The organism is Streptomyces sp. NPDC020845 (assembly GCF_044334165.1).
Lineage (GTDB): Bacteria > Actinomycetota > Actinomycetes > Streptomycetales > Streptomycetaceae > Streptomyces.
Genome location: NZ_JBIRSJ010000010.1, coordinates 1 through 114,375, shown reverse-complemented (window position 1 = coordinate 114,375; position 114,375 = coordinate 1). Strand labels below are relative to the sequence as shown.

General features: G+C 70.0%; 97 protein-coding genes and 4 pseudogenes (1 of these 101 only partly in view). 52 read left to right on the top strand and 49 right to left on the bottom strand.

Going from position 1 to position 114,375, the window contains the following annotated elements; all coding sequences use genetic code 11:
* From ACH4U7_RS26520 to ACH4U7_RS26505, 4 genes are all read right to left on the bottom strand, one after another.
* A protein-coding gene (locus ACH4U7_RS26520) for a multifunctional oxoglutarate decarboxylase/oxoglutarate dehydrogenase thiamine pyrophosphate-binding subunit/dihydrolipoyllysine-residue succinyltransferase subunit (protein WP_398530339.1) crosses the window boundary here: on the bottom strand, window positions 1–2,705 show its 5' portion. It extends 1,147 nt beyond the left edge of the window; 2,705 of the gene's 3,852 nt are visible here — the first part of the coding sequence; the start codon lies at window positions 2,703–2,705; its stop codon lies off the left edge, out of view.
* Between the two features lie 338 nt (window positions 2,706–3,043).
* On the bottom strand, window positions 3,044–4,336 hold the full coding sequence (locus tag ACH4U7_RS26515; RefSeq protein ID WP_398530338.1) for a sensor histidine kinase: 1,293 nt from the start codon (window positions 4,334–4,336) through the stop codon (window positions 3,044–3,046).
* Window positions 4,333–5,073, bottom strand: coding sequence for a response regulator transcription factor (locus ACH4U7_RS26510; RefSeq protein ID WP_089514274.1), 741 nt, complete (start codon window positions 5,071–5,073; stop codon window positions 4,333–4,335). The genes ACH4U7_RS26515 and ACH4U7_RS26510 overlap by 4 nt, the downstream gene beginning before the upstream one ends.
* A 102-nt stretch (window positions 5,074–5,175) precedes the next feature.
* Window positions 5,176–5,910: a spermidine synthase gene (locus ACH4U7_RS26505; RefSeq protein ID WP_398530337.1), complete on the bottom strand. Its 735-nt coding sequence runs from the start codon at window positions 5,908–5,910 to the stop codon at window positions 5,176–5,178.
* Between the two features lie 215 nt (window positions 5,911–6,125).
* Here ACH4U7_RS26505 and ACH4U7_RS26500 point away from each other — a divergent pair, with 215 nt between their 5' ends.
* Window positions 6,126–6,968 (top strand): rhomboid-like protein, encoded by an 843-nt coding sequence (locus tag ACH4U7_RS26500; protein ID WP_398530336.1) that lies wholly within the window; start codon window positions 6,126–6,128, stop codon window positions 6,966–6,968.
* Here the strand turns inward: ACH4U7_RS26500 and ACH4U7_RS26495 are convergent.
* Genes ACH4U7_RS26495 through ACH4U7_RS26475 form a run of 5 tightly spaced genes read right to left on the bottom strand, consistent with a single transcriptional unit; the run spans window position 6,920 to window position 11,757 of the window.
* Window positions 6,920–7,537, bottom strand: coding sequence for a hypothetical protein (locus ACH4U7_RS26495; RefSeq protein WP_398530654.1), 618 nt, complete (start codon window positions 7,535–7,537; stop codon window positions 6,920–6,922). The two genes, ACH4U7_RS26500 and ACH4U7_RS26495, sit on opposite strands and share 49 nt — an antisense overlap.
* A gap of 5 nt (window positions 7,538–7,542) precedes the next feature.
* Window positions 7,543–8,829 carry a hypothetical protein gene (locus ACH4U7_RS26490; RefSeq protein WP_398530335.1) on the bottom strand — a complete coding sequence of 429 codons (1,287 nt, stop codon included), beginning with the start codon at window positions 8,827–8,829 and terminating at the stop codon, window positions 7,543–7,545.
* Window positions 8,826–9,605, bottom strand: a complete 780-nt coding sequence (locus ACH4U7_RS26485; RefSeq protein ID WP_398530653.1) for an ABC transporter ATP-binding protein — start codon at window positions 9,603–9,605, stop codon at window positions 8,826–8,828. The genes ACH4U7_RS26490 and ACH4U7_RS26485 overlap by 4 nt, the downstream gene beginning before the upstream one ends.
* Before the next feature lie 14 nt (window positions 9,606–9,619).
* Window positions 9,620–11,161: a zf-HC2 domain-containing protein gene (locus ACH4U7_RS26480; protein ID WP_398530334.1), complete on the bottom strand. Its 1,542-nt coding sequence runs from the start codon at window positions 11,159–11,161 to the stop codon at window positions 9,620–9,622.
* Window positions 11,158–11,757 carry an RNA polymerase sigma factor gene (locus ACH4U7_RS26475; protein ID WP_398530333.1) on the bottom strand — a complete coding sequence of 200 codons (600 nt, stop codon included), beginning with the start codon at window positions 11,755–11,757 and terminating at the stop codon, window positions 11,158–11,160. Before ACH4U7_RS26475 ends, ACH4U7_RS26480 begins: the two co-directional genes overlap by 4 nt.
* A gap of 182 nt (window positions 11,758–11,939) precedes the next feature.
* On the opposite strand from ACH4U7_RS26475, the gene lon reads away from it, so the two are divergent.
* Window positions 11,940–14,387: an endopeptidase La gene (gene lon, locus ACH4U7_RS26470; protein ID WP_398530332.1), complete on the top strand. Its 2,448-nt coding sequence runs from the start codon at window positions 11,940–11,942 to the stop codon at window positions 14,385–14,387.
* A gap of 213 nt (window positions 14,388–14,600) precedes the next feature.
* On the opposite strand, the gene ACH4U7_RS26465 is transcribed toward lon, so the two are convergent.
* Window positions 14,601–15,449, bottom strand: coding sequence for a lysozyme (locus tag ACH4U7_RS26465; RefSeq protein WP_398530331.1), 849 nt, complete (start codon window positions 15,447–15,449; stop codon window positions 14,601–14,603).
* 262 nt (window positions 15,450–15,711) lie between these two features.
* Between ACH4U7_RS26465 and ACH4U7_RS26460 the strand changes: the two genes are divergently transcribed.
* Window positions 15,712–16,194, top strand: a complete 483-nt coding sequence (locus ACH4U7_RS26460; RefSeq protein WP_398530330.1) for a MarR family winged helix-turn-helix transcriptional regulator — start codon at window positions 15,712–15,714, stop codon at window positions 16,192–16,194.
* Window positions 16,195–16,360: 166 nt separating this feature from the next.
* Here ACH4U7_RS26460 and ACH4U7_RS26455 read toward each other — a convergent pair whose 3' ends face one another.
* Window positions 16,361–17,134, bottom strand: a complete 774-nt coding sequence (locus ACH4U7_RS26455; RefSeq protein WP_398530329.1) for a protein phosphatase 2C domain-containing protein — start codon at window positions 17,132–17,134, stop codon at window positions 16,361–16,363.
* Between the two features lie 347 nt (window positions 17,135–17,481).
* Here ACH4U7_RS26455 and ACH4U7_RS26450 point away from each other — a divergent pair, with 347 nt between their 5' ends.
* From ACH4U7_RS26450 to ACH4U7_RS26430, 5 genes are read left to right on the top strand one after another with little or no spacing between them, the layout of a single operon-like run.
* Window positions 17,482–20,730, top strand: coding sequence for a nitrate- and nitrite sensing domain-containing protein (locus tag ACH4U7_RS26450; RefSeq protein ID WP_398530328.1), 3,249 nt, complete (start codon window positions 17,482–17,484; stop codon window positions 20,728–20,730).
* Complete coding sequence (locus tag ACH4U7_RS26445; RefSeq protein ID WP_089514264.1) at window positions 20,727–21,212, top strand: roadblock/LC7 domain-containing protein; 486 nt, start codon at window positions 20,727–20,729, stop codon at window positions 21,210–21,212. Before ACH4U7_RS26450 ends, ACH4U7_RS26445 begins: the two co-directional genes overlap by 4 nt.
* Complete coding sequence (locus ACH4U7_RS26440) at window positions 21,209–21,586, top strand: DUF742 domain-containing protein (protein ID WP_089514263.1); 378 nt, start codon at window positions 21,209–21,211, stop codon at window positions 21,584–21,586. The genes ACH4U7_RS26445 and ACH4U7_RS26440 overlap by 4 nt, the downstream gene beginning before the upstream one ends.
* 7 nt (window positions 21,587–21,593) lie before the next feature.
* Entirely contained in the window at window positions 21,594–22,220 is a 627-nt protein-coding gene (locus tag ACH4U7_RS26435) for a GTP-binding protein (RefSeq protein ID WP_398530652.1), read from the top strand.
* 12 nt (window positions 22,221–22,232) lie between these two features.
* Entirely contained in the window at window positions 22,233–23,600 is a 1,368-nt protein-coding gene (locus tag ACH4U7_RS26430; protein ID WP_398530327.1) for a styrene monooxygenase/indole monooxygenase family protein, read from the top strand.
* Between the two features lies 1 nt (window position 23,601).
* Here the strand turns inward: ACH4U7_RS26430 and ACH4U7_RS26425 are convergent, their stop codons facing one another.
* The 4 genes from ACH4U7_RS26425 to ACH4U7_RS26410 all read right to left on the bottom strand — a co-directional run bounded on the left by ACH4U7_RS26425 (window position 23,602) and on the right by ACH4U7_RS26410 (window position 27,387).
* On the bottom strand, window positions 23,602–24,975 hold the full coding sequence (locus tag ACH4U7_RS26425) for an NlpC/P60 family protein (RefSeq protein WP_398530326.1): 1,374 nt from the start codon (window positions 24,973–24,975) through the stop codon (window positions 23,602–23,604).
* A 208-nt stretch (window positions 24,976–25,183) separates the two neighbouring features.
* Window positions 25,184–25,450, bottom strand: a complete 267-nt coding sequence (locus ACH4U7_RS26420; protein WP_089514259.1) for a hypothetical protein — start codon at window positions 25,448–25,450, stop codon at window positions 25,184–25,186.
* 10 nt (window positions 25,451–25,460) lie between these two features.
* Entirely contained in the window at window positions 25,461–26,327 is an 867-nt protein-coding gene (locus ACH4U7_RS26415; protein WP_398530325.1) for a TetR/AcrR family transcriptional regulator, read from the bottom strand.
* A 118-nt stretch (window positions 26,328–26,445) separates the two neighbouring features.
* Complete coding sequence (locus ACH4U7_RS26410) at window positions 26,446–27,387, bottom strand: diiron oxygenase (RefSeq protein WP_398530324.1); 942 nt, start codon at window positions 27,385–27,387, stop codon at window positions 26,446–26,448.
* A gap of 251 nt (window positions 27,388–27,638) precedes the next feature.
* On the opposite strand from ACH4U7_RS26410, the gene ACH4U7_RS26405 reads away from it, so the two are divergent.
* On the top strand, window positions 27,639–28,748 hold the full coding sequence (locus ACH4U7_RS26405) for a ferritin-like domain-containing protein (RefSeq protein WP_398530323.1): 1,110 nt from the start codon (window positions 27,639–27,641) through the stop codon (window positions 28,746–28,748).
* A 110-nt stretch (window positions 28,749–28,858) separates the two neighbouring features.
* Here the strand turns inward: ACH4U7_RS26405 and ACH4U7_RS26400 are convergent, their stop codons facing one another.
* On the bottom strand, window positions 28,859–29,194 hold the full coding sequence (locus tag ACH4U7_RS26400; protein ID WP_398530322.1) for a MarR family transcriptional regulator: 336 nt from the start codon (window positions 29,192–29,194) through the stop codon (window positions 28,859–28,861).
* Between ACH4U7_RS26400 and ACH4U7_RS26395 the strand changes: the two genes are divergently transcribed.
* The 5 genes from ACH4U7_RS26395 (at window position 29,175) to ACH4U7_RS26375 (ending at window position 33,909) form a co-directional block, all read left to right on the top strand.
* Window positions 29,175–29,423, top strand: a complete 249-nt coding sequence (locus ACH4U7_RS26395; protein ID WP_398530321.1) for a YceI family protein — start codon at window positions 29,175–29,177, stop codon at window positions 29,421–29,423. The two genes, ACH4U7_RS26400 and ACH4U7_RS26395, sit on opposite strands and share 20 nt — an antisense overlap.
* Before the next feature lie 64 nt (window positions 29,424–29,487).
* Window positions 29,488–30,486, top strand: coding sequence for an ADP-ribosylglycohydrolase family protein (locus ACH4U7_RS26390; protein ID WP_398530320.1), 999 nt, complete (start codon window positions 29,488–29,490; stop codon window positions 30,484–30,486).
* Between the two features lie 107 nt (window positions 30,487–30,593).
* Entirely contained in the window at window positions 30,594–30,863 is a 270-nt protein-coding gene (locus tag ACH4U7_RS26385) for a hypothetical protein (protein ID WP_398530319.1), read from the top strand.
* A 40-nt stretch (window positions 30,864–30,903) separates the two neighbouring features.
* Window positions 30,904–31,494 carry a DUF6879 family protein gene (locus tag ACH4U7_RS26380; RefSeq protein ID WP_398530318.1) on the top strand — a complete coding sequence of 197 codons (591 nt, stop codon included), beginning with the start codon at window positions 30,904–30,906 and terminating at the stop codon, window positions 31,492–31,494.
* A 108-nt stretch (window positions 31,495–31,602) separates the two neighbouring features.
* The gene (locus ACH4U7_RS26375; RefSeq protein WP_398530317.1) at window positions 31,603–33,909 is read left to right on the top strand and encodes an ATP-binding protein; all 2,307 of its coding nucleotides are present in this window, start codon (window positions 31,603–31,605) and stop codon (window positions 33,907–33,909) included.
* 16 nt (window positions 33,910–33,925) lie between these two features.
* Here ACH4U7_RS26375 and ACH4U7_RS26370 read toward each other — a convergent pair whose 3' ends face one another.
* Together ACH4U7_RS26370 and ACH4U7_RS26365 are read right to left on the bottom strand one after the other, a co-directional pair.
* On the bottom strand, window positions 33,926–34,630 hold the full coding sequence (locus ACH4U7_RS26370) for a hypothetical protein (RefSeq protein ID WP_398530316.1): 705 nt from the start codon (window positions 34,628–34,630) through the stop codon (window positions 33,926–33,928).
* A gap of 23 nt (window positions 34,631–34,653) precedes the next feature.
* Window positions 34,654–35,151 (bottom strand): ATP-binding protein, encoded by a 498-nt coding sequence (locus ACH4U7_RS26365; protein WP_398530315.1) that lies wholly within the window; start codon window positions 35,149–35,151, stop codon window positions 34,654–34,656.
* Window positions 35,152–35,381: 230 nt separating this feature from the next.
* On the opposite strand from ACH4U7_RS26365, the gene ACH4U7_RS26360 reads away from it, so the two are divergent.
* From ACH4U7_RS26360 to ACH4U7_RS26315, 10 genes and pseudogenes are all read left to right on the top strand, one after another.
* The gene (locus ACH4U7_RS26360) at window positions 35,382–36,263 is read left to right on the top strand and encodes a helix-turn-helix domain-containing protein (RefSeq protein WP_398530314.1); all 882 of its coding nucleotides are present in this window, start codon (window positions 35,382–35,384) and stop codon (window positions 36,261–36,263) included.
* Window positions 36,264–36,274: 11 nt separating this feature from the next.
* Window positions 36,275–36,475 (top strand): DUF397 domain-containing protein, encoded by a 201-nt coding sequence (locus ACH4U7_RS26355; RefSeq protein ID WP_398530313.1) that lies wholly within the window; start codon window positions 36,275–36,277, stop codon window positions 36,473–36,475.
* A 7-nt stretch (window positions 36,476–36,482) separates the two neighbouring features.
* Window positions 36,483–36,644: pseudogene (locus ACH4U7_RS26350) on the top strand (helix-turn-helix domain-containing protein); the annotation flags it as partial.
* 139 nt (window positions 36,645–36,783) lie between these two features.
* Window positions 36,784–36,912 carry a zinc ribbon domain-containing protein gene (locus ACH4U7_RS26345; protein WP_398530312.1) on the top strand — a complete coding sequence of 43 codons (129 nt, stop codon included), beginning with the start codon at window positions 36,784–36,786 and terminating at the stop codon, window positions 36,910–36,912.
* Between the two features lie 225 nt (window positions 36,913–37,137).
* On the top strand, window positions 37,138–37,662 hold the full coding sequence (locus ACH4U7_RS26340; RefSeq protein ID WP_398530311.1) for an RNA polymerase sigma factor: 525 nt from the start codon (window positions 37,138–37,140) through the stop codon (window positions 37,660–37,662).
* Window positions 37,659–38,282, top strand: coding sequence for a hypothetical protein (locus ACH4U7_RS26335; protein WP_398530310.1), 624 nt, complete (start codon window positions 37,659–37,661; stop codon window positions 38,280–38,282). The genes ACH4U7_RS26340 and ACH4U7_RS26335 overlap by 4 nt, the downstream gene beginning before the upstream one ends.
* 54 nt (window positions 38,283–38,336) lie before the next feature.
* The gene (locus tag ACH4U7_RS26330; protein WP_398530309.1) at window positions 38,337–39,206 is read left to right on the top strand and encodes a MerR family transcriptional regulator; all 870 of its coding nucleotides are present in this window, start codon (window positions 38,337–38,339) and stop codon (window positions 39,204–39,206) included.
* Entirely contained in the window at window positions 39,203–39,802 is a 600-nt protein-coding gene (locus ACH4U7_RS26325) for a GyrI-like domain-containing protein (protein WP_398530308.1), read from the top strand. The genes ACH4U7_RS26330 and ACH4U7_RS26325 overlap by 4 nt, the downstream gene beginning before the upstream one ends.
* A 52-nt stretch (window positions 39,803–39,854) precedes the next feature.
* On the top strand, window positions 39,855–40,367 hold the full coding sequence (locus ACH4U7_RS26320) for a GNAT family N-acetyltransferase (RefSeq protein WP_398530307.1): 513 nt from the start codon (window positions 39,855–39,857) through the stop codon (window positions 40,365–40,367).
* 122 nt (window positions 40,368–40,489) lie between these two features.
* Window positions 40,490–41,704, top strand: a complete 1,215-nt coding sequence (locus ACH4U7_RS26315; RefSeq protein ID WP_398530306.1) for an MFS transporter — start codon at window positions 40,490–40,492, stop codon at window positions 41,702–41,704.
* Window positions 41,705–41,754: 50 nt separating this feature from the next.
* On the opposite strand, the gene ACH4U7_RS26310 is transcribed toward ACH4U7_RS26315, so the two are convergent.
* Both ACH4U7_RS26310 and ACH4U7_RS26305 read right to left on the bottom strand, forming a co-directional pair.
* Window positions 41,755–42,516, bottom strand: a complete 762-nt coding sequence (locus ACH4U7_RS26310) for a thioesterase II family protein (protein WP_398530305.1) — start codon at window positions 42,514–42,516, stop codon at window positions 41,755–41,757.
* Between the two features lie 144 nt (window positions 42,517–42,660).
* A complete protein-coding gene (locus ACH4U7_RS26305; protein ID WP_398530651.1) occupies window positions 42,661–42,837 on the bottom strand; it encodes a hypothetical protein in 177 nt (58 codons plus the stop codon).
* Between the two features lie 165 nt (window positions 42,838–43,002).
* On the opposite strand from ACH4U7_RS26305, the gene ACH4U7_RS26300 reads away from it, so the two are divergent.
* From ACH4U7_RS26300 to ACH4U7_RS26290, 3 genes are all read left to right on the top strand, one after another.
* A complete protein-coding gene (locus tag ACH4U7_RS26300) occupies window positions 43,003–43,215 on the top strand; it encodes a hypothetical protein (protein ID WP_398530304.1) in 213 nt (70 codons plus the stop codon).
* A gap of 144 nt (window positions 43,216–43,359) precedes the next feature.
* Complete coding sequence (locus tag ACH4U7_RS26295; RefSeq protein ID WP_398530303.1) at window positions 43,360–43,881, top strand: hypothetical protein; 522 nt, start codon at window positions 43,360–43,362, stop codon at window positions 43,879–43,881.
* A 202-nt stretch (window positions 43,882–44,083) separates the two neighbouring features.
* Entirely contained in the window at window positions 44,084–44,350 is a 267-nt protein-coding gene (locus tag ACH4U7_RS26290; RefSeq protein WP_358628038.1) for a hypothetical protein, read from the top strand.
* 103 nt (window positions 44,351–44,453) lie between these two features.
* Here the strand turns inward: ACH4U7_RS26290 and ACH4U7_RS26285 are convergent, their stop codons facing one another.
* Window positions 44,454–46,841, bottom strand: coding sequence for an MFS transporter (locus ACH4U7_RS26285; protein ID WP_398530302.1), 2,388 nt, complete (start codon window positions 46,839–46,841; stop codon window positions 44,454–44,456).
* Window positions 46,842–47,025: 184 nt separating this feature from the next.
* Between ACH4U7_RS26285 and ACH4U7_RS26280 the strand changes: the two genes are divergently transcribed.
* The 4 genes from ACH4U7_RS26280 to ACH4U7_RS26265 all read left to right on the top strand — a co-directional run bounded on the left by ACH4U7_RS26280 (window position 47,026) and on the right by ACH4U7_RS26265 (window position 50,469).
* Window positions 47,026–47,580, top strand: a complete 555-nt coding sequence (locus ACH4U7_RS26280; RefSeq protein WP_398530301.1) for a MarR family winged helix-turn-helix transcriptional regulator — start codon at window positions 47,026–47,028, stop codon at window positions 47,578–47,580.
* 154 nt (window positions 47,581–47,734) lie between these two features.
* Window positions 47,735–49,456, top strand: a complete 1,722-nt coding sequence (locus tag ACH4U7_RS26275) for a PHP domain-containing protein (protein WP_398530300.1) — start codon at window positions 47,735–47,737, stop codon at window positions 49,454–49,456.
* A 121-nt stretch (window positions 49,457–49,577) separates the two neighbouring features.
* Window positions 49,578–49,970, top strand: coding sequence for a DUF427 domain-containing protein (locus ACH4U7_RS26270; protein WP_398530299.1), 393 nt, complete (start codon window positions 49,578–49,580; stop codon window positions 49,968–49,970).
* Window positions 49,971–50,007: 37 nt separating this feature from the next.
* Entirely contained in the window at window positions 50,008–50,469 is a 462-nt protein-coding gene (locus tag ACH4U7_RS26265; RefSeq protein ID WP_398530298.1) for a hypothetical protein, read from the top strand.
* Between the two features lie 31 nt (window positions 50,470–50,500).
* On the opposite strand, the gene ACH4U7_RS26260 is transcribed toward ACH4U7_RS26265, so the two are convergent.
* From ACH4U7_RS26260 to ACH4U7_RS26250, 3 genes are all read right to left on the bottom strand, one after another.
* On the bottom strand, window positions 50,501–50,623 hold the full coding sequence (locus ACH4U7_RS26260) for a hypothetical protein (RefSeq protein WP_398530297.1): 123 nt from the start codon (window positions 50,621–50,623) through the stop codon (window positions 50,501–50,503).
* Entirely contained in the window at window positions 50,623–50,880 is a 258-nt protein-coding gene (locus tag ACH4U7_RS26255) for a peptidase inhibitor family I36 protein (RefSeq protein ID WP_398530650.1), read from the bottom strand. The genes ACH4U7_RS26260 and ACH4U7_RS26255 overlap by 1 nt, the downstream gene beginning before the upstream one ends.
* Before the next feature lie 67 nt (window positions 50,881–50,947).
* On the bottom strand, window positions 50,948–51,172 hold the full coding sequence (locus ACH4U7_RS26250; protein WP_398530296.1) for a hypothetical protein: 225 nt from the start codon (window positions 51,170–51,172) through the stop codon (window positions 50,948–50,950).
* A gap of 283 nt (window positions 51,173–51,455) precedes the next feature.
* Here ACH4U7_RS26250 and ACH4U7_RS26245 point away from each other — a divergent pair, with 283 nt between their 5' ends.
* Window positions 51,456–51,884 carry a hypothetical protein gene (locus ACH4U7_RS26245; RefSeq protein ID WP_398530295.1) on the top strand — a complete coding sequence of 143 codons (429 nt, stop codon included), beginning with the start codon at window positions 51,456–51,458 and terminating at the stop codon, window positions 51,882–51,884.
* A gap of 367 nt (window positions 51,885–52,251) precedes the next feature.
* Here the strand turns inward: ACH4U7_RS26245 and ACH4U7_RS26240 are convergent, their stop codons facing one another.
* The 3 genes from ACH4U7_RS26240 to ACH4U7_RS26230 form a co-directional block, all read right to left on the bottom strand.
* Window positions 52,252–52,893 carry a hypothetical protein gene (locus tag ACH4U7_RS26240; RefSeq protein WP_398530294.1) on the bottom strand — a complete coding sequence of 214 codons (642 nt, stop codon included), beginning with the start codon at window positions 52,891–52,893 and terminating at the stop codon, window positions 52,252–52,254.
* Window position 52,894: 1 nt separating this feature from the next.
* Window positions 52,895–53,347, bottom strand: a complete 453-nt coding sequence (locus ACH4U7_RS26235; RefSeq protein ID WP_398530649.1) for an RNA polymerase sigma factor — start codon at window positions 53,345–53,347, stop codon at window positions 52,895–52,897.
* A gap of 253 nt (window positions 53,348–53,600) precedes the next feature.
* Window positions 53,601–54,269, bottom strand: coding sequence for a lytic polysaccharide monooxygenase (locus ACH4U7_RS26230; RefSeq protein ID WP_398530293.1), 669 nt, complete (start codon window positions 54,267–54,269; stop codon window positions 53,601–53,603).
* Between the two features lie 714 nt (window positions 54,270–54,983).
* On the opposite strand from ACH4U7_RS26230, the gene ACH4U7_RS26225 reads away from it, so the two are divergent.
* Window positions 54,984–55,223 (top strand): hypothetical protein, encoded by a 240-nt coding sequence (locus ACH4U7_RS26225; RefSeq protein ID WP_398530292.1) that lies wholly within the window; start codon window positions 54,984–54,986, stop codon window positions 55,221–55,223.
* Between the two features lie 25 nt (window positions 55,224–55,248).
* Here ACH4U7_RS26225 and ACH4U7_RS26220 read toward each other — a convergent pair whose 3' ends face one another.
* The 4 genes and pseudogenes from ACH4U7_RS26220 to ACH4U7_RS26205 form a co-directional block, all read right to left on the bottom strand.
* A complete protein-coding gene (locus ACH4U7_RS26220) occupies window positions 55,249–55,830 on the bottom strand; it encodes a hypothetical protein (protein WP_398530291.1) in 582 nt (193 codons plus the stop codon).
* Window positions 55,831–55,863: 33 nt separating this feature from the next.
* Complete coding sequence (locus ACH4U7_RS26215; protein ID WP_398530290.1) at window positions 55,864–57,354, bottom strand: hypothetical protein; 1,491 nt, start codon at window positions 57,352–57,354, stop codon at window positions 55,864–55,866.
* A 14-nt stretch (window positions 57,355–57,368) separates the two neighbouring features.
* Window positions 57,369–57,848: a hypothetical protein gene (locus ACH4U7_RS26210; RefSeq protein ID WP_398530289.1), complete on the bottom strand. Its 480-nt coding sequence runs from the start codon at window positions 57,846–57,848 to the stop codon at window positions 57,369–57,371.
* A gap of 206 nt (window positions 57,849–58,054) precedes the next feature.
* Window positions 58,055–58,200: pseudogene (locus ACH4U7_RS26205) on the bottom strand (DNA/RNA helicase domain-containing protein); the annotation flags it as partial.
* A gap of 81 nt (window positions 58,201–58,281) precedes the next feature.
* Here ACH4U7_RS26205 and ACH4U7_RS26200 point away from each other — a divergent pair.
* Window positions 58,282–59,599, top strand: a pseudogene (locus ACH4U7_RS26200) (hypothetical protein); the annotation flags it as partial.
* 408 nt (window positions 59,600–60,007) lie between these two features.
* On the opposite strand, the gene ACH4U7_RS26195 reads toward ACH4U7_RS26200, so the two are convergent.
* From ACH4U7_RS26195 to crtI, 3 genes are read right to left on the bottom strand one after another with little or no spacing between them, the layout of a single operon-like run.
* Entirely contained in the window at window positions 60,008–61,018 is a 1,011-nt protein-coding gene (locus tag ACH4U7_RS26195) for a DUF5914 domain-containing protein (protein ID WP_398530288.1), read from the bottom strand.
* Window positions 61,015–62,049, bottom strand: coding sequence for a phytoene/squalene synthase family protein (locus tag ACH4U7_RS26190; protein WP_398530287.1), 1,035 nt, complete (start codon window positions 62,047–62,049; stop codon window positions 61,015–61,017). Before ACH4U7_RS26190 ends, ACH4U7_RS26195 begins: the two co-directional genes overlap by 4 nt.
* A complete protein-coding gene (crtI, locus tag ACH4U7_RS26185; RefSeq protein ID WP_398530286.1) occupies window positions 62,046–63,623 on the bottom strand; it encodes a phytoene desaturase family protein in 1,578 nt (525 codons plus the stop codon). The genes ACH4U7_RS26190 and crtI overlap by 4 nt, the downstream gene beginning before the upstream one ends.
* Window positions 63,624–63,931: 308 nt before the next feature.
* On the opposite strand from crtI, the gene ACH4U7_RS26180 reads away from it, so the two are divergent.
* Genes ACH4U7_RS26180 through ACH4U7_RS26170 form a run of 3 tightly spaced genes read left to right on the top strand, consistent with a single transcriptional unit; the run spans window position 63,932 to window position 67,496 of the window.
* The gene (locus ACH4U7_RS26180) at window positions 63,932–65,131 is read left to right on the top strand and encodes a lycopene cyclase family protein (RefSeq protein WP_398530285.1); all 1,200 of its coding nucleotides are present in this window, start codon (window positions 63,932–63,934) and stop codon (window positions 65,129–65,131) included.
* A gap of 17 nt (window positions 65,132–65,148) precedes the next feature.
* On the top strand, window positions 65,149–65,892 hold the full coding sequence (locus ACH4U7_RS26175) for a methyltransferase domain-containing protein (RefSeq protein ID WP_398530284.1): 744 nt from the start codon (window positions 65,149–65,151) through the stop codon (window positions 65,890–65,892).
* A complete protein-coding gene (locus tag ACH4U7_RS26170; RefSeq protein WP_398530283.1) occupies window positions 65,889–67,496 on the top strand; it encodes an FAD-dependent oxidoreductase in 1,608 nt (535 codons plus the stop codon). Before ACH4U7_RS26175 ends, ACH4U7_RS26170 begins: the two co-directional genes overlap by 4 nt.
* A gap of 12 nt (window positions 67,497–67,508) precedes the next feature.
* Here the strand turns inward: ACH4U7_RS26170 and ACH4U7_RS26165 are convergent, their stop codons facing one another.
* Window positions 67,509–69,251, bottom strand: a complete 1,743-nt coding sequence (locus ACH4U7_RS26165) for an SDR family oxidoreductase (protein ID WP_398530282.1) — start codon at window positions 69,249–69,251, stop codon at window positions 67,509–67,511.
* Between the two features lie 246 nt (window positions 69,252–69,497).
* On the opposite strand from ACH4U7_RS26165, the gene ACH4U7_RS26160 reads away from it, so the two are divergent.
* The 5 genes from ACH4U7_RS26160 (at window position 69,498) to ACH4U7_RS26140 (ending at window position 75,963) form a co-directional block, all read left to right on the top strand.
* Window positions 69,498–70,931 (top strand): ATP-binding protein, encoded by a 1,434-nt coding sequence (locus tag ACH4U7_RS26160; RefSeq protein ID WP_398530281.1) that lies wholly within the window; start codon window positions 69,498–69,500, stop codon window positions 70,929–70,931.
* A 75-nt stretch (window positions 70,932–71,006) separates the two neighbouring features.
* Complete coding sequence (locus ACH4U7_RS26155; RefSeq protein ID WP_398530280.1) at window positions 71,007–72,683, top strand: SWIM zinc finger domain-containing protein; 1,677 nt, start codon at window positions 71,007–71,009, stop codon at window positions 72,681–72,683.
* Window positions 72,684–73,049: 366 nt separating this feature from the next.
* Window positions 73,050–73,235 carry a hypothetical protein gene (locus tag ACH4U7_RS26150; RefSeq protein ID WP_398530279.1) on the top strand — a complete coding sequence of 62 codons (186 nt, stop codon included), beginning with the start codon at window positions 73,050–73,052 and terminating at the stop codon, window positions 73,233–73,235.
* Window positions 73,236–73,354: 119 nt separating this feature from the next.
* Window positions 73,355–74,737, top strand: coding sequence for an N-6 DNA methylase (locus ACH4U7_RS26145; RefSeq protein WP_398530278.1), 1,383 nt, complete (start codon window positions 73,355–73,357; stop codon window positions 74,735–74,737).
* Between the two features lie 59 nt (window positions 74,738–74,796).
* On the top strand, window positions 74,797–75,963 hold the full coding sequence (locus tag ACH4U7_RS26140) for a hypothetical protein (RefSeq protein ID WP_398530277.1): 1,167 nt from the start codon (window positions 74,797–74,799) through the stop codon (window positions 75,961–75,963).
* Between the two features lie 227 nt (window positions 75,964–76,190).
* Here ACH4U7_RS26140 and ACH4U7_RS26135 read toward each other — a convergent pair whose 3' ends face one another.
* On the bottom strand, window positions 76,191–76,904 hold the full coding sequence (locus tag ACH4U7_RS26135; protein WP_398530276.1) for an SDR family oxidoreductase: 714 nt from the start codon (window positions 76,902–76,904) through the stop codon (window positions 76,191–76,193).
* A gap of 122 nt (window positions 76,905–77,026) precedes the next feature.
* Between ACH4U7_RS26135 and ACH4U7_RS26130 the strand changes: the two genes are divergently transcribed.
* Entirely contained in the window at window positions 77,027–77,428 is a 402-nt protein-coding gene (locus tag ACH4U7_RS26130; RefSeq protein WP_398530275.1) for a MerR family transcriptional regulator, read from the top strand.
* A gap of 234 nt (window positions 77,429–77,662) precedes the next feature.
* On the opposite strand, the gene ACH4U7_RS26125 is transcribed toward ACH4U7_RS26130, so the two are convergent.
* Complete coding sequence (locus ACH4U7_RS26125) at window positions 77,663–77,908, bottom strand: hypothetical protein (protein WP_398530274.1); 246 nt, start codon at window positions 77,906–77,908, stop codon at window positions 77,663–77,665.
* 369 nt (window positions 77,909–78,277) lie between these two features.
* Window positions 78,278–78,619: a helix-turn-helix domain-containing protein gene (locus tag ACH4U7_RS26120; RefSeq protein WP_398530273.1), complete on the bottom strand. Its 342-nt coding sequence runs from the start codon at window positions 78,617–78,619 to the stop codon at window positions 78,278–78,280.
* 625 nt (window positions 78,620–79,244) lie between these two features.
* On the opposite strand from ACH4U7_RS26120, the gene ACH4U7_RS26115 reads away from it, so the two are divergent.
* From ACH4U7_RS26115 to ACH4U7_RS26100, 4 genes are all read left to right on the top strand, one after another.
* Window positions 79,245–79,514 (top strand): hypothetical protein, encoded by a 270-nt coding sequence (locus ACH4U7_RS26115; protein ID WP_352139834.1) that lies wholly within the window; start codon window positions 79,245–79,247, stop codon window positions 79,512–79,514.
* A complete protein-coding gene (locus tag ACH4U7_RS26110; RefSeq protein ID WP_398530272.1) occupies window positions 79,507–80,142 on the top strand; it encodes a DUF6879 family protein in 636 nt (211 codons plus the stop codon). Before ACH4U7_RS26115 ends, ACH4U7_RS26110 begins: the two co-directional genes overlap by 8 nt.
* 55 nt (window positions 80,143–80,197) lie before the next feature.
* Window positions 80,198–82,564: an ATP-binding protein gene (locus tag ACH4U7_RS26105; protein WP_398530271.1), complete on the top strand. Its 2,367-nt coding sequence runs from the start codon at window positions 80,198–80,200 to the stop codon at window positions 82,562–82,564.
* A gap of 776 nt (window positions 82,565–83,340) precedes the next feature.
* Window positions 83,341–85,380 (top strand): TerD family protein, encoded by a 2,040-nt coding sequence (locus ACH4U7_RS26100; RefSeq protein ID WP_398530270.1) that lies wholly within the window; start codon window positions 83,341–83,343, stop codon window positions 85,378–85,380.
* A 1,115-nt stretch (window positions 85,381–86,495) separates the two neighbouring features.
* Here the strand turns inward: ACH4U7_RS26100 and ACH4U7_RS26095 are convergent.
* From ACH4U7_RS26095 to ACH4U7_RS26055, 9 genes are all read right to left on the bottom strand, one after another.
* Window positions 86,496–87,821, bottom strand: coding sequence for a 7-cyano-7-deazaguanine synthase (locus ACH4U7_RS26095; protein ID WP_398530269.1), 1,326 nt, complete (start codon window positions 87,819–87,821; stop codon window positions 86,496–86,498).
* Window positions 87,818–88,501, bottom strand: coding sequence for a hypothetical protein (locus tag ACH4U7_RS26090; RefSeq protein ID WP_398530268.1), 684 nt, complete (start codon window positions 88,499–88,501; stop codon window positions 87,818–87,820). Before ACH4U7_RS26090 ends, ACH4U7_RS26095 begins: the two co-directional genes overlap by 4 nt.
* Window positions 88,502–88,917: 416 nt before the next feature.
* Complete coding sequence (locus ACH4U7_RS26085) at window positions 88,918–91,098, bottom strand: DEAD/DEAH box helicase (RefSeq protein ID WP_398530267.1); 2,181 nt, start codon at window positions 91,096–91,098, stop codon at window positions 88,918–88,920.
* Window positions 91,098–92,420 (bottom strand): BREX system ATP-binding protein BrxD, encoded by a 1,323-nt coding sequence (gene brxD, locus ACH4U7_RS26080; RefSeq protein WP_398530266.1) that lies wholly within the window; start codon window positions 92,418–92,420, stop codon window positions 91,098–91,100. Before brxD ends, ACH4U7_RS26085 begins: the two co-directional genes overlap by 1 nt.
* A 45-nt stretch (window positions 92,421–92,465) precedes the next feature.
* A complete protein-coding gene (locus tag ACH4U7_RS26075; protein WP_398530265.1) occupies window positions 92,466–94,217 on the bottom strand; it encodes an AIPR family protein in 1,752 nt (583 codons plus the stop codon).
* Between the two features lie 37 nt (window positions 94,218–94,254).
* On the bottom strand, window positions 94,255–97,149 hold the full coding sequence (pglZ, locus tag ACH4U7_RS26070) for a BREX-2 system phosphatase PglZ (RefSeq protein ID WP_398530264.1): 2,895 nt from the start codon (window positions 97,147–97,149) through the stop codon (window positions 94,255–94,257).
* Entirely contained in the window at window positions 97,146–101,036 is a 3,891-nt protein-coding gene (locus tag ACH4U7_RS26065; RefSeq protein ID WP_398530263.1) for a phage resistance protein, read from the bottom strand. The genes pglZ and ACH4U7_RS26065 overlap by 4 nt, the downstream gene beginning before the upstream one ends.
* A gap of 302 nt (window positions 101,037–101,338) precedes the next feature.
* Window positions 101,339–101,569 (bottom strand): hypothetical protein, encoded by a 231-nt coding sequence (locus tag ACH4U7_RS26060; protein ID WP_398530262.1) that lies wholly within the window; start codon window positions 101,567–101,569, stop codon window positions 101,339–101,341.
* Complete coding sequence (locus tag ACH4U7_RS26055) at window positions 101,566–101,892, bottom strand: hypothetical protein (protein WP_398530261.1); 327 nt, start codon at window positions 101,890–101,892, stop codon at window positions 101,566–101,568. Before ACH4U7_RS26055 ends, ACH4U7_RS26060 begins: the two co-directional genes overlap by 4 nt.
* A gap of 206 nt (window positions 101,893–102,098) precedes the next feature.
* On the opposite strand from ACH4U7_RS26055, the gene ACH4U7_RS26050 reads away from it, so the two are divergent.
* Both ACH4U7_RS26050 and ACH4U7_RS26045 read left to right on the top strand, forming a co-directional pair.
* Window positions 102,099–102,941 carry a helix-turn-helix domain-containing protein gene (locus ACH4U7_RS26050; protein WP_398530260.1) on the top strand — a complete coding sequence of 281 codons (843 nt, stop codon included), beginning with the start codon at window positions 102,099–102,101 and terminating at the stop codon, window positions 102,939–102,941.
* Window positions 102,923–103,132, top strand: coding sequence for a DUF397 domain-containing protein (locus ACH4U7_RS26045; RefSeq protein ID WP_398530259.1), 210 nt, complete (start codon window positions 102,923–102,925; stop codon window positions 103,130–103,132). Before ACH4U7_RS26050 ends, ACH4U7_RS26045 begins: the two co-directional genes overlap by 19 nt.
* Before the next feature lie 66 nt (window positions 103,133–103,198).
* On the opposite strand, the gene pglX is transcribed toward ACH4U7_RS26045, so the two are convergent.
* Window positions 103,199–106,855, bottom strand: coding sequence for a BREX-2 system adenine-specific DNA-methyltransferase PglX (gene pglX, locus ACH4U7_RS26040; protein WP_398530258.1), 3,657 nt, complete (start codon window positions 106,853–106,855; stop codon window positions 103,199–103,201).
* Window positions 106,856–111,502: a BREX system serine/threonine kinase PglW gene (gene pglW / locus ACH4U7_RS26035; protein WP_398530648.1), complete on the bottom strand. Its 4,647-nt coding sequence runs from the start codon at window positions 111,500–111,502 to the stop codon at window positions 106,856–106,858.
* 310 nt (window positions 111,503–111,812) lie between these two features.
* Here pglW and ACH4U7_RS26030 point away from each other — a divergent pair, with 310 nt between their 5' ends.
* The 3 genes and pseudogenes from ACH4U7_RS26030 to ACH4U7_RS26020 all read left to right on the top strand — a co-directional run.
* A complete protein-coding gene (locus ACH4U7_RS26030) occupies window positions 111,813–112,082 on the top strand; it encodes a hypothetical protein (protein ID WP_398530257.1) in 270 nt (89 codons plus the stop codon).
* Window positions 112,075–112,710 (top strand): DUF6879 family protein, encoded by a 636-nt coding sequence (locus tag ACH4U7_RS26025; protein WP_398530256.1) that lies wholly within the window; start codon window positions 112,075–112,077, stop codon window positions 112,708–112,710. The genes ACH4U7_RS26030 and ACH4U7_RS26025 overlap by 8 nt, the downstream gene beginning before the upstream one ends.
* Window positions 112,711–112,816: 106 nt before the next feature.
* Window positions 112,817–114,280, top strand: a pseudogene (locus ACH4U7_RS26020) (ATP-binding protein); the annotation flags it as partial.
* Window positions 114,281–114,375: the final 95 nt, after the last annotated feature.

The window sequence follows — 114,375 nt, the reverse complement described above, 5'->3', positions numbered from 1 at the left end:
ATCCGCTTGACGACCTCCTGGCTGACGGCCGTGGAGACCGCCACCGGGAACTCCGGCTGAGGCTCGGGGACCTCGGTCGGGGTCGGCTGCGAGGTGGCGTCGCGGACCTCGGTGAAGACCTTCTCCAGCTGGCCCTGGAAGTCCTGCAGCGCCTGCTCGGCCTCTTCCAGGGTGATGTCGCCGCGACCGATCAGCGACTCGGTGTAGAGCTTGCGCACCGAGCGCTTCTTGTCGATCAGGTCGTACATCAGCGGCTGGGTGAAGCCGGGGTTGTCGGTCTCGTTGTGACCGCGGCGGCGGTAGCAGATGAGGTCGATGACCACGTCCTTGTTGAACGCCTGGCGGAACTCGAAGGCGAGGCGCGCGACGCGCACCACGGCCTCCGGGTCGTCGCCGTTGACGTGGAAGATCGGCGCCTCGATCATGCGCGCGACGTCCGTGGCGTACATCGAGGAGCGGGACGCGGCCGGGGCGGCGGTGAAGCCGACCTGGTTGTTGATGACGATGTGCACGGTGCCGCCGGTGCGGTAGCCGCGCAGCTGCGACATGTTCAGCGTCTCGGCCACGACGCCCTGGCCCGCGAAGGCGGCGTCGCCGTGCAGGGCGACGGGCAGGACGGTGAAGTCGGTGCCGGCCTTGCCGATGATGTCCTGCTTGGCGCGGACCACGCCCTCCAGGACCGGGTCCACCGCCTCCAGGTGGGAGGGGTTGGCGGTCAGCGAGACGGCGATCTGCTCGCCGTCCAGGCCGGTGAAGGTGCCCTCGGCGCCCAGGTGGTACTTCACGTCGCCGGAGCCGTGCATCGACTTCGGGTCGAGGTTGCCCTCGAACTCGCGGAAGATCTGCGCGTACGACTTGCCGACGATGTTGGCGAGGACGTTGAGCCGGCCGCGGTGGGCCATGCCGATGACGACCTCGTCCAGGCGCGACTCGGCGGCCGCGTCCAGCACGGCGTCGAGCAGCGGGATGACGGACTCGCCGCCCTCCAGCGAGAAGCGCTTCTGGCCGACGTACTTCGTCTGCAGGAAGGTCTCGAACGCCTCGGCCGCGTTGAGCCGGCGCAGGATCCGCAGCTGCTCGTCGCGCTCCGGCTTGGCGTGCGGACGCTCCACGCGGTCCTGGATCCACTTGCGCTGCTTCGGGTCCTGGATGTGCATGAACTCGATGCCGGTGGTGCGGCAGTACGAGTCGCGCAGCACGCCCAGGATGTCGCGCAGGTTCATCATCGTCTTGCCGGCGAAGCCGCCGACCGCGAACTCGCGCTCCAGGTCCCACAGGGTGAGCCCGTGCTCGATGATGTCCAGGTCGGGGTGCTTGCGCTGGCGGTACTCCAGCGGGTCGGTGTCGGCCATGACATGGCCGCGGACCCGGTAGGAGTGGATCAGGTCGAAGACGCGCGCGGCCTTGGTGACGTCGTCGTCGTGCGAGACGTCGATGTCGCGCAGCCAGCGGACCGGCTCGTACGGGATCCGCAGCGCCTTGAAGATCTCGTCGTAGAAGTCGTTCTCGCCGAGCAGCAGCTGGCTCATGATCCGCAGGAACTCGCCGGAGGCGGCGCCCTGGATCACCCGGTGGTCATAGGTGCTGGTCAGCGTCATGACCTTGGAGATGCCCAGCTTGTTCAGGGTGTCCTGCGACGTGCCCTGGAACTCGGCCGGGTACTCCATGGCGCCGACGCCGATGATCAGGCCCTGTCCGGGCATCAGCCGCGGCACGGAGTGCACGGTGCCGATGCCGCCCGGGTTGGTCAGGGAGGCGGTGACGCCGGTGAAGTCCTCCATCGTCAGCTTGTTCGCGCGGGCGCGGCGGACGATGTCCTCGTAGGCCTGCCAGAACTCGAAGAAGTTCAGCGTCTCGGCCTTCTTGATCGCCGCGACGACGAGCTGGCGGTCGCCGTTGGGCTTGACCAGGTCGATGGCGAGGCCGAGGTTGACGTGCTCGGGCTTGACCAGGGTCGGCTTGCCGTCCTTCTCGGTGAACGAGTGGTTCATCGAGGGCATCGCCTTCAGCGCCTGCACCATGGCGTAGCCGATCAGGTGCGTGAAGGACACCTTGCCGCCGCGGGCGCGCTTGAGGTGGTTGTTGATGACGATGCGGTTGTCGAACAGCAGCTTGACCGGGACGGCGCGCACGGAGGTGGCCGTCGGCAGCTCGAGGCTGGCGTTCATGTTCTTCGCGACGGCGGCCGAGGGGCCACGCAGCGTGACGTACTCCGGACCGGCGCCCGGGGCGGCCGGCTCGGCGGCCTTGGCCGGCGCGGCCTTGGCGGCGGGCGCGGCTGCGGCCTTCGCGGGCGCGGGCGCGGCCTTCGCCGGAGCGGCGGCCGGGGCCGGAGCCGCGGGCTTCACCGGAGCCGGGGCGGCCTGCTGGGCGGCGGGCGGCGCGGCCGGGGCGGCGGGCTTCACCGGAGCCGGCGCGGCACCGTTGCTCACCGGGGCCGGCGCGGCGGCGCCGGTACCGGCCGCCCCCGCAGCGGCCGGGGCCGGCGCGGACTCGGCCACCGCGGAGCTGGTGTCCTGGCCCGGCTTGTAGTCGGCGAAGAAGTCCCACCAGGCTCGGTCGACCGAGTTCGGGTCCTGGAGGTACTGCTGGTAGATCTCGTCGACGAGCCACTCGTTGGGGCCGAACGCGGCGGCAGGGTTACTCCCCTGGCCGTCCTGCTGGTCGGTCGAGACGCTCGAACTGTTGGGGGACTGTGGCGACACGGCGGCAACCGCCCTCTTCCGCTTCCTAAAGGTGGTGGACAGCGGGAATAAAGGCTACGCCTCTCGGGCCCTTACGTGCAGGCCGCACTGGTCATCGTCGCGCAAGTCACATTGATCGGCTGGTTTCGGGGCCTGAGGTGGCGGGAATCACCGCTGGTTCTGGTGCGCGATGGGAACGCGAAAATGCGCCCACACCCGCTCGGATGTGCGCGACCGTCGACGCATGTGCGCCTTCGTTGACGACTTTACGTCAATTTTGATCTCTGTGGGGCGTGGGTTCGTCTAGAAGATCTGCCAGAGCTCAGCGGCCTGTCAGTGGTCTCAGAGCTCTTCAGTGGTCAGGGCTCTTTGGAGTGGGTCCCCGGCAGGCTGACCTTGATCCGGCAGCCCCGGGGCGACTCGGCCACGCCTATTCGCCCCCCGTGCAGATCCACCGCCCAGCGCGCGATGGCCAGCCCAAGACCCGTACCGCCGTCGCTGCCCTGCCCGGGCCCGCGCGGCGCGCCCGGCTTTCCGCCCTGCGCGGACGGGCCGCCCCGGTTGAAGCGCTCGAAGACCCGGTGGCGCTCGGCCTCCGGGATCCCCGGACCCTCGTCCAGGACCTCCAGCTCCAGGCTCTCCGGCCCCTCGCCGCGCCGCGCCCTTACGGTGACGCGGCCGTGCGCCGGGGAGTGCTTCACGGCGTTGTCGATGAGATTCGCCACGACCTGGTGAAGCCGCTCCACGTCGGCGTGCGCGGCCAGATCGGACGGGAAGACGTCCAGGTTGAGGTGCACGTCCTTGCGGGCGTGCGCGCCCGAGCTGCCGGCCGCGTACGCGCTCTTTGCCATGCTGGCCTCCTTGAGGATCCCGGCCAGATACGGCCAGACCTCGAAACGCCGCGCGTACAGCGGCACCACACCCTTGTCCAGCCGGGACAGGTCGAGCAGCTGCTCGACCAGCCGGCCCAGCCGCTCGGTCTGGCGCAGCGCGATGCGCATCGTCTCCGGGTCGGCCTCCGAGACCCCGTCCACGACGTTCTCCAGGACCGCGCGTAGCGCCGCGATCGGGGTGCGCAGCTCATGGGAGACGTTCGCGACCATCTCCTTGCGCTGGGTGTCCACCGCCTCCAGGTCGGCGGCCATCCGGTTGAAGGAGGTCGCCAGGGCACCGAACTCGTCCCCCCGCTGGGCCGCGCTCACCCGGCGGGTGTAGTCGCCGTGCGCCATCGCCCGGGTGACCTCGGTCATCTCGTCCAGCGGGGCGGTCAGGCCGTGCGCCACGAACTGGGTGATCAGCAGCGAGGCGATGATCGAGAAGATGGTGATGATGCGCAGCTCGGTGTCCGAGTGCATCGCGGCGAACACCAGCAGGGTGGTGATGATCACCGAGCCGATGACCAGCGCGCCCAGCGCGGCCTTCACCGACCGGTACGGGTCGAACGGCTTCAGGGCCTCCCACAGCCGGTCCCACAGCCGGTCCCACTGGCGGCCCCAGGCGGCGCGCCAGGTCTCACGCCAGGTGTGGCGCCAGGTCTCGCGGCGCCATGCCTCACGGCGCCAGGTCTCGCGGCGCCAGGTCATGCGGCGCCAGGTCATGCGGCGCCAGGTCTCGCGGCTCCAGACGGCCGTCCGGCGGCCCGAGGGCCTCATGCCGCCGGGGTCTCCAGGGCGTATCCCACGCCGTGCACCGTACGGATCCGCTCCGCGCCGATCTTCCGGCGCAGCGCCTTGATATGGCTGTCCACGGTCCGGGTGCCCGAGGCGTCCGCCCAGTCCCAGACCTCCGCGAGCAGTTGCTCCCGGGAGAGCACCGCGCGCGGCGTGTTGGCCAGACAGACCAGCAGATCGAACTCGGTCGGGGTGAGATGCACATCCACGTTGCGCACCCGCACCCGGCGCTGCGCGTGGTCGATCTCCAGCTCGCCCAGGCGCAGGATGCCGCTGCGCGGGGTGTGCGCGGCAAGCGCCGCCCGCTCGACGCGTCTGAGCAGCACATGCACCCGCGCGGCCAGTTCGCGCATGGAGAACGGTTTGGTCATGTAGTCGTCGGCGCCGACGCCCAGGCCCACCAGCATGTCGGTCTCGTCGTCGCGCGCGGTGAGCATCAGCACCGGGACCGGGCGCCTGGCCTGCACCCGGCGGCAGACCTCCAGGCCGTCGAACCCGGGCAGCATCACATCGAGCACCAGCAGATCCGGCTGCCACGCCTCGGCCGTATCGACGGCCGCCGGGCCGTCCCCGGCCGTCTGCACCTGGAACCCCTCGGCGCGCAGCCGGGCCGCGATGGCGTCCACTATGGTCGGATCGTCCTCGACGACCAGGACCCGGCGCTGTGCTCCCGGCGTGGTCGTGGCGGCTCCGTTGTGGCTGCTGTGAGTCTGCTCCATGCGCCCGCCCCTGCTTTGTTCCGTGAAACCGCGGCTCCTGGCTGGTCAATTGCCCGGCCGCGCGCGCTGGCAAGCAGCGTAAAGGCAGCCTACGCGGCTCGGCTACGCGCCTCGAATCGCGAGGTGAACCACGTCCGGGACACCTCGGGCAACACTGATCTCTTCGGTCCGCACCCCCGTGAAACCGGCATTCCGGAGAGCCTCCTCGAAGGCGGACGAGGGCTGGGCGGACCATACCGCGAGCACACCGCCCGGGGCGAGGCGGGTACGGCAGGCGGCGAGACCCACGGGGGAGTAGAGGCCGTCGTTGTCCTCGGTGACCGTCCAGTCGGGGCCGTTGTCGATGTCCAGGCACAGCGCGTCGTAGCGCTCCGCTGTCGTGCCCGAGTGCAGATGGGCGACCAGATCGGCCCGGATGACCTCGGTACGGGGATCGGCGAGCGCGGCGGCGGAGATCCGGCCCAGCGGGCCGGTGCGGTGCCAGTCGATGACCGCCTCCTCGCGCTCCACCACCGCGATCCGGCCCCACCGCGGCTCGGCCGCCGCCTCGGCCAGCGAGAACCCGACGCCCAGGCCGCCGATCAGCAGCGCGGGCGCCTGGCGGCCGGCGGGCAGGGCGTTCAGCGCGGCGCGGATCAGAAGGCGCTCGGAGCGGCCGTCGGAGGTGTCCATCAGAAAGCACCCGTTGGCGATGATCTCGAAGACGGGCTGTGCGGTGCCGGGGCCGGGGTCCCCCTCGCCGCGCCGGCGCAGCACCACCTCGCCGTACGGGCCCTCGCGACGGTCGAGGGTCACGGGGCGGTCGGGGTCGGCTGCGGTGTCGTACGGAGGGTGCACGGTGGGCAAGGTCCTTCCGGGGGCTGCCGAGGCTGCCGGGGCTGCTGGGGCTTCGGGGCTGCTGGGGCGAATCTACCTATCGGGGCCGAGCCCGGCCCAGGACGGCTGTGGCGGCGTTCACAACTGCGGGGCTGGTGACATGAAATGCGGCCCGGCCGTTGTTGTGCCGGGATGGCGAGGAGAGAGCCGGGACGGCACGAGGAAGGAGCGTCGGCGTGACGGAGACGCAAGCGGCCGGTACGGCGGCCGGTGAACCACGCCGGGCTCTGCGCCCGCCGAAGCGTTGCCGCGCCACCGCGCGCCGCGCGGCCACGGCCTCCCTCTCCGGCCCAGCGGCCCCCGACGCAGCCACACCACAGCTCTTCCCGGCCCCGGCCCCGGCCCCGCGCACCGTACGTACGTGGGCGCGGATCGTGCCCAGTCCGGCGCGGACGCCGTTCACGTTCGGTTATGCCGTGGTCCTGGTCGTCACCGGGCTGTTCGCCCGGCTCGCGGACCCGGACCGAGTTCACGACGTACTGACCCACTCCAGCACCGACGTCGCAAACCTCGCCGATCGCCCGGTGCTGGTGCTGGTCGCCAGCGCGGTGTGGGTCGCGGGCGGGGTGCTGATGCCGTACATCGTCGCCTTCCTCCTCGTGGTCGGGGCGCTGGAGCGGCGGCTGGGCGGCTGGCGGACCGCCGGGGTGTTTCTGGCCGGGCATGTGCTGGCGACGCTGCTGACCGAGCTGCCCGTGGCCGCCTCGGTCGCCGCCGGGTATCTTCCCGACAGCTCGCTGCGCCGGCTCGACTACGGCATCAGCTACGGGCTGCTCGCCTGCACCGGCGCGCTCGCCGGGCTGCTGTGGCCCCGGCTTCGCTGGACGCTGCTCGGCGGGATCACGCTGGTGCTCGTCCTGGACCTGGTGGACTTCGCCGATCCGCTCACCGACTGGGGCCATCTGCTCGCCCTGACGACCGGCGTCCTGTGCTGGCCGTATGTACGGCGGGCCGTTCGGCGGCGTGAGGTTCAGCGGCGCGAGCCGGGGCCCTCCGGGCGGGCGCCGCGCAGCGCGTAGAGGCAGGTGCCCACGGCGAACAGCGCGGCCGCCGTCCACCACGCCGCCCGCTGCGGCCCCGGCTGGACCGACCAGGCCCAGACCGCGCCTTGGCCACCCGGTTCGGCCCGCGCGGTGAAGTAGACCGCGCCGGTGTGCACCAGCATCGGCAGCCAGCTCAGCCGGGCCCCGATGAGCGCGGCGGCCAGGGCGGTGACCCCCACGGAGCCCAGGACGTTACGGGCCATGGCGTACGCCCCGTACACCTGCGGCTCACCCGGGACGGCCATCGCCAGCAGCCCCGCCGCCACCGCCGTGAGCAGCAGCAGCTGGCAGGCGCGCCGCGGCCACCAGGGGCGTACGGCGGTCCGGTCCAGCTCCTCGCTGTGGGTGTACAGGCTCGCCCCGATCGCGGCCGAGACCAGCAGCGGTGCGAGGACGACCACCGGCTGGCGGGCCCGCGGCCCGAGGCCGGACCCCGAGACGAGCCAGTCCGCGAACCAGGCGGTGGCGGGCGCGGCGGCGATCAGGACGGCGATCGTCACGGGCAGGGCGCGCGAGCGCGCGTACAGCAGCAGATTCGTGTTCACGCGGCTCACAGGGCCGTCACCCGCTCCGGGTGGCAGGAGCGTACGGCGGCGAAGTAGCTGCCGAGCCAGCGGGTGCGTTCGTCGTCGGGCATGGCTTCGATCTTCGCCAGCGCGCGGGTGTAGGCCGGTGCGTCCTGGCCGATGGGCGGCTCGGGCCGGGGCATCGGCGCCAGCCATTCGGCCACGGCCTGGCTGAGGTCGTTGTAGCGCTCCGCGTCCGAGACGCCCGGGCAGGACGGCGCCGTCGCGCCGAGGGCGGCGTTGGCCGCGAACATCTCCGGCTCGACGATCCGGTTGCGCCGGAAGTAGTAGTCCCAGCCGAACAGCGTCGCGTCGGTGCGGCGCGCCCGGTGGCCATCGCCCCGGCTCTCGACGATGCGGGTGGGGGCGTTCGGGATGGCGCGCAGTTTCGCGCTCAGCCCGGCCAGCGCCGCGGACGCGTCCGGCAGCATCCGGCTGTGCGCCCGCGAGGCGCAGACGCGCGGCGCGCCGTCGTCGCAGACCAGGGCCGCGCTCGCCGGGTCCGGGCGCCATACGCCGTCGCCCGTCTGCACGATCAGCACGGCCGCGGTGGCCGCGGCGGCGAGCGGCGCGAGCGCCAGCGCGCGGGCGCGGCGGCGGGTGGCGTAGACCAGCAGCGCGGTCGCGGCCAGCCCGGCCATCCAGACCATCGAGACGGGGCCGAACCACCACACCGGCCGGTCCCAGGCGTACACATGCTCCTTGCCGGGGCTCAGCCAGGCGATGGGGGAGTCCTGATTGGCGATGTAGGGGTCGACGCTGAAGACGGCCAGGGCCACCACGGGAGGGGCCAGCCGCCACGGCACGAGCCGGCCGACGAGAAACCCGAGCGCGGCGAGCGAACCGATCGCCGTCGCGTCCGCCGCGAGCATCGACGCGTACGGGCCGCCGACGTCGCTCGCGTACCGCCAGGTCGCGGCCAGGCACACGGCGGCCGTGAGCAGATACCCGACCACCGGCCACAGGACGGTGGGCGCCGCGGCCAGCAGGGTCCGCCGCAGGCGGGCCCGCGACACCGTGGCCAGCAGCTCCTCGGTCCCCCGCCGCCGCTCCCGCCCGCCCTGCCAGCACGCGGCCGCGGCCGCCAGCGGGGCGCCGACGATCACCCCGGCGCTGCGCAGCATGTCGGTCGTGTCGGTCCAGCCGGTCAGCCAGCCGTCGGCCCGGTCGTACATGGCGAACAGCAGGGCTGCCAGCGTGGCGGCCCCGGCGGGCAGGCCGACGCCGCGGCGGAGTTCGGCACGCAGGGGGTGGTTGGTGGTCCGGCTCATCGGGTCACCGACCATCCGGAAGCCGTAGCGGCAGCGCCGGACCGGTGGCGCCGCAGGGCCACGGCGTAGCCGCGCTCGATCGGGTTGTCGCCGAAGTCCTCCGCCCCCGCCTCCTCGCCGAGCGCGGCCAGGGCGTACGGCGTGCCGCGGTAGGCCACCCGGCCCGCACCGATGAGCGTGACCTCCGTACAGGCCGCGGCGACATCCTCGACCAGATGGGTCGAGACGATCACCGTCGCGTCGCGGCCCAGCTCCCGCAGCAGCGCCCGGAAGTCCACCCGCTGCTCCGGGTCGAGCCCGGCCGTCGGCTCGTCGAGGAGCAGCAGATCCGGGTCGTTGACGATCGCCTGGGCGATGCCGACGCGGCGCACCATACCGCCCGACAGCGTGCGGATCTTCGCGTCGATACGGTCGGTCAGTCCGACCCGCGCGACCGCGCGCTCCACGGCGGCGGGCGCGGCGGCGCGCTCCATCTCCTTCAGCCACGCCACGTACGCGACGAATTCGCGCACCGTGAAGCCCGGGTAGTAGCCGAACTCCTGCGGCAGATAGCCCAGCCTGCGGCGTACGGCGGTGCGGTGCGCGGGCGCCGAGACATCGCCGCCGAGCAGTTCCACCCGCCCGGAGCTGGGCGGGGCGACGGTCGCGAGGACGCGGATCAGGGAGGTCTTGCCCGCGCCATTGGGGCCGAGCAGGCCGTGTACGCCGGTGTCGAAGGCGAGGTCGACGGCGTCGAGGGCGGTGGTCCTGCGGTGCCGGACCGTCAGCCCGTGCACGGAGACGGCGCTGTTCACATGCGCTCCAGACGATCGAAGGAAGTACGGCGCAGGGCCAGCAGCCCCGCGCATACGGCCGCTGCCGCTGCCCAGCAGCTCTGGGCGGCGGGGCCGGAGAGGACGGTGACGAGGGAGTCGGACACGGCGTCCGCGAGGGGGACGCGTTCACCGTCGGCCGGGCCCACGAGGAGCGCCGGGGCGCCGACGGCCAGCAGCCAGCCCGCGGTGACCGCGCAGGTGGCGATCCGGCAGCCGACGTACGAGGCGAGGGCGAGCGCGGCGAGCGTCAGCGCGAGCCCCGGCAACAGCCAGGCCGAGGCGGCGGGCGCCCCGGCGGCCGCGGGCAGCAACTGCCCGACGAGGGTCAGCAGCGGCACGGACACGGCGAGCACGGCCGCCGTGCGGGTCAGCAGCAGCCGCAGCCCGCCGGACGGCGTGGACGCGGCGAGCTCATGCATCGGATCGGCGTGCCGCCCGTACGAGACGGCCACCCCGGCGGACGGCAGTACGGGCGCGAGCGCCAGCAACAGCGGCCGCACCCCGGAAACCCCCGCGGCCCGCGCGGCCCCGGCCGCGACGACCCCCGTCACCAGCATCGCCACCAGCCAAGGCCCCCGCACCGCGGGCCCCGCGGCCCACGCCACCCACCCCCGGGACCGTCGGACCGCCCCGAGCCCGAGGCGGAGCCCGAAGCGCCGCGGCCCGCGGTCGCGGCTGTCGGCGGCGGTCGCGGCTGCTTCCTGACCGCGCCGGACGAGGGCGAGGTCGGAGGCCGCCGCGACGAGGTCCGGGGTCTGCGCCTCGGTGGCGGGCCGCGTAGCGATGCTGGCTGGGACGGCGGCTGCCGTCCCGCTCAGGGACGCGGCCTCCTGAGGGCCGTCGGTCGCCGCCCTCCCCTGCGGGGCGGGCCCGAGGGCGCCCCCGGAAGCCTGCCGTGCGACGGCCGGCGCCGTGCCGACGATGTCGGCCGGACCCCGCGGGCCGTCGGCGCGGCCGGATGCCATCGCGCTTCGCGCGGCGGCTTGCTCGGCGTGCCGGGCCGTGGCCGCCGCTCCCGCCTCCGCGAAGGCGGGCGCCGCCGGGTGGTGGGGCGCACCGGGGGCCGTGTCCCGGGCCGCGACGAGGTCCGGGGTCTCCGCCCCGGTGGCCCCGCCCGCCCCCGCGGCCGTGCCGCCGGCAGCGGCGGGCCGGGGGGAGGCGGGCGCCGCAAGGGGCGCTCCCGCATCCGCCGTATCCCGCGCCGCCGCGCCCGTGGCCGCGGGGGCGACGGGCGCCGCGGGGGACGCCCCCGCCGCGCCCTCCGCGGCCTCCGCCCCCACCCCCGCCTCCGCGAAGGCCAGCACCGCCGCCCGGATGTCCGCCAGCGCGGGGGCCGCCGCGCCCGCGCGGACCGCGGTCGAGACGCGTTCCGCGCAGGCGGCGCAGGACTCGACGTGCTTCTCGACCGACCATGCGTCGGTCTCCGGCAGTGAGCCGTCGGCGTACGACGCCGCGTGGGCGGGCGTCACATGCCAGGCGGCGGGGCCGCCGCGTTTGATCAGTCGTCGGAGCGTCATGCGGTGCCTCCGAGAGCGTCCAGGAGGTGCGGGGGTGTGGAGCGCCGCTCGGTGAGGGTGGCGCGGAGTTCTCTGCGGGCGCGTTGGGCGCGGGTTTTGACGGTGCCCTCGGGGATGCCGAGGAGTTGTGCGGCCTCGCGGGTGGTGAGGCCGTCGACGACCGTGGCGCGCAGGACGGCGCGCAGTTCGGGGGAGAGGCGGTCGAGGGCGGCGCCGACGTCCCCGTACTCCAGCGCGTCGAGCGCCCGCTCCTCCGCGGAGGGGGCCGTGGCGCGGGCCGGGTCCGGCTGGTGGCGGGCGTGGGCGGTCTGGGCCCGGGCGGCGCGGGCGGCGGCGCGCTGGGCGTCGACCAGGCGGCGGGCCGCGATGGTCCACAGCCAGCCGCCCGCCTCGCCGCCGCGGTGCGCGTCGGCCGTGCGCCAGGCCGTGACGAAGGTGTCCTGTAGGACCTCGCGTACGGTCTCGGGGTCCTGGCAGCGGCGCGTGAGGCGCGCGTGCAGCCAGCCGGCGTGCCGGTCGTAGAGCGCGGCGAGCGCCTGCGCGTCTCCCCGCGCGACGGCTCGCAGCAACTCCCCGTCGCTTCGGTCTGGCCCCATGGGGCGGAACAGTTTCACGCTCCTCTATCGCTTACTGAAGGGATGGCGGTTCACCATCCGCTGACGCGCTCACACGCACCCCGCGACAGGTGATCGCTCAGAGCGAACAAGGGGCCGGGAACATCGGCGGGCCCTCGTGCATTGAGTCTGCATAGCTCAACTTGCCTGCCGAAGGGGAGATCATGGCTTCGACGTCCACACCGCTCACCCTGCCCGTGCTGCCCCTCGATGACGAGGTCGTGCTGCCCGGCATGGTGGTGCCGCTGGACCTGTCCGACACCGAGGTACGAGCCGCGGTGGAGGCCGCCCAGGCCGCCGCGCGATCAAGCGGAGCCGCCCGGTCAAGCGGCAGCGGCAGCGGTAAGCCGCGCGTCCTGCTCGTGCCGCGCGTCGACGGGACGTACACGGGCATGGGCACGCTCGGCACCGTCGAGCAGGTGGGCCGGCTCTCCGACGGCGACCCGGGCGCGCTCATCCGCGGTGTGCGCCGGGTGCGCATAGGCGCGGGGACGACCGGTCCCGGCGCCGCTCTGTGGGTGGAGGGCACCCAGGTCGAGGAGATCGTTCCGGACCCGCTGCCCGGTGCCGTCACCGAACTGGTCAAGGAGTACAAGGCGCTGGCCACCAGCTGGCTGCGCAAGCGCGGGGCCTGGCAGGTCGTGGACCGGGTGGAGCAGATCGACGACGTCGGTCAGCTGGCCGACAACTCTGGCTACTCGCCGTTCCTGTCCATCCAGCAGCGCGTGGAGCTGCTGGAGACGGCCGACCCGGTGGCGCGTCTGAAGCTGGCCGTGGCCTGGCTGAGCGAACACCTCGCCGAGCAGGACGTCGCCGAGTCGATCGCCAAGGACGTCCAGGAGGGCGTCGACAAGCAGCAGCGCGAGTTCCTGCTGCGGCGGCAGCTGGAGGCCGTCCGTAAGGAGCTGGCCGAGCTCAACGGCGGAACCGGGGCCGAGGCAGACGAGGCTGACGACTACCGCGCCCGGGTGGAGGCCGCCGACCTTCCCGAGAAGGTGCGCGAGGCGGCCCTCAAGGAGGTCGACAAGCTGGAGCGGGCCTCCGACCAGAGCCCCGAGGGCAGCTGGATCCGCACCTGGCTCGACACCGTCCTGGAGCTGCCCTGGAACGAGCGCACCGAGGACGCGTACGACATCGCCGGCGCCAAGGCCGTGCTCGACGCCGACCACGCGGGCCTGGAGGACGTCAAGGAGCGGATCACCGAGTACCTGGCGGTGCGCAAGCGCCGCGCCGACCGGGGACTTGGCGTGGTCGGCGGCCGGCGGGGCGGCGCGGTGCTGGCCCTGGTGGGCCCGCCCGGCGTCGGCAAGACCTCGCTCGGCGAGTCGGTCGCCCGCGCGATGGGGCGCAAGTTCGTGCGCGTCGCGCTCGGCGGCGTCCGCGACGAGGCGGAGATCCGCGGCCACCGGCGTACGTACGTCGGGGCGCTGCCCGGCCGGATCGTACGGGCCGTCAAGGAGGCGGGCTCGATGAACCCGGTCGTCCTCCTCGACGAGATCGACAAGGTCGGCTCCGACTACCGCGGCGACCCCGCCGCGGCCCTGCTCGAGGTCCTGGACCCGGCGCAGAACCACACCTTCCGCGACCACTACCTGGAGGTCGAACTCGACCTGAGCGACGTGGTCTTCCTCGCCACGGCCAACGTCCTGGAGGCCATCCCCGAGGCCCTGCTCGACCGCATGGAGCTGGTCCGGCTGGACGGCTACACCGAGGACGAGAAGGTCACCATCGCCCGCGACCACCTGCTGCCCCGCCAGCTGGAGCGGGCCGGCCTGGAGCCGGGCGAGGTGGTGCTGGAGGACGATGCGCTGCGCAAGCTGGCCGCCGAGTACACCCGCGAGGCGGGCGTACGGACCCTGGAGCGGTCCATCGCGCGGCTGCTGCGCAAGGTGGCGGCCCAGCACGAGCTGGGCGAGCGGAAGCTGCCCGTCACGATCGGCACCGACGAGCTGCGGCCGCTGATCGGCCGCCCGCACCACACCCCCGAGTCCGCTCAGGACCCGGCCGAGCGGCGCACCGCCGTGCCGGGCGTGTCGACCGGGCTCGCGGTCACCGGCGCGGGCGGGGACGTGCTGTTCGTCGAGGCGTCGCTGGCCGACCCGGAGACGGGAGGCGCGGGGCTGACCCTCACCGGTCAGTTGGGCGACGTCATGAAGGAGTCCGCCCAGATCGCGCTCTCGTTCCTGCGCTCGCACGGCGCGGAGCTGGAGCTTCCGGTCGGTGACCTGAAGGATCGCGGTATCCACCTGCACGTCCCGGCGGGCGCGGTGCCCAAGGACGGCCCGAGCGCGGGCATCACGATGACCACGGCCCTGGCCTCGCTGCTCTCCGGCCGTCAGGTGCGCCCGGACGTGGCGATGACGGGTGAGGTCTCGCTGACCGGGCGGGTGCTGCCCATCGGCGGCGTCAAGCAGAAGCTGCTGGCGGCGCACCGGGCCGGGGTGACCACCGTGATCATCCCCAAGCGCAACGAGCCCGACCTCGACGACGTCCCCGCCGAGATCCTGGACAAGCTCGACGTCCACCCGGTCTCGGACGTCCGCCGCGTCCTGGAACTGGCCCTCACCCCGGCGGCCGCCCCGGCCGCCCCGGAGGTTCCGGTGGCGGCGTGACGGACGCCACCGGTGCGGTGGCCCGGGACTCCCGTTCGTACGGAGTCCCGGGCCACCGCTCCTTGTCTGCTGTGCTTGTCTGCTGTGCTCGTCTGCCGTTCTTGTCTGCTGTGCGTATCGCCGGGAACGGCCGACGCCCCCCGGCGCACGGACAGCAGGGTCCGTACACCGGAGGGCGGAGAGCCGAAGGGCTCAAGGGCTGACGCGGGGGCGTCAGCCGTTGGCGAGGGCCTGCAGCCGGTCCATCGCGCCGTTGAACTGGTTGTGGTCGCCGACCGTCGCACCCGACGAGGTGTACTGCCAGATGGTGTGGAAGCCCCAGCCGGCCGGGAGTTCACCGACGGAGGAGCCGTAGCGCGGGATCCACAGCGGGTTGATGCTGCCGAAGGCGCTGGAGTTGCCGGTGCAGCTCTTCCACCAGCTCGTCGAGGTGTAGATCACCGGGTCGCGGCCGGTGAGCGACTTGTAGGTGTTGCTGAAGTCCTTGATCCAGCTGACCATCGCGCTCGCGCTCTTGCCGTAGCAGGTCGCGCCGTAGGGGTTGTACTCCATGTCGAGCGCGCCGGGGAGCGTCTTGCCGTCCTTCGACCAGCCACCGCCGTGGTTGACGAAGTACGTGGCCTGCGCCGCGCCGCTGGAGTTGTCCGGCAGGGCGAAGTGGTACGAGCCGCGGATCATGCCGACGTTGTACGAACCGTTGTACTGCTGAGCGAAGTACGGGTTCGTGTACGTGGTGCCTTCCGTCGCCTTGACGTAGGCGAAGCGGACTCCGCTGCTCCAGAGCGTCGCCCAGGCGACGTTGCCCTGGTGGCTGCTGACGTCCACGCCTTCGACGGTGGCGAGCAGCCCCTTCGGCTCCTCACCGGTCGTGGATCCGCCTTCGTGCTTGAGTATCTGGGAGCCGGCCCAGTCGTCCTCGGGGTGGGGGATGGCCTTTCCGCTCTTGCCCTGGGCGGCCGAAGCCGTACCGGAGAGCGTGAAGCTCATCGCGAGGAGACCGGCGAGAATGCCGATGAGCGCGGTCAGGGTGCGCCGGGTCGTACCAGGTCTGTGCTTGGGCATGGCGTGCCTCCGAAGGCCTCGTGTGGGGAGAGGTGCACGTGTCATTGGTATGGCCATGTCAGGTAGGAGAGGACGCTACGGGCGTAGATACGCGGCGCGGAAGGGGGCTGGGTTGCTGCCGTTGGTCTAATCCTGCGAAATACTGACGGAGCTGCGGCGACGGCCGCGTCTGAAAGAAAATTTCACGCCGTGAAAATCCGGAGAGGGCTCTGACGTGCACAACAACGGGGCAATGCCCCCCGAGGGGGGTGAGGGACGCACCATGGGCGGAATTGGTGTAGACCATGCATTCCTGGCTTTGGAACGCGAATTGGCGGTTTTTCTTCGCCGCGCCCGCGCCTCTTCGGGTGAATTGGCACGGGAAGTCCACCCCGAACTGGAATCCGCCGCGTATGGACTGCTGATGCGGCTGGAAGACGCCGGACAGCAGCGGGCCACGGATCTCGCGGCCTACTTCGGCGTCGGCAAGGCGACGATGAGCCGCCAACTGCGGGCGCTGGAGGACCTCGGGCTGGTGGCCCGGACCCCCGACCCCGCCGACGGCCGGGCCTTCCTGGTTCAGTTGACGGATGAGGGGCGCGCCCGGTTCCGCCGGGTGCGAGTGGCCCGGCGGGCGCGGTATGCGCGCCGCCTCGCGGCGTGGGAACGCAGCGAGGTGGCCGAACTCGCCCGGCTGCTGCATCGGCTGAACTCCGTGCAGGTCACCGAGGAGCCTGGGCAGGACGCGGCTTCGCCCCAGGAGTAGGCCTCTCATGTACGTCAGGATCGGCAAGGTCCGCCGCCCCGGCGACGCGGGTGTGGCGTTCGGGGGACGGCTGGGAGCGGGCCTGAGGGCGGCCGGCGACCCCCCCCCGGCGGCCGGCGCGGGCCCGGGGAACTCCGGTGGAACTCCTGGAACTCCGCTGGAGTTCCTAGAACTCAGCGAAGACGACTGCCGCGTCGTCATGCGTCTTGCCCCGCCGGAACGCGATGCGCTCCGGGTCGGCGTCCTCCGCCGCCCGCACCCGGTCGATCAGCGACTGCGGGCCCTCCTTCCGCAGCAGCGCGAAGCACTCGGCCCAGTCGCCCTCGTGGAACACCTCCACCCACCGCGCCGCCCCGTCGGTGAGCGCCGCCACCGCCCGTATCCCCGCGCTCGGGGAGGTGCCGGTCACGGCCCGCCGCGCGACCGCCGGGTCGGCGGCGGCGGTGAAGAAGCCGCCCTCGACGTTGCGCAGCGGGGCCAGGGGGCGGCGTCCCGCGGCGATCAGCTGGTCGATACGGTCGTCGAGTACGGGCGTGACCGTGCCGTCCGTATGCTCGATCAGCAACGCCGAGTCGGAGAGCACCAGATGCTCGACCCGCTCCGCGTCCCACCGCACCGCGACTACTGTCGCCTGAGGCGTTCTAACGTGAGAAAGGTCACATTCTGAGCCGTGTGCCTCGGCCGTACGTTCGATCGCGCGGGAGAGGCAATCCGCCAGCGGTATATCCCGGTGTGATCCGGACAGTTCGAGCAGTGCCCCGCCCAGCCGGGCGGTGAACCAGGGCACGCCGTGGGCGCAGCCGTAGTCCTCCTCGGGCGGTGTCACCCCGTCCAGTACCACCAGCACCCCGCCCTGGCCTGACGCGGGCAACGCTACTGACGCGTAGTCCTCGTTGGGGATGCGGGGATCACCGGGGGCGGTGGCGAGTTCGATGCGCATCCGGCCAGTCTGCCGGATCGGGGTCCGTCACCCTCGAGTCGCCCCACTTGCCCGGGCTTGGCCGGAATTGACGGTTGCGGGAATCTGTGAGGGAGCATCTTCCCAGGAGGTCGGGTGATTTCCAACCCGTGAAAGGTTGAAGGAGGGTATGGCACGCGACCGAAGTTTGGTGGTCAACTACGCAATGCGGTTCACTCGTTCGGGCGGTGGGGTGGGTGATGTATGCCCGTCCCGAAGTCGTCCTGAAAGGGTCGGAACCCCTACCAGAGGTGGGGAAACACACAATTGTTGAACCGTCGTCACCTCTGAACCACAGTGGGTCGGGCGAGAAGAGATTGTGAGCACCGGTGCGGAAGAAGCGGCTTCGGGGCAGCAACCATGAGCAGGGCGGCGCGCCACCCCAGCAGGAGGCGTCGCCGCAGCGCAGCACCGCACGGGTCCGTAATCGGCTGGCCGTGTCCGTCGCCGTCGTCTCGCTGGCCGTCCTCGGCGCCGGGGCCCCGGCCGTCCTCAGTGCACTGGACGACACCACCGACGCCCAGGAGCTCGTCGACCTCGCCGAGACCAACCGCGGTGCGGTGACCCTCGCCCACGCCCTCGCCGATGAGCGCGACGCCATGATCGAGTACGTCGCGGCCGGCCGTAACTCCGCCTCCGGCGCCGGTGTCTCGGAGAGCCAGCGGGCCCGGGTGGACCGGCAGGTCAAGGAGGTCGGTCCGGGCACCCCGGCCGAGGTGCGGCGGCTGCTGGACGCGCTGCCCAAGGTCCGGCAGCAGGCGCTGACCGGCAGCGGTTCGGCGCTGGATGTGTACGAGAGCTACACCGAGACCATCCAGGCCCTCGGCGGCCTCGCCGACACCCTGGCCCGCAAGCTCCGGGACGGCGCCGACGACGGCTCCGCGGCCGCGCTGGCCCCCCTCGGCCGGGCCACGGAAGAGGCATCCGCCACCCGCGGGCTGCTGCTCGGCGCGCTCGCCGCGGGCGGCAGCCAGCCCAAGCTCACCTCGGCGGCCCAGCGGACCAACGTCCGCGAGCAGTCCGCGCTCTCCGACTTCAACCAGCTCGCCCCGGCCTCCGTCCGCGACCGCTACGCCCGCACCGTCAACGGCACCGAGGTCACCGCCGCCGAGCGCTATATCGCCCGCCTCACCGACCAGCCCCAGCTCTCCGACACCGATCTGTTCCTCAACGACGAGCGCGTCGAGTCCAGCCTGTCCGCCCGTATCGACCGGATGCGCGGCGTCGAGTCCTCGCTGGCCACCGCCGAGATCGAGCATCTGGAGAAGCTGCGCGACGACGAGGTCACCGACCTCGAGGTGGGCATCGGCATCCTCGGCGCCTGTCTGCTGCTGGCCATCGGCATGAGCATCCAGGCCGCCCGTTCGCTGACCCGCCCGCTGGCCGCGCTGCGGCTCGGCGCGCGGCGGGTGGCCGGCGACCCGGTGGCCGAGGAGCCGATCGCCTTCAAGGGCCGCAACGACGAGTTCGCGGACGCCGTACGGGCCGTCAACCAGATGCACCAGGCCGCGGTGCGCGAGCACGAACGCGCCGTGAAGCTGGAGGCCGACCGGGCCCGCCTGGTCGACGAGCGGCGGCGGCTCGCCGACGAGCGGTCCGAGCTGCGCCGCGAGCGGGACGAGGTCTCCACCCGCCTCGACGGTCTGCGCGCCCGCGTCCACGGCAGCTTCGTCAGCCTGGCCCTGCGCACCCTCGGCCTGATCGAGCGCCAGCTGACCATCATCGAGGAGATGGAGGAGCGCGAGCAGGACCCGGACCGCCTCCAGACCCTCTTCCAGCTCGACCACCTGGCCACCGGAATGCGCCGCTACGGCGAGAACCTGCTGGTCATCGCGGGCTCCGAGAACAAGGCCGCGCATCCGGGGCCGGTGCCGCTGCTGGATGTGCTGCGCGCCTCGATCAGCGAGGTCGAGCGGTACGACCGGGTGCAGATCCAGGCCCTGCCGCAGCACGCCCAGGTCGCCGGGTACGCGGCGGACAGCATCAGCCACCTGATCGCCGAGCTGCTGGAGAACGCGACGACGTTCTCGCCGCCGGACACCCTGGTGCAGATCTCCGGCTGGCTGCTGGAGAGCGGCGAGGTCATGCTCTCCGTCCAGGACGAGGGCATCGGCATGACGCCCGAGCGCTTCGTCGAGCTCAACAACCGGCTGTCCGACCCGGTGCCCGAGTACTGCCAGGGCCCGCAGCCCGAGGACCCGCTGGGGCTCGGTCTGTACGTGGTGACCCGGCTGGCCGCGCGGCACGGCGTACGGGTGCAGCTGCGCGAGCAGAAGCCGGGCGGGGTCGCGGCCGTGGTGGTCCTCCCGACGAAGATCCTGCCCGCCGGTCCGCCCGGCACGGGGCTGCCGCCCGCCGCGCCCGCGGGGTCCTCGTACGGCGGCACCTCGCTGCCGTCCTTCCCGGGCTCGGTGGCCGAGGCCAACTCCAACACCCTTCAGGGGCAGTCCCGTCCGGCCCTCGCCGGGGCCTCCGCCTCCGGGACCTCCGCCGCCGATCTGGAGTCGCCCCGGACGCTCTCGCACCGGCGCGGCGGGCGCATGGGGCTGCCGCGCCCGGGCGCGGGGGACGGCTCCGGCGGCCCGGCCCGTACGGCGGCGAACCCCCAGGGGACTCCGACCGGATCGCCGGTCGGATCGTCGGCCGGACCGGTGGCCACCCCGGCGCTCGGACCGTCGGTGGGGGCGTTGCCCGGGTCGTCGGCCGACGACCCGGCCCAGGAGCCGCGCGCCCGGACCGCGGACTCCGCCGCGACGGCCGTCCCCGGCCTGGAGACCGGCCGTGGCGTGGAGATGGCCCCCGACCCGACCCCGCCGCGCGGCCACCCGGCCCCGGGCCCGTCGGACGGCGGCACGCTGCCCATGCTTCCGCGGCGCGCCCCGAAGCAGGCCCCGGACCCGCTGGTGGAGGCCGCCGAGCGGACCATCCAGCTCTCCGGGCACCGGGGCGAGCAGGTCCCCGACCCGCGCCGGCCGGTCCAGCGGAGCGGCGGCGACACGATCGGCGGCCATGGCATCCGCCCCGTCGGCGCCGACGCCTGGGGGCCCGCCGAGGGTTCGGCGCCGGCCGAGCCCACGGACTCCACGCGATCGGTCACCGGCGCGTATCTGGTCGAGCCCGCCGAGCACACCCGTCCCGGCGCCGCGCCCGGCCTGGCCGGCCAGCCCGAGCTGCCCAAGCGCCGTACGGCGGCGCCGGACGCGGACGACGGGCGGCCGACCCCGGACGGGTCGGGGACCGCGCTGTCCGGAGTGCCCGGCCAGCGAACCCCGGAAGCGGCAGGAGCAGCCGGAGCGGCAGAAGCGGCGGAGGCGCGCGGAAGGCGCCTCACCGACAAGGGACTTCCCAAGCGCACCCCGAAGAACGTGGTTCTGCCGGACACCGACCCCCAGGAGCGCACGGGCGCGGTGAACGCCGAGGAACTGCGGCGCAGGCTCGGCGGTTTCCAGAAGGGCGCGCGCCAGGGACGCCGCGATGCCGAGGCCGAAATCGCGAGTCGCGGCGCGTCGGGGGAGCGGCAGCGGGGACAATCGGGGGCGCAGGACGAGGGTGGCACGGTTGAGGAGGCACGCAGGTGAATGCGCCCAGTAGCACGTATGGGTTGAGTTCCGAGGCCCGTAATCTGCATTGGCTGCTGTCGAACCTGGTCGAGGAGGTCCCCGGCGTCCGCTCGGTCGCCGTCGTCTCCTCAGACGGGCTGATGCTGCTGTCCTCGGACGCGCGGCACGCCGCGGCGGCCGCCGACCCGACGGCTCAGGACGGCCCCAAGGGGTCGAGCGCCGACCTGGCCACCATCGTCTCCGGCCTCGGCAGCCTCACGCTGGGCGCGGCCAAGCTGATGGACGGCGGGGTCGTCAAGCAGACGATGGTCGCGATGGACCAGGGCAGCCTGTTCGTCATGTCCATCAGCGACGGCTCGCTGCTGGGTGTGCACGCCACACCGGACTGCGATATGACCGTGGTCGCGTACCACATGGCGCTGTTCGTCGGCCGGGCCGGGCATGTGCTCACCCCCGAACTCCGTACCGAACTGCGCCGGTCCCTGGAGTCCGCGCAGTGACGTCGGCGTCCTACAAGGCCGCCCGCGTACGCCCGTACTCGCTCACCGGCGGCCGGACCCGGTCCGGCCATGTGCTGCTGGTCGAGACCTTCGTGGCCACGCTGGAGACCCCGGACGGGGCGGTCGAGCCCGCGCTCAGCGGGCCGGCCTCCCGGATGGTGCCGGAGATCCGGGCCATCATCGACCTCTGCCGTCGGATGCGTTCGGTCGCGGAGGTCTCCGCGCTGCTCAAGATTCCGCTCGGTGTGGTGCGCGTGTTGCTCAGCGACCTCGCGGACCAGGGAAAGATCCGCGTGTACGGCACGGGGCGGGGCCCCGGACAGCCGGATCGCGCGTTGCTCGAAAGGGTGCTCAGTGGACTTCGCAGACTCTGAGACGACGATGACGGCGGCACCGACACGGGTGCCGAAGATACCGGGGGCCGACGAGGCGCTCCAGGGGTGGCAGGACGACCGTTCGCGGGCGCCCATCGCCACCAAGATCGTCATCGCGGGGGGTTTCGGCGTCGGCAAGACGACATTCGTCAGTTCTGTCTCGGAGATCACACCGCTGCAGACCGAGGCGCTGATGACGCGGGCCAGCGAGAATGTGGACGATCTCGCCGCGACCCCGCAGAAGCTGACCACGACGGTCGCGATGGACTTCGGCCGGATCACGCTCGACTCCGACCTGGTGCTGTATCTGTTCGGCACACCGGGCCAGCAGCGGTTCTGGTTCATGTGGGACGACCTGATGCGCGGCGCGATCGGCGCGGTGGTGATGGTCGACACCCGCCGCCTGGAGGACAGCTTCCCGGCGCTGGACTACTTCGAGAGCTGCGGGCTGCCGTACGTCATCGCGGTCAACCACTTCCAGGGGACCCCGGTGTACGAGCCGGAGGATGTGCGGGACGCGCTGTCCGTGCCGGCGAAGGTGCCCGTGGTGATCATGGACGCCCGCAATCGTATCTCGGTGGTCGACGCACTGCTGGCGCTGGTGAGGTTCGCCGTGGACATCTCGCCCGAGTGACCCGGCCCCGCCATGCGCAGGATGCTCATCGTCGGGGCCGGTCAGTCCGGGCTCCAACTCGCCCTGGGGCTCCAGGCCCAGGGGTACGAGGTCACCTTGATGTCCAACCGCACGGCCGATGAGATCCGCGTCGGCCGCGTGATGTCCACCCAGTGCATGTTCCACACCGCGCTCCAGCACGAGCGCGATCTGGAGATCAACTTCTGGGAGGAGCAGGCCCCGTGCATCCAGGGCCTGGGCGTCTCGGTCGCCGGCCCCGTCACCCCGCTGGGACATCCACGCCTGGTCGACTGGGTGGGCGAGCTGGACGGCTACGCCCAGTCCGTCGACCAGCGGCTGAAGATGGCCGGCTGGATGGACGCCTTCGAGCGGCGCGGCGGCCGGCTGGTCATCCACGGCGCGGCCGTCTCCGACATCGACTTCCTCGCGGAGCGGTACGACCTGGTGCTGGTCGCGGCGGGCAAGGGCGAACTGGGCTCCCTCTTCGGCCGGGACGCCGCCCGCTCCCCGTACACCTCCCCGCAGCGCGCCCTCGCCGTCGCCTATGTCCACGGTCTCGCTCCCCGGCTGGAACACCCCGACCTCGAAGCGGTGCGCTGCAATCTGGTGCCCGACGTGGGCGAGTTGTACGTGATGCCCGCCCTCACCACCTCCGGGCGCGCCGACATCCTGTTCTGGGAAGCCATCCCCGGCGGCCCCGCCGATGTCTTCGAAGGCGTCACCGACCCCTCCGAGCATCTGGCCCTGACCCTCGAGCTGATGGAGTGGTTCACACCCTGGGAGTACGGGCGGGCCACCCGGGTCGAGCTGACGGACGCGGGCGGCACGCTGTCCGGGCGCTACACCCCGACCGTCCGCGACCCCATCGGCCGGCTGCCGGGTGGCGGGCTCGTCCTCGGGGTGGCCGATGTCGTGGTCACCAACGACCCGCTCACGGGGCAGGGCTCCAACTCCGCGGCCAAATGCGCCGCCTCGTATCTGGCGAGCATCGTCGAACACGGCGACCGGCCCTTCGACGAGGCCTGGATGCGGCGGACCTTCGCGCGGTTCTGGGCGACGGCGCGGCATGTGACCAAGTGGACGAACGCGATGCTGGCCCCGCCGCCCGACCACATCGTGCGCCTCCTGGGCGCGGCGGGCCAACTGCCCGCGGTCGCCCACCGCTTCGCCAACGGCTTCGACGATCCGGCCGACTTCGAGAACTTCTTCTACGAGCCGGACAAGACCGCGGCCTATCTGGAGGAGGCGGAGGAGGCGGAGGCAGCGGGTGCCGCCGAGGAGGCCGAGGGCGCCGAGGACGCGGGAGCCGATGCGGCCGATGCTGTTGGTGCGGCCGATGCGCTTGATACGGCCAGCGAGGCCGCTGAGCAGGTGGGCTGAGTCAGTCCTTGGTCTTGCCGCGCGCTGTCGGGCGTACGGCGCCGCGCAGCGGATTGGAGGCGAGCGGGGACAGCTTGACCCGGCTGCCCGGGCGCGGGGCCTGCACCACCATGCCGTTGCCCGCGTAGATGGCCACATGGGTGGCGCCCTTGAAATAGATCACCAGGTCACCGGGGCGCAGCTCGTTGAGTTTCACCCGCGGCAGGCGGCGCCACTGCTCCTGGCTGGTGCGCGGGATGGGCCGTCCGGCGTGCGCCCACGCCTGGTAAGTCAGCCCCGAGCAGTCGAAGGAGCCCGGCCCCTCCGCGCCCCAGACGTACGGCTTGCCGATCTGGTTCAGCGCATACTTCAGCGCCCGCTGGCCGGCCACCACGGAGGCGGAGGGGCGGTGGGGTGTGCGGCGGTGGCCGGGCGTGGTCTTGCGAGGGGGCTCCTTGCCCTGCGGGGGCGGTTCCTCGCTCTCCTCCGGCTCGGGCTCCTGCTCCTGCTTTGGCTCCGGGGCGGCGCCGGTGTCCTCGGGGTCCGCGGCGGCGTCCGGCGGGGCGTCGGAGGGGGCGTCGGACGGGGTATCGGGTGGGGTGTCCGGCGGGGCGTCTTCGGCCTTGGGGTCGGGGGCTCTGCCGCGGTTGGTGCGGCTGCCGGTGTCGATGTCCCATGGGTCGCCCGCGATGTCGTCCACCGGCGGGTCGAGGACCCCGGAGGCGAGCAGTTCCCGCTGTGCCCTCTCGGTTTCCTCGTACTCCCGCTGTTCCAGCTCGCGCAGCTGGCGGAGGGTCAGTGAGGCCAGGGTCCGCTCGATGGCGGTGAGGCGTCTTTCGACCTTGTCCCGCTGTTTCTTCCGTTTGGTCGCCAGGGACAGCTGTTTCTTCAGCGCGGCCCGGCCCCGCTCGGCGAGCCTTTCCGCATGTGCCTCCCCTCTGGTCAGCCGCTCGACGAGGATCGCCTGGCGGTCGGCGGCCCGGCCGAGCTCGCGCGTCTGCTCGGTGACCTGGTCCGGGCTCGGGGACAGCAGCGCCATCAGGAAGTGGTACGAGGAGAGCTGGGTGCGGCCCTGGTACTGCTCGCGGGCCAGCTGCCCCGCCTCGTCGTGGCTGATGGCGAGGTGGGCGCGGGTGCGGGCGAGGGCGGCGGTCAGCGCCCGGGTCTTGGCGCGCTGCTTGCGCAGTTTCTCCTCGGTGGCGTTGTACGCCTCGCTCGCTTCCTCGGCCTTGCGGTACAGCGTCTTGAGCTGCGTCAGCAGCTCCGCGACCGACTGCTCGGCGGGCGCGGGGGCGGGCGCTGGGGCGGGCGCGGGCGCGGCGGCGGCCGGCGCCGACGGGACGGGCGCGGCCAGCGCGGTGGCCGCGGTCAGCGCCGCCGCGCAGACAGATCGCACGATGCGTCCTGACACGGGTTCACCTCCGGGCTCGACGAGTCGACCTCGGGGCGATCGTGACATGACCAGTCGTATATTCAGGAGAATTATCCGCGAGTCGGGCCAATACGGTCACCCGTCCGGCGGTCGATCCGCGCGCCCGTTCCGTCGTATGCCTGTGCGAGCGGTGGTGGGGTCGGGCGGCGCGGCCGTAACGGTTGGCGTACCGTCAGCCAGGCTTTGACCAGGGCCATTTCAGCCCGCCCTGCGCCTTGCCCTCAGGGTCGTACTCGTACCGCCACCCGCGCACCAGCCCCAGCCGCCGCGATGTGGCGGCCGGCACCCGGCGGTAGACGTACACCGTCGGCGGGCCGCCGCCCTCGTCCGGCACCGGCACCTCGTACGTCTTCGGCGGCTGCCCGGTCATCCCGACCAGCACCGGCAGCACCCGGCCGTCCAGCGGCCCGCCCACGAAGGGCGTCTCCTCGCTTCTCACCGGCCCAGTCTCACAGCAGGTGGGAGGCGTCGCCGAGCACCGGCATCACGCGCCGGGCCAGCGCCCCGGCCTGCCCCTCCGCCGTCTCCAGCGCGAGCGCCGCGCGCAACACCCGCGCCGTCTGCGGGTCGCTCGCGCTCGTGGCGGCCATCAGCGCGACGAAGTGGTCGACGAGCCAGTCGCGCAGCTGCGCCATCGGCGGCTGCTTGCCCTCGTCCAGCCACATCAGCGAGGCGGCCTCGACCGCGGTGATCCAGGTGCGCACCATCATCCGCAGCCGCGGGCTCGGTTCCGCCACCTCCAGATGGAGCAGGATCTGATCGGCCGCGGCGCGCCGCACCTCGTCGACGATCGCGTTGGTCCGCGAGGTGTCGGCGACGCTGCCGCCCTGAAGCAGCGCGCTGAACCCCGCGTCGCGCTCGTCCACGAAGGCGAGATAGCGGTCGAGCCCCCGGCCAAGACGTACGGTGAGCGGGCCGCTCCGGGGCTCGGCGAAGCACAGTTCCAGCTCATCGGCGGCGCTGCGCAGCGCCGCCTCGTACAACTGCTGCTTGCCGCCGGGAAAGTAGCGGTAGACGAGCGGCCGGGAGGCCCCGGCGGCGGTGGCCACGTCGTCCAGCGAGACGTCCTCGGGCGCGCGATGGGCGAACAGCCCGAGCGCGGCGGCAATCAGCTGAGCCCGCCGCTCCTCCACGCTGAGCCTGCGATACGCGGGGCGCGTAGCGCGGCGGGCCGCAGCCGCCGGGGTGGCGGGGGCCTCCGGCGTGTCGGAAGTCGGCGTGCTGGCCGCCGGTGTGGCGGGTGTCGCGGGCGACGCCGCGGCACGGGTCGTTGTCGCCGCCGGTTGCGCCGGGGCGGTGCCGCTGCCTGTCGTCATGCCTGGCAGCGTAACCGCCCCTGCGTGCGAATTGTTTTCTGGGCTCGATTCTCCCCCGGCTACCGCTGGGAGGTGCCCCCGGGGCGCCTCAGCCCCTGTCGACGGTCGCCGTGCTCGGTCACTCGCCCGGCGCCGCCAGCAGGCCCGAGCTATGCCACAACCGGCGCCCCGCGCCCCGCAGCACGCCGATGTCGTCGAGGAAGTCCGTCAGCCGCTTCGCACCCGTACGCATCACCTCGCGCCGATGGACGCTCGCCCGCACCTGCTCGACCGCCGCGCGCCGGTCGAGCCCGACGTCCGCGTACACCTGGGGGTTGACGAAGGCGCGCGCGAACACCCGGGCGAACTCGCCCGAGCCGAGCCGGGTCACCTCCGCCTTCCACGGGGACGCCGACACCATCTGGCGGCGCAACTCCTCCCGGGCGTACCGCACATGGCGCGCCTCCTCCACCACATGGATCCGCGTCGCGCCGCGCACCAGCGGCTGGATCCGCTCGTCGGGGAAGGTCAGCCGCTGCATCCAGTCCAGGATCTCCTCGCCTAGCAGGGTCGCGGTGAAGGAGCCGGGGGTCGTGGAGGCCGTCTTGAAGAAGCGGCCGAGGTTGTGGTGCAGCGGGGCGGGCGGATAGGCGGGGGTGCCGCCCTTGGCGATCAGCCGGGCGAACATCTTCGAGTGACGGCACTCGTCGGCGATTTCGGTGAGCGCGTAGCGCACATGCGCGCTGGTCGAGGGCTTGTCGTAGATATGGCGGGTGAGCAGCTGGATCAGGATGACCTCGAGCCATATGCCGAGCGAGAGCAGCGCGGCGAACTCGTGCCGGGACAGCAGGATGCGCTGCTCCTCGGACATCCGCCGCCACATGGGCGTGTCGTACAGGGACAGCAGCTCCGGCGGCCAGAACCACATGCCCTCCTCGTACGGCGCGTCCCAGTCGAGCTCGGTGTCCGGGTCGAAGGAGTGCCGGGCGGAGGACTTCAGCAGCCGTTCGGCCACCGCCTCGCGGTCCTTGAGCAGCCCGAGCGCATCGCGTGGCGCGGTGGGTCGGATCGTGGTCGTCATGCTTGGCACCTCGGCGTACCTCGGTCGTGGCGGGGCCGCCGGGAGGGTTACCGGCGGATACGTCTTATGAGACGCTGTGTCAGCAAGCACGTCAATCCCCTGCGTACGGCGGCGTCAAGCCCGCCCGGAGAGCGGGCCGCCGATACGCTCGACCGATCCTCGAGTGGCATATGGCTCGGCTGTACTAGACGTGTGAGCCCGCGTTTTCCCATCCGTTTACGGGGGAGCGAGCAAGGCGAAGGAGGCGTCGAATGCCGACGCAGGAGCTCTACGCGATGGACCCCGGGGATCCGAAGTGGCAGGTGCCCGCCACCGGGGCGGCCCGCTTCAGCTGGGACTACGGCCAAGGCCGGGAACGGCTGCTCGCCCTCTACCAGAAGGGCAAGGACAAGCAGTGGGACGCCGTGAAGCGGATCGACTGGGACCAGGAGGTGGACCCGTACGACCCGCTGGGCACCCCCGACGATGCCCTGCCCCTCCACGGCACCCGGCACTGGGGCAAGATGACCGAGCGGGACAAGGGCGAGCTGCGGCACCACTTCGCCGCCTGGCAGTTCAGCCAGTTCCTGCACGGTGAACAGGGCGCCATGGTGTGCGCGGCGCGGATCGTGGAGTCGGTCCCCGACCTGGACGCCAAGTTCTACTCCGCCACCCAGACCATGGACGAGGCGCGGCACGCCGAGATCTACAGCCGGTTTCTGCGCGACAAGCTCGGCACCCTCTACCCGATCAACGACAACCTGGCCGCGCTGCTCGGCGACACCCTCCGCGACTCCCGCTGGGACATGCCGTACCTGGGCATGCAGGTGCTCATCGAGGGTCTGGCGCTGGCCGCGTTCGGGCTCATCCGCGACACCACGGACAAGCCGCTGCCCCGCCAGATCCTCACCTATGTCATGCAGGACGAGGCCCGCCATGTCGCCTTCGGGCGGATGGCGCTGCGCGACTACTACCGGCAGCTCACGGACGCGGAGCTGCGCGAGCGCGAGGAATTCGTCATCGAGGGCTGCTACTTGATGCGCGACCGGCTGCGCGGGGTCGAGGTCCTGGAGAACCTCGGCATCCCCAGCGCCGAGGCCCACGAGTACACCGAACGCGCCCCGCAGCTCCAGATCTTCCGCAAGCTGCTGTTCAGCCGGATCGTGCCGTGTGTGAAGGACATCGGGCTGTGGGGCGCGCGGCTGCGGCGCGCCTATGTCGACCTGGGCGTGCTGGAGCTGGGCGACGGCGACCTCGACCAGCTGATGGCGCAGGACGAGGAGCTGGCCGACCGGCTCGACGCGCGGCGCTTCAGGGCGGAGGAGGCGGCGCGTACGGGGGAGGTGGCGGCGGCGATCGCCGAGGGCGCGGCGGACGACTGACGACGGACGGGGCTGACCGGACGACTGACGGTGGGCGGCTGAGGGCGGACGACTGACGGTGGGCGGCTGACGGGGCTGACGGCTGAGGGGGTGGCTGCGGGCTGGGGGCCTCAGCCGCAGCTGTCCCGGGGCCTCGGGGCGGGATCGACCGCGCCGACCCCGGCCACGAGCGAGCCGAAGCTCTGCGCGCCCAGCGGCCCGACGACGCGCTTGCGCAGGGCGTCGGCCAGGGTGAGGGCGGCGGTGACGGCGGCGGTCAGGCCCGGCTCGGTCAGCCGGGCGAGGATGACGCGGCGGTCGCACGGCGAGGGGCGGCGCTCGAGCAGCCCGGCCTCGGCCAGCCGGTCGGCGACCTTGGTGGTGCCGGCCGTGGTGAAGCCGAGGGTGGCCGCGAGCTGGTTCATCGGCGCGGCGTTCTCAGGGGCGGTGAGCAGGAACCACAGCACCTGGAACGACGAGGGCGCCAGGCCGGTCTTCGTCCTGACGGTCCGCGGCACCACCCGCCCGCTGGCCTTCACCGCCACCGCACCGGGCGCCACCGCGGACGGGGTCACCCTGACCGCCGAACTGTCCGTCGACCCGGCCGACTTCGGGCTCACCTGGAACAAGCTCGGCATGATGAAGGGCCAGACCGCGATCACGGTCGAGGCCCGCTTCATCCGCGGGCGCGCGTAAGGGACGAACAGCGTCTCGGCGGGCCGAAAAACCGCGGTGCGGCGAACCTCCCCCCGCTGGCACGATGCGCACCATGACCGCGACCCCAACTCCGAACCCGTCGGCCGCCCGCCGCAGTATCGAGGCCCTGGCCCTCGGCGACGCCTTCGGCGAACGCTGGTTCCCGCTCTTCCGCGACCGGCGGCGGGCGTACGAGGAGATCCGGGCGCGGGCGGTCCCGGAGGAGTCGCCGTGGCCGTGGACGGACGATACGGCGATGGCGCTCGGCGTACTGAGCGTGCTGAACGACCACGGGAAGATCGACCAACCGCGGCTGGCGCAAACCCTGGCCGACACCTTCCTGTCCGACCCCGGGCGCGGCTACGGCAGTGGCATGCATGAACTCCTGCCGTCACTCGCCGCCGCCCCCACCTCCTGGCCGTCCGCCACCCGCGCCCTGTTCGGCGGCGAGGGCAGCTTCGGCAACGGCGCGGCGATGCGGGTCGCGCCGCTGGGCGCGTGGTTCAGCGCTGACCCGGACCGGGCCGCCGAACAGGCCCGCCGCTCGGCCGAGGTCACCCACGCCCACCCACAAGGCATCGCAGGCGCGGTCGCGGTCGCGGTAGCGGCGTCCCTCACCGCCGGCCGCGTCCAGACCCCTGAATCGGCTCCGGAACCGACTCCGGACGGCAGCGTCCCGATCCCGGAGCCGGCCCCGGAACCGACTCCGGATCTCCTCGCCCAGGTCGCCGACCGCACCCCGCCGGGCCCGGTCCGCGACGGCCTGATCCACGCCATCGCCCTGCCGCCCACCACCACCCCGCGCCAGGCCGCCGACCTGCTCGGCAGCGGCCGCCGCATCCGGGCCGACGACACCGTCCCCTTCGCCCTATGGTGCGCCGCCTGCCACCAGGACGACCTGATCGCCGCCCTGTGGGCCACGGCGGAGGGACTTGGAGACGTGGACACCACCTGCGCGATCGTGGGCGGCGTCGTAGGAGCGGGCACGGGCGTATCGGCCGTCCCGGCCGCCTGGCTGGGACGACGAGAGCCGCTGCCCGCGTGGGTGGCGGGTCTGTCGTAGACCGAGTGGGCGCTCCTCAGCCAGGTTGGCCGACGCGTTTCTTGCGGTACGTAGGCGCTCTCCGTACGCTCGGTAGCCATCGAGCTGAACGTACAGGGGGAGACGGCATGGCCCGTCCCCGGGAAGCCGATCCGACCGCGTTATTCGTGCGGCGATTGCGGAAGTCGGCCAAGGAGCTGGGCACGACCAAGGACGAGGACGGCTGCCCGGACATCTGGGAACTCGGGAACGGTGACATCGCCATCGTCGGACGCGATCTCACAGACGCCTACGCCGAACGTCTGCCCGCGGATGTCACCATCGCATCGGATGAGCGCCTGGTGGTCATTCCGGGACGCATGCTCCGCTCCGCGAAGCCGGACATCGCGGATGCCTAACCGGAGCGCCCTCGAGCTCCCCGTCGGCCAAGGAGAACGATTGCTCCTTGATGCCTATCAAAGCGAATTCCGGCAGCGTCGAGCGGAGCTCCGCGACCGGCACTCCTGGAAGTTCGAGCGGCAGCAGGAGTTCGAGGAACTGGACGACAGCTGGGAAGCGTTCTGCCGAGGCCATTGGGAGGAAGCCCTGCGGCTTCTCGACGAGGGGCGGGAAGCGCACCTCAAGACGGCCCAGCGCGACCGGGAGCGCGGCACCGCTTTTCACCGCGTTCGCGTGGTGGAGGAGCCGCTGACGCCTTATATGCAGTGGGAATTGCATGCGCTGCGGGTGCAGTCGGAGGCCGGCAAGGAGATTCGGATCGTCACGCCCGCTGCCCTGAGCTCGCTGGAGATCACCGGCCCGCTGCCCCAAGTCGTGGTGGTCGGCGGCCAGGTCCTGTACCAGGTTGTCTACACGGAAGCCGGCTTCCTGGACGGAGCGATCCGCTTCACGGACGCCGAGCTGACCAGGCGCTGGGAGAGCTTCATCAAGGAACTGTACGAGGCCGGGGAAGATCTGCTGTCCTACTTCGAACGCCGCGTGGCGCACCTTTCGCCGCCGCCGAAGCCGCCGCAGCCGAAAGCGGTGTAAGCGATCACCAGGCACGAAGGCGCGGACGGGAGGCGTCGGGAAGACACGGACAACGACCTGTCGGGATCCTCACGCGATGTCGTACAAGCGGGAGCCATCTCCGGGGGAGTGCACTTCCACAGCACCCGGGCGGCGGACGACCCCGCCCGGGTCGTTCCGCGACAGCTGCCCGGTGACGTCAGGGGCTTCGTCAACCGTACGGAGGAGTTGCACCGCCTCGACGCGATCTTGGCCGGTGGCGAGGGCGACCCCGTCGTGGTCGCCATATGCGTGATCGCCGGTACTGCGGGAGCGGGGAAGACATCTCTCGCTCTGCGCTGGGCCCACCAGGTGAAGGCCGATTTCCCCGACGGTCAGCTCTACGTCAACCTGCGGGGCTATGACCCGGGCGAGCCGGTCACCGCGCAGGAAGCACTGCACCGGTTCCTCACAGGCCTCGGCGTCGAGCCGGGCGCGGTGCCGACGGACACCGAGGCCGCGTCGGCGCTGTTCCGCTCGTTGGTGGCGGACCGCAGGATGCTGATCGTCCTGGACAACGCCGCCACCGTGGCCCAGGTGCGGCCGCTGCTGCCCGGCCACGCCGGTTGCCTGGTGGTCGTCACCAGCCGGGGCCGGCTGTCCGGACTCGCCGTACGCGATGGGGCGCACCGCATCACCCTCGGGACCCTTCCCGAGCCGGAGGCGGTGTCCCTTCTGCGCGTCGTGACGTCCGGCTATCGCCCTGAGGACGATGCGGAGAAGCTGGCCGAGCTCGCCCGACTCTGTGCGCGACTGCCCTTGGCCTTGCGCATCGCGGCGGAGCGCGCGGCAAGCCATCCCCATATGCGGTTGGACGAGCTGATCGCCGACCTGCGTGACGAGTCCGCGCTGTGGGCGGCTCTGAGCACGGGGGACGAGCAGGACGCCGACGCGGTGCGCTCGGTGTTCGCCTGGTCGTACCGGGCACTGCCCCCGGACGCGGCCTGCCTCTTCAGGCTGCTCGGTCTGCACCCGGGGCCTGCCTTCGGCCTCGGAGCCGTCTCCGCTCTTGCAGGTATCAGCGTGCGGCGGGCGCGGCAGTTGCTGGATGTGCTCGTCGGGGCGCATTTATTGGAGCAGACCGCACCCGACCGGTTCGAGTTCCACGATCTTCTGCGAGCCTACGCGACCGAGCAGAGCCGCCTGGACGAGACGGCCGACAGCCGCGCTGCGGCCTTGCGGCGCGTACTCGACTGGTATCTGCGCACGGCCGATGCCGCGCAGAGCTGGATCACCCCCGCCCGCGAACGCCTCCCGCTCGATCCACCGGACGAGCGGGCCGCTCCCCTGTCCCTCTCCGACTACGACCAGGCCGTCGACTGGTCCGAGCGGGAGCAGTCGAATCTCGTCGCCGCGGTGCGCGCCGCTGAGAAGGCCGGACTCGATCGCTACGCCTGGCAGCTGTCCGCGGTGTTCTGGAGCGCCCAGGCCCCGTCGGCCGCCGTCACCGACTGGCTCGTCACGGGAGAAATCGGCCTGAGGGCGGTGCGACGTCTTGGTGACCGGGTCGGCGAAGCCAAGATTCTGGAGAGCCTTGGATTCGCCTACCGGCGGCTCAACGACCTTCCAAAGGCCCTGAACGCGCATCGCGAGGCGCTGACCATCCGACGGGAGCTGTCCGACCCCCGGGGCGAGGCATCCGCGCTGAACGCTCTGGGACTGCTCGCCCTCCGTACGCGACGGTTACGCGACGCGGAAGAGCATTTCGTACGAGCCTTGGCCGTCTTCCACGAACTCGACGCTGTGCACTGGGAAGCGGTCACCCGCGCCAATCTCGGCACAGTGCACTTTGAGGCCGGACGCTTGACCGAAGCAGAAAGCAATCTTGAACAAGCCCTTGTGGTACATGAGCGGATGGCGAACAAGGGCAGCGTGGGCAATGCCCTCCGCGTGCGCAGTGCGATCCACCTGGAACGCGGCGAATTGGCCGAAGCCGCCCGGACCGCGCACGAAGCCCTGGAGATCGCCTTGGAGTTGCGTGACCGGGTGATGGAGGGGTATTGGCTGCTCTATGTGGGCGATGTCCAGCAAGCGCTCGGGCAGTGCGCCGAGGCTCTGATCTCGTACCAGCGATCCGCCGTGATCCACCGCCGCTTGGGCGACCGCAGCCGCGAAGCGCTCGCCTGGTACGGCGCGGGCAGGACATACCAGCGCCTTGAGCGCACTGGCGAAGCGGCCGACTTTTTCCGCACGGCCGCAGCGGTCCATCAGGAACTGGGTGACTCCTGGCATCTTGCCCTGGCCCTGGACGGCCTCGCGACATCGCTGTTCACCGAAGACGCGGCAGCGGGCAGGCGGCATTGGGGCGACGCCCTAGGCCGCCTGGCCGACTACGACGACGCGCGCGCGGTGAAGCTGCGAGAGCGGATCGAGGGCCGACTGGCGTATGACCGCTGACCGCTAGGGTTTGGCGTTACGGAATGGAGAGGGGCTTCCCGCCCAGGCCGCCCACCTTGTCCAACAGCCCGCCCCCATTGCCTAGCTTGTCCAAGCCGGGCAACTTGTCCAGGCCTGGCAGCTTGTCCAACTTCAGCGGGGAGAGCGGCGAATCCTGGGGCGCGGCGAGCGGATTGTCGTTCTTGAGATCGAACTGGGCCCATGCCTTGTCGGTCATTCTCGCGTCGTTGGGGCTGGCTTGTGCCTGGTTGAGAATCTCGACTGTCTGTTGCAGTGGGCGGCCGGGCCCAAGGGAGAAGTCCCGGTCGATCTCGCCCTTCTTGCCCATCGTCTGCTCGGAGTCGCCTTCGTACAGGACTCCGTGCACACGGACATTGACCTGGTTCTCTCTGGCGACGGCCGCATTGGAGTTCTGGGCCGGACTCACATAGCTGTAGGTGACGAACCACTCGACGCGCATCGAGTCGTTGCAGCGGTCGATGTACTGCCTCTCCAGAGGCGGAGTGTCCAGGACGAGCGTGAGGTCGATGGGGTGGTCCATCCTCGGGCAGTCGACGTAACTTCCGGCGCCCTTGTAGTCGGCCGACCACAGGCTGACCGTCCCGGTCACCCGCTCGGGCGTAGCGGCCGGGGACGGTGCCGCTGAGGCAGAGCCGGCAGTCGTTGGGGCGAGGCCGATCAGGGTGGTGGCACAGGCGGTCAGCAGACGCGTTCGACGCACGGTGGACTCCGATCACTCCGACGTCAGGACAACCACCTTGAGTGATTCACGGGGGAGCGGATCGCTGTACGCGGCGGGAGTCGGTCGGATTCACCCGATTGCGGGGGCGGGGAAAGAAGGCCCAGCTCGAACCATGTCGCCTTGCCGGGCCCCGGACCGTGCGCGCATACGCCCCACGCGTCGGCGCCGTAGGAGATGAGCGCCAGCCCCCGGCCGTGTTCGTCCTCGGTGGCGGGCGCGTAGGGGACGGGGAGGCCGGGGGCCTCGTCCTGCACGAGGACGCGGAGGTGGTGGGGGTTGGTCCACTCGGCGAAGAGTGTGACGGGGGTGGAACAACCACTGCGCAGGCAGGCGTTCACGGAGTTGGTGACGGCCTCGGAGGTCAGCAGCAGCGCGGTGTCGGCGAGGTCCCGCCGGTCGGCGGCGGCGAGGAGGGTACGGACGGCTTCCCGGGCGGCCCGGACCCAGACGGGCTCGGGCGGGAAGACGAGGGAGACGAGGTGGGAGTCGGAAGGCGGCATGTCGGCCTCCTGGGGTGCGGTGCGTGTGTTGTCACGTCAAGTGGAGTTGCGTGGTGGTCACTTGTGCGTTGAGCAGCGCGGTAAGGTCGATTTCGACGATAGGGAACGGTTTTCCCTCGCTGCAACCTTTTCTCGGGAAGTTCCCCCGCAGGGGTGGTGGAAGGCGTAACCGGTGGACCGCCCGCTCGGGCGCTGTGCAGACTGCCCGCACATCGTGAGGAGGAGTGAGCATGGCACCCAGGAGTCAGCCGAGCGAGCGTCAGCGCCGCCTCGGCGCTGAACTGCGGAAGCTGCGCAACCGGGCCGGGCTCTCAGGCGACCAGGCCGCCGTGATCCTGGAGGCGGACCGCGCTCGCATCAGCAACATCGAGGCGGGCCGGATCGATGTGTCGCGGAATCGGCTCTACAAGCTCCTGCGCGAGTACGGGTGTCCGCAGGGACCGCTCTTCGACGGGCTCATGGAGATGGCGCAGGAGCGGGGCAAGGGGTGGTGGGACGAATTCCGCGACGTCATGGGCCGAAGCGCCCTCGACTTGGCGGAGCTGGAGTCCCGTTCCACGGCGATCCTCATGCACGAGCCGCTGTTCATCCCGGGCATGTTCCAGACGGAGGACTATGCGCGTGCGGAAATCCTCGCCACCAGCGAAGATCACACGCACGACGATCGATACGTGGGCTTCCGGATGGCGCGACAGCGGGTCCTTGATGGTGAGTCGCCGGTCACCTATCACGCGGTGATCCATGAAGCGGCGCTGCGCGTGCAGGTTGGTGGCGGCAGGATCATGCGCAAGCAGTTGCTGAGGCTGATCGAACTTGCCCGGCTGCCCAATGTGACCCTGCAGATCTTCCCGTTCGAAAGGGGAGCGTACGCGGCCTTCAGTCGACCCTTCCTGCTCTTCGAGGGTTCAACGCCCGAGTTGCACACCGTCTACCTCGAGTACCCGGGCAATTCCATGTTCCTTGGGGGTGGAGAGCACATCGACGAGTACGCCAAGATGTTCGAGAAGCTGACGGACCTGGCGCTCGCTCCCGTCGACCCGGAAGCCGCGCCGGAGTCCCACGGCAGCCGCGACTCTCTGAGCTTGATCCAGCATGTGATGTACGAACTGTGAGAAGGAGTCCGATGTCCGAGCGTATATGGCGCAAGTCTTCCTTCAGCACTGGTCCGCAGGGTGAATGCGTCGAGGTCGCGACCGGGCCCGATGGGCTGATCCACTTCCGGGAGAGCGACGACCCGCGGGTCACCGCCGCGACCACCCGCGCGATATGGTCCGCCTTCCTCACCGCCGCGAAGGCCGGGAACTTCGACCGCCTTACGGGCTGAGCGCGGATTGCTGCGTGCGTACAAGTTTTTGCTGCGCCCCACTGTCCGGCGGGCGCAGGCCCTCACGGAGATGCTTCGGGATCACTGCTCCCTCTACAACGGCGCGCTTCAGGAGCGTCGGGGCGCCTACCGGCACAGTTCGAAGGCGAGTATCACCTATGGGCAGCGGCAGTGGTTCGGCAGGCACGTTGTCGCAGGCGAGGATGACGTACCACTGCCGCCCCTCACGCCGTGGCTGAAAGCGCCGGTCGTGTACTGATACCCGTGGACCCCCGCAACACCTCCCGCACCTGTCCCGCTGCGGGCACGTGGACGGTGAGAACCGCGACGGCGAAAAGTTCCAGTGCACCAAGTGCGGGCACACCGACCACGCCGACCGCGTGGGCGCCTGGAACGTCGCACTCAGGGCCGGGCTGGTCCTTCCCGACGTGGCCTAGCCACCGACAGGAGAAGCCCCCGGATTCATCCGGAGGAGGAGTCACCGTGCCGAACATCGACAGCTCTCCCATCGGCGTGCGCACCCGCAGCGGCACCTGGATGTAGCTCGGACGCGTCGCCGGGGCGTTGGTGTTCGTGGGGCTGCGGCGAGTCCTGGGTGCGGCCCGGTAAGGATCCCGGGGTGGCCCGGTAAGGATGCCGGGGGCGCGAGACATATAGGGGGCGTGAAGACCATTCAAACGGGGGACGGGCGCGGGCGCTCGGCGCGGTTCACCAAGGTGTACGCGCGCGAGCACCCGCGCATCGTCGCCTTTGTGCACCGGAGAGTGGGCGACCGCGGCGCGGCCGAGGAGCTTGCGGCGGAGGTGTTCCGTATCGCGTGGGAGCGCACCCTCGAGGACAGGGGCGAGATCGCGGCCGGCTGGCTGTTCGTCACCGCCCGCAATCTCGTACGCAACCACTACCGCGCCGAGCCCCGCCTGAGCGAGCTGCACCGGCGCATCGCCGAGGAGCAGGGCCGTACGGCGGCCACCGGCCAGGACTCGGCGGTGCTCGACACGCTCGACCGCCTGCCCGCCCACCACCGCGAGGTGCTGGTGCTGAGCTACTGGGACGGGCTGAGCGCGGCCGAGGCCGGGGCCGTCCTGGGGTGTGGCGCACCGGCCGTGTGGGTGCGGCTGCACCGTGCGCGCAAGGCGTTTCGCGACGTTCACCGGGCCCCGGCCCCCTCGCCTTTGGAGTCGGCATGATCCGTGTGAAGTCCCTGATGCAGCAGGCGAATCCGGTCCAGGAGTCGGCGCCTGAAGAGCCCGCGAGGCCGTCCGGACGACAGCGTGCGCGTCGGCGCGGGCTGGTCCTGAGCGGGGCCGTGGCCGCCCTCGCGGTCGCCGTCGCCGTCGTCGTCACCCTCGTCACCGTGTACGGCTCGCAAGGCGGTGGCTCCGGTGGCCGCCCGGCCGAACCCCCCGCCGCCGACGAGCCGTACTACATGACCACCGGGGACCTGGAGCGGCACGCCGATGTCGTCGTCCGCGCCCGCGTCGACGCCACCCGTGAGACCGACGAGGACGGGTTCTCGGAGACCATCGCCACGGTGAGGGTGGTGGCGACGGGCAAGGGCAAGCCCCCCGGCCGTACGATCCACGCGTCGTACCCCAGCCCGGGCGGCGCCTCACTGCCCGCAGGACCCGAACTCACCGTCCGGCACGAGTACGTCCTGCTGCTGGAGCGCATGGGCGACGGGAAGTACGTCTTGGTGAACACCACCCAGGGCTACTACGGGATCGAGGCCGGCCACGCCAAGGCCGGGCCGCACAACCGCGTGGCCCTCAGCGACGGTGTACTCAAGGCGCTGGGCCTGACCCGCTGACGGAGGGGCGGGCGGCTGGACTCTCCCCCCGTGGGAGAGGCCATGCTGGGGCGCGTGAACGACGACGACCCCCTGTCCATCGGCCAGTTCGCCCGTCTCGTACGGCTCAGCGTCAAACAGCTGCGCCACTACGCCGAACTCGGCCTGCTGCCACCCGCCCGGGTGGACCCCGACACCGGATACCGCTACTACCGTGCTGATCAGGCCCGGGACGCCATGTCCATCGGCCTGTTGCGCTCGCTGGACGTACCGCTGGCCGCCATCAAGGACGTGCTCTCCGGGCAGGATCCCGCCCGCGCCCTGGGCGACGTACGCGACCGGCTGGACGACGAGCTCGCCCGGCGCCGCCGGGCCCTCGCCGCCCTGGAGCGCATCCTGGCCGTCGGCCTGCCCACCGCCGAGGTGACCCTGCGGCGGGAGGAGCCGCAGCGGGTGGCCGTCGTCCGCGATGTGGCCGACTCGCCCGAGGACATCGGGCGGGTCACGGGGGCGTGTGTGGGCAGGCTGCTGGCGCTGCTGGCGGCGGGGGAGCACGGGGAACAAGGGGAGCGGGGAGCGCAGGGGCCGCAGGGGCTGCAGGGGCTGCAGGGGCTGTCGGGGGAGGGGCTTCGGCTGGTCGGGCTCTTCCCCGTCGACCTGGGCGAGTACATCCCCATCACCATCACGGCCGCGCTCCCGGAGGGCCGCCCGGCCCCGCCGGGCACCACGGCGGACCTGCTCCCCGGCGGCACGTTCGCCTGTGCGACCCACACGGGCCCGTACGACCAGATCTCCCTCACCGGCCACGCGCTGGTGGCCTGGTGCGTCGAACGCGGCCATGCGCCCACCGGGCCCATCCGGGAGCTCTACCTCAACGACCCCGCCGTCACGGCCCCCGACCAGTTGATCACCCAGCTGCTGATCCCTCTGGAGGAGACACCATGAACGACCTGGACGCGATGAGCGACCTGGACGCGATGAACCGCCCGGACGCCTGGTACACGGCCGCCGACAAGCCCGAGCTCGTGACGTTCGGGCCGGTCCACGGCCTGGGGGTGACCGGGCAGGGCGAACCGGGCGGGGACGAGTACGGCAGCTGCGTCTCGGCCCTGTACGCCGTCGCCGGCGCGCTGCCCTCGCCCCACGCGGCGCCGTTGGAGGGCCGCTGGTGGGTGGAGGACCCGCGCCCGTATCTGGAGGTGCCGCGCGACCAGTGGCGCTGGCACCTGTTCCTGCGGCTGCCGGACGACCTGGATCCGGCCGCGGCCGACCGGGCGCGCGAGGACGCCCGGCCGTCGGGCCTCGCGGTGGACCGGGTCCAGTTGGTCACCTTCACCGAGGGGCAGTGCGTGCAGCTGACCCACCATGGCCACTACGCCGACGAGCCCGCCTCTTTGGCCCTGCTGGACGAGTACATGACCGAGCAGGGCCTGGAGCGGGCAGGGTTGCACCACGAGATATATCTCTCCGACGTCCGCGAGAGCGATCCGGCGAAGATGCACACGATTCTGCGGCAGCCGGTGCGCCCGGCGCGTAGCTGATGGGCACGTAGCTGATGGGCGCATAGCTGGTGGTCGCGTGGATGATGGGCGCGTGCGGATAAGACTGAGCACCATCGAAGAGCTTCCCGTCCTTCAGGACATCGAGCGGGCCGCGGGCCTGTGCTTCCGGGACATCGGCATGGACGAGATCGCCGACGACGAGCCGCTGAGCCTGGACGAGCTGGGGACGTACCAGCGCGCCGGGCGGGCCTGGGTCGCGGCGAACGGCGAGAACCGGGCCGTGGCGTATCTGATCACCGACCCGGTGGACGGGAACATGCATATTGAGCAGGTCTCCGTGCACCCCGACAGCGCGCGGCGCGGCGTGGGCCGGGCGCTGATCGAGCATGCGGCGGGGCGGGCGGCGGCCGAGGGGGCGTCGGCGCTGACGCTGACCACGTTCGTCGATGTGGCATGGAACGCCCCGTACTACGCGGCGCGGTGCGGGTTCCGGACCCTGGGGGAGGACGAACTGACCCCCGGACTCCGGGAGATCCGGCAGAGCGAGGCGGCGCACGGTCTTGACCGGTGGCCGCGGGTCTGCATGCGGCGCGAGGTGCGCTGACGGTTCCCAGCTGAGGGCTGAGCGGGGGTTGAGAGGGCCGAGGGCTGCTCATCGAAGCCTGCTCATCGAAGCCTGAAGGAAAGGCCGTTGTTCCCGGCCGATCCGGGCTGTTCGCTTGAGACATGTCCAATACCACGGAACTCACCACCCCGGCAGGCAAATCCGGGTCCGGGGCCGGATCCGTGCGCTCGCCGCTCGGAAACTGGCTCGCCGTCGCCGCCGTGGCGGTCGGCACCTTCGCGGTCGTCACCACCGAGATGCTGCCGGTCGGCCTGCTCACCTCGGTCGGCTCCGCGCTCGGGGTCTCGGCCGGTACGGCCGGCCTGGCCATGACCGTGCCCGGCCTCGTCGCCGCCGTCGCGGCGCCCCTCCTGGCCGCCACCGTCGGCGGGCTCGACCGGCGGCTGCTGCTCATCGGCCTGATGGGGCTGCTGGCCGCCGCCAACCTGCTGTCGGCGCTCGCGCCCGGCTTCGCCGTTCTGCTGGTCGCCCGGATTCTGGTGGGGGTGAGCATCGGCGGCGTGTGGTCCATCGCGGCGGGGCTGGCGGCCAGACTGGTGCCGGAGAAGTCCGTCGGCCACGCCACGTCGGTCGTCTTCAGCGGCATCGCGGTGGCGTCGGTCGTGGGCGTGCCGGTCGGGACGCTCATCGGCGATGTGGTGCACTGGCGCGTCGCGTTCGCGGTGGTGGGGGCGCTCTCGCTGGCCGTCGCGGCCGCGCTGGCCGTCACGCTGCCGCCGCTGCCCGCCGACCGCGCGATCCGGCTGGGCGAGGTTCCCGGCCTGTTCCGCAACGCCCGGCTGCGCACCGGCCTGATCACGACCCTGCTGCTGGTGACCGGGCACTTCGGCGCGTACACCTACGTACGCCCGGTGCTGGAGGAGGGCTCGGCGGTCGGGGCGGGGCTGATCAGCACGCTGCTGCTCGCCTACGGCGTGGCGGGCATCGCCGGGAACTTCCTGGCCGGCGCCACCGCCCACCGCGATCCGCGCCGCACCCTCATGGTCATCTTCGCCCTGCTCGCGGCCGCGGTGTTGCTGATGCCGGTGGCCGGCGGGACGACGCCGGGGGCCACGGTGCTGCTGATGCTGTGGGGACTGGCGTACGGAGGGGTGTCGGTCACCTCGCAGACGTGGGTGCTCCAGGCGGTGCCGGAGCCGGATGCGCGGGAGGCGGCCTCGGCGCTGTTCGTCGGGGTGTTCAACGTGGCGATATCCCTGGGCGCGCTGCTCGGCGGGCGGGCGGCGGACGGGATCGCGGTGTCGAGTGTGATGTGGTTCGGGGGCGCGCTCGCGGTACTGGCGCTGGTGAATGTCGCGGTCGCACATCGGCGCTGAAAGGGAGGCCCGGGGCACGACGATGCCCCGGGCCCGCGGCATCGTCATGCTCAGGAGCGGGTCGCCGGCAGCAGCCGCTCCGAGATGATCTTGAGGACCTGAGGCACATGGTCATTGAGGAAGAAGTGCCCGCCGCTGAGCACGGTGAGCTCCATCTCCGCGGTGGTGTGCTTCTCCCAGTCGCGCACTTCGTCGACCGACGCCCTCGGGTCGGCATCCCCCGTCAGCGCGGTGATCGGGCAGCTGATCCGCCGCCCCGGCTCGCAGCGGTACGACTCGATGGCCCGGTAGTCGCCGCGGATCGCCGGGAGCGCCATCCGCAGCAGCTCCTCGTTCTCCAGCACCTCGCCGTTCGTGCCGTTCAGCATGCGCAGCTCTTCCAGCACCCCCGCGTCGTCCCGCTGATGCACGGACTCCTCCCGGACCCGGGACGGCGCCCGCCGCCCGGAGACGAACAGCCGGACGGGCATCACCTTCCGCTTCTCCAGCCGAAGCGCCACCTCGTACGACAGCGTGGCGCCCATGCTGTGGCCGAACAGCGCGAGCGGCTTGTCGTCCAGCCCCTCCAGCGCCCCGACGACGGCGTCGGCGAGCTTGCCGATGTCGTCGATGCAGGGCTCACGGTGTCGGTCCTGGCGCCCGGGGTACTGGATGGCGAGCACCTCGATCGAGGGCGCCAGCGCCTTCGCCACCGGGAAGAAGTAGCTGGCCGACCCGCCGGCGTACGGCAGGCACACCAGCCGTAACGCGCTGTCCGGGGACTTCTCGTACCGCCTGATCCACGTTTCGGCATCCGCAGCGATGCTCGTCATCGTCGTGCTTCCTTCCTCTACCCCTGCCGGTTCCTGGGGAAGGTGCGGTCCCGGCCCGTCGTCAACATCCTTTCGTCAATACCCTTGCACAGACGCCTGTTTCCGAGCTTGCGTCGGCCAAGGGTCTAAGAGATGTTCCGCAATTCAACGGTAGTCGATCTTGAGGTTGTGGAGGACGGCGATGGCGCGGGCGGTGTCGTTGAAGTGCCTTCCGCGCCTGCGGTGCTGGCGTAGTACCTGGAAGTCCTTGAGGCGGGCGATGGCGTGTTCCACCTTGGCCCGCCGCTTGGCAAACGCCGTGCTCTTGGTCTTGCTGGTGATGAAAGACGGTCACCTTGAGTCGTGCCGCCACCCGTCGGGCGCTACATGCGTACGTGCGTACGAGACGTCGCGGGGATTGGTGAATGTGTGCGCAGTTCGCGTGTGCGTGCGAGGTGCTCTCCAGGTTGGTCTGGAGCCGTGGTGATGCCGAGGGGGGTGACGGTTGTGCAGGTTGCTCGGACGGCGGGGAAGTTCCGGGGGAAGAACAAGGCCCCGAAGTGGACCAAGGCCGGCGACGGGATGGTGTCGGTGATGGTGCTGCCGCTCACCGTCACCGACACGGGCGACCTCGACCGGCTGAACAAGCTGTTCGGCGCGATGTGGAACATCAAACGGGCCCTCCAGCGCGACGCCCGCAACAAGTTGGACACCTACTAGGCCGCGTACCACGAGCGGAACGAGCAGGGCGCGAAGGCCGTACGCCAGCGCCCCGGCCTGTCCCGTGAGGCGTTGGAGCGCTGCGCCTACCGGCACTTGGAGAGGGCGGGGCATCTCAAGAACCACGCCTCGAAGGCTCTGGCGATGCACATGGCCGACGAGGTGTGGAACGGCGTACAACGGCACCTGTTTCCCGACGCCACCGGCCACCGCTTCGGGCGCCCGAAGACCGGCCGCTGGTACGACTTCACCCGCATCCCAGGCCGCGCCCGCTCCCACACCACCGCCAACAAGTGGGAGACCTTCCGTCTCGTCGGCACTCTCCACGGCCATGCCATGGCCTACACCTCGGGTGGACAGCACGAGGTGCAGCAGCCCCGGCGGATACCGAAGCCGACCCTCCCGGCCGGCACCGTGCCCACGGGGAAGGTGACCGCTTCGGGCAAGCCAGGGATGCGGAAGGCCACCTGGTGGGACCACACCGGCCCCCTGGCCGTCGTCTTCGCGGGCGGCCCCGACAGCAACGCCGGTGATCTCGTACTGCCCGTGCGTATCCCGCAGGGGCCTGGGCAGCGGGCGCGGGTGGAACACTTCCTCGCAGCCCCGGCCGCTGCCACACTCTGCTCACCGAACTGCCGGAAGGCGGCCCCGAGCGACCCCGGATGAGACACGCCCCGTGCGTGACCACGCCGGAAAGCCCGGACGCCACCCCGGCTGCGACCCGCAGCTCACCCCCTGGTGAATTGCGGAACAAGTCTTAGGTGCTGCCCCAATGGTCCGGGCTCCGGGTGGTGCGCCGGAAGTCGGTGAAGACCAGGTCGGCAGGTGAGACCCTGATACCAGGGGGCTCGTCCTTCCGGAGTGTCCGATGGCAGTGAGCATGCACGTGGTCTGGAGCACGGCTGAGCCGGGGCGCGTCATCTACGAGACGCACGCGATCGAAACGATCACCGACGGCGAAGGCGTCCACGCGACGGTCAACAGCCACACCTATGAGGTCCCCCTCCACAGCCGCGCCGAGGCGGAGACGATCGCGGAGGAGGACGGGTACGAGCTGTTCAGGAGGGGGGAGGCATGGGAGAGCCTCCCGGAGGAGGAGAGCCTTCCGGATGAGGAGGGCGCCATGGAGGAATAGGAGCATTCCAGGGGCGCGCGCTCGCTGCCAGCGCCCTCGCCCTGCTCCAGTACCGGGTTTGGTACCGGAGCAGGACCAGAGAGCAGGACTGGCTTCCTTTGACTCAGCCGTGGCTCAGCAAGAAGTCGACGTTCCGCGCCTCGGAGCCCCCGGAGCCCTTGGCACCACCGAGCGTGACCGGCATGGTCGCCGGTGCGTAACCGCTGGCGACCACCGTGTAGTGCTCGTCGGTCAGCCCCTCGAAGTGGAACGCCCCGTCCGCGCCGGTCACACACTGCCCGACCACGTCGCCCGCCGAGTCCAGCAGCGCCACCCGCGCGTCCTCCACCGGCCGCCCGCCGTGGGCGCGTACGGTGCCGCGGACCTTGGCCGCGGGCCGCAGCTCGGCGTCGATCCGCGGGGGCTGCCCGGTGCCGGTGATCTCCAGCTGTGCGGCGTGCGGACGGTGGCCCTCGGCGCTGATGGTCAGCGTGTACGAGCCGGGGGTGAGCTCGGGCAGCGCGAAGTCGCCCTTCTCGTCGGCGGTGGCCGTGGCGGCGACCGCACCGTCGGGGCTGATCGCGATGGCCGTCGCCCCGGCCAGCGGCTCGCCGCCGAAGGTCCGTACGGTCCCGGTGGGCCCGCCGCCTCCGGCCAGCCGCACATCACAGGTGACGGGGGCGTCGGACAGCAGCAGCGTGGCCGCCTGCGGCTGGTGGCCAGGGGCCGAGCCGATCAGGACGAAGCTGCCGGCGTCGGGGGCGGCCAGGGAGTACCGGCCGTCCGGACCGCTGACCGTACGGCCGAGCTGGCGGCCGGTGTTGTCGATGAGGGTGACGGCGGCACCCGCAAGCGGGACGTCGCCGGACCCGAGCACCCGGCCCTGGACACCGCCGCCGCCGGCAAGGGGCTCAGCGGCCGGGGCGGGCTCAGCGGCCGGGGCGGGCTCAGCGGCCTCGGCCGCCGCCACGGGCTGGGCCGCCAGGGCCGCCGGGGTGGCCGGAGCCGCTTCCTGGTCGGCCGGCGCCTGGCCCGTCTGTGCCTGGCCCGTCTGTGCCTGGCCCGTCTGTGCCTGGCCCGTCTGAGGCTGGCCCGTCAGGGGCGTACGGCGCCGGTTGGGCAGGAACAGGGTGATCAGCAGACCCAGGGCGGCGGCCCCGCACGCGACGGCGAACGAGATCTTGAACCCGTCCGTGTTGGGCAGCGCGAGCGGCCCGAAGTTCGTGGTCTGGTGCGCGAGGATCACCCCGACCACCGCGCTGGAGGTGGACATGCCGATGGACCGCATCAGGGTGTTCAGCCCGTTCGCCGCGCCCGTCTCGGCGGCCGGTACGGCGCTGATGATCAGGGTCGGCATCGCCGAGTAAGCGATCCCGACGCCGACGCCGAGCCCGGTCGAGAGCACGACGACCTGCCAGACGTGGTCCATCATCACGATGCCGCTGCCGTACGTGGCGCCGATCACGATCAGCCCCAGGAGCAACGAGACCTTCGGCCCGCTCGTGGCGTTGATCCGCGCGGACAGCGGCGAGACCAGCATCATCGCCACGCCCATCGGCGCGACGTACAGACCCGCCATGACCATGGACTGGCCGAGGCCGTAGCCGGTGGCCTTCGGCAGCTCCAGCAGCTGGGGGAGGATCAGCGACATCGCGTAGAAGGAGAACCCGACCATGATCGAGGCGAGGTTCGTCAGCAGCACCTGACGGCGCGCGGTGGTCCGCAGGTCCACCAGCGGCTCGGCGGTCCGCAGCTCCACGAACCCCCAGACCAGCAGGATCAGCGCGGACGCGCCGAACAGCCCGAGGGTGGTGCCGCTGGACCAGCCCCAGTCGCCGCCCTTGGTGATGGGCAGCAGCAGACAGACCAGACCGGCCGAGAGCCCGATCGCGCCGATGGCGTCGAAGCGGCTGGGGGTCCGTACGGTCGACTCGGGCACGACGATCAGCACGAGGGCGAGCGCGAGCACACCGAGCCCGGCGGCGCCGTAGAACAGCACATGCCAGTTGGTGTGCTGGGCGACGAACGCGGCGGCCGGGAGGCCGAACGCGCCGCCGATGCCCAGCGACGAGCTCATCAGGGCCATCGCGGAGCCCAGCTTCTTGGGCGGCAGCTCGTCGCGCATGATGCTGATGCCGAGCGGTATCGCGCCCATCGCACCGCCCTGGATGGTCCGGCCGATCACCATGACCACCAGGTCGGAGGTGACGGCACACACCAGCGAGCCGACGACCAGCAGCCCGAGGGCCACCACCAGCATCCTGCGCTTGCCGAACATATCGCCGAGCCGCCCCATGACCGGGGTGGACACGGCGCCCGCGAGGAGGGTGGCGGTGATCACCCAGGAGGCGTTGGAGCTGGAGGTGTGCAGCAGCTGCGGCAGCTCGGTCACCAGCGGCACGACCAGCGTCTGCATCACCGAGACGGCGATACCGCAGAACGCGAGCACGGCCACGAAGCCGGCGCCCACCTCGCGCGGGAGCTGCTTCTGGCCGGGCGGCGCCGAGCTCAAGGGCTCGACGCGGGCTGCTGGAGCTGACGGGGACATACGGCTGCCGCCTCCGGGTGGGTGTGCTGGTGAATGACCGGATGACCTTCGATATGAAAGGCATAAGGAATGATGAGATGTGCATCCTACACACGATGTGTATCGTGCACATTTCCCGGGACGAGCGGCTGGGAGACGAGGAGGAAGCGTGCTGGAGAAGCTGGAACGCGAGCTGATGCTGGTCGCCAGGTGCAATCTGCTGACGCCGAGGGACCGCAAGGGCCAGGCCGGCCAGACGGGCAACCAACCCGGCAGTCAGACCACCCAGACGCAGACCGACCAGACCGACCAGACCGACCAGACCGGCCAGTGCTCGGGGGCCCGCCTGGACCGCTCCGCGTACTTCCTCCTCTCCTTCCTGGACACCGAGGGCGCGTTGTCCATCGGCCAACTCGCCGACGCCTTGGGCCTCGACGTCTCGACCGTCAACCGGCAGACAGGCGCCCTGCTCCGCGCGGGCCTGCTCGAACGCATCCCGGACCCGAAGGGCGGCCTCGCCCGCAAACTGCGCGCCACCACCCTCGGCGCCGAGCGCCTGGCCGCCGACCGGGAGCGCCGCCGCGCGAAGCTGGAGCGGGTGCTGACGGGCTGGACGCCCGAGGAGGTGAGGCGGTTCGAGGACGCGCTGACGCGGTTCAACCGCGAGGTGGAGGCGGACGAGGGACGTACGTGGCCGCGCCCGGAGAACGCGCAGGACACGTAGCACGCCGCGCGGGCTCAAGGCCCCGTGGCCGGGGCCCCGGGGGTTGTTCACCCCCCGTACGCCCGCCGCTGGGGCGCCCGTGGCCACCCCCTCGTACGGTCACCCGGCACCGGCCCGGAACGGAACGGACCGGCCCGAACGAGGAGATGCGCCAATGCCACGCCCGACCGAACCGCTTCCGTCCCTCCCCCGCTGGGCCGACCCCGAGGTGCCGGCCCGCTCGCTGGACGCGCAGGGCGTCTCACGGCGCGGGCTGCTGCGCCGCGCGGGCCTGTACGGCGCGGGCTTCGCGGGCGGCATGGCGCTGGCGCCCACGGCGGCGTCGGCCGCCGAGGCGCCCGCGACAACCACCGACGGCGGCGCGGCCGGCGACCCGGACCTCGTCTATCTGGTAGGCGACCACCATGTGCACTCGGTCTACAGCCACGACGCGAAGTACACCGCGTCCCAGCAGGCCCAGCGTGCCGCGCAGTTCGGCCTGGACTGGATGGTCTTCACCGAGCACAGCAACTTCGGCCATGCCAACGCGGGCGGGGCGCTCGCCGAACACGACGACGTCCTGAAGGCCCGCGCCGAGAACCCGCGGATGCTGATCTTCCAGGGCCTGGAGTGGTACATCCCGGGAGCCGAGCACGGCACCGTCTTCTCGCCGCCCGGCCCCCACGAGGCCGATCTGCTGCGCACCTTCGAGCTCCGCTACGACGGCAAGCTGCTGGGCCGTACCGACAGCACCGCCGAGAACGAGGCGCTGGCGGTCGCGGGCATCAAGTGGCTCGCCGAGCAGCGCAAGAGCGGTTACGTCGACGATGTGCTGGTCCTCGCCAACCACCCGCTGCGGCTGGGCATCGACTCCCCGCACGAGCTGCGGGCCTGGCGGGACGCCGCGCCCGAGGTCATGATCGGTGCGGAGGGCGCCCCGGGCGCCCAGGGCGCGGCTCTGCCGGGGTGGGGCGGCCCCACCGCCGTCCGCGGGGAGTACGAGAACAAGCCGTCCGCCCAGTCCTGGCCCGGCTACCCGGCCGAGGCATACGTCACGTACGGCGGCTTCGACTGGATGACCGCGACGGTGGGCGGGCTGTGGGACGCGATGCTGTCCGAGGGCCGGCTGTTCTCGATCACCACGAACTCCGACAACCACCGGACCGTCCACGACACCTGGCGCAACGGCGACTGGCAGCCCGGCCAGAACTTCGACAACACGGGCAGGCTGCCCGACCCGGTCAACACCGACAAGGAGCAGCCGGGCAGCGACTTCTGGCCGGGGCAGTTCAGCCGTACGCATGTGGGCGTGACGGCGTACGGCTACCGGCAGGTGATGGCCGGGCTGCGGGCCGGGCGGGTGTGGGTGGACCACGGGCAGCTGATCGACGCCCTGGACGTACGGCTGCACCGCGAGAGCGACGACCGGGACGACCGTGACGGCCAGGGCGGCAGGGGCCGCGGGGTCACCCTGGGCGGCCGGCTCCGGGTCCGCCGCGGCGAGCGGCTGACCCTGACGGTCACGGTCACCACCGCCTCCCGCCCCAACTTCCACGGTGTCCTGCCGCGCCTGGCCCACCTCGACGTGATCCGCGGCGCGGTCCGCGGCCCGGCGCGCGACCGCGACGCATGGCGCGCCCCGGACACCCGCGTCGTACACACCGCGGACGTATCCGGCCGCACCGGTACGTACACCCTGCGGATCCCCCTGGCCAGGGCCGAGGAGTCCGGCTACCTCCGGCTCCGCGGCAGCGACGGCAACCGCCACGGCACGGGCCTGCTGGGCGCGACCGTGGACCCGCACGGCCCGATCCCGCACAAGCCGGGCGACGGCGACCCGTGGGCGGACACCTGGTGCTACACGAACCCGATCTTCATCGAGGTCACGGAGAGCTGAGGGAGGGGCGGAATCGCCGGCCCGGGGTCTGCGTTGACGTAGATGAGGAACCGCTCGGTACATGAAGAACCGCTCGGAAAATGAGGAACCGCTCGGAACGCCCACCGCAGGAGGATCCCGCATGACGACCCAGCACCCCGGCACCGGCAAAGGCACAGGCCACCGCGTGGAGGTGACCCGCGGCACCCAGCACGTCACGGTCACGATCGACGGCCGGGTCGTCGCGGAGTCGCGCCGCCCGCTGCTCCTCTTCGAGACCGGCCTGCCCGTCCGCTACTACCTGCCCCCGCAGGACGTGAACCTGTCCCTCTTCGAGCCGACCGATACGCACACCACCTGCCCGTTCAAGGGCGAGGCGGCGTACTGGACGTATCTGGGCACGGAGGGCGGCAGCGGCCCGCGGCCCGATGTGGTGTGGGCCTACCCGGACCCGCTCGACTCCGTGGCCGAGATCAAGGACCACCTGTCGTTCTACGACACCGTTGCCGACATCTCGGTGAAGGAGGCCGACTGAGAGAAACGGATGGCGCGACGGCGGGAACAGCTGTCGCGTGCACATCCACGCGTATTCCTGGCTGGGCGAGAAGGAGCTGTTCGACCGGGACGTACTCCGCCGCCTACCGGACCGCCCCAGGCCCCCGGTCACCCCGGAGGACCAGGAGCACCACCGCCAGCAGGTCGACGCCTTCAGACGCTCGGAGCTGCCCCCGACGGAGACCGCACACTGGCTGCTCAAGGCCCCCCGCCTCATCCGCGAGACCTTCGAGGAGCCCAAGGACGCCGCCGCCTGGCTGGGCAGACAGCTCACCGAACACGCCCCGGGCTTCCACTCCCAGCAGGAGGCGGACACGGCCCGGCTGTCCCGCCTGGTCGCCACGGCCGCGGACACGCTGACGCACGGGGGCGATGTGTCCGTCGGCTTCTACGTCGGCCGGACGTCATTCCTGTCCCTGGCGCTGGTCACCTGCTCCCCGAACCGCTTCGCGCCGGGCGCCCCGTGCCCGCAAGGATGACGCACGGGGCGCCTCAATCGCCGGCAGGCTGCTAGCAGGCCGCGGACGACCCGACGAACTTGAACGAACGGATCGTGGTGTTCGCGCCGTAGCGGACATGGGGCAGCAGCTTCTGGTGCCTGCCCCGGTAGCGCGGCTCGGTGTAGATGCACACTACTTGCCCGTGTCGTTCCACATCGACTTGATCTTCTTGTCCCAGTCGGCCGGGAGCGTGGCGTGGTTCGCCTTCGTGAGCCACACCTCGTTCCCCCCGCCGTTGTCCTTCTTGTACGAGCAGAAGTAGCCCTTCTGGCAATACCACGCACTGGCCGACGCCGCCTCGGCCGTGGTAGCCGTAACCGTCCCCAGCAGCACCGCGCCCGCCGCGACCGCCCCCACCGACGCCAGCGCCGACCGCATTCCCCGTCGCATCACGAAGTTCCTCCTTCAGTTGTTACGAGAACTCGTGATCATGCGCACGACACCGTAGCAACGGCCCCTACCGCCCCATGGGTTGGGTGGTGTCAGCAACGAGCGAGGCCCGGACGGGGTCGACGGTGACCGTCTGCGTCCCACGACTGTGGTCCGCGTTCCCCTCCGTACGCAGCCCCGTACCGTCCACACTCCCGCAGACGACCACGGTCAGCGCGGCCACCGTGGTCAGGGCGACGGCGGTGATCTGCACGGCGTGGGCGCGGCATTCGGCGAGGGTGAGGGGTCGCATGGCGGATCTCCTGAGGGGCGGGCGTCGGAGAGGTCTGATCGGTACGACAACCACATTGATCCCGCCCGCTGCCGTGCCACTGCCGCCCGACTAACGCTCCACTAACGTCCCGCTAACGTCCCTCCCTCCGCGCACTCGTAGCGGGAGGCCCGTCACGCAGTGAGCAGCGACCGTTGCCCTCTTGCCTCAGAAGCACAGAAATTCTCCAGAGATGCTGGCGGGAATGCTGAATCTGAGCGTATGATTCCGTCTTGTCGGATTGATCTGGGAGAAGGGGGCGGATATGGACATCCGGCTCGGCGGGGAAGCGAGCATGAAAGTGGCGCTTCTGAAGCGTGCTTGGGGGGTGGACGGGGAGGGGGTCGTGCTTCGGCTGTTGCAGCACTTCGAGGCGTCGGAGGAGCAGTCGGTGCCTGAGACCTCCCCAAGTGTGGGGGTGAGCGTGGAGCCGGGGATGGTGGCGGTGCATGCGCGGTACGCGGGGCACAAGGTGCCGGGGGAGTACGACCCGGCGTCGGAGGCCCTGGTCATTCCCTCCGGGCCGGCCCAGGGGCGCTACAAGTCCCCCAGCGGGGCGGCGACCGCCGTTTTGCAGGCATACAACCCGGACGTCGCACCACATCGGAATGGCTGGTCTTTTTGGATCGTGGACGCGACGGGAGCCCGGCTCCAGTCGCTGCGCAAGTCGTCCTCAACGGCAGAGGAAGACTGAGGAAAAAGAGAATAATGAGCGCGAATACTGGTCCTCAGGGTGGGGGTGATCAGGGGGACGGAGAGCGTCGCGACGCCAGGGGTGATGACCCGCGGTTGATCACTGACCACGCAGCCATCGTTTTCTTGACAGCCGGGTTCGTCGGCGCGCTGATAGCGGGGCTGACGGCGGCCTTGGGGGAGCCCTGGCCGGCCGTTGTGATCGCGGGGCTCTTCGCTGCCGGGGCCGTGGTGCCGGTGGCGCACCGCCTCATTGGTTGAGCCGCGCGCTTTGACGGGCCGTCGCGGCGCGCATGAGCGTGGGGGAAGGGACGCGGGCGGTCCGCCCGGCGCAGGCCGTACGACTTCTTGGCTCGCATCAGTACCGGTCAGACGTCCGGCGGCACAGCGCCGTCGTCGTCCATGTCCCGCCAGAAGGCGGGACAGTCCGTCTTCGCCGCCTTGGGAAGTTCGCGCTTGAACAGCTCTCGCTCGTACTTGACGTGGCGGCCGCGGTAGTAGTTGACCTCGCCGTCGGCACGGCCCGCGTCCACGATCAGCAGATGTTGGCCCGCCATGAAGGGCTTTTCCTCCAGCCACTCGGGGTCGACGGTGTTGATTTCGATCTGGTTGGCTCCCTGTGCGGGTTTGATCCAGTCCTGCACGGCGAAGGTCACGACGACCTGATGGGGCTGCGAGGCGTCACGTACCGAGACCACCTCGCCCTCGGCGGCCATCCGGGCACAGGCGACCCATTCGGCGTTCGTCAGGCCCTGGTCGTCGTCGGTGATGCCGGAGGACCGGACCGAGCGGCCATCCACCAGCCAGAAGACCAGCACTCCGACGCTCAGTGCCGCCCCGGCCACGAGGACACCCCCGACCATGCCTCGGCGTCGCCACCACATGGTGCGAGGAGCGGGTCGTAGCGGTACGTCGGCTCGGCCGGCCTCCTCGCCGATCATTCGCATTGCCAGCCGCAGATCGTTCTCTTCCGATTCCGTCAGCTCTGTCACATCAGTGGTGTCGGCCATCTCAGAACACCTCCATGTCGTGGAGTTGTGTCCGCAGCGCGGCGACGGCGCTGTGAAGTCGGCTTTTGACGGTGCCCTCCGGCACGTCCAGCAGCGCCGCGATATCGCGCACAGGCAGATCCGCGTAGTAACGCAGGGTCAGCACCTGCCGCTGCACGGCTGACAGCCCTTCCAGCCCACGGGACACCGTCAGCGCGAGGACGCGATGCTCTTCGGGATGCTCCGGCGGAGGACGCCGAGACCAGCGTGCGGCCAGCCGCTCGCGCAGGCCCGCGTCCCTGGTCCTGGCCCGGTGCCAGTCGACCGCGACCCGGGATGCGACCGCCGTGAGCCATGCCATTGGTTCGCGGATCTCCGGCTGTTCCGGCTTGGCCTGCTCCTCCAGCAGTTTCAGCCTGACTTGCTGAACCCCGTCGTCGAGTTGGTCCCAGGGCACACCACCCAGGACGAGCATCGCGCGCACCCGCTGGACGTACTCCGGCTCGGTCAGCGGCGACGACTCGTCGGGGCTGACCGATCTTGCCTTGCGCCATCCGGCCATCCGCGGTCCCTCCTCGTTTCCCTGATGACGCAGCAACGCCGGGAAACGTTCACCGGGGAAGCAGGGCCGTGCCGCCCTCGGGGCGGACGCTCCTCAGCGGCCGCAAGCCAAAGCGGCCCGCCAGACTCTCGGCGGGCCGCCCTTCGTGCTGCCGCTGGCGGGTGGCTCAGCTGAAGTTCACGTCACTGCACAGGAAGTACGTCTGGTCCATGTGCGAGGCCTGCCAGATCGTGTAGACGACGTGGCGCCCGGTGTAGCCCGAGGTGCTGACGTCGATCGAGTAGTTCTGGCTGGGGCCGTACTTGCCGGTCTTGGCCACCTGCTGCAGATCGCTCCACTTCAGCGGCTGCGTGGTGGGGTCATAGCCTTGGCGGCTGACATAGACCAGGAAGTAGTCCGCGCCATGGCTGGCCTGGTCGTACAGCTTCACCGTGAACTTGTTGCCGATGTTCGTCGTCTGCCATGCGCCCACGGTGTCCAGCGAGTTGTAGCGGTTGCCTTCGGTGTGCCCGCCGCTGCACAGCTGGCCGTCGGGGACGACCGCCGGGAAGTTGCCGGCGGAGCCGTTGCGGTACAGGCCGTTCCAGTTCCACATGGCGTTCGGGTTGTCCTGCCATGCCTGCCAGCACATGGGGTCTTTCTGTGCCATCTCAGGGTTCTGAAAGTCGTCCGCCCAGCGCAGCCAGCAGCCGTAGTTGCGGGACGCGGGGTCGATGACCGACCCGTGGGCGGAGGCGGTGCCGGTCCACGGGATCAGGGTGAGCAGCGTGGCGGACAGCAAGCCGAGGGCGCGGAGCGCCCAGCGTAAGAGATTGCTGTGATCATGACAATTCATGCGATCTCCATCGTCCGTGGGGGGATTGCGCCGATGGGCAACGGGAGTAGATGGGAGCGCTCCCATTGCGGTGAGGGTGCCCGGCGGCACGGGAGTGAAACATATGGTTCGCCAGCGAGGCTGGTCGGCCTGGTGCACCCAGGCGGCATCGTGATCGCCCGGGGCGGGCGCCCTTGATCACCAGGACAAGACGTGATCAGTGGCCGGAATCGCGTTCTTTCAGCACCGACCGTCTCCCTTCACCCTTCAACCAGGGGCGGCGCAGCGGGACCGAAGGGGGAACCGCGATGGTCGAGCCGATCTATGTGCCGGTCGTTCCGGCACGACGGGACGCCTGGGACGCATACGCGCGACTGGAGTTCGGCGTACGCCGGAGAATCGCGCCGCTGTGGACAGTCGCTCCACGGATGGGGTGACAGGGGGCGACCAGGAGTCGGCTGCGGCTGGTCACCGGCCCGGAGCGGGACCCTGCGCATCACCGCTATGTCGCCGACCTCGCCTCCCTCGGCGGACGCGGCCTCGGCCTCGGTATACGCGTCTTGCTCGACGATCCGCCGGACCGGCTCCTCTTGACGGATCTCCTGAACCTGAGCGACCGGCTGTGCCTGCCGTCCTCGTGGCTCGACCTCATACTGGACGCCGGTCCCAGCCCAGCCCACCCGCGTCATCCAGTGCGACCGCGCTGCCCGGGTCCGCGCCATGGCCTGCTGGATCGTGGAGCCCGGCGCATTCCGCGGCACCGACGGCACCGACGGCACCGACTGCACCGACGGGACCGACGGGACCGACGGGAACGCGCTCAGCGGGGGAGAACGCCGGCTGCACGCCTGTGCGTACGGCGACGGTCCGGACGGCTCGGGCAATGCCGAGACATGGATCCGGGTCGGTCACACGCAGCACATGAACTTCGTCGTGCACCAGTTGTCCGGGGCCGAATGGGGCCGAATATCGTAAGGAAATGAATCCATGAACCAGCCCCTCATGCACCGGGACCGGTCGGGGCCGGCGGCGTCACACCAGGTTCGATCGTCGACCGGACGTAGACGCGCGTGCTGCCCGGTGTGAACTCATGGGCGAAGAGGTCGACGCAGTAGCGAAGACGCTTCCCCTCGGGGGAGGTGAGCCCGTCCGGGCAGAAACCGATCCGCCGCATGCCTTTGACCAGGGTCTCCGGCTCCGGGAGCCCCAGATGCGCGAAGGGCGCCATCGGTTCGTACCCCTTCTGCTCCGGATGGAGGTTGGCGACCATCTCCTCGTCCTCCGGGACCAGCCGGGAGAGGTACGCGTCCGCCTCCCGGCTGGGCAGCGTGAAGGCCAGGATCCCGATGTCGTAGCGCGAGCTCGTCTTGTACCCGGCCCGCCCGTCCGCGGCCGCCGCCGGGATCCGGAGGCCCATCGTCTCGCTCATCCAGCGGGGCGTGGCGCCACGCTTCCAGCAGCACTTCCTGTCCTGCTCCGCCTGGTCGGACAGTGTGTCCTCCGTGACGAAGGCGAACGCGACGACGGCCGAGACGACGACCGCGAGAACCACTACTCCAGCAACGAGAAGTCGGCGGCGCACTGCTGGCTCCCGATGGGTTCCGATGGGTGGTGCTCAACGACCATTGGCGTCCTGCTGCTCCCGTCCGGGGTCCGTACGTCCGCCCTCGCGCCCCGGCTCATCGGGGCCCGGGAGCGGCTCATTGTTCGGGACCGATCCGCCCAGATCGTAGTGCTTGACCGAGCTGCTGCCCGACATGTCGAACTCCTGGGCGAGACCTGTCTTGTGCAGGCGGGCCGGCTGTCCGTCGGGGACGTCGATCGGTCCGATGCTCACCCCCTTGCCCTCGTCCCAGTTGTAGCGGTCCCAGGCGTTGACCTGGTAGTCGAGGCCGACCTTGGGCTGGCCGTCGGCGTCCGGCACGACCGTGACCACCCCGGTGACATTCGATCTGGTCGAGCCCACCGCGTAAAACCAGTTCGGGTCCGTGCCCTGATCAAAGCTGTAGTCGCGGTTCTTGCTCTCCACGGGGATGGCGACCGGCTGGCCGCCGTTTCTTTTGAACTCCTCCAGCGCCTGCTTGCGCCATTCGCTCTGGTTCTGCCTGATGCTCTGATCGATGTGGCTTCTGAATCCCTCGTCGTCCCACATCATCTTGTCCACCGGAAGCTTCATGGGATCGCCGCTGTTGCCCAGGTAGTGCGCCATATGGCGCGAGGCGTCATTCATCCCCCGCCAGTCGGCGCCCTCGGCCAGCAGGTTCATCTTCTCCCTGGTCCGCCGCTCCGCCGCGCCGGGGGACTCGGCACCGTGCGGCCCCGACCCCGGGTCCGGCGCCGCCCGCTTGACCGTAGGACTCAGCAGTCCCGCCGCCAGCAGATCGTCCTTGTGCCCCTTCCACAGCTCGGCCCGCGCTTCAGGGCTCAGCGACTGCCACAGCCTCCGCAACTCGGCCCGTTGTTTGTCGTTCGCGTCCTTGCCGAGCGAGGCCAGCTGCGTGGCACGGGGCACCTGCTCCTCGTCGAGTGATGTGTATGTGGCGTGGCCCGCGTTGTAGGGGTCGCCACCGTGGCTCTTCCGCAGCGCGCGCGTAACGGCCGCGTCGATCTCCGAGGCGTGTGACACGAGACCGGTGAGCGTGTCGGCGTACCACTTCATCAAGTCCAGGGTGCGCTGCGGGGTGTCCTTCGTTGTGCACATGTTCGCCATCTGCACCTTCACCGTGCCATTGCCCCCGTCCGACGCGACCAGACCGGGATCTGGAGGCTCCCTCGACGGGTCCCCCCGGCGGGCCTCCTCGGTCAGCGACTTGGCCCGCTTCTGGACGCCCGTCAGCTCGGTGTGCGCGTCCTGGAGGACGTTGTAGATGCTCTGTGCCTCGGCGTGCAGATCGAGGAACTCCTTGGCTGTACTGCGCACGAAGTCCTTGGTGACCCCCGCGTTGACGCCCTGCCACCGCGCTGCGTCGGATTTCTGCACCAAACCGCTATAAACGCTGGTCCTGAGCTTGTCCAGATCGCCGACCATGGTCTTCCAGTCGCTGACCGCGGTGCCCAATTTTCCCAGATCCAACGAGATGAGATCCGAGTACGAGAACTTTCCCATGATCTGTGCCCCCGTTATTTCACGTACTTGGATATCTCGGAGGCCGACACCGCTGAACCGTTCCGGTGGCGCAGTGAAGCCGCGATCTCCGCGTCGTCTTTCGCGTGAGCCTTCTTCGAATAATCGAGGTGGTTCGAGATGTGTGCGCACATCTGCAGGACCGTCTTGACCTGCGTGCCCCAGACCTCGAGCGTCGTGAACAGCTCATCCCCCATGGTGAGCTGACGCGCCGAAAACTCTCTGGCTGCCTGGGCGGTGGAGCCCGCCCCGCTCTTGTCGATGCCCGCGCCGGCGATGTCGGCCTTCTTGTGCAGCTCCCCATGCAACTCGAAAGCTTCATGCCCGACCGCGCCGAGATCGTCTTGGTGGACGACAAGATCGTGATTCGCCCCGGAGCCGCCCGGACCTGCCTTGGCCTGATTCAGTCGCATTCCAGCCGACTGCTGGTCCTTCGCGGCGGATACGAGCTCCGCCCATTCGCTGTCGAATGTCATCCTTACCCCCCGGATTCGGCTGTTTCGACTCCTTATCATCACGTTAGCAAACTATTGATGCGGTCAGTCAGGAACACGCCAAGGGCTGGCTGGGCGGTTCCCACTCGTTGCCGCTGATTCGACTCGAACCGGCCCAAGCGTGTCCTCTGCCGGGGGACGCATCCGATGGGGCCGCGGTGCCTGTGGGTGATCTTCAAGTACCCGGGGCGCGCCGTCTTGGTGAAGGACGCCGACCCGGTGGCGTGCAGCGCGGACCGCCCCTGCGGTAGAGCTCGCCGAGAAGGGACAGGGCGATAACGCTCCTCCCGCTGCCGGGCCCACCGATGACGACGATGACTTCCTTGTTGTCGGCCCGACCCCGCATCCAGCGGCGTCCTGCCCAGGTGCCTCGGCGTTCGGCCTGCGCGCTATGCGGACCGGTTGGCTTGGGCCTGTGCTCGCCCAGCGGGCGAGCCTGCCGCGGCAGCGGAAGGCGGCCCGGGACCGTGCGAAGGACCTTGACGGCTGGTTGTCCGGCCTGTCCAAGGAGGCATTGCTCGCCCTCGTACGTGAACAGATCGCCGAGGACCCGCAGTTGCGCCGCCGCTTGGAGCTGAGGGCCGCGAGCGCTCGCGGGGACCTCGCCGCGGTCCGGGCCCGTATCCGCGATCTGCTGGACATCTCACCGTTCGCGCAGTACGGGTGCGTCGAGTACGCCGACGCCCGCGCCTACGCCGACCAGGCCGGGCAGGCGGTGTCCGCGATCGGCGCGCTCACCGGTTCGGGCCGGGCCGATGATGCGATCACCCTGGCGCGGGAGGCGATGAAGCTGCTGGCCGACGCGGTGGAGAGCGTCGACGACTCGGACGGCTGGCTCGGGCAGGTCGGTGCGGACGGACATCGATCCGCTCGACTACGAGGACGTCCTCGGCGAAGAGGGGATGGCCGTCCTGCGGAAGCTGGCGGTCGAGGCGTGGCGGGGCAACCGCCGCGGCTGGGCGGAGAAGTACCTGATGGAGCGTCTGGCCAAGGCGGGAGGTGATGTCGACGCGGTGATCGCCGTGCATGCGGCCGACCTGGCACCGAACGGACACACGCACCTGGTCATCGCCCACGAGCTGGACACGGCCCGGCGCCCCGACGAGGCCCTGCGCTGGGCGGAACGCGGCATCCAGGCCGCCCGCGACCTCGCCGCCGTCGACACCGCCCTCGTTGACTACCTCTGCGACCGCTACACGCAGGCGGACCGGCTCCCCGATGCCGTCGCCCTGCGCCGTGACCACTTCGGCGCCCGCCGCACCCTGCTCGCGTACCAGCAACTGCGAGCCGCCGCCAGGGCCGCGGGCTGCTGGCCGGCCGAGCGTGAGGGAGCGCTGGCTCTGCTGCGTACCGACGCGGAGCGGCAACAGCACTCTCGGTACGGCGGCCCGGCCCTGATCGATGCCCTGCTCGACGACAAGGACACTGACGCGGCATGGCAGGTCGCCACCGGGACCGGTGCCGACGACCGGCAGTGGCTCACCCTCGCCGACCAGGCCCGCCCCACCCGCCCCGCCGACGCCCTCCGCGTCTACCGGCGCCTGACCGAACCCCTCACGAAGCAGACGGGCAACGCGGTCTACGAGCAGCTGACCAGCCTGCTGCTCAGCATCCGCGACTGCCACCGCCGCCTGGGTACCCAGGACGAGTTCACCACGTACCGCACCGCCCTGCGCGCCGACCAGAGACGCAAACGCAACCTCATGCGGCTCCTCGACCAGCACGGCCTGTGAACCCACAACCGGCCCCCGAACCCCGCTCCCGCACGACCGGAGGTGGCGTACAACGGCCGGTTGGGAATCGTCGTATGGCATGGGCCGACTGCTGTAGTGAGGCGCTTCTCGCAGGCTCGAGTGCCCGGCGAAGGACCCAGTAATTGGGGACAAAGCGGGCCACTGATGGGTGGTGAGCTGGTGATCGAGACGGCCGTCCCGGTGAATCGCGCGGGCACGTAGACGATCGGCGCTCGCCCGCCGTGGCAGGGGCCGCCTCTCGCGGCCCCTGTCGCGTTCCGGGAGTTGAACGTGATCCTGGTCAACGCCGGGCAGTGTCTGGAGAAGCCGCTGGAGGACACCGGGCCAAGCTCGTCGTGGCTGCCCCCGACATCATGGGTCGCGCGGTGGGCGCCACCAGGGCGTCGGTCAGCCGGGGAAACCACCCGAGGAGCGCAGGGCCCAGCGGCGCTCCGCGTAGGCGAGGTCGTCGCGCCACAGCCGGCCGGCGGCAGCGCGTATCAGGGGGCGCAGCAGCGGGGCGGCGCGACGGGCCACGGCGAAGCCCGGCCGTTCGGACGTGGCGACGACGGCCTCCACCACTGCCGTGCGAGGCCGTCCCAGGGCGTCCGGCCCGAGCGGGGTGGCGTGCGTCTCCACGACGGAGCCCTGCCCCTCGCCCTCGATGATCCGCATCACGACGGTGCGGGGTCCGGGCGCCGTGAAGACCGCGCGCACCGGGACGACCACCCGCCCGGCGGCCCTGAAGGACACGTCCACGGTGAAGGAGTCGCTCTCGTCAGCCCGCCCGGGGGTCCGGGCCACGGTGAGGTCGACGAAGGAGTAGGGGTGGAACCAGGCCCCGTGCCAGGGGTCGAGGCGGTTGGCGACGACATCGTCCGGCTCGCAGACGCCCACGGTGGTGTACACGGCGGTCAGCGCCCCGGCCGCCGCCGGTCGCCTCGGCACCGCCGGACGGGCGGTGGGCTCCTCCGCCCCGACCTGGTCCAGCCGTACCCAGACCAGCACCCCGTCGTCGTGCGCCGGCCACGGCTCCCAGCCGGCGAACGGCGTTCCGCTCAGGGCCAGTCCGTGCCAGTGGCACACCAGGGTGCCGCAGCGCACGGGGCTGTCGCGCAGCGGGGCGCCGAGGTGCGGGCAGCTTCCCGGCCCGGCCACGAGGCGCCCTTCGGCGTCCCGCCACAGCACCGCCTCGCGGCCGGCGACGGTGCGGGCCAGCGGCCGGTCGGGCCGCAGTTCACGGGAGGCTCCGACGACGTACCAGTTGCCGGTGGGGCGGGCCTGGGCCCTTTTGAGGGCGTCGGCGATCAGGGTGGGCCGGGCTTCGCGCCAGGTGGGTCGCTGACGCTCCCAGGCGACCGGGTCGCGGCGCAGGGTCAGCGGCAGACGCTTGGACAGGGACGGCCGGGCGGGCTTCACGCGACCTCCTTGTGACTGGGGTGCGGCCGGGCAGGGGGGTGGGCGCGGGCACCGGAAGCCGCCGGTTCGAGGGGTACGCCCGCCCCGCCGGGGGCGCGCCGGGCGGCCACGCGGGCGGCCGCCACCCGCAGCAGACCGTCCGCGGCGACCAGGGCCCGCCGCCACCGGGGCACCACGGCGCGGCGGTGCAGCACGGCGTACCCGGTGGCGGCGACGGCGTCCAGGATGCCGCCGTACAGGACGAACGCCGTGCGGATGCAGGGCCGGGAGACCGGATCGAGCATGCCGACGCCGGGCGCGGCCCGCCGGTAGGCGGCACGGGTGAGGTCCTCGAACTCCCTCAACGCCGCCGTGACCCGGCGGTCGACGCGGCCGGTGTCCCGGCAGTGGCGCAGCAGCTCGCGGTGAACGCCGTGGGCGTTCAGGAGGTCCCGCGGGAGGTAGACGCGGCCTCGGTCGAGGTCCTCTCCCACGTCTCGCAGGAAGTTGGTGAGCTGGAAGGCGACGCCGAGTTCGGCGGCGTGGGGCGCGGCCTCCTCCCGGGGGGTCACGGTGCCGAGCACGGGCAGCATCTCCAGGCCGATCACGGCCGCGGAGCCGTGCATGTAGCCGCGCAGGTCGGCGTAGGTGGCGTACGAGGTGACCGTCAGGTCGCTGCGCATGGCGGCGAGGAAGTCGGCGAAGTGGCGGTGGTCGATGGCGTGACGGCGTGCGGTGTCGGCGAGCGCCCGCACCACCGGCTCGGCTCCGGCGCCGCCGGCCAGGCCATGGGCGAGGTCGTCGTCCAGCCTGTCCAGGGCGCGGGCGCGGTCCTTCGGGCCTGCGGCGCTGTCGAGCGAGTCGACGATGTCGTCGGCCCAGCGGGCGAAGCCGTACAGGGCGTGCACGGCGGGACGCCGGTCGGGGGTGAGCAGGCGGGTGGCGAGGAAGTAGGTACGGCCGTGCCGGGCGTTCAGCTCCCGGCAGCGGGTGTAGGCGGCGCGCAGGTCCGGCTCGGTGATGCCCGCGGCGTCCAGTTCCCGGCCGGTCATGGACGAGCTCCTTCCGGGTGGGGCCGGGTCCGGGCCGCCGGGTGGGTTACCGGGTGGGTTACCTGGTGGGTCACCGGGGCGGCGGTCGTGCGGCGCGCGCCGGTGATACGGGCGGCGGCAAGCTTTCCCGACAGCAGGACGGGCGGCACGCCGACGCCCGGCGTGGTGCCGCAGCCGGCGAGGACGGCGTTGGCGGTGCCGCGCACCAGGTTGCGTGGGCGGAAGGGGCCGGTCTGGGCGAAGGTGTGCGCGGCGGAGAACGGCGTGCCCGCGGCGTGCCCTTGCTCTGTCCAGTCGGCGGGTGTCACCAGGCACTCCTCTTCGATCGCCGCGGCGATGCCGTCGAGTCCCCGGCGTTCCAGCTCGTACAGCAGCGCGTCGCGGTAGCGGGGACCGAGGTCGCGCCAGTCGGCGGGGCCGGGGCCGATGCCGGTGTGGGGACACGGCGCCAGGACGTAGTGCAGATGGCGGCCAGGCGGGGCCAGGGCGGGGTCGGTGGCGGTGGGACGGGTGATCAGCAGGGAGGGATCGCGCATCAGCACGCCGGTGCGGGTGAGTTCGTCGAAGGTGCGCCGCCAGGCGTGGCCGAAGGACAGGGTGTGGTGGGCCAGTTGCGGCCAGGTGCGGTCGCAGCCCGCGTGCAGGACGACCGCCGACGGGGCGTGCCGCAGCCGCAGCGGACGGCGCGGGGTGCGGCCGAGGAGGCGGTAGACCACCGGCAGGTCGGGGGTGAGGACGACGGCGTCGCAGGGGATCCGCTCCTGGCCGGTGATCACGGCGGTGATGCGCTCACCGGAGCGTTCCAGCCGGGTGACCGGCCGTCCGTAGTGGACGACGGCCCCGGCCGCTTCGGCGGCCTCGGCCATGGCCCGCGGCAGGGCGTGCATACCGCCGCGCGGAAAATACACCCCGGCGACGGTGTCCATGTAGGCGATCACCGCGTAGGCGGCCAGGGCGCGTGCCGGGGGCACGCCCGCGTACAGCGCCTGGAAGGTGAAGACGCGGCGCAGCCGCTCGTCGCGCAGGTGGCGGGCGACACCGGTCTCCCAGCGGCCGAAGCCGCCGAGCGCGGCCAGCCGGACCAGGTCGGGGCCGAGCAGCTGCCAGGGGGAGTCGAAGTCGGCGTCGAGGAACCGGTGCCGTTCGGCGCGGTACAGCTCGGTCAGCCAGTGACGCAGCCGGCGGTAGCCGGCCGCCTCGGCGGGCCCGGCGAAGCGTTCCACCTCCGCCTCCATCGCGTCGGCGTCGGTGTGCACGTCGAGGGTGCTGCCGTCGGCGAAGGACGCCCGGTAGGCCGGGTGCAGAGGGATCAGTTCGACGCGGTCGCGCAGTGAGGCCCCGACCGCGTCGAACGCCTCGTCGGCGATCTCGGGCATGGTCAGCACGGTGGGGCCGGTGTCGATGTGGTAGCCGCCGCGGACCATCCGGCCGGCGCGACCGCCGGGCCCGGCGGCGCGTTCGACGACGGTGACCCGGCGTCCTGCGCCGAGCAGGTGCAGCGCGGCGGAGAGGCCGGCCAGTCCGGCGCCGACGACCACCACGTGATCGGTCGGTCCTTTCAGCGCCCTGGTCACCGGCCTCCCTCCGGCCCCGCCGCGGATCGGCGGGGCGCCTGGGTGAAGCACATCGCGGATCGTCCTCTCGGCCGTTGTCATATCGCTCGTGTCAGGACACATTCCGCCTATGGCGCCGGACCGGATGCGCCGAACGGGGGAAGCTCCCGCGCCGGGGACGTGTCCCGCGCCGACACGCCGCGCACCGCATCCGCTCACCGCGGGCGGCCGGAAACACTGGATGGCACCGGGCGGACGCCGTCTCGTCCCGACGGGTGACGTACCGGCCTGATCGCCATGAGAACGGCCCGAGGAAGGGAGCAGCGGTCGTGGACCTGAAGGCCGACGTCGCCGTGGTGGGAGCCGGGGCCGCGGGGCTGTCGCTCGCGCTGCGGCTGGCCCGGCCGCCCTCGGGCGCCGGACCGCTGGACACGGTACTGCTGGCCGCCCCGCCCGGTCCGGCCCGCGCCGCACCGCGCACCTGGTGCTTCTGGGAGCCGGACGACGGCCCCTACGACGAGGCGCTGGCCGCTTCCTGGCAGTGGCTGCGCGTGCGCGGCGCCGACGGTACGTCCGTGACCACGGCCATCGCGCCACTGCGCTACAAGATGCTGCGTTCCGACGCCTTCGAGGCGCTGGTCGGCCGTCGCGTCGCGGCGAGCGGGCGGGTCTCGCGCGTCGAGGCGGCCGTCGACCAGGTCGCCCCGGTGCCGGGCGGCGGCGCCCTGGTGCACGCCCGCCGCGCGGACGGCGGCAGCGTCGCCGTCCGCGCCCGCTGGGTGTTCGACTCACGCCCGCTCAGTCGCCTCCCGCCCGCGCGTACGACACTGCTGCAGCACTTCCGCGGCTGGTTCGTCCGTACGGGGCGGCCGGTCTTCGACTCGTCCGTCGTGGAACTGATGGACTTCCGCACGCCGCAGCCCGCGCACGGTCTCTCCTTCGGCTACGTGCTGCCGGTCGGCCCGCACGAGGCGCTGGTCGAATACACGGAGTTCTCCCGCCGGGTGCTCAGCCGTGCCGGGTACGACCGCGTGCTGCGGGACTACGCGGAGCGCGTGCTCGGTCTGGCCGGCTACGAGGTCACCGCGTGCGAGCAGGGGGTGATCCCGATGACGGACGCCGACTTCGTCCGGCAGACGGCGCCGGGCGTGTTCCGGATCGGGGCCTGCTCCGGCGCCACCCGTCCGTCGACCGGCTACACCTTCAGCGCCGTGCAGCGGCAGACGAGCGCCGTGGCCGCCGCCCTGCACACCGGACGGTATCCGCTGCCCCCGCGGCCCCACCCCACACGCGCCCGCCTCATGGACGCGGTGCTGCTGCACGCCCTCGACACCGGACGGGTGGACGGCCCCGCCTTCTTCACCCGCCTGTTCGGGCGCGTGCCCGCACCGCGGCTGCTGCGGTTCCTGGACGGCCGTACCAGCCTGCCGGAGGACCTCGCCATCGGCGCGCACCTGCCCGTCGCCGCGATGCTCGCCTCCGCCCTCGCCCTGCCCCTCGCCCCGCGCCGGAGCCTTCCCGCCGCCTGACCTCGGAGCCGGACCGCATGCCCCTTCTGCGCGACGCCGATCTGGCCGACGCCTTCGACCATGCCGCCCGCAGCTACGACGCGCTGGTGGCCACCAACCCCGGGTACCACGCCCACTTGCGCCGCTCGGCACGGCGGCTCGGGCTCCCCCGGGACGGCACCGGGCCGCGGGTGCTGGACCTGGGATGCGGTACGGGAGCGTCCACGGCCGCTCTGGCCACCGTGCTGCCCGGTGCGGACATCACGGCGGTCGACGCCTCGGCGGGGATGCTCCGCCGGGCGGCCGCCCGGCGGTGGGCGCGGCCGGTGCGGTTCGTGCACGCGCCGGTGGAACGGCTGGCCGAGGCGGGCGTGAACGGCCCGTTCGACGCGGTCTTCGCCGCATACCTGCTGCGCAACGCCACCGACCCGGACGCCGTGCTCGCCACGGCCCACCGGCTGCTCGCGCCGTACGGCCGTCTGGCGGTACACGAGTACGCGCTGAGCGGGAGGGCCGCGCACCGCGCGGTGTGGAGTGCGGTGTGCGGCGGGATCCTTCTGCCGGTCGCCACGCTGCTGGGGGATGGGGCGCTCTACCGGCATCTGTGGCGCAGCGTCCTCGGCTTCGACACGGCCGACGCTCTGGGCCGACGGGTGGCGCGGGCCGGCTTCGAGCGGGTGCGGGTACTGCCGCTGCCTGGCTGGCAGACCGGCATCACGCACACGGTGGTGGCCCTCCGGCCGACGGGCGGCCGGCCGGCGAGCGAGGAGGACCCGCGATGACCACCGGCACCCGACGGCCCGCGCACCGCCCCGGCCTGGACCTGTTCGGCCTGCACCGCCCCGGCCCGCACCGCCCCGGCCTGGACCGGCTCGCCCGGCTGCTGCCAGCCCCGCCCGGGGCCGATCGCGCCGACCCCGCGGCCGCACCGCACGCCATGGTCGTAGGCGGTGGCATCGCCGGACTGACGGCCGCCACGGCGCTGGCCGAGCGCGGGGTGCGGGTCACCCTGTACGAGCGCGAGGAGGTGCTCGGCGGCCGACTGGCCGGCTGGCGCACCCAGCTCGCCGACGGCAGCACGGTGACGATGAGCCGTGGCTTCCACGCCTTCTTCCGCCAGTACTACAACCTGCGCGCCCTGCTGCGCCGCACCGATCCGGCCCTGTCCCGGCTGACCGGCCTGCCCGACTACCCCCTGCGCCACGCGGAGGGCGGCCACGACAGCTTCCGGCACGTCCCACGTACGCCACCGCTGAGCGCGCTCGGCTTCGTCGCGCTGAGCCGCTCCTTCCGGATGCGCGACCTGGCCCGGATGGACGCCCGGGCCGCGCTGCCGCTGCTCGACGTGCGGGTGCCCGGAGTGTACGAGCGACTCGACCACATCAGCGCCCACGACTTCCTGGAGGCGATCCGCTTCCCGGCGGCGGCGCGGCACCTGGCCTTCGAGGTCTTCTCGCGCAGCTTCTTCGCCGACCCCCGCCGGCTGTCGGCGGCGGAGATGGCGCTGATGTTCCACGTCTACTTCCTCGGCTCGGCCGAGGGCCTGCTGTTCGACGTACCGGACGAGCCGTTCCCGCAGGCCCTGTGGGACCCGCTCGCCGGGTATCTGACCGGTCTCGGGGCCGAGCTGCGGACCTCGGTCGCTGTCGAAGCGGTCGAGGTCCTGCCCGGCGGCGGTTTCACCGTGGCCGCCGACGGCGCCGGGGAGCGGTGCGACGCCGTGGTGCTGGCCCTGGACCCGGGAGCGCTGCGCGGCGTGGTGGCCCGGTCCGAGGGGCTCGGGGACGAGACGTGGCGCGAGCGGGTGGCGCGGCTGCGCACCGCTCCGCCGTTCCTGGTCTCCCGCCTGTGGCTGGACCGGCCTGTCCGCGGCGACCGGCCCGGCTTCCTGGGCACCAGTGGATACGGCCTCCTGGACAACGTCAGCGTCCTGAACCGGTGGGAGGGCGAAGCCGCCCGCTGGGCCGCCCGCACGGGCGGGTCGGTCGTGGAACTGCACGCTTACGCGCTGCCGGGCGACACCGACCGGGAGGTCCGGCAGAAGGAACTCCTCGGGCAACTGCACCGGATCTACCCGGAGACGCACAGCGCCCGGGTGGTGGACGCCCGCCACGAATGGCGCGCCGACTGCCCGCTGTTCCCGGTCGGCGGGTACGGCGACCGGCCGGCCGTGCGTACACCCGTGCCGGGCCTGGTCGTGGCGGGCGACGCCGTGCGCACCGGTCTGCCGGTGGCGCTGATGGAGCGGGCGGCCACCAGCGGGTTCCTCGCCGCCAACGCGCTGCTGAGCCGCTGGGGTCTGCGCGGGCATCCGCTGTGGACCGTGCCCGAACGGGGCCGCGGGGCCGTCCTGCGGTGGGCGGCGCGGGCGGCACACGGCGGGTGACGGGGGCGGGCGTCACGTCCGCCGCCGCGCTCGCGCAGCGAGGCGTCGAAGTCGGCCAGGCAGCCGGCGAGGAAAGCGGTGCGGTTGGGTGTGGCGAACCCGGCCGACGCCAGGGCGCGGTCGCGCATGAAGAGCGGCACGGCCGGAGCCCGGCCCCGGAGCGCTGCCGGGATCTGGCGCGGCGGACCCGTCGGCCGTGGCCGCCCTGGAGTGTTCCGCACGTTGCTCCTGGTCACGGGCCGCGGCGGCGCGGACGATGTTGCGGGCCATGCCTCCGAAGACGACCGCGTGGAGGGGCGAGATGCTCCACCAGTACAGATGGCCGAGTAGTCCGCGCGGGTGGAACAGGGCCCGCTGCCGGTACCGGACGGGCCCGCCGGTGTCGCCGTCCACGCGCATCTCCAGCCAGGCCAGGCCGGGCAGCCGCATCTCGGCACGCAGCCGCAGCAGCCGCCCCCGCTCGATCTCCTCCACCCGCCAGAAGTCCAGCGAGTCGCCCGCCCGCAGTCGGCGCGCGTCACGTCGGCCCCGGCGCAGGCCCACGCCGCCGACGAGACGGTCGAGCCAGCCGCGCACCGCCCAGGCCAGCGGGAAGGAGTACCAGCCGTTCTCCCCGCCGATGCTCTCGATGACCTGCCACAGCGCGTCCGGCGCCACGTCCGCGTCAAGTTCCCGCACGTCGGTGTACAGGCTGCCACCCGCCCAGTCCGGGTCGGTGGGCAGCGGGTCGCTGGGCGCGCCCGGCACGGCGGCGGACGACCAGCGGGTGGTGACCTGAGCCTCTCGTACGCGTTGCAGCGCCAGGGCGACGGCGCGGTCGAAGCCGATGGGGTGCCCGGGCGGGCTGGGCACGTACCGCTCGATGTCCCGGTCCCGGCAGACCACCTCGTGGCGCAGGGACTCCGTCAGCGGGCGGGCGAGCGAGGCCGGCACCGGGGTCACCAGTCCGATCCAGTGGCTGGACAGCCTGGGTGTGAGCACGGGGACGGGCAGGATGAGCCGCCGGGGCAGGTGAGCGATGGCCGCGTACCGGCGCATCATGTCCCGGTACGTGAGCACCTCCGGGCCGCCGATGTCGAAGGCGCGGTTGACTTCGGGGGGCAGCCCGGCGCAGCCCACCAGGATGCGCAGCACGTCTCCCACGGCGATGGGCTGGATGCGGGTGCGTACCCAGCGCGGGGTGACCATCACCGGCAGACGCTCGGTGAGGTAGCGCAGCATCTCGAAACTGACGGAGCCGGAGCCGATGATGACGGCGGCGCGCAGGAAGGCGGTCGGCACGCCCGAGTCGAGCAGGATGCGGCCGACCTCCGCGCGGGAACGCAGGTGCGGGGAGAGACGTGACTCCGGAACGCCCGCGGGGGTGAGTCCGCCGAGATAGACGAGGCGGCGGACGCCGGCCCGGCGGGCCTGCTCGCCGAAGATGCGGGCCGCGTCACGGTCGGTCCGCTCGAAGCCGCGACCGGTACCGAGCGCGTGCACGAGGTAGTAGGCCACGTCCACGCCGTCCAATGCCCGTGCCACCGACTCGGCGTCCGTGACGTCGCCCTGGACGATCTCCGCCTGGTCCGCCCACGGGTGGTCGCGCACCTTGCGCGGGGTGCGGACCAGGCAGCGCACCCGGTGTCCGGCGTCCAGCAGCTCGGGCACCAGCCGTCCGCCGATGTAGCCGCTCGCGCCGGTCACCAGACAGGTCAGGGCGTCGGATGCCGCCTGCCCGTTCCCACTCGCCCTGGTGGCCTGTTCGTCGCCCATGGTCCCGCCTCAGCCGTCTGCCGTCCGCCGCGTCGTCGTGTGTGACTTCCCTGTCTCTACGGTGCGGGCGGACGGGCCGGATGCACCCGGTGCGTGCGGCGGCCGGGTGACGGGGCGGATCGGCACGGAGCACCACCTTCCGGGATCGCCCGCTTCTCCAAAGAAGGGAGCTAGCATCTAAGTAAGATTCAAGCTACGTAAGATCGAAACTGCGCTTGAATGCGCCGTGCTGGAGGTGGAGCAGGGGTGGAGTTCAAGGGCAGGGTCGCTGACCTCGACCTGCTGACGAGGCAACTGGGTCTTGTGGCCGGGGGCGCGGGGGCCACCCGGGGGCAGGCTGTGATCATGACGGGGCGGCGCCGGGTAGGGAAGTCCCGTCTGGTCCAGGAGTTCTGTGACCGGTCCGGGGTTCCGTACGTGGTCTTCCAGGCGACCCGGGGCCGCAACGCCGTGGCCGAGCGGGCGGACTTCGCCACGGCGCTCGCGCAGTCCCCTCTGCCCGGGGCGGAGCTGGTGGCCGGACTGCACGCCGCGGACTGGAACCAGGCGCTGCGTTCCCTGGCCGTCGCGGTGCCGGACGATGCCCCGAGTATCGCGGTGATCGACGAGGTGCCGTGGCTGGTGGAACAGGACCAGGAGTTCGAAGGGGCGCTGCAGACGGTCTGGGACCGTCACCTGTCCGCCAAGCCGGTTCTGCTGATCCTTGTGGGCAGCGACATGTCGGTGATGGAGGCGCTGCAGTCGTACGGCCGTCCGTTCTTCGGCCGGGCCGCGAAGATGACCGTACGTCCGCTGCACCTGGCCGATGTGCAGGCGATGACTGGTCTGGACGCGGCGGACGCGGTGGACGCACTACTGATCACCGGGGGCTTCCCCGAGATCGTCCAGTCGTGGCGACCGGGAACGGGCCGTACGGACTTCCTGTGCGAGGCCGTGGCCAACCCCCTGTCGCCGCTACTGGTGGCAGGCGAACTCTCACTCCTGGGCGAGTTCCCCGAAGCCTCGCACTCGCGGGCGGTGCTGGAGGCGGTCGGCAGCGGCGAGCGGACCTTCTCCACCATCGCCGCCCAGGCCGGCGGCGCCGGCGCCCTGCCCTCCGGAACCCTGTCCCCGCTGCTGCACACCCTGCAGACCAAGCGGATCCTGGCCACCGACCTGCCGCTGTCCACCAAGGCCGACACCAAGAACAAGCGCTACCGGATCGCCGACCCGTACCTTCGTTTCTGGCTGGCCTTCCTGCAGCGGGGAATCCCGCTCATCGAACGCGGCCGCGGTGATCTCGCACTGGAGCGCATCGAGCGGTCGTGGACCACCTGGCGAGGACGTGCGGTCGAGCCGGTTATTCGCGAGTCGCTGCTGCGCCTGCTCCCCGATGACAGATGGCCTCAGACGGAGGCGGTCGGCGGCTGGTGGAACCGGCAGAACAACCCCGAGATCGACCTGATCGGCGTCGACCGCGAACCGGTGGCGGGCGTGGTGCACTTCATCGGCTCGGTCAAGTGGCTGGAGTCTCATCCGTTCGGCCGCCGCGAGTACGACGCCCTGGCCCGGGACATGCTCGCGGTGCCCGGCGCCGAACCGGACACCCCGCTCGTTGCCGTCTCCCGCTGCGGCATCGAGAACGACCTGCCGCTCGCGGCCCACTGGGGCCCGGAGGACCTGGTCCGCGCTTGGCAGTAGCCGCAGAAGAGGCGGGCAAGCGCCCCAGAGGGCGGATGCCGAGGTCAGCAGACGGCACGAGAGCAGAGGAAGGCCATGGAAGGGTTCAGCGAGTCGACTCTGCGGGCGTTGGCTGGGCCCCGTTCCTACGAGCGCGGGCTCGGCTACCTGGACGCGGTGTCCGGGGTCGAGGTCGGTGACGGCTGGGTCACCGCGAGTGTCCACGGCAGGGAGCGGTACGAGGTGGAGTTGGCGCTGGACAGGCCTGGCGGGCTGTCCGGCGAGTGTGACTGCCCGTACGGCATGGAGGGCAACTTCTGCAAGCATCTGGTCGCCCTCGGCCTGACCGTGCTCGCCCAGCGGGAGAGCCTGCCGCGGCAGCGGAAGGCGGCCCGGGACCGTGCGAAGGACCTTGACGGGTGGCTGTCCGGCCTATCCAAGGACGAGTTGCTCGCTCTGGTGCGGGAACAGATCGCCGAGGACCAGCAGTTGCGCCGCCGTCTGGAGCTGAGGGCCGCGAGCGCTCGCGGGGACCTCGCCGCGGTCCGGGCCCGTATCCGCGATCTGCTGGACATCTCACCGTTCGCGCAGTACGGGTACGTCGAGTACGCCGATGCCCGCGCCTACGCCGACCAGGCCGGGCAGGCGGTGTCCGCGATCGGCGCACTCACCGGTTCGGGCCGGGCCGACGACGCGATCACCCTGGCGCGGGAGGCGATGAAGCTGCTCGCCGACGCGGTGGAGAACATCGACGACTCGGACGGATGGCTCGGTCAGGTCGGTGCGGACCTCGCGGGCGTCCATCTCGACGCGTGCCGTGCGGCACGCCCCGACCCGGAGGAGCTCGCGCGCTGGCTGGTCGGCCATGCGCTCGGCGACATGGACGACGGCCTCACGGACATCGATCCGCTCGACTACGAGGACGTCCTCGGCGAAGAGGGGGTGGCCGTCCTGCGGAAGCTGGCGGTCGAGGCGTGGCGGGGGAACCGCCGCGGTTGGGCGGAGAAGTACCTGATGGAGCGTCTGGCCAAGGCGGGAGGTGATGTCGACGCGGTGATCGCCGTGCATGCGGCCGACCTGGCACCGAACGGACACACGCACCTGGTCATCGCCCACGAGCTGGACACGGCCCGGCGCCCCGACGAGGCCCTGCGCTGGGCGGAACGCGGCATCCAGGCCGCCCGCGACCTCGCCGCCGTCGACACCGCCCTCGTCGACTACCTCTGCGACCGCTACACGCAGGCGGACCGGCTCCCCGATGCCGTGGCCCTGCGCCGCGACCACTTCGGCGCCCGCCGCACCCTGCTCGCGTACCAGCAACTGCGAGCCGCCGCCAGGGCCGCGGGCTGCTGGCCGGCCGAGCGTGAGGGAGCGCTGTCCCTGCTGCGTGCCGACGCGGAGCGGCAACAGCACTCTCGGTACGGCGGCCCGGCCCTGATCGACGCCCTGCTCGACGACAAGGACACCGACGCGGCATGGCAGGCCGCCACCGAGACCGGTGCCGACGACCGGCAGTGGCTCACCCTCGCCGACCAGGCCCGCCCCACCCGCCCCGCCGACGCCCTCCGCGTCTACCGGCGCCTGACCGAACCCCTCACGAAGCAGACGGGCAACGCGGTCTACGAGCAGCTGACCAGCCTGCTGCTGAGCATCCGCGACTGCCACCGCAGCCTGGGTACCCAGGACGAGTTCACCACGTACCGCACCGCCCTGCGCGCCGACCAGAAGCGCAAACGCAACCTGATGAGACTCCTCGACCAGCACGGCTTGTGAATCCGCGCCCGTACGACCGGAGCCGCAGCCGGTGGTGGGCAGCCGCCGCATGGCGTGGCCCCCGCTCTCGCCATCTCCTAGCACGGAGGACCGAGCCGCTCCCTGCGACCGGAGGCCGAAAGGCCGGGGGCGTAACTGCCCCTGCGTGGATGCCGACTCCGCCTTGCCGGGAAAGCCCAAACCCTGTGCTCCTCGATTCAGGCCCTGATAGCCTCCTCTTCTCCGTAAGAAAAACCCAAATCGCGTGCTCTAGGCGGTGCTTGCCGTGCGACCTCTACGGTTCCTGCAAGTCGGCGAGGGAAAGCGAGCCGAACGCACTCGTAGTACGCCCCATGGGGCGACACATCGAGAGGGTGGGAGTCGGAGATGGAACACAAGCTGTTGCTCGTGACCGTGGCGATCTTGTTCGCGGTGGTGGTCGCATTGCTGGCCGGGATGCTGGAGAGGACGGGAGGGGCGCGGCTTACGGCGGCGATCCGGACAGGGGCCGCGGCCTTCGCCGCCACCCTGCCGCTTGTCATCCTGATCATGTCCGCTGTGGGGGTGGTGTGAGCGTGCGTGACCGGCAGCCTGTGCGACAGAGGGCGCAAACGCCGGGAGGGATTATGGAAGCAGGACCGGACGCGGTGCCGGTTCAGGTTCGGCGGCTGACGCGGAGCATCAGCGGCAGGATGAACGCACAGGACGCCTGCCGCGTTGTCGTCGGCTTGATCTACCTGCGGTGGGCGGCACGGGACCATCATGCGGCGGTATCGAGGAGACCTTCGTGGACCTGGCTCGTCGCCCAGACCGCAGACCGTTCCTCACCGGTGGGACCGCGCGTTCGAAGCTGCCTGAGTCAGTGGCTGCCGCGAGGTCTTGGCCTGGAGGATGCCGATGAGGACCCGGGCCTGGTGCCCCGGCTTCCGGCGACGGTCGAGGATCAGCTCCGCCGGCTGATCGTGGCCATCGACCGAGCTGAGAAGCCGGCCGGGCTACTTGACCAATGTCTGGCGGATTTGTCCGCCGCTCAGGCTCAGGGCGGACACTACTTCACGCCTGGGGACATCGTGCGACTGATGGTGGCAGCGGCGGTGCCTCAGGACGGGAACCGGGTCCTCGACCCCGTGTGCGGCTCGGCGGGGCTGCTGATCGAGGCCGTACGCCAGGTTCGTGAACAGATCGGCTTTCTCGATGCCAAGTTGTCACTGACAGGGCAGGACCTTCATGCCGGCACCTTGCAGATCGCGCAGATGAACCTCGCCGCGCACGGTGTCACGGCAACGCTTGAGCCGCCGATGGACAGCTTGGAGCGGCCCGCACACGCGTCATACGACATCGTGCTCGCCAATCCGCCCTTCAACGTGTCGGCTTGGGGACCCGACCCCCTGCCCGAGAACGACCCACGGTGGCCGGAAGAAGCTGCTCCGCCACGCGACAAAGGCAATTTCGCCTGGCTGCTGCATATCGCACACGCCCTTGCTCCTCAGGGCAGGGCCGCCGTCCTCATGGCCGACGGTGCTGCCACCGGCGTACGACCGATCGAGCGAAGAATCCGCGAACATCTTGTCGGCTCCGACCTCGTCGAGTGCGTCGTGGCGCTGCCACCCGGACTGTTTACCCATACCAAGATCTCCTGCTGCGTCTGGCTGCTGAATCGGGACAAGAGCCCGCACAGGGGCTGGGGGCAGAGAGATCGTCGTGGTCAGGTCCTCTTCATCCATGCCCGAGAGGCGTACGAGCTTGTGGGTAAATCCCGGCAGCGGCGCCTGGCCCCCGACGGCGTGGAGAAGATCCTGCGCACGCTTGCCGCTTGGAGGGGGACAGCGGCCGATTCCGGAGGGCGGGAAGGCGACTACGAGGATGAGCCCGGCTGGTGCCGGTCCAGCTCCGCTCAGGAGATCGCCGACCGTGAGCACGATCTGCTGCCCACGTCATACGCGGGAGTCGAAGCGGTTGAGGAAGGCGTGGCGGCGCGACTCCAGGTCGAGCGGCTCACCCGGGAGTTGTACGCGAAGTTCGATGAAGCACACGTGCTGGAGCGTGACCTGCGACGAGCCTTGGACAGCCTGTGATGCACGACCTCACGACCGCAGTCGCCTCACTCCCGAGGCGCTTTGAGGCCTGGGAGAAGGTGACGGTGGAAGACGCCGCCGACCTGAAGCTCACGTACGGCATCCTCGAGAACGGCCTGCCGGACGATCAAGGTGTCGTCCGCGCGGGCGACATTGGCGATGGACGGATCACCACCGACCAGCCGGGCCGTACCGGCAGAGCCCACCCGCGGACGACGCGGGCGGCGCTGCGGGAGGGCGATCTCGTGGTCGTCCTGGTCCGCCGGGTCGGCGATGCGGCCCTGGTGACTGCGGAGCACCACGGCTGGATCGCGACGCGCTCCGTGGGGATCATCAGGTCCAAGGACCCCGATGTCACCGAGTGGCTGCGTATCTGGCTCAGGACTCCCACCGCCAGGTCCTGGATCGAACAGCATGTCACCGCCCATGTCGAGCCGACCCTGAGCCTCGACGCCCTGCGGAAGATGCCGGTGGCCCTTCCCCCGCGCGAACAGATGGGGGCGATCCGTGAACTGATCAGTCTGATCGAGCGGAAGACCGAGCTCAATCAACAAATCGCCGCCGACGCGGTCGCCCTGGCCGATGCCCATTACGCCATCTTGGCCTCCGAGCGGCCCGGTTGGCCCCCGAGCACATTCCAGAGGGTTGCCCGTGCGCGGACCGGGAAGTCGGCCTCCGCGCCCCTCCCGGACAGCGAAGGCGTGATGGCCCCCCGGGTCGCTCCCGCCCAGCTCTTCAACGCCTCCCTGCCCTATATCGAGGACACCACTCCCCATGAGCCGGCCGACCCACGCGTCGTATCCCCTCCGGGGACGCTGCTGATAGCGCCCCGCCCGGACGGAGCTCACACCGCGGTCACCCTCCTGCCCGCCGTACCGTCCAGAGGGGTCCTCGCGGTCACTCCTGCCGAGCCTACGGACCTGTGGTGGCTTCTGCACGAACTCCGTTCCCGAAGCAGAGACCTGTCGGACGCGGCCCACGGCAGACACGCCCGTGAGCTCACCAAGCGGGGCTTCTCGGCCCTTGACGTCGCCTGGCCGGGCCCCGAGACGCGTCATCGATTCCACGCGACGGCGGAGCCCCTGCACCGCAGGGCGCGCGCGGCGCTCGATGAGAACCACACCCTGAAGGCACTCCTCGACATACTGCTCCGCAACATCCCGTCGACTTCAGGGGGGCTCTTCGAACGGCAAGGAACCGTGCCACGCATTGACTCGTCAACGTGAAGGCGTGTCAGCCTGATCGCGTCAGACGCTTATACGAGATCTGGGCCGGGGCGGGAATCTCGGGAAGGACGGCTGCCGGCCTTGCAGCCGTAGGCCTGGCCATGGCTCAGAGGGGCGACGGCGTACCGGTCGGACGAGGAACTGCGACCTGCTCCGCGGCGGGCGGCAGTCCCTGACGCTCCAGAATCCGGCCCCGGGGATCGATGGAACCGTGGTCGGCGGACGGGTCAGTTACCGGGCGGCGGGCCGTAGAGCTCCGCGGGGTCACCCGAGAGCGCGGCCTTGACGAAGCGGCTGGGCTCATCGACCAGTACCTCAACGGCGCCGGCCTGTACGCCGTCGAGACTGGCTCGTGCGACGTCGGCCGGGTCGATCTTGGGGACATCGCGCCCAGCCATGATGTCGGTGTCGGCGGCACCCAGGTGCACCCCCTGGACGAGGGTCTTCTGACCGGCGAGCTCAAGGCGCACGCCGTTGGTCATGTTCCACTCCGCAGCCTTGGCCACGGCGTAGGAACCCGTTCCTTCGGTGGCGACCCACGACAGCACGGAGAGGACGTTCACCATGGCGCCCCCGCCATTGGAAGTGAGAGCCGGCACAAAGGCGCGAATAACCTGAAGTGTGCCGAAAAGATGTGTTTCCAGTTCCAGTCGGATCGTGTCGAGGTCGCCGGTCAGGAGCTGCGCTCCGGTAGCGATACCGGCGTTGTTGACCAGCAACGTGACATCCTGCGCTGCTGCTGCGGCGTCCACGATCGACTTCTGGTCCAGCAGGTCCAGGCGCAGCGGCGTGATCCGCGAGTCGGAGGTGTCGATCAGCTCCGGGCGACGAGCGGCGGCGTAGACCTTCTTGGCTCCCCGGGCCAGCAGCTCATCGACGAAGCACCGACCGATCCCTCGATTGGCTCCGGTCACGAGTGCAATGGAACCGGCGATATCCATGATCATTCCTTTCATCGGGCGGTGAGCGGTTCACTTCCGCCCCGTGCCGTCTACGCTAAAACTTGACGTTGACGTCAAGGGCAAGTCGTGACAGGCGACAGCGCACAGCAGAGAGAGCCACGATGCGTATCGGTGAACTGGCTAAAAGGGCTGGAGTCAGCACGCGTGCCCTGCGCTACTACGAGGAGCAGGCCCTTCTGTGTCCCCAGCGCACGGCCAGTGGCCAGCGCGTCTACCCGGAGTCCGCTGTGGACCGTGTGGGACTCATCCAGGAGCTTTACGCAGCCGGTCTTGGCAGCCGCTTGATCGCGACCCTTCTGCCCGGCATCGACGCTCGATATATCGGCCCCGAGTTGTTGGAGCGCTTGCTCGATGAACGCGCCCGCATCAAAGAAAAGATCTCCGAGCTCCAGGCGGCGAACCGCCGACTCGACTTGCTGATCGAGCTGGCGACACATCCGGACACGAAGAGCTGCCCCTCGTCGCTCGATCAGGCGGCATCCCACGAAAGGGTCTTGTCCTGACGTGCGGCGGGTCGTGCGTGATGCGCGCCGTTGTGAAAGGTTTCTGTGCGTGCTCCTGTGGCACTTGGTCCCGGGGTCGGCGGCGCAGGAAGATCCACGGCACTGTGCGATCCCGGTGCCGTGTGATGGGCGCCACCGTCGCCAAGGCGGTCCGAGCTTGGGGGGTGTCTCCAGACGATCGACCAGTGGTTGTCATCCATAGATGTCCGGGGCGTCCCCGCCGCGCACTACCTCCTACCGCTGGGCAGCCCGTTGACCCTCCCAGGTGACCTTGAACACTGCCCACCCGCCGAAGGCTGATCGGTCCAGCCGGACGTAGCCGCGACGTTCGAGCTCGTCTCCTGCCTCGATGATTTCTTCATGGGTGAGACGAACGTATTGGGCCAGGTCGTAGGAGTGCGGAAGAGAGCTGTGATGGTCGTTGAAGTAACTGATCATCGCCCGGAGCACTGCTAGCTCTCGTTCATTGAGGGTGCTCATACTGGGCACCGTAGGACAGATGGCCGGAAGCCGCTTCCGGGGAACTCGCACACCACACGAGGCCGACGGAGCGGCTTTGGCCGGTGTCCTGCCCGGTTTGGGATCGGGCATGGTCAGGGGGCCGCACGCTGGCCAGGCAACTCGCCTCCTCCGCCACGGCGCGGTTATCGGCTTCGGTGGTGGAGCTTCCGCCTGGTCGGGGAACTGCTTGGCCATGCCTCGATATCCGGCGTCCACCTTGGCCTTCACCTGCGGGAACTGCTCAAAAATGCCCGCTGACCTGCGGGCAAACTCATCAAGATCATTACGCGGTCATTACGTGATCACTGTCATGGGGCTGCCTTCGGCGGCATCCGGAGCGTCACCGCATCAGGCCGCGTCGGTGCGATGCGGGGTGAAGGTCACCTGTGTGTCGTCATCATCGAGGGCGATGTTGAGCGAGGCATCCAGGGCCTTGGCCAGCTTGGCGAGGAGAGGCAGCGTGGGAACGGTGTCGGAGCCCTCGATGCGCGAGATCTTGGCCTGGGTCAGTCCCGCGCGGGCGGCCAGCTCGGTCTGGGTCAGGGCGAGCTCGGTGCGGCGTTCGTACACGGCGCGGGCGAGGGCCATGGACAGCGCGATCTGCTGACGGGCCTCGGCTACGTCATCCGGCTCGGTGAACCCCTCGGCGAGCTTCCGTTCGCGCAGGGTCTTCCAGCGGCTGTGGTTCATTGCTCAAGCTCTCCTTCCTCGATCACGCGTACGAACGCCTCATGCGCGGGGCCGTGTTCGGCTTCACAAGTCTTCTGGGCGAGCTTGGCCCGCCTGACCTCCGCTTCCTCTCGCATCTTCGTCTTCCGGAAGATGGTCAGCAGGACGGCCGTGCGATGGGGGGGCCAGTACGTGATGCGTATGTCGGCGCCGTCCAGGGTGGGGCGCAGCTCGCGGACTCCGTCGCCGAGGTAGCGATCGGCTCGCTGAGCCCGGCGGCGTACTCGGTGAGGAGTCCGACGTACGCATCGACTTTGAGGAAGTGCTTGGCTGGCAGAGCCTCCAGCCAGTCGCGAACCTCGGGTTCGATCTCGATCGCGAAGAGCTCGTCCACACCGATATATGTCGTAGGCGACATACCCAAGCCGGCCCGAGTCTCGTCCGGGGGCTACCGGGTGGGCCCGCAGTGGTGGGCGGTGAGCTGGTGAACCAGACGCGATCTCGGGCACGAGCCCGATGACCTTGGCAAGATCCACACACTGGGTGAGCTGCCCGATGACTGTAAGGCGACCCTCTCACCTTTGGGTACCGCCCTGGATACACTGTGTAGCAACAGCGCGCTCGACCACCTCGACCGGAGGCAGACATGGCCCGAGCCTGGGAGGCTGACCCGTCCGCGTTATTCGAGCGTCGGCTGGGGAGATCAGCCGAAGAGCTGGGGAACTCCGATGGCAATGACGAGTGCCCGGACATCTGGCAGCTCGACAATGGCGATGTTGCTGTGATCGGCAGGGATCTGACAGCCGCCTACCGCGCCCGTCTGCCTCATGGCGTGAACCTCGCTCCGGATGAGCGGCTGGTTGTCATCCCAGGGAACATGCTCAGCGCGGCCAAGAAGGACATCCCCGATGCTTGATCTCCTTGCCCCTGCCCTCACCCCCAAGCATGGTGAACGGCTCGCCCGGACCGCCTACAGGCAGGACTTTCGGGAACGGGAGGAGGCGGTCCGTGACGGAAGTTCCTGGAAGCTGGAGCGTCGGCAACACTTCGAGGAGCAGGGCAGTCCGAGTCGCGACGCCCTGCGCCGGGGCGACTGGGACGAGGCGCTGCGACTTCTCGCCGACCGGCGCGACACCCTGGCCGCGGCCGCTCAGGAGGAGGCACGCAGGGGTTATGCCTTTCATCGTGTGCGGGTAGTCGAGAAGCCGCTGACACCGTATGTGCAGTGGGAACTCCACTCCCAGCGGCAGCGTGCGCAACACGGGCAGAGGATCAGGGTCATCCCCGCCGAACGGGTGGCCGCGTCGGAGAGCACTCACCCACTCCCGGAATTGGTCGTGCTCGGCAGCCACACCCTCTTCCAGATCCTGTACACCGAGGCTGGAGTTGCGAACGGCGCGATCCGCTACACCGACCGTGACCTTGTGACGCGCTGGGAGAACTACATCAAGGCGCTCTACGCGGTAGGTGAAGATGTGATCTCCTACTTCGACCGTGAGGTGGCGCACCTTGACCCGCCGACGCTGAGCGCAGGAAAGGAGTAGGCCGATCGCAGCGCCAGGCGGAGGGGGCGAGCAGTCCGGCAGCACCCATTCCGAGTTGTCGGGATCCTCGCGTGACGTTGTCCAGGCGAGGAATGTCCACGGAGGCATCCACTTCCACACGCAGGGCAAGCCGGACCGGGGAAGTACCGCGAGCCCCACCCCACGCCAGTTACCGGCTGACGTAAGCGGATTCGTCAACCGCACTGGTGAGCTCGGCGAGCTGAACGCCGTTCTCACCAGCGAGGACGGCGGTCCACTCGTCGTCTCGGCATACGTGATAGCCGGCACCGCAGGCGCCGGAAAGACATCGCTGGCACTGCGCTGGGCACACCAGGTCCGGGAGCGCTTCCCGGATGGCCAGCTGTACGCCAATCTGCGCGGCTACGACCCCGGAGAGCCGGTAGCGGCACGCGATGCCCTGCACCACTTTCTGACCTCTCTCGGTGTCCCGGCCGATGCCGTACCACAGGACCTCGATGCCGCTGCCGCGTTGTACCGCTCGTTGCTGGCCGACCGTCGGGTACTGGTCGTCCTGGACAACGCGGCCAGCGTCGGCCAGGTCAGGCCGTTGCTGCCCGGAAGCGCGCACAGCCTGGTGCTGGTCACCAGCCGCAGCCGCCTGTCCGGCCTAGCCGTCCGTGACGGGGCCCGCCGACTCACGCTCGGCGTACTGCCGGAGCCGGAAGCGGTCGCACTGCTGCGGGCCGTCACCGCCGGATACCGGCCGGTGGACGACGAGATGCAACTCGCCGAACTGGCCCGCCTGTGCGCACGGCTTCCGCTGGCGCTGCGCATAGCCGCGGAACGCGCGGCCAGCCACCCCCACCTGCGGCTGTCCGACCTGATCGCCGACCTGCGCGACGAATCAGCCCTCTGGGATGCCCTGAGCACGGGCGACGACGAGGAGGCCGAAGCAGTCCGCACCGTCTTCGCGTGGTCCTACCGCGCCCTATCCGAGCAGGCCGCCCGCCTGTTCCGCCTGCTCGGCCTGCACCCCGGACCCGAGTTCGGGCTGCACGCCGCCGCGGCCCTGGCCGGGTCGACCAGCAGCAGCCGGACCCGGCAACTGCTGGACTCTCTGGTCGGTGCCCATCTGCTGGAACAGACCGCCCCGGACCGCTACCAGTTCCATGATCTGCTGCGCGCCTACGCCATCGACCAGGCCCAGCACGAGGAGCCGCCTGCCGAGCGGGAAGCAGCCCTGTACCGGGTGCTGGAGTGGTATCTGCACACCGCCGATGCCGCGCAGAGCTGGATCAACCCCGCCGAGGACCGCCTGACCCTCCCGCCTGTCCCGGGCGATGTCAGCCCACTGACGTTCCCCGACTACGACGCTGCCGTGGACTGGGCCGAGCGGGAGCATGCCAACCTCCTCCAGGCCGTACGTACGGCAGCCGACGCCAGGCAGGACCGACTGGCCTGGCAGTTGTCGGCAGTCCTATGGAACGCGCAGTTTCCTTCCGCCTCGGGCACGAGCTGGCCGGCTGTGGGCAGAATCGGGCTGGAGGCAGCGGAAAGGTTAGGCGAACGTGCCGCGCAGGGCGTACTCCTCACCTGGCTCGGGATGGCTCACACCCGCATCAACCGCCTGGCTGAGAGTCTCGAATACCACGAGAACGCGCTGATGATCCGGCGCGACCTGGGCGACCGCCTGGGCGAGGCACGCTCGCTCAACCTGATCGGACTCAATCACCTCCGCGGCAGACGACTCGACGCCGCTGCCCGCCACTTCGAGCAGGCCATCGCCGGCTTCCAGGAGCAGGACGCTGCCCACTGGGCCGCCACCGCGCTGTCCAACCTCGCAACCACCCACTACCGCGCCGGATGGCTTCCAGAGGCGGCGACCGTCATCGACCAAGCCCTGGCAGCGCACCGCGCTCTCAGCGACCAGCGCGGTGAGGGCAACATCCTGCGCGTGCTGAGCGACGTCCGGCGTGAGCAGGGCGATACCGAGGAAGCCCTGGTCTTTGCCCAGGCCGCCCTCGATATCGCCCTTGGCCTCCGTAACCTGCGCCTGGAGGGCTTCTGGCTCCTGACTGTCCGCGATGCCCAGCAGGCGAAGGGTCAGTTCGCCGAGGCCCTGACCTCCTATCAGCGATCCGCCACGCTGCACCGCCGCCTCGCGGACCGCAGCCGAGAGGCACTGGCCTGGCAGGGCGTGGGCGAGGTGTACTGCCGACTCGGACGTCATGCAGAGGCGGCCGACTTCTACTGCCAGGCCGCCTCGACGCATCGTGATCTCGGCGATGAGTGGCACCAGGCCCTGGCCCTCGACGGCATGGGCTTGGCCGTACTCGGCGAAAGCCCGGAGGAAGCCCGCCGGCACTGGACACAGGCGCTGAGGCTCCTCGCCGACTTCGACGATCCTCGTGCAGTGGCGGCGCGTGAGGACATCGAACGCCAGATGGCAGAAGTCAGCTGATGCAGCGGTCGGCTTCCGTCTCTCAGGGCTACCCAAAGGGGGTCCGGCTCGTGCCTGGGGCGTCTTGGGGTATGCCCTGAGTGGTCTCCCGACGGCGAGGCGGTGAATGGTGCCGTGCTGGCCGTGTCGGAGTTGGTGGCGAACGCTGTCGAGTACGCGGTGGGGCCTTATGAGCTGAGGCTGCGTCGCACGGCATCGGACGTCATCTGTGAAGTGGTGGATCAAGATACGAGGATTCCCGAGATCCCATGCCTCCGACGGGGGGCGCTCAGGGCGGCGGCGCGAAGTCTCTCGACGTGAAGGGTCTGGGGCGTCCGGAGGAGGGACACCAAGAAGCCGTTCTATGACGTCAGATGGATCGCGGCCGGGAACGTTTTCTCCGAGCAGTTCCGCACCAAGGGGCTCGCGGACCATTACCGCTCCAAGCTCCTCCCCCGACCCGGGATGACGAAGAGTTCGACAGTGACAGGGCTGCCCGACGCGGTGATCGAGAAGGTGCCGTCGATGACGTGGTACGTCTTCGCCTTGAAGCGGCCGCACGCTGCACCGAACACACGCGATGGCATCAACGAGGCGTTGACCGCTGTGACCCCTGTGCTCCTCAGCAACCGTCTCAAGTCCCCTACACGAACAATTCACAGATTCTGTGCGGCCCCCTACGGCTGCACCCTAGGGGCACTACAGTCATCTGTGTGCGGCTCGTCACATAACGCTGCGCATAAGGGCAGCTGGGGCGGGGTGCTCTCGTGCCCAGGTTGCATCGTTTGGGGGGATTTATGCGTGAAATGGTCAAGGGTTCGAATGTATCTCTCGCAGCCCTGAGCGAGAACGTCGGTTCGGTGATCGTCAGTCTGAGTTGGGGGAGCCCGACCGGCGAGGGGGATGCCGACGTGTCCGTCCTGTTGCTGGACGCGAACGGCAAGGTCCGCAGCGACGCCGACTTCTGCTTCTACAACCACCCGGTTGCCGCTGACGGGAGTGTGCAGCTTCTGGGCAAGACGCCGACGGCTGACGGAAGCGAGGACCGGATCAGCTTCGACTTGACCGCGGTCCCGTCTGAAGTCGACCGCATCGTCGTGGCTGCCAGCCGGTACGAAAGCGCTCGCTTCGTAGAACTGGACGGCGTGAAGCTGTCGTTGGCGGACGGGAGCGGTGAGGAACTCCTCCGCTTCGCCATCGACGACGCCGACTCCGTGAGCGCGATCATCTTCGGCGAGTTGTACCGACGTGGGGAAGATTGGAAGTTCCGCGCCGTCGGCCAGGGCTACGACACGGGCCTCGCCGGTCTGGCGACGGACTTCGGCGTCGACATCGAGGACGACGCGGCTGTCGAGGAAGTGCGGAACAAGGCCGCCATCGACGATCAGGCGGACACGACGGCACCGGCGTTAGCCAACGAACCGCAGCCACACGGGACGCTGGGGGCCTTCCCCGCCCCTCGTCGGCCTGACGACGAGGTCCAGCCGAGGAAGCCGACGGCACGACCTCGTACTGCGAAGAAGAAGGTCACCCTACCCAAGGCGGCCAAGAAAACGCTGGCAGAGAACGAGTCGTGGAAAGAGGCCAGACTCTTCCCAGTCTCGGCGCTCAAGAGCGACCGGGACCGTGAAACGCGTGCGACCTCGGTGCTGCTGTCGGTGATGGCACAGGCGCCGGAATTCGGCAGGAGGCTCACTGCCGCGTTCGGAGCGCCGGCTGGCCGCATGGAGACCTTCACCGAGGTCACCTTGCCGCACAGTGATACCCCACGGCGCCCCGACGGAGTGATCCGGGTCGAGCGGGCCGGCAAGCTGTGGACGGCGCTCGTCGAGACGAAGACCAACGGCAACGCCCTCAAGGTCGATCAGGTACAGGCATACATGGACATCGCCGCGCGCCGTGCCTATGAGGCTGTGATCACGCTGTCGAACGACGTCGCGTTGGAGGGCAGCCCGCTTGTTGACGTCAAGATCGACGGAAGGCGCAAACACAAGGTAGCTCTCTGGCATTTGTCATGGGCGGAAGTCGCGCATCAAGCACAGATGTTGATCCGGCACGAGGGCGTCGGCAATGCGGCGCACGCCTGGCTCCTCCAGGAACTGCTGCATTATTTGCAGCACGAAAACTCCGGCTGCCACGGCTTCCAGAACATGGGCCCGGCCTGGGTACCAGTACGCAACGGAATCGACGACGAAACCCTGTGCCAGGGAGACTCACGTGCACTGGAGGTCGTCGAGAGCTGGGAGCGGCTCATCCGCCAGGTCTGCCTCCGGCTGGGCGGCGAACTGGGGCAGAAAGTACTGCCCGTCCGCCGTGCCAGGCGCGGAACCGATCCGAAAGCACTCCGGGGCCGCGTCGCCGATCAGCTCTGTCTCGACGGGAAACTTCAAGCGGAGCTGCGCATCGAGGGAACGCCCGGCGTCCTGGCGATCAGCGCAGACCTGCGTATAGGCAAGCTCCGCACTTCCATCGAGATTCCGGCACCCGAGCAAGGCTACCCCCTGGCATGGGCAAAGCGGCTCGTCCGGCGCTTGTCCGAGGCGCCGGCGGATCTGCACATCGAAACCCTCATCGAAGGAGAAACAAGCGGCCCACGGGGAACGCTCGAACGGCTCCGCCCCGAGCCAGCGGACATGCTGCCCAAGCAGAACGGCACCCAGATCGCTGGCTTCCGTCTGTCCCTCGTCAAGAGCATGGGAAGCAGTCGCGGCAACGCCGAGTCAGGCTTCATTCGCAGCGTCGACGACGCGGTACACCGCTTCTACACCGCCGTGGTGGTCCATTTGGAGGGTGCGACACCTCGCCGAGCACCGTCTAAGGAAGGGGCGACGGGCTAAAGCTCAGCGATCTTGGCCGCCTCAGACTGCACGCGGCTGCGGCGATCGACAGGAGATCGCCAACCGCAAGATCGAAGAGCTGTTGCGCAAGTACGAGTGATCACGCACGGCGCTAAGCTTCAGGCCCCAGGCTCGTCTGGGGGCCTTCGTCGTTGCGAGGCTGGAAGGCGGTGGAAGGTGCGCCCCTGTTCACCCGGCGCGACGAGCGGGTCAGCTTTGGGCGTTCTCATTGCGCTTGGCTCCTGCTGGCCGCCGAGGAAACGTTGAGTCCTGTGATCATTCGGACGTGTCATGGACTTGCTTGTGGTCCTCGATGAAGCGGTGGCCGTTCTCAAAGCTCCTCTGCTAGAAGAAGATCGGGAACAAGGCTGGACTGACGACTCCGGACGGAGGTACAGGAGGAGATCTCGATCAGTCGTTCAGCAGTACGTCGCCACTGGTTGGGCATGGTGCGGCATCTGCGTCCTCGCTTCGACGAATAGATGGACCGTGAGGCGGAGCGACCGGGGCGACTCCGGAACCTGGTGTCTGGCGTGCAGCGGTGCCTTGCGGACGCTCGGAGGATGGCCTAAGAATTGCCACCTGACCTGGAGGTTCGTCTCTTGTCGCCCGCCCACTAATAGTCCACAGCCGCCGTCATATGGCCGCTCAGGGTGGCATCCGCCTGCGCACACACGAAGACTCCGACCTCAGCGTTTCCGCTGGTGACGGGGTCTTTGGGCACCTCATGAAGGGTGCCCCCGGCGGGGGACTCGGTGCATGGGGACGAACCGACCCATTGGTGGGCGGTGAGCTGGTGATCCAGACGGCCGTCCCGGTGAATCGAAGGGGCAAGTAGACGACCGGCGCTTCGGCCGCTGAGCAGGGGCCGCCCCTCACGGTCCCTGTCGCGGCCTGGCCCGTGGCAGAGCCGCCGGGCGGTGCAAGAAGGTGCTTTTGCTGCGATTTCGGGCACGAGCCGACTTCCTTGGCTAGATCCACACGCTGCTGGGTCAGCCGGATAATCCTGGCACCGGCCAGGACTGCCCCGCACAGCAGCGGGCCTGGCAGCGGGTGTGAGAGGGCGACTGGAGTCCGACGATGCCGTTGAACCGAACGTGGCATTGGGGGTCGGGTCACGACGCTTTCTGCGGCGCCTTCTCGTCCGCCCACGCGACCAGCGCCCGCAGTTCTCTCCGGCCCCGCTCGACCACGTCCAGGAGTGGAGCCGGTTGCGTATTCGGCGGCAGCGGGGCGTCCGCCACCAAGTCAAGCATGTTCCACTCAGTGTCCAGCCATCGCCGCAGGGCCCGCCAGGTTCCCGTACGGGCGGCGGACAGGGTGGGGTCCCAGGGATCGGCCGCGTACGGCGTGCAGTCGTCGCCGAACGTGTGCAGCAGGCCTGAGCGGCGGACCAGGCACGGATAGCAGAGGCCGCAGTGGGCGAGTGCGGGCCCAGCAGGTCGGCGGTCGGGGGGAGCGCCGCAGCTCAAGGTGGCCTCCAGCACCTGCTGCGGCAGCCCAGCGTTATGCGCCACCTCGCAGACTTCACCTTTGGTGAGCGTCGCGAAGGGATTCTCGACGTGTATCTCGGCCCCCGGACCCGCGACCTCGGAGATCACGCGGTTGAGGTGGTGAAGCGTCCACGGGTGCACCGAGCGGGTCGAGCAGGCTCCGGCCCGGGCGGCCGACAGCGGCGGGTTGAGGGCGAGTTGGCCGTTCTCCGGCAGGTGGACGACGGGGACGTGCTCCGCCGCGGCCGCGTGCACGGCGGTCGCCGCGTACAGCAGGCCGCGTGAGCGGGTGGACCGCTCCAGCTTGATGCCGCTGCCACGTGGCGTACGCACGGTCTGGCTCTGGTGAAGACGCCGTAACCGGCCTCGTCGCCCCCGCAGGCCATACACAGCTTGGTACACATGCTCCTGCAGTGCCTCGAAGTTCCGTTCCTCAAAGGTGATGAGGAGCAGCGTGCAAGGTGTGGGCAGGGTGGCACGCTGCGCTGCCCAGCCGAGGGAGTCGAGGCCGCCGGAGAACAGAGCGACATCGTGCGCGTACTCCTCGGAGGCGAAGGTGAGGGGCTCTTCCCGGACCGACTTTCCGGGCATGGGCCGGAAAACGACTTCCCACAGGTCACCCGTCACCGTCCCCAGAACGGCCGTCAGAGCGGGGAGGGCACGGTTCCATCGCTCGGAATCGGCGACCGGTACGGAGAGGGTGATGTGCCGGGTCCAGTGGTCGAAGCCATCGGCACGGCTGGCATACCGGTCCGCTGCGAAGACGGCGCGCGCCACCCGCTGGAGATCATCCGCCCAGTCCGGGGCGGGGGCGAACAACTGCCGTCGGTCCGGTCCGCGTGACGGGCGTTCCCAGTACACGGCGTCGTGCAGGGGCTGCCAGCGCTGGGGCGGTGCTTCGGCGCCCGGTTGGGAAAGCCAGAAGAACCGGGGATGCGTTTTGGTCATGCGGCAGGCTCTCTCTCATGCGACGTGCCGTCCGTATTCCCGCTCGGTCCGTCGGGGAGCAGGCCCAGCGCTTGGCCGACCGCTTGAGGAACGAGTCGGTGCGCGACGAGCCGCAGGGGAGTGATCGGATACTCGACCTCTGATGCGGCCCGATCCCCTTCCTCTTCCACCTCCGCCAGCTGTTCGGCTTCTTCACATGGGTTCGGCAGCAGGCGCAGAACGTGCTCGGCTATCCAGCCGGCGATGTGGTCCTCGGGATCGAGCGCGGGCAGCAGCGGAACGACGAGTTTGGCCTTTTCGGCGACCGCGGTACGAAGGAACTCAGCCACAACGTCTGCGAAGAACCCTTGGTAAAGCAGGCAGAACACGTCGCCGGACAAGCCGCTGCCGCCTGGGGTACCGGCTCCGGGATGCCGTTCCAGGAGGCGATGGGCGGATGCTGCGGCGGCGCGCCGCACGGCCGCGTCCGTCACGGTGCCGCCCTCGCCTCCCACGGCTGCGGTGAAGCGGGCGGCGAATTCATCGCCGTCCCGGCTCAGCGCCCAGATGTCCACGGCGGCGGTCAGCCGTTCCCCTGCCGCGCACGCCGCGTCGTAGAGGCCGAAGGCTGTCGGATCCTCCTGGAGGGTCCGGTGGAGTAGCGTCAGATGCTCTGCAGCGATGTCGTCCAGCCTCGCCAAGGCGTCCGGCGCGTCCGACGGCCAGGCCGATACCTGTCCGCTCGCGTGACTCCACTCACCCGCGATGCCCGTACGACCGCCGGGACCTGGCCAACGCGATGACGTCCCCACGCCTCACTTCCCCCTCCGGTCAGCGGCACAGTCACTCTTCCAGGGGACCAAGAAAGCGATGTCACGGACAGAGCGCCCGTCAGCCAGGCGGTGATACGCGTTTACGTCCCCTTCGGTGGCAGCCCACGCATAGCGGACCTCGACTACGACTGATTCCTGTAAACGGTGGCCGACGAGGTAGGTCATCTCCGACGACGTAAGGTCGTCGATGAAGCCGACGGCAGGAAGCGACCGCTTTACACCTACACCGGAATCGTCGATGTGCCAGTCGAGGATCAGCACACAATCTGGTCAGAGCTAGGGACTCATCGGCTACGAGAGATATGCAAACGCGTCGGCTCCGCGAGGACGGCACGGGCTCCATCGAAGTCTGCGAGGCGGGCGGCCAGGGTCGCTGTCGCCAGGCGTTCGGGAAGGGCGGCGGAGAACTTCAAGCCGCTCACTGCCCGGCGGTCGACATCCGGGAGAACGAGAGGTCCTCCCGCGTCGGTGGCCTCGCGGGCAGTGCTCCACATCTTCGGATCGAGGTCTTCTCGAAGGCGTACGTAGCAGTCCGTGGGCCGCTGGACGGGGTCGCTGATCGAGGGCAGGGTCGCGCTCAAGGTCGCGTTCGCGCGGTAGCCAGCCCAGGTCCACCAGCGCACTTCGTCCCCCAGCCGGGTGATCAGAGTGCCGCCGGGGTGCACGAGGTTGGGTGCGTCGGTCTGGCGCCACTCAGCCAGGCACGCCTCGGCACGTCTTGTGCGGGACACGGGAGGCTCGGCGCCGAGCAGTACCTCGCGCATGGCGCGCGTCAGGGCATACGACAGGCCGGCTACAGCTCCGCTGGTCCACTTGGCAACCCCTCCGCTATCGACCGGCTCGACGAAGGCCCGCTTGCGTGCCCAGTCGATGAAGGTCACCTGCCAACTGCGTCCGCCCAAAAGCAGGCGGCGCGGTCCGGGCCGTTCCTCGGTCAGCACGGATGGGTCTGTCTGGCCGATCTCCCTACGCCCCGACAACACCGTGAATTGCGGGGGCGCGGTGAAGGAGGCGGTCAACTCGATGAAGTGGCGGCGGCCGAAGCGGCGTTCCGCCTCTGGCCCGATGAACAGCAACCCGCTGTCCGTGTCGAGGAATTCCTCGCTCACCAGATGGCGCAGGACGGGAGCGGCCGACTGGTCGAAGGGAGCGAGTCTGTTCCACTGTTCGGCCCAGAGCTGGTCACCGAGCTTGTGCTGTTGCAGGCACACGGCGAGAAGTTGCTGCGCCACGAGATGCCGGGGTTCGGGTGGGGGAGTGACGGGTTCGACCCAGCCGCGCCCCCAGAGCAGTAGCAGCGCCGCTGCTTGCAGCAGAGCGTCTTTGCCGGTCGCCAGGAACAGGCAGTTTCGGCTGGCACCCGGGCGCCGTCCCGTGCGGCCGATGCGCTGCAGGAACGACGCGACAGTGCGCGGCGAGTCGATCTGGATGACGCGGTCCAGGTCGCCGACATCGATGCCCAGTTCAAGAGTGGACGTGGCAACGATGACGCAGTTGCGCCCCTCGGCGAAGGCTTCCTCCGACCTCGCCCGTTCGTCTGCCGATAAGGAGGCGTGAGACAGGAACACCTTGACGTCGCGTCCGCGCAGGGCCGCCCCGAGCTGTTCGACCTGCCGCCGCGACTCGCAGAACACCAAGCGCTTCTCGCCTTTGTGTAGAGCGGCGATGAGCTTCGCTGCGTTGTCGAGAGAACCCACGTAATCCAGTTGGATGTCGCCAGCGGGATGGGTGTTGGGGGTGCCGGCGGATGGGCCGAGCGGCTCGGACGCGCTTGTCCCCACAGGGACGCCGGGCGAGACTACCTGGCCCGGACGGTTGTCCGCATGGGCGCCCTGCAGCCAGGTGAGCAGCTGCTGGGGATTGCCGACGGTCGCCGACAGGCCGATGCGCTGGACAGGGCGCCCGGCGACGCGTTCGAGACGTTCCAGTACGGCCAGGAGGTGCCAGCCGCGGTCGTCGCCGGCGAAGGCGTGTACCTCGTCCACCACGACTGCCCGGACGCTGCCGAGCAGGTGGGCGTGGTCTGTCTTCACCCCGATGAGCATGGCTTCGAGCGATTCGGGGGTGGTGAGCAGGATGTCCGGAGGGTCGGTGCGGATGCGGCGCCGCTGTGATTCCTTGGTGTCCCCATGCCACGGCGCGGCGCGGCGCCCGAGCCACTGGGCGTATGTGTGGACGCGGGGCGCCAGGTTGTTGAGCAGTGCCTTGAGCGGGCACAGGTACAGCACCGAGGTGCCGGTCCACTGCTGCTCGGCCATGGCGGAGAGAACAGGAAGGCAGGCAGCTTCCGTCTTCCCGCCTGCGGTGGGAGCGAGCAGGACCGTGTCCTCGCCGTCCATCACCGGCCGGATCGCAGCGCGCTGGAGAGGACGTAGATTGGACCAGCCCAGGGTGTTCACGACGTGATGGAGGACGACCGGGTCGAGCCGGTCGACCGGGTCGCTCACATCCGACGCATCGGCCATCACACCTCCAGATCGATGTCGTCGGCCGATGTGGCGGACGCCAGGTTGCGTTCCACCTCCGTCAGTTCACCGGCCCGCACCGTCAGCTTGTAGTGGCTGCGGGGATCGAAGTCTTCGAACTGGTCGATGCGATCCAGAACATCGCCGACCAGCTTCTTGAGGAACAGCCGCGGTGCGACGCCGACCTTCCCGCCGAGCGCGCCACCGACAGCCCGCGCAAGGTCGGCGACGTATGCGTCGTCGGCAAGGGCCTTGATGCGGTCGGGCGCCTCGGCTCCTTGGGAATACAGATCGCGGATGGACATGCCCAGACGAACGAGTGAGTCCTGGGTGAAGCCGGGCAGGCGCAACTGCACGGCCCGTGGATTGTCGAAGCGGGGATCGGTGGTGAAGTCGGTGGCGAGTCGCTGCGCGAGCGGGGCGAGACGCTGCACCCCCTGCGGGCCGTCGAAGAACGCGGGGGTGCCGGTGATCACCAGGTAAAGGCCGGGGAACCGACCCGAGTGAACTTCGTCGATGAGCTGTCGCAGTGCGTTCAGAGCCTTGTCTCGGGCGTCTGAGCGGACCCGCTGAAGCGTCTCCACCTCATCGAGCACGACGAACAAGCCGCGGTGGCCGGAGTCGCGCAGCACGGTCAGGAGACCTTGCAGGAACCCGAACGCGCCGAAGTGGTCGAGGTCACCGCGCACCCCGGCGGCTCGTCGCGCCGCCGCGGCCACGTGCGGCTGGCCCCCGAGCCAAGCCAGCACGGCCGCCGCGGTCGCCTCGTCGCCACGGGCGAGCGCCGACCGGTAGCCGCGCAACGCCGCCGCGAAGGAGGGGGCGTGTCTGGAGACCTCCGCCAGGCGGGCGGCCAGCAGTTGGCCGACCTGCTCGGCCAGATCGTCTTCGCCCGCCCCGGCCGCCAAGGCGTCCTCCTCAAGGGCGTAGAACCAGGCGTCCATGACGGGACGGAGAGCGCTCGGCGGAAAGCTGGAGGTGGCCAGCCGTTCGGTGAGGCGACGGTAGACGGTCTCCAGCCGGTGCAGCGGCGTCTCGGTCTCGGAGATCTGGATTTCAGACACGGCGAAGTTACGCTGCCGCGCCCGCTCGCCGAGCCAGCGGGTGAAGAACGTCTTGCCCGAGCCGTATTCGCCTCGCACGGCCTTGAACACCGCGGCGCCCGCCGCCACCGCGTCCAACTCGGCGTCCAGCGCGGACTCGAATCTCTCCAGTCCGGTGGCCAGCAGGTCCAGTCCGCTGTCGGGCACAGCGCCACGCCGCAGCGCGTCGATGGCGGTACGGCGACGGACGGCGGATACGGAAGGGCGGGAATCGCTCACTCTCCCAGTCTCCCATCTGCGTGAACCGTGGAACGTACCCGCCGGTTACCTGCCCCTGGCGAGGCTGCCGTAGCCGAGATTCATCGTCAGATAATGGACGAATTCACTGCTCTTGGCGGCCTTGTCCGGGCCGTAGTTATGCGTCAGCTGGAAACTGGCGAACTGTTCCTGCAAGGATTCCAGGAGCGATTCCAGTTGGGTCTCTGAGGGGAAGATGCTCTCCCGGGCCGCGTTCTTCAGTTCGTTGGGGTCGTTGAAGACACCACCGATGATTTTGACGGCTCCGAGCATGGCCAAATGGAAGTGGAGGTTCGTGTAGAGGGACCGTGACATCGGTGTCGGACGTGTCTGGAGGAATTCGTCCACGTGGCGCTGCGCTCGGGCGAGCCACAGGTAGACCGCGAGCTCAGTCTTCTCGGAGAAGACGCGGCGGTAGTCCAGGTTGGATTTCAGGAGGCTTGACGGGCGGGCTCGGGCGTAGTCCGGTTGGCCGAGGCCCATGGCCATGACGGACTGCGCCAGCAAGGGGATGCTGACGATCTGATTGGCCGGCTTACCCTGGTTGCGGTAGAAGTTCTTGCGGCGGTCGTAGAACCATTCGTGTTCAAGGAAATACGACTCGATCTGCCGCTGGATGTCGTCGGTGGCGCGCAGCGAGGCCACGGGTACCGCCGTCTGCCGGTTCGTGGCGCGGATGACCGCGTCCCGGGCGGCCTGGTCGGCGGTGACGAGGATCCGTACTTGCACCAGCCGTTGGAAGACGGGGTCGGACGGGTCGGCGTCGTAGAGCTGTCGGAGGGTCTCGTGGATCGTGTACGAGGTCTGCAGGCCGTTGACGATCTGGACGTCCGAGAGGCTGAGCCGCTTTCCGACGGACGTCGCCTGGGAGCAGACGATGGTGATTCCGTTGTTCAGCCACCAGAATTCCGGGGCAGTGGGATTTTGCAGGGCCGCCGCGATTTCCCGGTTCACCTCCACGTTCCCCTGGTAGTCGCGCACATTCCAGTCGAAGATGTGTGACTTGATCGTCCCGGTGTCGTCGCTCAGGAAGTCGATGTAATCGCCGAGTGTGACCAGTGCGATGTGGCTGGTCTGATGCGTGATGCTTTCCTGGTAGGGGAGCTCCAGGGTGTAGGAGGGGAGCGTGCTTGCCCGCTTCCACAGCTCGGCGGGCCCCAGGAACTCCACTTCGCCTTGGGAGATGGCGAATGCCTTGTCGAACTGTGCCTCCAGGAGTTTCGCCTTGGCCTGGACCTTGGCATGCACCTCGTTGGCTTCGCCGCGTGTGACGTAAGAGAATTTGATCAGAACCGTCGGATGACGCTTGAGGAGATGGCGGAGTGCCACCTTGAACAGCCTGAAACGAGCGATGAGATCTTCCGAGTACATCACCTTGAGGCTGGACTCGTCAGCCTCCAAGTCCAGCAGGTGGGAGCAGGTGGAGGCCACCTTGTCCAGCGCCAGCTCGGAGAAACTCGTGGACTTCTTGGCCTGCACCAGCCACAGGGTCAGCTGCACACCTTTTTCGACGTTGGCCGCCGCGGACGGGTTCTGCAGTACGTCGCTGTCCTCGTGCAGCAGGCGTCCGCCGAGAAAGACGTAGGCGCCGTCCACGCCACCGTCGTTGCCGCCGCCGATGACGCCGGCTTCGACCTCCTCGTCGGACAGCCCGAACCCATGCAGAGCGTGCTCGCAGGCGAATCTCTCGAACGTCTCATCGAAGGAGAGCGGGACCGTCAGACTGTTCCGCTGCTCCTCGATCATCTGGTCAATCAGCACCCGGTCGTTGGCACTCATGGCACTCCGTTGTCCGTAAATATGTGACAGGCCTGTGTCAGGCCAAGCCGAACTGACTTCTCAGCAGCTGTGGCTGAAGGCGCAGCGTGCGCCCGTCAGGCAGCGTCTCGAGAACCTGAACACCGTCGTAGTTGAGGAGCTGGCGCAGTACGGCGGCGAAGCCGTCGGCGCGGGCGGGTGGGTAGCCGATGCGCTGGGCGAGGGCGGTGGCGGGCAGGGTGCCCCCGGTATCGAGCAGCGCGCGGATCGCCTGCTCGATCTTGTCCAGGTTCTTCGGCTTGCGGGCGAGGAGTTCCAGCTGATCGTGGAAGACCTCCGACGCCAGGAGCTGGCTCACGATGTCATCGCCCGGGACGACGGAGGCGGGCGTGAGCAGCGCGTCACTGTCTTCTGCGGCCGGGACGAGCGCGACGTCGAAGAGAACGCCGCGGGACTGGGCCGCCTGGCCTGTGACCGGTTTCTGCCGTGCTGGCTTTTTCACCACGGGCATGGCGGCTTCCGGCTCCTTGGCGGCAGGCTGCGGCTCCGGCCGCTCGGAGAACCACCAGTCCGGCCGTTGGTCGCCCAGTTCCCGCCAGCCCTTGGGAGGCTCGGCCCCGAAGGGCAGAAAGGCCAGCACCGGGATGGCGAATTCAGCGAGCGAGGCACCGCCGTGGTAGCCCGCCTTGCGGGAGGTGTACCGGGAATCGGCATCCCACAGGGCCACGATCGAGGCGCCGGGCTCGGGCCAGACCACGCGTGGCCCAAAGAGGGCGACTTCCGCCTCGTGCAGCGCCCCGCCGGGGGCCCGGTGACGGGCCGACTCCGGGGAGGCGGAGTCGATCTTCGTGCCGTGCCGGTCCACGACATGCCCGTGGTCGCTGGTGACGAGCACGGCCATGCCTTCCGAGGCGGCGATGCGCAGCAGGCCGAGAAGCGCCGGGATGTGCTCGGCTCTCCAGGCGCCGTCGCCGAGTTTCTGCTCCTTGGCGAGCCGGTCGTCGATCGTGTTCAGGACGACCGCGACATGGCTCTCGCCGTCGGTGAGCGCCGTGAGGAGCGCCGGACCGAAGGGGTCTCCGGTTTCCTTGGTCTCCAGGTCGTCTTTGTGGAAGACGGCAGCCTTCTGCCTGCCCCATAGAGCAAGCCCGGGGAACAGCCGCTTCTCGTCCGCCTGCGCGCCCTTGGAGAGCTTCCCGGTGAGCAAAGACGTACGGGAGACGGCGGTCACGGTGGGCAGGGCGGCGGCCATGGCCCGCCGCCGGGGCGCACCCTCACTCAGCGGGTCGTACTCGGCCCAGGTGGCGCGCAGCTCTTCGCCCAGCTCCGCGGCGATGGCCGCGCTCATGCCATCCAGGACGAGCAGCAGGACGCGGCGTCCGGTTCCGGCCCGGAGGACGGGCTTCACCACCCGGTCGAGGAATGTCTCCACGGTCAGCATGGAACCCGGTGGAGTGCCCGTTTCGGTCCAGATGGCAAGCGTGCGGGCGAAGTCGCGGTCGATCTCGTGCCGCCGCTCCCGCGCCCGTGCGGCGAGGACCCCGTACGCGGCCTTCAGCACAGGATCCGAGTCGCCGCCGGCCTCGATGTACTCAAGGGCGCGGTCCACCCACCCCGTCTCGGTGATGTGGCGTTCTATGGCGTCGCTCACCGAATCGGAGTCGGCGGCCGGGTCGGAGGCCAGCCATTGGGCGAGGCGTTGACCCATACGGGCGCGTTCGATCCGGGCCCGGGTCTCCGGACCGTAGGCGCGCGCGTGCGACGTGAGGGCGCGGACGGCGTCCGACAACGGGGAGTTCGCGCCCTCTGCCAGGGCCTTGCCCACGGCGGTGAACCTGGCGTCCAGGCCCGCGGGCAGCACGGGGCTCGTCGCGGCGGCCGACTCCGCGCCGAACTGCCGGACCAGGCTGGACGCCCGGTCCAGGACCGTGTCGCTGATCCGGCGTGCCTCGCGGATCTCCTCCGTATGGTCGCCGTCCGCGTCGCGTGCCGTGACCGCCAACTGAGCCGTGAGATATTCCTCCGCGGCCTTTCCGAACGTGGAGGCCAGGGCGTCAACCTGCTCACCGGCCGCGGGCGGCTGCTCCCCGAACCAACGCTCGGCGCGCCCCCGCGCCCGGTACACGTCGGCGTTCGGATCGGCGTGCCGCCATAGCGCCGAGCACACCAGACCGAAGGCAACCGCGTCATGGCCATGATCGGCCCCGACGAGCGTGAGCAGCGCCCGCCCTGCAAGGCCCGCCTGGTCCTCCTCTGCGATGAAGGCCGTCAGCCCGGCGCGCTCGGGACCGCGCAGTGCGAGGAAGCGCTCGGGGCCGCCGGGGGCCAGGGACCAGCCGAGGAGCGTATGCGCGTCGATGCCTTGGCCCGCCGGTTCGACCTGCGGGCCGGTCGACGCCTCGCCGTACGCCCCGAGCCGCAGGCGCCGCAGCACCAGCCGGGTCAGTGCCGTGCGGCGCGATAGCAGGCCACCTCCCAACGGGCGCCAGCCACCCGGCGGGGTGGCGTCCAGGAGGGCTTCGGCGGCCCAGTTGTCGTCCTTGAGCCGAGGGTCGACCTGGCCTGCACCGAACGCCTCGCGGATCACATCCCAACGGTCGACGGCCGACACACGCTTCTTGTGGGCGCGTGCCAGGATCGCCGGGTCGAGTTCGCTCTCCTCACGGTCGGTGAGGATCACTAGGACCAAAGGCCCCGCGGCGCCGTCCGCGAGGTGGTCGATGATCAGCTCGTGGACGGCGAGCGCCGACGGGGCAGCCGCGATGCGGGCGGCCCTGCCCTCGCCCCACACCGGCTGGTCAGGGCCGTCCCACTGGGATGTGGAACGCAGCAGGACCACATGGCGCCTGCCCCCACCGGCGAGCGAGGCGGCAAGCGACTCCTGGGACGACAGGTACTGCGTGACGGTCGCCAGGTTCAGCCGTGTGGCGACCGCGGTGGCCGTCACGCTCATCCCTCGATGACCTTCCAGCTGATCTCGATGGTGGCGCCGGGCTCGCTGGCCGCCAGCTCGGACAGGTCGGCCTGCAACTCGGCGACCGCGCGGGCCACCGTGGTGCGTCCGCTCCCCGAGCGCCTGAGCCGACCCTTGACGCCTGCGCCGGAACCAGCGGACGGCTGGGCGGGCGCGGAGTCGGAGACGGGCGGATGGCTGGTCGAGGTGTCCAGCGGCACGTCGTCGGCCTGCCGCGGGCCAGGATCGGGCTGCGACTGAGGCGTCGGCTGGGCAGCCGCACGGTTGCGCTTGATCAGGGCGAGCACCTGTTGCTGGATGCGGTCCACAGCCTCGCACAGGTCGTGGGTGCGCTGGTCCCGCTGGGCCATGGTGCGCAGTGACTCCAGCAGGGCCAGCCCCTCGGGGCCCTCAGTGAGTGCCAGTTCGAGCGTGGACCAGGACGCCCTGTCCAGAGCCTCGGCCACCTTGCGGGCCTGGTGGATGGACGTGCCGTAGCGGTCCGGGCCCACCTGCCCCAGGTCGAACGAGGCGAGTGCCTCCACCGTCTTCTTCGCGCCGGTCGCCCCACCCAGCTTCTTGAGCAGGTCCACGGCCTTGCGCGCGAGGGCCAGGCGACCGCTCTCGTCAGTCTCGTCCAACTCGAGGAAACCGGACCGCGCCTCCAGCTGCCCGACGAGCTCCGCGGCAGCCTCCTCGTGTATCCGGGTCTGCTCCGCGATCTGGCGGGCGAGCTGGTTCACCATGCGGCCGCGGCGCAGTGTCGGGGCTTTGGCACCGAAGACGGTCTCGAAACGCAGCCGCGCCGCCTCCCAGTCCGCTTCCGAGGGCAGCGGCTGGCTGCGCAGCACGTCATGGTCCGCGATCTGCGACAGCTCGGGCGCCGGGTCGAGAACCGTGCCGCCGCGCACCCACACCCGGTCGTCCAGCTCGGCGAAGGACGCCACGACGAGCTTGGCGAGGAAGTCGGGCAGGCCGCGCGGATCGGGCTTGTCCGTCCAGTCGATCAGCTTGATCACGGAGGGGTCCCCGGTGAAGCCGTCATCGCGTGCGAGCTTGCGGAAGTGGTCGGCCCAGTACGGGGACGGCTCGAAGTACACCTCCTTCTGCTGGCCGAGGCCGAGCGGAACCGCTATCCGCTCCATCAGCGTCCGGTCGCCGCTCGGCACTTCGGCGCGGCCGTCACGAGCCTCGGCCGCGGCTCGGACGTGGGTGAACACCCGGCGCGCGTCCGCCGGTTTGACGAAGCCCTTGCCGAGGTCGAAGTCGGGGTGGGCGGGGTATTGGGCGGCCAGCAGCTTGCCCGCGATATGCCGCAGAGCGTCGTGCAGCGACTGGCCGAAGGACAGCCTGAGGCCCTCGACGTCGCGCAGCGACTCCAGATGGTCGTCGAAGCCCAGCTCCACGTCGTCGGGCTTCTTCTGGGCCAGCCCGTACGCCTGCTTGAAGGCGGCCTTGACGTTCCGCAGCAGCGACTCCCGCTGGGTTTCCAGCATTCCCTTGGCGCGAGCGCGGTTGTCCGCGTTGAGGTGGACCGCGTACTGCGTGTTGAAGCGCTGCTCGTCGGCGAGCGCCTTGTCAATGATCACCAGGCGCCGGAAATCCTGGTAGCGCTGCTTGGACAGATGAGCGGGCAGCCAGGCCACAGTGCGTTCCCGCTCGCCCTGCTGCTGCTCACGCAGACCCTGGAGACGACTGACACCGTCCCGCGGACCGAACTCCCCCTCCGGCAAGGGCAGACCCAAGGCTATGCGCCAGTGGTCGTCCTCCAGCGGGTTGAGGTCGTGGTCGGGCAGATCGTCGGTGTCGGCGATGTTCCCGAAGACCACCTCGGCGGTGCGCTGGGTGCCGCGCCATACGAAGTTCAGCTCGTCCGAGAGACGACTCTGGGACACCCCGAGTTCCTCGACGAGGAGCCGCTTGGCGAGCGCGTCCCGGTTGGCGGGGTTGTCGTTGACCGCGGCGTTGGCGATCACCGAGTCGACGTCGATGCCGGACAGTTCCAGCCGGACACCGGGGTTGGCCTCCGTACCGGTCTGCTTGATCTCGGGGAAGCGGGCCGCCCACTCGCCGATCTTGCTCTGCAGGATGCCGTACTCGCGGCCGGGTATCGGGGCCACGATCGAACCGTAGTTGAGCGCGGACAGCCGCCGGATCGTCAGATTGGACAGAGCGGGGACGCTCGGCACCAGCGCCGAGAGCAGCAGGGTGCCGACGATGCGGTTGTCCCCGGTGAACGACTTGAGCCGGCTCAGCAGGTCGGCGTCGGTGATGTCGGCGCGGCGGTGGGCGTACCGCTCGATGTCCTCCTCGTCCACCCGGTAGTGGTCCACGAGGTATGGGCGGAGCTTGGTCTTGTACAGCTTGTCGGCGGCCTCGAAGACGACCTTCAGGCTGTCGGTGAACGGCTTGTCACCGCCCGCGGTGATCAGCGGGTATAGGTCGCCGACCGGAACCAGGTCGCCCAGCCGCAGGTCGTCGCGGTGGTTGGCGAGCAGCTGTCCCATCAGTTTCATACCCGTCCGGTTGCGCTGGAGCGCGGACGAGACATGGACCAGCGTGTCCATGAAGGCGGGCGAGAACGGATAGGTGAGACGGAAGCTGTCCTCGTCCGCGCCGATGCCGTCGGCGCCCCGGTCGGAGCCGAGGAGGGTGTCCCACACCTCCTGGCGGACCTTCCGGGTCTTCTCGAACTGCCCCTCGATCAGTGCGGCGGCCTCCGCGTTCTTGGGCTGCAGGAGGCGGGCGTGCGCGACCTGGGGGAGATTGCGGTCCTCCAGGGTGATCTTGTCGAACCGGCCAGAGGCCAGGTTGAGCGTGTCCTGGATGGCGGACTCGGCAGCGCCCGAGACTTCCTCGCCAACCAGTTCGCGCAGGTCGCGCTGGCGGGCGATGAACGACACCACGGGTATGGCGCGCCGCGCGTCGCCGCCCTCCACCAGGTTCGTGATCTTGCCCGCTTCACGGGCCACGAACTTCTCCTCGTGGATGAGGGTGGCCAGCCACAGAATCAGCTCGTCGAGGAAGAGGATCAGTCCGTCATAGCCCAGCGACTTGGCATGCTCAGCGATCACCGACAAACCAGCGTCGAGCGAGATGAACCCGTGCTCGCTCTCGGCCGCGTTCTTCAAGAATCCCGGCAGCAGATTGGTGCTCGCGTCCCGGACGAGCCGCGCCCGCAGCTCGGCTGGGGTGGACGGCGACACCAGGTTGAGCGCCTGCCCCGACTCGTGCACCTCCTCGGCCGTGAGCGCGGTGTCCAACAGCTCGGGCGTCCAGGCGAAGGACTCGCCCCACTCGTCGTCCTCCCCGTCGTCCCCGTCCACCGAGGCGAGACCGGCGATGACGGCCGGATCGCCCATCCGGGCGCGCATCGTCTGGAGGTCTTCGAAGAGCGAGTCCGTGCGGTAGACCCGGGGCGTCGGGGCCTCGGGGTGCAGCTTCTTCACATGGCTGGCGTAGCCCCCGAGGATCCGCTGCTCCATGGCCTTGGCGCCGAGCATGTGGTACGGCACCAGCAGGAACTTCTTGCCGTCCGTGGTCAGCCACTCGTGTTTGGTCAGCACCGGATCGAAGTCCGCGCGCCCCCGGGCGGCCGGGCTGCCGCTGAGCAGCGCGTGCAGCACGGCCATGAAGTGCGACTTACCGGAACCGAACGAGCCGTGCAGATACGACGCCTTGGAGGTGTGCCCGTCCAGAGCGGCCTTGATGAGGCTCAGCGCCTCATCGAAATTCTCCAGCAGCCGCTCGGTGACCACATAGTCCTTCAGCGCGCGCTCGGCCCCTTCGGGAGTCGTCGCTTCCGACAGTTGGAGGACGAAGTCGGAGGTGGACACCTCCTTCCTGATGTCGATCACATCGCGGAGCAGAGGCGGCTGCTGAGCCATGCGCTACGTGGTCTCCTTTCGGCGGCGCGTAGGCGTCGCCGTCGCTGTCGGTGCGGCTGTTCGGAGATCGCTCAGGTCACCGGCCGGCACGGCGTGGAGTTCACACGTGGGTCCGCGTACGAGTCCAGGTACTCGTGTGGGTACTTGTTCAGGTACGAGTCCACGTACGCATGAGTGCCGGGCGATGGTCTGAAAATCCCCCCGGTAGACAGCATGGCACGCCCGGTCGTCAACAGCGGTGTGACAGGGCCGATTTCGCCGGACGCATGCGCCCCCTGCCGCCCCGGCTTCCGCTTCGGCGCCTACCCCGGCGAGCTTTGGCGGCTGCGGGCGTTCGCCTCGGCCACCCGGGCGCGCAGCAACTCCTCGGAGCCGACGGGCTCCACCCGTGCTGGGTCAGCGTCCCACTCCCGGCCCCCGCTGAGCGGGCGGAGCTGGAGGTGGGGCCCCTGATGCCCCACGACCAGTCCGATCCGGTCGTGGACGGTGTCGCGGACGGCCGTCCCGACGGGGGCGGCAGGCTCGCCGGTCATCGCGCCGCCCCCTTCGCGATCACCTCGGCCAGGGCGTGCGCCACGGCAGCGGAGCACACGCCGAGGTGCACGAGGGCGTACCGGGCTGCCGACCTGGGTTCGGCTTCGGGGTTGGTCGCGGCTTGGGTTCCGTGCTCGGGGTCGTTTGCGGGTTCGGTTCCGGTTCCGTCGGTGGACTCGTCCAGGTCCCCGTTCCACGGGGTGCGGACATCCATGGCCGGGAGCTGGATGCCCGCCCGGGTGAGCGCGGCGGCGAGGGCGTCACGGGCTTCGAGCGCCTCCTGGATCTTGTGCTGCCTTGCGGATGGATGAGAAGTGGCCATGCTCTGCTCCTTATTCTTTTTAGCGGTTTTTCGGGAGATTTCATGATGAGGGTGTGCTCGGTGGATTACCGTGCGTGGTGGTTGGCTTACGAGGATGGACCCATGTGGAGGGGCGCGGGCGGCGACGACGGCGCGTCCTTCCCCGCGGGACGGCCGTCCTTCCACACCTGCCACTTGTCGCCGGAGCTCACGGAGGGGGACGCGCCATGCCGCAGAGAAGAGCGATCACAGGACGGAGCCAGGAGCCGCGCAGGCGCTTCGCCGAGGAGTTGCGTGCCCTGCGTGCGGAGAAGGGGGTGAGCCTGCGTCAGCTGGGCGAGCGACTTGGCTGGGACTGGTCTCTGCTCGGAAAGATGGAGAAGGGCGAATCTCTCGGCGGGCCCGAGGTCGTCCAGGCGCTCGACACGTACTACGGAACGCCTGGCCTGCTGCTCGCCTTGTGGGAGCTGGCGGCTGGCGACCACACGCAGTTCCGCGAGCGGTATCGGCGCTACATGGCGCTGGAGGCGGAGGCGGTGAGCCTGTGGCACTTCGCGGTCAGCGTGCTGCCGGGACTGCTCCAGACGCCCGGTTACGCACGGGAGGTGCTGGCGGCGGGCGGCCTCAAGGGCGATGAACTGGAGCAGCAGGTCGAGGCCCGGATGGGCCGCCGGGAACTTCTGGCGGGCAATGATGCGCCGTCGTTCCGCACGATCCTCTCGGAGGCGGTGCTGCGGACGCCGCTACGGGACGCGGGGGAGTGGCGGGGGCAGCTTGAGTACCTGGCGGAGGTGGCGGAGCGACGGGATGTGGCGGTGCAGGTGCTGCCGTTTGCGGCGGGGCCGCATGGGTTGGTGAGCGCCGACGTGATGTTCCTCCGGCTGCCCGACGCACGCACGGTGACCTACGTGGAAAATGCGATCCAGGGAGAACTTGTCGAGGAATACGCCGCGGTCGAACGCTTGCAACGGGCCTACGATGCACTGCGCGACATGGCGCTGTCCCCGGCCGAGTCGCGAAAGTTGATCCTGCGTACCTTGGAGGAAGTACCGTGCGATCCATCGAGTTGAGCGCGGCAACCTGGCGCAAGAGCAGTTACAGCAATCCGGACGGTGGTCAGTGCGTCGAGGTCTGCGACGGCTTCGTCGGCATCCTTGCTGTGCGTGACAGTAAGGACCCGCAAGGTCCGGCCCTCGTGTTCCCTGCGGAGAGCTGGACGGGTTTTGTGTCGGCCGTCAAGGGCGACCAGATAGCCCTCTGAGCTGCCTGTGCCATTGTGCTCCCGCGCTCTGACGAACGCGGGAGTCACTTACTCCTCGGGGTCGGCCTACCTCTTGGTCGCCCGGCGTCCACGAGTGGCTGCGGCCGGACGCCAGGCGCGAAGATCGTCGTCGGTCAGACCGTGCCTGCCCTGCTCCACCTGGCGCTCACCGCGGAAGTAGGCAGCAGGGGAGCCGCTGAACATCGGGTCGAAGTCATCGTGCCACTGGTCCAGCCAGGGCTGGAGTTCCAGCAGGCCCGCGAGGAACGGGGCCAGCTCCTCGGTGCTCATCGACTCGTGCGAGGCGATGTACGCGAGCAGGGCGTAGGCCTGCTCTTGGTGGTCCCAGCCAGCCCAGCCGTACTGGGTGGGCGTGGCCGCGTTGGTCTGCCCGTACGAGATGAAACGCTCCTTGGGCACGTCTAGCTTGCCGCGCGCCTTCCAGTAGGAGGGCCGGAGGAAGTCAGCCGAGGTGTACTTCGGTGGTATGGGGATGGAGTCGCGGATCTTCCGCTTCATCGGCTCGTCGGGGGCCGCGTCCTCCTGCCGCTGCATGTCCCAGACGTGCTCCCAGTCCAGCCGCTTCTTCATCCCTGACAGCTTGTAGCGCAGAGCAGGGAGGAACGGCACGTGCTCATCGGTCAACAGCTCGGCGACGATGGTGGGAAGTTCCTTGCGGGGTGCGTAGATCTTGGCGACGGTTACGAAGTCCTCGTCACGCGAGAGCGCGTCCGTGAGCCACGAGAGTGTGGCGATGCGTGGCATGTCGTTCTCGTCAAACCAGTGGTCGCGGTTCTCGACCCGGTCTAGCAGCCAGCTCCGCAGTGCCTTCTCCTGGAGCGCTTCCCACCCTTCAGTGGCCCACCGCCGCTTGTACTCTGGCCGCTCGATCATCCCAATGGCACGGCTCGACTCAATAGCGTCGATTCGCTTCTGGACGATCTCCCGGTAGGCGGCGGGCCAGCGGTCGGGGATCTCCGTAATGGGCGTGGAACCATGCCGCTTGAACCACTCATCACTGGCTTCGCCTGCGGCAACCTTGCGTGCGAGCGCGATCTCGAAGGCGCGCTCGCCGAGTGCGATCTCGGGGATATTTGGATCGTTTGGGTCCGTAGATATTCGCAGGTCCTCGGGGTAAAGGCCGTAAAGTGAGTAAACCTGCCAGTCCAGCTCCTCCTGAAGGCTGATCATCCGGGCGCGGGTGGAGTGCCAGGTGGCGCTGGCAGCGCGGAGGTTCGGGATAGTCGGGGTGTCGGCCGAGGTAAGAGAAAGAGGGGCGGACGCTCCGAGTTGCTCAGCAAGAGCAGCTAGGGTAGCGGCGAATGAAGTGTCACTTGCGATGGGTATGGGAAACTCAGAGACGTTAGCGGCATTGTATTGGTATCTGTCTGACCACGGTTGAGCGCTAACGCGTGCACCGTCTTTACCAACTGGGTCGCCACCTTTGGGATAGCAGCGCATTTTGAGCCAAAATGCTGCTGTCGAGCTGTTCAGAAGGCCAAGCAGGCGCAGGTGCTCCTCCTCGGTTGACCATTCCGGAAACTTGATCACAGGGGCGGTGCGATTGAAGGCTTTGCCGTCTTTGTCGAGAGCCCAATGATTATGAGTTGTTACTTCGCTAAAGGCGAGCGTCCATGGATGTGTCTCGGTGTCTTTGGGCAGCTGATGCCAAGCCCACCAATGCTTTCCCGCTGCGGAATAGGTCTTCCCTGTGCCGATGGTGCGCTTCCACAAGGTGATTCGGTAGGTCCAGAAGTGTCGCTTGAAACGCTGTGAGAGCAGGTTCTCCGGCAGGATTGTGTGGTCATCAGTATAGGGAAGTGCTGCAAGATCGAAGCCCGAGAACGTCCAATCGCGGCACTGATCCCCTCTGTGGCTTCGAACTGCATGAAGGTCTTTTGCGATACTTGCAAGAGGGCCGCTAGTGGGGATCGTGAAAACTTCGTCAGCGTGGCTGTCACCGAAAAAGCCGATTCTAGCTACAAGGGTCTTGAGTTTCGTGGGCCCTGCCTTGGAAAGCTCCTCGATAATCTCCAAGCCTCCGTCGGTAAGAATCCACGGCTGCCTGCTAAAGTAGCGCCCCCGCTCCAGGTCATCCACTGAAATCCATTGGCTTACCGAACCTGGCTTGTCGATCTGGTCCACAATAGCTCGCCAGACCAACCCATTCTCGCCTCTATCCGGAGCCGTAGGCTCACCCTGTACGCTTCGTATCGTCCGAACGGTTGCCGAGCGATCCTTCCCTTCCCAGCGCTTGCCGATCAAGATGACAGTGGGCGTGCCGTGGCCAGGTATGTAGGTGCCGGAGGTGTCGATAACCTCCGTCAATTCCACCCGATCGCGGAAGTATTTCTCGATCAGTTCGGCGCCGAACTCGCGCTTCATGAACGAGTTCGTCGTGATCTGGCCCACCATTCCGTAGCCTAGGCCGTCCGACTCGCCCTGCTTTGCCAGCTCAAAGAAGCGCTGCGCGAACGGCACCGACAGCGCGTACGTGCCCGCGCAAGCGTCGTACAGCTCTCGATAAATCTGATTGAGTCTCTTGTCCTTCACCGTGATGTACGGCGGATTTCCCACCACCACGTGGTACCGCCCCGGCTCCAGAATCTTCGGATGCTCGTGTACATCCTCCGTGGCGTACGAGAACTCCGCTAGCTCGTCCTTCTCGTCGGTCGTGAACTCCAGGGCGCCCTGCCCCTTTGTCCCCCGTATACCGATCTCCGTCTGCCGTTCCTTGATGAGCGAGTCGCCCACAGCCAAGTGCATCGGCCACTCGTACCTTCCGGCCTCCGCCAGCGTCCGGATGTCCGCCGCTGCCATGGCTGCCATCAGCAACCGGAACCGCGCGATAGCTACCGCGAACGGGTTGACGTCCACCCCATGCACTGAGTCCAGCGCTGCCCGCACCCGCTCGTACACATCCCGTCCCGGCTGGCCCTCGGCCCACAACCGTATGAGGCGCCGGAAAGCCTCAAGCACAAAGTGTCCCGACCCGCACGTCGGGTCGATCATCTTCAGGCCTTCATACCCGAACTCCCGAACCGCGGGCTTCATGGTCCGGTCGAGGATGAACTCCTCGACAAACTCAGGAGTCTGAAGCAGCGCATACGTCTTCCGCGCAGCCTCGCTGAGGTCCTGGTACAGGTCGCCCAGGAAGCGCGTGTCCCAGCCAGCCGTACCGTCTTCGTTCAGCGGGTCGGTGAAGTCGTGGATCAGCGAGCCCGACTCGTCCCGCTCCCGCCAGAACTCGATCAGCCCGCGGGCACCATCGTGCGAGAGCGGGATCTGGTACAGCGGGTTGTGCTTCTCGTCGAACAGCAGCCGCCCGGCCTGGCCGTCGCCGAGTTCGGCGAAGGCGCGCAGCAGCCAGCCGCGATAGGTCGGGTTGTCGTCCCGCTCGACGTACGCCTCGTAGCGCGCGAGCGCGAGGTCGCGGCGGTCCTCCTCGGGGGCCGTGACGTAGGGCTCGGGGATCAGGCGGTTGTCCTCGCAGAAGCGGACGAAAACCGTGCCCAGTACCCACGCGACCGCAACCTGGGTGACGCGCTCGTCCAGCCAGGAGTTCCAGGTGGCCGCCGTACGGCCCAGCTCGCGCGCCCGGCCGTACTCGGCGCGCAGCCGCAGTTCCACCTCCGTGACCGCCTTGACCTGCTTGTGTAAGTCGGCCTCGACTGTCTTGACCTGCTTCTTCAGGTCGTCCAACAGCGCTGATCGATCGATCACTTAACGGTCTCCCTCGGTTGGTGCGGCTGCGCCTGTGCCCGAGCGGTGGGCGTTCTCGACCCACGAGTCGGGGAGTTCGATCCATTCGCCCAGCCCCGCCTGGTACGCCACCGCGACATGGCCGAGCTTCGGCTCGCGCGCCGGGTCTCCCTGCGGGACGAGCAGCCACAGGCCGTGCCCGCCGTGCCGGGCCGCCTCGGCGAGGCGGTCGAGGACGCCCATCGCGTCGTAGCGGGCGAACACTGCGGCCTCGGTCAGCAGCACTGGTGCCATGCCAACCGAGCCGTCCGTCAGCAGTTCACGTACCTGTGGTTCCACCATGCCCCAGGCCGTCCGCGCGTACTCGGCGAATTTCAGAGCGCCGCGTGAGCCGGGCTCGGCCGCGTCCGCCTTGAGCAGCGTCTCCCAGGTCGGCTTGGTGCCGGGCGGCACCAGCGCGTGCAGGGCTTTGAGGAAGAGAACGGTGACCGAAACCTCCCGGGCGCCGATGCGCGGGGTCGTCAATTCGCTGACTGCGTCGCGTGTCAGCCCGTGGCGTACGGTCAGGACGCGGTAGCCGTCGCGTCGGGCGGAGGCGGCAAGGAGCTCTTCGGCGCGTGCGGCGGACGCGATACGCGGATCGTCCGCGTACCGGGTGGCGGTGCCCAGGGCCGTGGCGCGGCGCACGGCGCCGGTGGTCAGATAGCTGGACTCGTTGTCCGTGTGCGCGGGCAGATAGCGCAGTGTCTTCATGGGCTCGCGGGTGGCCAGCCTCAGGTCGAAGCCGGCGTCCCACAGCGCTTTGGTCAGGCGAGCGCCTGTCGGCAGCTCGTGGGTCGTGCCGCCGCGGCTGTCCTCGACGATCAGTTCGGGGAAGCGCGCCCGTACCCGCTCGTGGACGTCCCCCGCAGGCAGGCCCGGCTGCTGCTCGTCCGGGACGCCGGGGATCCAGGGCACCAGTCCGGCCTGGGTGAGCCGTAGGGCGCGTACCAGCGGCAGGTTCCGCGGATAGATCTCCAGGCGGGGGGTGGCCGCGGCGTTCTGTGAGGCGGCGGCGGCGAGTTCCACCAGGCGGCGCTCGTCCCATTCGAGGGTTCCGGGCGGCGGGGTGAGGGCGCCCAGTTCGGTGAGGACGGTGGCGGCGGTGGGCAGCGTCTCCTGGCGGCTGAGGCGGTCGGCCGTGCGGCCCAGCCGCGTCGCGTAGTCGAGCAGGGCGGGCGCGGTCGGAGTGTCGGGGGCGTCGTCCTCACGCACGTCCAGGGCAAGCAGGCCCGCTTCCAGTGACTCCTCGGTGGCTTTGCGGTTGGCCTGGTGCTGGAACTCGGCTGCCTCAGGGTCGAGTTGTTCGACTTCCACGACCGCCCGCACCGCGGCCAGCGCGAGGGCGCGGCGGCGCTGCTCCCCGCGCAGCTGGGTGCCACGGCGTACGACCAACGCGTCGGCGATCTCGACGGCGGGGGCGACGCGCCCGAGTTCCGCGAGCAGTTCCATGATCTCCGCGCGGAGGGCCGACACCGCCGGGTGCTTCTTCCACCGCTTGCGCTCTTCCTTGAGCATCTGCGGAATGCGGCCCGCAGACAGGCCGAGCTTGTCCGCTACCTCCTTCTGCTTGGGCCATACCCCGATGTCCGGAAGGTCACCATGATCGTTCGGCAGCCGGAGCAGAAGCTGGACCATCTCCACCTTGTTGCGGTTGGAGCCGTTGTTGTTGAGCTCCGGCACGAGGAAGGTGGCCAGCGTGTCGAGGCTGATCGAACGCAGCGACGCGTCGGAGAGCCTGCCATCCTCGGCGAGGGCGCCGAGGAGCGCGGACTCGGCCGCGCTGAGCTGCGCCAGTTCCTCCTTGGCTTCGGCCCGGCCTTTCGGGGTCAGCGGTGAGACGGGTGCCTCGCGTAGCAGTTCGCCCCACTGACGCTGGCGGCGCTGCACTTCGCTGCGGGTCTTGGCGCCGAGGCCCGGGGCGTTGACCAGCTTCCGGCGGCTGTAGTCGAGCAACTGGCCGACAGTGGTGATTTGGAGGCCGTACAGGAAGGACTCAGCGGCGGGGGTCAGGCCGGCAGCTGATAGGTGGGTGTCGCGGGTGACCTGTCTGGCCAGCTCCTCGCGTTGCTGCTCGGCGGTGAGAGGTTCGGCCACGCCCAGACCGGGCGGGCCCGCGTCGGGGGTCTTCTCGGGGTGGCGGGAGCGGTGGCTGGACGGCGCGGCCTGCGCCGCGTCGAGGAAGATCTTTTTCCAGGCGTCCCGCATCGGCTTCAGCTCGGGGAAGCGCTGGGAGGCGTCCCGGTGCAGGGCCTTGCGGAAGAAGCGGACCAGGCCGTCGCGGATGGCGGGGTCGAAGGCGTCGGCGACTATGGCCGGGTGGGGGAAATCCTTCCGGTCGGTGTCGCGGGGCAGGACCGAGCCGTCGCCCCACTTGGGCAGCTCGCCCGACGCCATCTCGTAGAGGGTGACCGCGACCGCGTACCGCTCGGCGTGCGAGTCGTAGGCGGTACGGGTCAGGGTGCCGATGAACGGGTCGAGGTAGCCGTCCGTGCCCGCCTCGTGGTTCTTCGCCGGGTAGCCGGCCAGCGAGAAGTCGATCAGGACCAGCTCGCGGGTGCGATTCGGGCGGATGCGGATGGCGATGTTGTCCGGTTTGATGTCGCGGTGCCAGACGCTCTCGCCCTCCAGGAAGTCGACGGCGCCGAAGAGATAGTCGCCGTATGCCTCCAACTGGTCGATCTGGAGCCGGCCGCCTTCCCGGAGCTGGCGGGCCACCGTCTCCTCACGGCGCCGCTTGCGCCCCGCGGTCCCGGCCTCGTCGGGGTTCTCCTCCCGTTCATCACCCACGTATTCCAGGGCGAGGACCGTGCGTCCGCCGATGGTCAGCGGCTGCGGCTCGACGAGGCGGATGATCCGGGAGTCGGGGCGAAGGTCGCGCATCACGTCGGCCTCGCGCTTGAGGATCTCGCCCCGGTTGTCGGAGAGGGCGATCTTCAGCACGGCCAGCGGGCGGGTCCTGCGAGCCTCCGCCTCGAGATCCCGTACGAGGAAGGCCCGGCTGGTCGAACCCGTGCCAAGGCGGCGACGGACCTCCCAGCGGCCGGACAGGACATCCCCGGCGACCGCTTCCAGCGGATCCTTCTCCGGCGCCTCGGGGGTGGTGACAGGGACGCCGACCGGGGCGGTGAGGCCGTCCTCTACCAGCTCCAGCATCTCCAGGAACTCGTCCACCGTGGAGAGCCGCTGCTCGGGCCGGTAGGCGGTGGCGGCCTGGACCAGCTCGTCGATGTCCTCCGACAGGCCGTCGACCACGGAGCTCGGACGCAGGCCCTCGCGCGCTTCCCACCGCGCACGCAGCTCGGCCTGGCTTGCGGCCGGGGGCTTCCCCGTGGCCAGGAGGTAGGTGAGGACACCGAGGCCGTACACGTCCAGGAACACCGGGTCGGGATTGAGCGCGGTCAGCTCCGGTGCGAGATACGGGTCCGAGCCTTCGGACAGGTGCTTCAGCGAGAGCGTCGTCGGGGCGAGCCGGGTCGATCCCGGAGCCGTGCCGCCCTGGCTGCCGCCGCGCTGTGTGGCGATCTGCCAGTCGGAGATCTGGAGGTGAGGATTGAGCCAGGCTGCCTCCTCGCCGACCGCCTGCCCCCTGGGGCCGCGATTGCGGGGCAGGACGTAGATGGAGCGGGCGGCCAGCGCCCGGTGGTGGATCCGGCTGGAGTGCGCGGACCGCATCGTCTCGGCGAGCTGCCGGACCAGCGCCATCCGGGAGAGGATGTCCAGCTTGTCTCCGTACTGGAGCAGGTACTCGTCCAGCCGCAGGGTCTGCGGATGGTAGTCGAAGACCAGGGCGGGGCCGGCGGAGTGCCCGGAGGCGTCGTATGTCTTGAGCTCTACCGCGCCGGGGTGCCTGAAGCGCTGGAGTATCGCGGCCTCGCGGCGGGCGGCGCGCTCGACGGACTCCCGCAGGGAGGCATCTGAGCCGCGCTCGCGCACGTACACGCGGACCCGGGCGGACTCGGGCAACTCCTCATGGCGGGCGAGGTAGTCGGCCCAGGTGGGACCGGTGTCGAAGGCCTTCCGATCCAGGAGATAAGGGCCGACCCGATATTCGGCGTCGCTGCGGCGGATGCCGATGCGCTCCAGGGCGGTCTTGATCTCGCGGGAACGGCTGGCATCAATGCGGTGCCGTTCGTCTCGTGGCGGCTGTTTCAGTATCTCGACCAGTTGGGCGACGGTGTGGACACCGTTCTGGTCATTGGGCGGGAGCTGGATGCGCAGCGACGCGTCGGTGAAGCAGACGGCCTCGCCGACCCATACCTGCCGACGGTGCTGGTGAGACGGCAGCTGCTGCCTGAGCAGCCCGGCCAGTTCCTTGGCCTTCTTGTTGGCCAGATGCAGCGGGTTTCCGTGCGGGACGCGGCGGCCACCCGGGGTGGTCTGCACCCAGGTGCCGTACTCGCTGCTGACCGAGCCGTGCCACTCCTTCAGCTCAACTATTAAGACGCCGCTCGGGGCGATGACGAGCAGATCTACCTCGCGAACGTGCCCGGCGTGCGAGGTGAAGGTGAAATTGGACCAGGCTCGCCACGGTTCGGCGTCGGGAAGTTGCTTGCGGATGGCTTCCAAGCCGCGGCGCTCGTGGTCGAACTCGGACTCGGTGACCGTGGTCCACCGGCCTTCACGCATGCGCTGCCCCCGCCTCTTCTCATCCATGAGCCGCGGCCTCCACTCCTGATCCCCCTGACCGGCTGCCCCGGAGCGGATGGCCCGAAGGGAAATCCTAACGGCCAGGTGTGGCACCGGGATCGGCTGTCACTGGGCCACCGGGAGACGGCCGCGCACGCCCCACCACCGTCCCCATCACCATCGACAGGGTCACCGCTTCCAGTGATGACTATCCGGGTGACGGCCGTGGGGAGACTCTCTCACTTTCGGGTACAGCCCTGGCTACACTGTGTAGCAAAGGCGTGCTCGACCACCTCGACCGGAGGCAGACATGGCCCGTGCCTGGGAGGCTGACCCGTCCGCGTTATTCGAGCGTCGGCTGGGGAGATCAGCCGACGAGCTGGGAAACTCCGATGGCAATGACGAGTGCCCGGACATCTGGCAGCTCGACAATGGCGATGTTGCTGTGATCGGCAGGGATCTGACAGCCGCCTACCGCGCCCGTCTGCCTCATGGCGTGAACCTCGCTCCGGATGAGCGGCTGGTTGTCATCCCAGGGAACATGCTCAGCGCGGCAAAGAAGGACATCCCCGATGCTTGATCTCCTTGCCCCTGCCCTCACCCCCGAGCAAGGTGAACGGCTCACCCGGACCGCCTACAAGCAGGACTTCCGGGAACGGGAGAACGCCATCCGTGACGGGAGTTCCTGGAAGCTGGAGCGCCGGCAGCACTTCGAGGAGCAGGGCAGTCCGAGCCGCGACGCCCTGCGCCGGGGCGACTGGGACGAGGCGCTGCGACTTCTCGCCGATCGGCGCGACACCCTGGCCGCGGCCGCTCAGGAGGAGGCGCGCAGGGGTTATGCCTTTCATCGTGTGCGGGTGGTCGAGAAGCCGCTGACACCGTATGTGCAGTGGGAACTCCACTCCCAGCGGCAGCGTGCGCAACACGGGCAGAGGATCAGGGTCATCCCCGCCGAACGGGTGGCCGCGTCGGAGAGCACTCACCCACTCCCGGAATTGGTCGTGCTCGGCGGTCACACCCTCTTCCAGGTCCTGTACACCGAGACAGGAGTCGCGAACGGTGCGATCCGCAACACCGACCGTGATCTTGTGACGCGCTGGGAGAACTACATCAAGGCGCTCTACGCGGCAGGCGAAGATGTGATCTCCTACTTCGACCGTGAGGTGGCGCACCTTGATCCGCCGACGCTGAGCGCAGGAAGGGAGTAGGCCGATCGCAGCCCCAGGCGGAGGGGACGAGCAGTCCGGCAGCACCCATTCCGAGCTGTCGGGATCCTCACGTGACGTCGTCCAGGCGAGGAATGTCCACGGAGGCATCCACTTCCACGCGCAGAGCAAGCCGGACCCTGGAAGCTCCACCAGCCCCACCCCACGCCAGTTACCGGCTGACGTACGCGGTTTCGTCAACCGCACCGATGAGCTCGGTGAACTGAACGCCGTTCTCACCAGCGAGGACGGCGGTCCACTCGTCGTCTCGGTATACGTGATAGCCGGTACCGCCGGCGCGGGGAAGACATCGCTGGCACTGCGCTGGGCACACCAGGTCCGGGAGCGATTCCCGGATGGCCAGCTGTACGCCAATCTGCGTGGCTACGACCCTGGGGAGCCGGTCGCGGCACGCGAGGCCCTGCACCGCTTTCTGACCTCTCTCGGCGTCCCGGCCGATGCCGTACCGCAGGACCTCGATGCCGCTGCCGCGTTGTACCGTTCGTTGCTGGCCGACCGTCGGGTACTGGTCGTCCTGGACAACGCGGCCAGCGTGGGCCAGGTCAGGCCGTTGCTGCCCGGAAGCGCGCACAGCCTGGTACTGGTGACCAGCCGCAGCCGCCTGTCCGGCCTAGCCGTCCGTGACGGGGCCCGCCGACTCACGCTCGGCGTACTGCCGGAGCCGGAAGCGGTCGCACTGCTGCGGGCCGTCACCGCCGGATACCGGCCGGTGGACGACGAGATGCAACTCGCCGAACTGGCCCGCCTGTGCGCACGGCTTCCCCTCGCCCTGCGTATAGCCGCGGAACGCGCGGCCAGCCACCCCCACCTGCGGCTGTCCGACCTGATCGCCGACCTGCGCGACGAATCAGCCCTCTGGGATGCCCTGAGCACGGGCGACGACGAGGAAGCCGAAGCAGTCCGCACCGTCTTCGCGTGGTCCTACCGCGCCCTATCCGAACAAGCCGCCCGCCTGTTCCGCCTGCTCGGCCTGCACCCCGGACCCGAGTTCGGGCTGCAGGCCGCCACGGCCCTGGCCGGGTCGACCAGCAGCAGCCGGACCCGGCAACTGCTGGACTCTCTGGTCGGGGCTCACCTGCTGGAACAGACCGCCCCGGACCGCTACCAGTTCCATGACCTGCTGCGCGCCTACGCCATCGACCAGGCCCAGCAAGACGAGCCGCCTGCCGAGCGGGAGGTAGCCCTGGGCCGGGTGCTGGAGTGGTACCTGCACACCGCCGATGCCGCGCAGAGCTGGATCAACCCCGCCGAGGACCGCCTGACCCTCCCGCCTGTCCCGGGCGATGTCAGCCCACTGACGTTCCCCGACTACGACGCTGCCGTGGACTGGGCCGAGCGGGAGCATGCCAACCTCCTCCAGGCCGTACGTACGGCAGCCGACGCCAGGCAGGACCGACTGGCCTGGCAGTTGTCGGCAGTCCTATGGAACGCGCAGTTTCCTTCCGCCTCGGGCACGAGCTGGCCGGCTGTGGGCCGCATCGGGCTGGAGGCAGCGGAACGGCTGGGTGATCGCGCCGCGCAAGGCATACTCCTCACCTGGCTCGGGATGGCCTGAGGTTCCCCCGCTGTGCGGGTGTGGCTGATTAGCTGGTCAGGGCGGGTTGACGTGGTTTCAGGTTCACTGGTTCGGCCGCTGCCTGGTCGGCG

Bases quoted from the DNA above. Each gene is read 5' to 3' on its own strand.
- ACH4U7_RS26515 (WP_398530338.1), bottom strand. From the start codon at position 4,336: ATGAGGCCCTCGGGCCGCCGGACGGCCGTCTGGAGCCGCGAGACCTGG.
- ACH4U7_RS26510 (WP_089514274.1), bottom strand. From the start codon at position 5,073: ATGGAGCAGACTCACAGCAGCCACAACGGAGCCGCCACGACCACGCCG.
- ACH4U7_RS26490 (WP_398530335.1), bottom strand. From the start codon at position 8,829: ATGAGCCGGACCACCAACCACCCCCTGCGTGCCGAACTCCGCCGCGGC.
- ACH4U7_RS26480 (WP_398530334.1), bottom strand. From the start codon at position 11,161: ATGACGCTCCGACGACTGATCAAACGCGGCGGCCCCGCCGCCTGGCAT.
- ACH4U7_RS26475 (WP_398530333.1), bottom strand. From the start codon at position 11,757: ATGGGGCCAGACCGAAGCGACGGGGAGTTGCTGCGAGCCGTCGCGCGG.
- lon (WP_398530332.1), top strand. From the start codon at position 11,940: ATGGCTTCGACGTCCACACCGCTCACCCTGCCCGTGCTGCCCCTCGAT.
- ACH4U7_RS26465 (WP_398530331.1), bottom strand. From the start codon at position 15,449: ATGCCCAAGCACAGACCTGGTACGACCCGGCGCACCCTGACCGCGCTC.
- ACH4U7_RS26460 (WP_398530330.1), top strand. From the start codon at position 15,712: ATGGGCGGAATTGGTGTAGACCATGCATTCCTGGCTTTGGAACGCGAA.
- ACH4U7_RS26455 (WP_398530329.1), bottom strand. From the start codon at position 17,134: ATGCGCATCGAACTCGCCACCGCCCCCGGTGATCCCCGCATCCCCAAC.
- ACH4U7_RS26435 (WP_398530652.1), top strand. From the start codon at position 21,594: ATGACGGCGGCACCGACACGGGTGCCGAAGATACCGGGGGCCGACGAG.
- ACH4U7_RS26430 (WP_398530327.1), top strand. From the start codon at position 22,233: ATGCGCAGGATGCTCATCGTCGGGGCCGGTCAGTCCGGGCTCCAACTC.
- ACH4U7_RS26415 (WP_398530325.1), bottom strand. From the start codon at position 26,327: ATGACGACAGGCAGCGGCACCGCCCCGGCGCAACCGGCGGCGACAACG.
- ACH4U7_RS26410 (WP_398530324.1), bottom strand. From the start codon at position 27,387: ATGACGACCACGATCCGACCCACCGCGCCACGCGATGCGCTCGGGCTG.
- ACH4U7_RS26405 (WP_398530323.1), top strand. From the start codon at position 27,639: ATGCCGACGCAGGAGCTCTACGCGATGGACCCCGGGGATCCGAAGTGG.
- ACH4U7_RS26390 (WP_398530320.1), top strand. From the start codon at position 29,488: ATGCGCACCATGACCGCGACCCCAACTCCGAACCCGTCGGCCGCCCGC.
- ACH4U7_RS26385 (WP_398530319.1), top strand. From the start codon at position 30,594: ATGGCCCGTCCCCGGGAAGCCGATCCGACCGCGTTATTCGTGCGGCGA.
- ACH4U7_RS26365 (WP_398530315.1), bottom strand. From the start codon at position 35,151: ATGCCGCCTTCCGACTCCCACCTCGTCTCCCTCGTCTTCCCGCCCGAG.
- ACH4U7_RS26360 (WP_398530314.1), top strand. From the start codon at position 35,382: ATGGCACCCAGGAGTCAGCCGAGCGAGCGTCAGCGCCGCCTCGGCGCT.
- ACH4U7_RS26355 (WP_398530313.1), top strand. From the start codon at position 36,275: ATGTCCGAGCGTATATGGCGCAAGTCTTCCTTCAGCACTGGTCCGCAG.
- ACH4U7_RS26335 (WP_398530310.1), top strand. From the start codon at position 37,659: ATGATCCGTGTGAAGTCCCTGATGCAGCAGGCGAATCCGGTCCAGGAG.
- ACH4U7_RS26325 (WP_398530308.1), top strand. From the start codon at position 39,203: ATGAACGACCTGGACGCGATGAGCGACCTGGACGCGATGAACCGCCCG.
- ACH4U7_RS26315 (WP_398530306.1), top strand. From the start codon at position 40,490: ATGTCCAATACCACGGAACTCACCACCCCGGCAGGCAAATCCGGGTCC.
- ACH4U7_RS26310 (WP_398530305.1), bottom strand. From the start codon at position 42,516: ATGACGAGCATCGCTGCGGATGCCGAAACGTGGATCAGGCGGTACGAG.
- ACH4U7_RS26295 (WP_398530303.1), top strand. From the start codon at position 43,360: ATGCACATGGCCGACGAGGTGTGGAACGGCGTACAACGGCACCTGTTT.
- ACH4U7_RS26290 (WP_358628038.1), top strand. From the start codon at position 44,084: ATGGCAGTGAGCATGCACGTGGTCTGGAGCACGGCTGAGCCGGGGCGC.
- ACH4U7_RS26275 (WP_398530300.1), top strand. From the start codon at position 47,735: ATGCCACGCCCGACCGAACCGCTTCCGTCCCTCCCCCGCTGGGCCGAC.
- ACH4U7_RS26270 (WP_398530299.1), top strand. From the start codon at position 49,578: ATGACGACCCAGCACCCCGGCACCGGCAAAGGCACAGGCCACCGCGTG.
- ACH4U7_RS26255 (WP_398530650.1), bottom strand. From the start codon at position 50,880: ATGCGACGGGGAATGCGGTCGGCGCTGGCGTCGGTGGGGGCGGTCGCG.
- ACH4U7_RS26250 (WP_398530296.1), bottom strand. From the start codon at position 51,172: ATGCGACCCCTCACCCTCGCCGAATGCCGCGCCCACGCCGTGCAGATC.
- ACH4U7_RS26245 (WP_398530295.1), top strand. From the start codon at position 51,456: ATGGACATCCGGCTCGGCGGGGAAGCGAGCATGAAAGTGGCGCTTCTG.
- ACH4U7_RS26240 (WP_398530294.1), bottom strand. From the start codon at position 52,893: ATGGCCGACACCACTGATGTGACAGAGCTGACGGAATCGGAAGAGAAC.
- ACH4U7_RS26235 (WP_398530649.1), bottom strand. From the start codon at position 53,347: ATGCTCGTCCTGGGTGGTGTGCCCTGGGACCAACTCGACGACGGGGTT.
- ACH4U7_RS26230 (WP_398530293.1), bottom strand. From the start codon at position 54,269: ATGAATTGTCATGATCACAGCAATCTCTTACGCTGGGCGCTCCGCGCC.
- ACH4U7_RS26215 (WP_398530290.1), bottom strand. From the start codon at position 57,354: ATGGGAAAGTTCTCGTACTCGGATCTCATCTCGTTGGATCTGGGAAAA.
- ACH4U7_RS26210 (WP_398530289.1), bottom strand. From the start codon at position 57,848: ATGACATTCGACAGCGAATGGGCGGAGCTCGTATCCGCCGCGAAGGAC.
- ACH4U7_RS26190 (WP_398530287.1), bottom strand. From the start codon at position 62,049: ATGACCGGCCGGGAACTGGACGCCGCGGGCATCACCGAGCCGGACCTG.
- ACH4U7_RS26175 (WP_398530284.1), top strand. From the start codon at position 65,149: ATGCCCCTTCTGCGCGACGCCGATCTGGCCGACGCCTTCGACCATGCC.
- ACH4U7_RS26170 (WP_398530283.1), top strand. From the start codon at position 65,889: ATGACCACCGGCACCCGACGGCCCGCGCACCGCCCCGGCCTGGACCTG.
- ACH4U7_RS26165 (WP_398530282.1), bottom strand. From the start codon at position 69,251: ATGGGCGACGAACAGGCCACCAGGGCGAGTGGGAACGGGCAGGCGGCA.
- ACH4U7_RS26155 (WP_398530280.1), top strand. From the start codon at position 71,007: ATGGAAGGGTTCAGCGAGTCGACTCTGCGGGCGTTGGCTGGGCCCCGT.
- ACH4U7_RS26150 (WP_398530279.1), top strand. From the start codon at position 73,050: ATGGAACACAAGCTGTTGCTCGTGACCGTGGCGATCTTGTTCGCGGTG.
- ACH4U7_RS26145 (WP_398530278.1), top strand. From the start codon at position 73,355: ATGAACGCACAGGACGCCTGCCGCGTTGTCGTCGGCTTGATCTACCTG.
- ACH4U7_RS26135 (WP_398530276.1), bottom strand. From the start codon at position 76,904: ATGGATATCGCCGGTTCCATTGCACTCGTGACCGGAGCCAATCGAGGG.
- ACH4U7_RS26130 (WP_398530275.1), top strand. From the start codon at position 77,027: ATGCGTATCGGTGAACTGGCTAAAAGGGCTGGAGTCAGCACGCGTGCC.
- ACH4U7_RS26125 (WP_398530274.1), bottom strand. From the start codon at position 77,908: ATGAGCACCCTCAATGAACGAGAGCTAGCAGTGCTCCGGGCGATGATC.
- ACH4U7_RS26120 (WP_398530273.1), bottom strand. From the start codon at position 78,619: ATGAACCACAGCCGCTGGAAGACCCTGCGCGAACGGAAGCTCGCCGAG.
- ACH4U7_RS26115 (WP_352139834.1), top strand. From the start codon at position 79,245: ATGGCCCGAGCCTGGGAGGCTGACCCGTCCGCGTTATTCGAGCGTCGG.
- ACH4U7_RS26110 (WP_398530272.1), top strand. From the start codon at position 79,507: ATGCTTGATCTCCTTGCCCCTGCCCTCACCCCCAAGCATGGTGAACGG.
- ACH4U7_RS26100 (WP_398530270.1), top strand. From the start codon at position 83,341: ATGCGTGAAATGGTCAAGGGTTCGAATGTATCTCTCGCAGCCCTGAGC.
- ACH4U7_RS26095 (WP_398530269.1), bottom strand. From the start codon at position 87,821: ATGACCAAAACGCATCCCCGGTTCTTCTGGCTTTCCCAACCGGGCGCC.
- ACH4U7_RS26085 (WP_398530267.1), bottom strand. From the start codon at position 91,098: ATGGCCGATGCGTCGGATGTGAGCGACCCGGTCGACCGGCTCGACCCG.
- ACH4U7_RS26075 (WP_398530265.1), bottom strand. From the start codon at position 94,217: ATGAGTGCCAACGACCGGGTGCTGATTGACCAGATGATCGAGGAGCAG.
- pglZ (WP_398530264.1), bottom strand. From the start codon at position 97,149: ATGAGCGTGACGGCCACCGCGGTCGCCACACGGCTGAACCTGGCGACC.
- ACH4U7_RS26065 (WP_398530263.1), bottom strand. From the start codon at position 101,036: ATGGCTCAGCAGCCGCCTCTGCTCCGCGATGTGATCGACATCAGGAAG.
- ACH4U7_RS26060 (WP_398530262.1), bottom strand. From the start codon at position 101,569: ATGACCGGCGAGCCTGCCGCCCCCGTCGGGACGGCCGTCCGCGACACC.
- ACH4U7_RS26055 (WP_398530261.1), bottom strand. From the start codon at position 101,892: ATGGCCACTTCTCATCCATCCGCAAGGCAGCACAAGATCCAGGAGGCG.
- ACH4U7_RS26050 (WP_398530260.1), top strand. From the start codon at position 102,099: ATGCCGCAGAGAAGAGCGATCACAGGACGGAGCCAGGAGCCGCGCAGG.
- pglW (WP_398530648.1), bottom strand. From the start codon at position 111,502: ATGCGTGAAGGCCGGTGGACCACGGTCACCGAGTCCGAGTTCGACCAC.
- ACH4U7_RS26030 (WP_398530257.1), top strand. From the start codon at position 111,813: ATGGCCCGTGCCTGGGAGGCTGACCCGTCCGCGTTATTCGAGCGTCGG.
- ACH4U7_RS26025 (WP_398530256.1), top strand. From the start codon at position 112,075: ATGCTTGATCTCCTTGCCCCTGCCCTCACCCCCGAGCAAGGTGAACGG.